The organism is Mycoplasma sp. 2704, assembly GCF_034863285.1.
Taxonomy (GTDB): Bacteria; Bacillota_I; Bacilli_A; order Mycoplasmatales; family Metamycoplasmataceae; genus Mycoplasmopsis.
Map to the genome: position 1 here is coordinate 1 of NZ_JAYFFD010000001.1, position 115,343 is coordinate 115,343.

54 protein-coding genes (1 of these 54 running past the window's edge) are annotated in these 115,343 nt (G+C 28.7%); 23 read left to right on the top strand and 31 right to left on the bottom strand.

The annotated features are described in order from the left end of the window. Window positions 1–79: 79 nt before the first annotated feature. The 7 genes from VBM90_RS00005 to VBM90_RS00035 all read left to right on the top strand — a co-directional run bounded on the left by VBM90_RS00005 (window position 80) and on the right by VBM90_RS00035 (window position 53,572). Window positions 80–9,241 carry a hypothetical protein gene (locus VBM90_RS00005; protein WP_323176367.1) on the top strand — a complete coding sequence of 3,054 codons (9,162 nt, stop codon included), beginning with the start codon at window positions 80–82 and terminating at the stop codon, window positions 9,239–9,241. 365 nt (window positions 9,242–9,606) lie between these two features. Continuing rightward, entirely contained in the window at window positions 9,607–20,946 is an 11,340-nt protein-coding gene (locus tag VBM90_RS00010; protein ID WP_323176368.1) for a lipoprotein 17-related variable surface protein, read from the top strand. A 443-nt stretch (window positions 20,947–21,389) separates the two neighbouring features. Then, complete coding sequence (locus tag VBM90_RS00015; protein WP_323176369.1) at window positions 21,390–31,646, top strand: lipoprotein 17-related variable surface protein; 10,257 nt, start codon at window positions 21,390–21,392, stop codon at window positions 31,644–31,646. 298 nt (window positions 31,647–31,944) lie between these two features. Next, the gene (locus tag VBM90_RS00020) at window positions 31,945–41,787 is read left to right on the top strand and encodes a lipoprotein 17-related variable surface protein (RefSeq protein WP_323176370.1); all 9,843 of its coding nucleotides are present in this window, start codon (window positions 31,945–31,947) and stop codon (window positions 41,785–41,787) included. Between the two features lie 253 nt (window positions 41,788–42,040). Next, complete coding sequence (locus VBM90_RS00025; RefSeq protein WP_323176371.1) at window positions 42,041–43,669, top strand: IS1634 family transposase; 1,629 nt, start codon at window positions 42,041–42,043, stop codon at window positions 43,667–43,669. Between the two features lie 506 nt (window positions 43,670–44,175). Further along, window positions 44,176–52,398 (top strand): lipoprotein 17-related variable surface protein, encoded by an 8,223-nt coding sequence (locus tag VBM90_RS00030; protein ID WP_323176372.1) that lies wholly within the window; start codon window positions 44,176–44,178, stop codon window positions 52,396–52,398. A gap of 307 nt (window positions 52,399–52,705) precedes the next feature. Further along, window positions 52,706–53,572, top strand: coding sequence for a hypothetical protein (locus tag VBM90_RS00035; protein WP_323176373.1), 867 nt, complete (start codon window positions 52,706–52,708; stop codon window positions 53,570–53,572). Window positions 53,573–53,708: 136 nt separating this feature from the next. Here VBM90_RS00035 and VBM90_RS00040 read toward each other — a convergent pair whose 3' ends face one another. From VBM90_RS00040 to mutM, 4 genes are all read right to left on the bottom strand, one after another. Then, on the bottom strand, window positions 53,709–56,480 hold the full coding sequence (locus tag VBM90_RS00040) for a cation-translocating P-type ATPase (protein ID WP_323176374.1): 2,772 nt from the start codon (window positions 56,478–56,480) through the stop codon (window positions 53,709–53,711). A gap of 221 nt (window positions 56,481–56,701) precedes the next feature. Further along, entirely contained in the window at window positions 56,702–57,034 is a 333-nt protein-coding gene (locus VBM90_RS00045) for a Smr/MutS family protein (RefSeq protein ID WP_323176375.1), read from the bottom strand. Beyond that, on the bottom strand, window positions 57,025–57,561 hold the full coding sequence (locus tag VBM90_RS00050) for an isochorismatase family cysteine hydrolase (RefSeq protein WP_323176376.1): 537 nt from the start codon (window positions 57,559–57,561) through the stop codon (window positions 57,025–57,027). Before VBM90_RS00050 ends, VBM90_RS00045 begins: the two co-directional genes overlap by 10 nt. A gap of 1 nt (window position 57,562) precedes the next feature. Further along, complete coding sequence (gene mutM / locus VBM90_RS00055; RefSeq protein ID WP_323176377.1) at window positions 57,563–58,417, bottom strand: bifunctional DNA-formamidopyrimidine glycosylase/DNA-(apurinic or apyrimidinic site) lyase; 855 nt, start codon at window positions 58,415–58,417, stop codon at window positions 57,563–57,565. Window positions 58,418–58,516: 99 nt separating this feature from the next. Between mutM and VBM90_RS00060 the strand changes: the two genes are divergently transcribed. The 5 genes from VBM90_RS00060 (at window position 58,517) to VBM90_RS00080 (ending at window position 62,511) form a co-directional block, all read left to right on the top strand. Then, window positions 58,517–58,987: an L-threonylcarbamoyladenylate synthase gene (locus tag VBM90_RS00060; protein WP_323176378.1), complete on the top strand. Its 471-nt coding sequence runs from the start codon at window positions 58,517–58,519 to the stop codon at window positions 58,985–58,987. A gap of 281 nt (window positions 58,988–59,268) precedes the next feature. Next, entirely contained in the window at window positions 59,269–59,973 is a 705-nt protein-coding gene (gene deoD / locus VBM90_RS00065; protein WP_257088632.1) for a purine-nucleoside phosphorylase, read from the top strand. Between the two features lies 1 nt (window position 59,974). Continuing rightward, window positions 59,975–61,270 carry a pyrimidine-nucleoside phosphorylase gene (locus VBM90_RS00070; protein ID WP_323176379.1) on the top strand — a complete coding sequence of 432 codons (1,296 nt, stop codon included), beginning with the start codon at window positions 59,975–59,977 and terminating at the stop codon, window positions 61,268–61,270. A gap of 48 nt (window positions 61,271–61,318) precedes the next feature. Beyond that, window positions 61,319–61,981 (top strand): deoxyribose-phosphate aldolase, encoded by a 663-nt coding sequence (gene deoC, locus VBM90_RS00075; protein ID WP_323176380.1) that lies wholly within the window; start codon window positions 61,319–61,321, stop codon window positions 61,979–61,981. Window positions 61,982–62,088: 107 nt separating this feature from the next. Continuing rightward, window positions 62,089–62,511 carry a hypothetical protein gene (locus VBM90_RS00080; protein WP_323176381.1) on the top strand — a complete coding sequence of 141 codons (423 nt, stop codon included), beginning with the start codon at window positions 62,089–62,091 and terminating at the stop codon, window positions 62,509–62,511. 79 nt (window positions 62,512–62,590) lie between these two features. On the opposite strand, the gene VBM90_RS00085 is transcribed toward VBM90_RS00080, so the two are convergent. Together VBM90_RS00085 and VBM90_RS00090 are read right to left on the bottom strand one after the other, a co-directional pair. Then, entirely contained in the window at window positions 62,591–62,821 is a 231-nt protein-coding gene (locus VBM90_RS00085; protein ID WP_323176382.1) for a hypothetical protein, read from the bottom strand. Next, window positions 62,814–63,662 carry a DegV family protein gene (locus VBM90_RS00090; protein ID WP_323176383.1) on the bottom strand — a complete coding sequence of 283 codons (849 nt, stop codon included), beginning with the start codon at window positions 63,660–63,662 and terminating at the stop codon, window positions 62,814–62,816. Before VBM90_RS00090 ends, VBM90_RS00085 begins: the two co-directional genes overlap by 8 nt. A gap of 211 nt (window positions 63,663–63,873) precedes the next feature. Here VBM90_RS00090 and VBM90_RS00095 point away from each other — a divergent pair, with 211 nt between their 5' ends. The 5 genes from VBM90_RS00095 to VBM90_RS00115 are packed head-to-tail and all read left to right on the top strand — an operon-like array spanning window position 63,874 to window position 72,446. Further along, entirely contained in the window at window positions 63,874–64,227 is a 354-nt protein-coding gene (locus tag VBM90_RS00095; RefSeq protein WP_323176384.1) for a PTS glucose transporter subunit IIB, read from the top strand. A 12-nt stretch (window positions 64,228–64,239) separates the two neighbouring features. Next, window positions 64,240–68,370 carry an AAA domain-containing protein gene (locus VBM90_RS00100; protein ID WP_323176385.1) on the top strand — a complete coding sequence of 1,377 codons (4,131 nt, stop codon included), beginning with the start codon at window positions 64,240–64,242 and terminating at the stop codon, window positions 68,368–68,370. 18 nt (window positions 68,371–68,388) lie between these two features. Beyond that, window positions 68,389–68,775 carry a transcriptional regulator gene (locus tag VBM90_RS00105; RefSeq protein ID WP_257088616.1) on the top strand — a complete coding sequence of 129 codons (387 nt, stop codon included), beginning with the start codon at window positions 68,389–68,391 and terminating at the stop codon, window positions 68,773–68,775. Between the two features lies 1 nt (window position 68,776). Further along, on the top strand, window positions 68,777–70,537 hold the full coding sequence (locus VBM90_RS00110) for an ABC transporter ATP-binding protein (RefSeq protein ID WP_323176386.1): 1,761 nt from the start codon (window positions 68,777–68,779) through the stop codon (window positions 70,535–70,537). Continuing rightward, window positions 70,515–72,446 carry an ABC transporter ATP-binding protein gene (locus VBM90_RS00115; protein WP_323176387.1) on the top strand — a complete coding sequence of 644 codons (1,932 nt, stop codon included), beginning with the start codon at window positions 70,515–70,517 and terminating at the stop codon, window positions 72,444–72,446. The genes VBM90_RS00110 and VBM90_RS00115 overlap by 23 nt, the downstream gene beginning before the upstream one ends. 166 nt (window positions 72,447–72,612) lie before the next feature. Here VBM90_RS00115 and VBM90_RS00120 read toward each other — a convergent pair whose 3' ends face one another. The 13 genes from VBM90_RS00120 to VBM90_RS00180 all read right to left on the bottom strand — a co-directional run bounded on the left by VBM90_RS00120 (window position 72,613) and on the right by VBM90_RS00180 (window position 84,271). After that, the gene (locus tag VBM90_RS00120; RefSeq protein WP_323176388.1) at window positions 72,613–73,056 is read right to left on the bottom strand and encodes an NUDIX domain-containing protein; all 444 of its coding nucleotides are present in this window, start codon (window positions 73,054–73,056) and stop codon (window positions 72,613–72,615) included. Continuing rightward, window positions 73,056–74,204 (bottom strand): methionine adenosyltransferase, encoded by a 1,149-nt coding sequence (gene metK, locus VBM90_RS00125; protein WP_323176389.1) that lies wholly within the window; start codon window positions 74,202–74,204, stop codon window positions 73,056–73,058. The genes VBM90_RS00120 and metK overlap by 1 nt, the downstream gene beginning before the upstream one ends. Window positions 74,205–74,450: 246 nt before the next feature. Then, entirely contained in the window at window positions 74,451–76,235 is a 1,785-nt protein-coding gene (locus VBM90_RS00130) for a hypothetical protein (RefSeq protein WP_323176390.1), read from the bottom strand. Between the two features lie 47 nt (window positions 76,236–76,282). After that, on the bottom strand, window positions 76,283–76,621 hold the full coding sequence (rbfA, locus tag VBM90_RS00135; RefSeq protein ID WP_257089750.1) for a 30S ribosome-binding factor RbfA: 339 nt from the start codon (window positions 76,619–76,621) through the stop codon (window positions 76,283–76,285). A gap of 193 nt (window positions 76,622–76,814) precedes the next feature. Beyond that, a complete protein-coding gene (locus VBM90_RS00140) occupies window positions 76,815–77,354 on the bottom strand; it encodes a hypothetical protein (RefSeq protein WP_323176391.1) in 540 nt (179 codons plus the stop codon). Between the two features lie 189 nt (window positions 77,355–77,543). Continuing rightward, window positions 77,544–78,731, bottom strand: coding sequence for a phosphoglycerate kinase (locus VBM90_RS00145; protein ID WP_323176392.1), 1,188 nt, complete (start codon window positions 78,729–78,731; stop codon window positions 77,544–77,546). A gap of 98 nt (window positions 78,732–78,829) precedes the next feature. Further along, a complete protein-coding gene (locus tag VBM90_RS00150) occupies window positions 78,830–79,939 on the bottom strand; it encodes a DUF3137 domain-containing protein (RefSeq protein ID WP_323176393.1) in 1,110 nt (369 codons plus the stop codon). Between the two features lie 5 nt (window positions 79,940–79,944). Further along, window positions 79,945–80,607 carry a LemA family protein gene (locus VBM90_RS00155; RefSeq protein ID WP_323176394.1) on the bottom strand — a complete coding sequence of 221 codons (663 nt, stop codon included), beginning with the start codon at window positions 80,605–80,607 and terminating at the stop codon, window positions 79,945–79,947. 109 nt (window positions 80,608–80,716) lie between these two features. Then, window positions 80,717–81,802, bottom strand: a complete 1,086-nt coding sequence (locus VBM90_RS00160) for a DUF3137 domain-containing protein (protein ID WP_323176395.1) — start codon at window positions 81,800–81,802, stop codon at window positions 80,717–80,719. Between the two features lies 1 nt (window position 81,803). Next, complete coding sequence (locus tag VBM90_RS00165; RefSeq protein WP_323176396.1) at window positions 81,804–82,466, bottom strand: LemA family protein; 663 nt, start codon at window positions 82,464–82,466, stop codon at window positions 81,804–81,806. A gap of 232 nt (window positions 82,467–82,698) precedes the next feature. Beyond that, window positions 82,699–83,382 carry a hypothetical protein gene (locus tag VBM90_RS00170; protein ID WP_323176397.1) on the bottom strand — a complete coding sequence of 228 codons (684 nt, stop codon included), beginning with the start codon at window positions 83,380–83,382 and terminating at the stop codon, window positions 82,699–82,701. A 200-nt stretch (window positions 83,383–83,582) separates the two neighbouring features. Further along, window positions 83,583–83,828, bottom strand: coding sequence for a DUF2188 domain-containing protein (locus tag VBM90_RS00175; RefSeq protein ID WP_257089736.1), 246 nt, complete (start codon window positions 83,826–83,828; stop codon window positions 83,583–83,585). Window positions 83,829–83,830: 2 nt separating this feature from the next. Then, window positions 83,831–84,271: an RpiB/LacA/LacB family sugar-phosphate isomerase gene (locus VBM90_RS00180; protein ID WP_257089734.1), complete on the bottom strand. Its 441-nt coding sequence runs from the start codon at window positions 84,269–84,271 to the stop codon at window positions 83,831–83,833. A 149-nt stretch (window positions 84,272–84,420) separates the two neighbouring features. Between VBM90_RS00180 and VBM90_RS00185 the strand changes: the two genes are divergently transcribed. Continuing rightward, complete coding sequence (locus VBM90_RS00185) at window positions 84,421–86,478, top strand: Mbov_0121 family peptidase domain-containing ABC transporter (RefSeq protein ID WP_323176398.1); 2,058 nt, start codon at window positions 84,421–84,423, stop codon at window positions 86,476–86,478. After that, window positions 86,462–86,845, top strand: a complete 384-nt coding sequence (locus VBM90_RS00190) for an MAG1140 family protein (RefSeq protein ID WP_323176399.1) — start codon at window positions 86,462–86,464, stop codon at window positions 86,843–86,845. Before VBM90_RS00185 ends, VBM90_RS00190 begins: the two co-directional genes overlap by 17 nt. Before the next feature lie 20 nt (window positions 86,846–86,865). On the opposite strand, the gene VBM90_RS00195 is transcribed toward VBM90_RS00190, so the two are convergent. The 3 genes from VBM90_RS00195 to topA all read right to left on the bottom strand — a co-directional run bounded on the left by VBM90_RS00195 (window position 86,866) and on the right by topA (window position 91,185). Next, window positions 86,866–87,300: a 23S rRNA (pseudouridine(1915)-N(3))-methyltransferase RlmH gene (locus VBM90_RS00195; protein WP_323176400.1), complete on the bottom strand. Its 435-nt coding sequence runs from the start codon at window positions 87,298–87,300 to the stop codon at window positions 86,866–86,868. Beyond that, complete coding sequence (mnmG, locus tag VBM90_RS00200) at window positions 87,300–89,150, bottom strand: tRNA uridine-5-carboxymethylaminomethyl(34) synthesis enzyme MnmG (RefSeq protein ID WP_323176401.1); 1,851 nt, start codon at window positions 89,148–89,150, stop codon at window positions 87,300–87,302. Before mnmG ends, VBM90_RS00195 begins: the two co-directional genes overlap by 1 nt. Before the next feature lie 163 nt (window positions 89,151–89,313). Next, window positions 89,314–91,185 carry a type I DNA topoisomerase gene (gene topA / locus VBM90_RS00205; RefSeq protein WP_323176402.1) on the bottom strand — a complete coding sequence of 624 codons (1,872 nt, stop codon included), beginning with the start codon at window positions 91,183–91,185 and terminating at the stop codon, window positions 89,314–89,316. A 179-nt stretch (window positions 91,186–91,364) separates the two neighbouring features. Here topA and prfA point away from each other — a divergent pair, with 179 nt between their 5' ends. The 4 genes from prfA to VBM90_RS00225 all read left to right on the top strand — a co-directional run bounded on the left by prfA (window position 91,365) and on the right by VBM90_RS00225 (window position 100,160). Beyond that, window positions 91,365–92,429 carry a peptide chain release factor 1 gene (gene prfA, locus VBM90_RS00210; protein ID WP_323176403.1) on the top strand — a complete coding sequence of 355 codons (1,065 nt, stop codon included), beginning with the start codon at window positions 91,365–91,367 and terminating at the stop codon, window positions 92,427–92,429. Then, the gene (prmC, locus tag VBM90_RS00215) at window positions 92,429–93,139 is read left to right on the top strand and encodes a peptide chain release factor N(5)-glutamine methyltransferase (protein WP_323176404.1); all 711 of its coding nucleotides are present in this window, start codon (window positions 92,429–92,431) and stop codon (window positions 93,137–93,139) included. Before prfA ends, prmC begins: the two co-directional genes overlap by 1 nt. 11 nt (window positions 93,140–93,150) lie before the next feature. Beyond that, window positions 93,151–94,656 carry a 2,3-bisphosphoglycerate-independent phosphoglycerate mutase gene (gpmI, locus tag VBM90_RS00220; protein ID WP_323176405.1) on the top strand — a complete coding sequence of 502 codons (1,506 nt, stop codon included), beginning with the start codon at window positions 93,151–93,153 and terminating at the stop codon, window positions 94,654–94,656. 332 nt (window positions 94,657–94,988) lie between these two features. Then, the gene (locus VBM90_RS00225) at window positions 94,989–100,160 is read left to right on the top strand and encodes a M60 family metallopeptidase (RefSeq protein WP_323176406.1); all 5,172 of its coding nucleotides are present in this window, start codon (window positions 94,989–94,991) and stop codon (window positions 100,158–100,160) included. A gap of 119 nt (window positions 100,161–100,279) precedes the next feature. On the opposite strand, the gene VBM90_RS00230 is transcribed toward VBM90_RS00225, so the two are convergent. From VBM90_RS00230 to dnaG, 9 genes are all read right to left on the bottom strand, one after another. After that, entirely contained in the window at window positions 100,280–105,937 is a 5,658-nt protein-coding gene (locus VBM90_RS00230) for a phosphatidylinositol-specific phospholipase C domain-containing protein (RefSeq protein WP_323176407.1), read from the bottom strand. A 219-nt stretch (window positions 105,938–106,156) separates the two neighbouring features. Further along, window positions 106,157–107,419, bottom strand: a complete 1,263-nt coding sequence (glyA, locus tag VBM90_RS00235) for a serine hydroxymethyltransferase (protein WP_323176408.1) — start codon at window positions 107,417–107,419, stop codon at window positions 106,157–106,159. A gap of 7 nt (window positions 107,420–107,426) precedes the next feature. Continuing rightward, window positions 107,427–109,625 carry a phenylalanine--tRNA ligase subunit beta gene (locus tag VBM90_RS00240; protein ID WP_323176409.1) on the bottom strand — a complete coding sequence of 733 codons (2,199 nt, stop codon included), beginning with the start codon at window positions 109,623–109,625 and terminating at the stop codon, window positions 107,427–107,429. A gap of 3 nt (window positions 109,626–109,628) precedes the next feature. Then, the gene (locus VBM90_RS00245; RefSeq protein ID WP_323176410.1) at window positions 109,629–110,300 is read right to left on the bottom strand and encodes a uracil-DNA glycosylase; all 672 of its coding nucleotides are present in this window, start codon (window positions 110,298–110,300) and stop codon (window positions 109,629–109,631) included. Then, entirely contained in the window at window positions 110,290–111,243 is a 954-nt protein-coding gene (gene pheS / locus VBM90_RS00250) for a phenylalanine--tRNA ligase subunit alpha (RefSeq protein WP_323176411.1), read from the bottom strand. The genes VBM90_RS00245 and pheS overlap by 11 nt, the downstream gene beginning before the upstream one ends. Next, window positions 111,244–112,470, bottom strand: coding sequence for a replication-associated recombination protein A (locus tag VBM90_RS00255; protein WP_323176412.1), 1,227 nt, complete (start codon window positions 112,468–112,470; stop codon window positions 111,244–111,246). 179 nt (window positions 112,471–112,649) lie between these two features. Further along, complete coding sequence (locus VBM90_RS00260) at window positions 112,650–113,441, bottom strand: Nif3-like dinuclear metal center hexameric protein (RefSeq protein ID WP_323176413.1); 792 nt, start codon at window positions 113,439–113,441, stop codon at window positions 112,650–112,652. A 36-nt stretch (window positions 113,442–113,477) separates the two neighbouring features. Next, window positions 113,478–114,971 carry an RNA polymerase sigma factor gene (locus tag VBM90_RS00265; protein WP_323176414.1) on the bottom strand — a complete coding sequence of 498 codons (1,494 nt, stop codon included), beginning with the start codon at window positions 114,969–114,971 and terminating at the stop codon, window positions 113,478–113,480. A 3-nt stretch (window positions 114,972–114,974) separates the two neighbouring features. Then, window positions 114,975–115,343 carry the final stretch of a DNA primase gene (gene dnaG / locus VBM90_RS00270; protein ID WP_323176415.1) on the bottom strand. Its footprint extends 1,503 nt past the window's final position, so 369 of the gene's 1,872 nt are visible here — the last part of the coding sequence; its start codon lies beyond the right edge, outside the window — the gene reads right to left on this strand; its stop codon occupies window positions 114,975–114,977.

A 115,343-nucleotide genomic window follows, 5' to 3' on the forward strand; every position in this document is an offset into this window, starting at 1 on the left:
ACCTTTAAGCGCAGGAGTTACAACTCCACTTGCTTTACTTACAACAGTAAGTGCATCTGCAAATAATGAACCCCGTGAAGTGAGTTTATCACCAACAGGTAGATGAGATGAGGGTATTCAAAATTGAACAGGTAGAGAGAATATAGGAACATTCCATCCAAGTCAGACAGATTATGTATGAGAAGATTGTGATGAATATGGAACATACTATTATAAACATTGATCATGGAGTCACATAAAAGAGTTTCCTGAGTCCAAAGTAAGAGAATCTATGCAAATAGATAAAGTCGTAAATGAAGATGGCACAATTGATTGGACACTTCAGTATTTTAAACCTTTTGGTTTCGTAGAAATAGAAGGTATTGATAGTGAACAAAAAGCATATTTTGCTTTCTTTCTTACTAAAGACATACAATTAAGTTCACCTGTCGAAATTAAGAGATTCGAAAAAGATGGTTCTGATAGACTAATCACTAGTTCAGTTACGTTACAACCAGGACAAGAATTATCTTCAAGTCAATTAAAACAAGTTGGTCTTGGTGGTTCTTGACATCACTATGGTACAAATGATGAGCTAACTAGATCTTCACTGGCTAAAGTTGAGTGATATAACCTTCAGAATAAACCAAGCGATAGTTCTAATCATGTGCAAAATCTTCTATTTTCGACATGAAATAGAAACGATATTAATGATCCAGGTGGTAAATTTATTGATGGTAAGAAAACATCAATTAGAGATTTTACTTACGATTATGAATTTCAAACTGCCGGATGAGATCATTCAAAATATGAGATTAAATTTAAAACAGCACCTATTCCAGGTGCACAAAAAGGTTATTTTTCAGGAGTTATGACATCTGAAAGATCACGGCAAGATGATGGTACGTACTCTAGAGTTCTTTTAAATGGTGTTAGAAAGAAAGAAACAAAGAAATTTGAAAGATATCCTGTTATTGTAGAACAAGTGTTTGAGGATATTTATGACACTACAAATATACCTGCAACCAATTCAACATTAACAAAGACTATTACATCTCCAGTGGATTGATCATATAAAACATTCACTAAAGATGTTCAAATTCCTGCGCAAAGATTAACTCCAACATCAGGTAATGCATCTTATACAGTGAAAAATGAATATTTAATAAATGATATTATTCCTGCTAGTTTAAATGGACTTTCAAATGAGCAGAAAGCGAACTCTATTTCATTTAATCCTACTGCAATACCTGGATTTGATATTGTTTCAACAAATAAGAATGTATATAGAAAAAAACTTAATAATTCATTTCTAGAAGATGTTGTAGTAGTGCAAACTGTATACAGAAAAAAAGCTGATAAAACAAAACTTGAAGAAGAAATTAATTATTCGAAAGGTGATTTCTTTAATCAGCATCCATATCTTGATGCAGATGATGATTTAAAAAATGCTTACAATGCAGCTTTAACAGCAGCTAAAAAAGTATTTGAAAATAATAGTGCAAGACAACCTCAAGTTAACACAGCATATCAAAGTTTAAATCAAGCAAGATTGAAATTAAATGGAAAGATAAACTTCGATAATTTCAAAGAGAAAGCCAGAAGAGTTCTTTTTGAAAGTGATCCTACTTGAGTAGAAAGAGAAACTACTGTATCATTAATACCTCTAAATAAATTATTGACACTTGAAAGAGATGAAGCTTGAAATTTAATTAGTAATGCAAAAAGTATTTCAGATGCTACTCCTATTCGAACTTGAGCAGAAGAGCTTAATGATTTAAGAAAAGAATTAGAGCTATCTAAGGATATTAAAGAAAACCCGGATAATAATAATCATAGTAATTACACAGAAGCTACAACAGGTGCAAAAGAACCGAGTGATAATAAAAAAGATAATTTTGATGAAGCGATCAAAGTTGCTGAAAATTTAAAAGATATTTCAACCTACTCATCACAATCTATTAATACAATTAAATCTGCTAAAGATGCATTAGTAGAAACTCGTAAAGCACTTAACGGATTTGATAATGTGAATGCTGCTAAAGCTGCTGCTCAACAAACTATTAATTCACTTCCAAACTTGAGTGGAACAGAAAAAAATAATGCTAATAATGAAGTTAAAAGTCAATCTACAATTGCTGGCGTTAATGATAAATTATTTGAAGCACAAAAACTTGATGCTAAAAACAAAATTGTTCAATTAAGTAACTTGACAAATACTCAAAGAGATGCTGCTAAACGTTTAATTGACTCAAAATCATCTAAAGATCAAATTGATGCCATTGTTAATAATGCAACAACTGTTAATAATGAAGTTCCAAAACTTACCGCTGCTAAAGAGATTAAATCAAATAATGAAATAAGATATACAGAAGCATCAACAACTCCAAATAAATCAAACTTTAATAATGCTATTTCAGCATTAAATGATTTAACTACATATACAGACTTTGAAACAGCATATCCAGACTTACAAACTAAGTTAACTAATTTATCAAGTGCAACAGCTAATCTTGATGGAGTTACAAATTTAAATACAGCTAAATCAAATGCTATTACTGCAGTTAAAGGTTTAAATTTAAGTGACACACAAAAAGATGAAGCTGAAAAACAAATTAATCAACAAACAACAATTAATTCAGTTAATGCAGTAAAAACAAATGTTGAAGGTTTATCAAATGCTAGAGCTAAATATGATGAAGCTCTTGCAAAAAAAGCTAAACCAAACTATATTGAAGCAACACCGAATCCAAATAAATCAAACTTCGATAATGCATTTGAAGCTCTTAATGGAGTAAAAGATAATACAAACTTTACTACTCCAACCAGTGATTTAAGCACTTTAGTTTCAAATATGACTACTGCTATTAATGATTTAAATGGAGATACAAATTTATCTACATCTAAAACAAAAGCTTTAATTGAAATTGGCAAATTGACTTCCTTATCACCATCTCAAATAGAACTTGCTAAAAATCAAGTAAATGAGAAAGATACAAACTCAAGTGCTAAAGTTGATAAAATTGTTTCAAATGCAAGAAAATTAAATGCTGCACGTGAACAACTACAAATTGCTAATGACGATCATCTTAATCAACCTAACCATACAGAAGCCTCAACAACACCAACAAATAAAAAAGCTGCTTTTGAATCAGCAAGAAATGCTGTTGATGCTATAAAAGATACAAGTGACTTTAAAACTGCTATTCCGAATATTGATAGATTAACTACTAATTTACAAAATGCTATTAGAAATCTAGATGGAATTACAAACTTAAATAATGCAAAAACAGCTGCTAAAAATACTATTGATGGATTTAGCTCTGACACGTGAACTTCAACACAAAAACAAACTGCTAAAAATGAAATTGATTCACAAAATACAATTGCTGGTGTTAATGATAAATTATTAGAAGTACAAAAACAATATGCTTTTGATCAAATTGATAATTTAGCAAACTTATCAAAAGAACAAAAACTTAAAGCAAAAGAATTAATTAGTTCAAAATCAACAAATGATGAATTTAAAGATTTAGTAGCAGCATATAAATTAGTCAATAGTGCTGTTGCTATTCTTAATGATGCTAAAACAGCAAAGAATTCACCTAAATATACAGAAGCTTCAACAACACCAACAAACCTAAAAACAGCTTTTGATACATCATTAGGCAAAATAAATGCTTACAACTTAGAAACAGAGACAAACTTTGAATCACTTGTAAACAAAACAACACAAAGTCAATTTAATGCATCTGCAATTGACCTTAAGAGAAAAACAACTGCTCTTGATGGGGATAAAAACTTAGCAAAAGCTAAAGAGAATGCTATCAGAGATATCCAGTCATATACTAAATTAGATGAACAATCACAAAGAGATCTTGCAATAGCTACTGTACAAAAAGACGCGACAAACACAATTGCTAAAGTGCAATCAATTAGAGATAATGCTAAAAAACTTAATGCTGCTTTAGCTGCGTTAGAAACTGCAAATGCTCAATGACAAACACCAAACCATTTACAAGCAGATACAGCCAGAAAAGAAGCATATGAAACTGCTAGAGGAAAAGTAGATGCAATTAAATCACAAAATAATTTCGAATATGAAACACCAAATATCCAATCATTAACAAGTGATTTAAATACTAAAACTGCTGCTCTTAACGGAAATGATAGATTAAGAAAAGCTAGAGAAGCTGCTATTGCTAAAATCAATGATGCTACTCAAACACCTCATTTATTAGAGGTTCAAAAAACAAAAGCTATTGAAGCTATTAATAATGCGCAAACTCTTGCATTAATAGATTCTATTTCATCAAATGTAAGAGATTTAAATAATGCTATTGGTCAGCTTAAGAATAATGAAGCTGTTAAACAAACAGATGATTACAAACAATCTGAAGATGGTTCACAAAGAAACTTTGATTCAGTTGTTGAAGAATTACAATCTTGAAAATCAGTAACAGAGTTTACACAACCAACTCCTAACTTATCTACAGATTTACAAAGATTACAAACTGCAAGAGAAGCTCTTAATGGAGATGAAAGATTAAAAACTGCAAAACAAGAAGCTCTTGCTGCTATTGATACTGCATCACACTTAACTAAAGAACAAATTACAGCTGCAAGAAATGCCGTTAATGGTTCAAATGTAGTTGCAACAATTGATGCTATTAAAGCAAATGTAAAAAATCTTGACGCTGCTAAAGCTCAATTAGAAAGAGCATTAGAAACAGAAAAAACTACAAACTATAAACAAGCTTCAAACGATAAAAAGCAGCCATTTATTAATGCTAAAAATGCAGTTAACAACATTAAAGATCAAACAGAATTTACTCAACCAGTTGATGCTCAATTAGCTAAAAACTTAGAAAAAGCTATTGCAGATCTTAATGGTCAAGGTAGATTAACCACAGCTCAAATAAAAGCTAAAGCTGTTATTGAAGGAATGTCTAATTTATCAAACGCTCAAAAAACAGCTGCTAAAGCCGCTGTTGATGCTGCAGATAGTCTTGGCTCAATCGAATCAATTAAAAACAATGCTTCTAAATTAAATGATGCTTTAGGTGTTTTAAAAGATGCTATTGCAACAGAAACTACACCAAACTACACACAAGCTTCAAATCAACAAGCATTTGATGATGCTAAAAAAGCAGTTGCTGCATATAGCAATCACACTGACTTTAACAATCCAATTTCAAATATTGATAATTTAAAACAAGCATTGACTAATGCTAAAGGTGCTCTTGATGGAGAAGAAAGACTTAGAACTGAGAGAGCAAAAGCTAAATCTATTATTGATAATTTACAAAACATAACACCAACTCAAGTAACAGCTGCCAACAAGTTAGTTGCAAATTCAAATGATTTAGAACAAATAAAAGCTATTTCTAAAAATGCTCAAGATATTGATTCAGCTTTAGCACAAGCTAAAGAAGATGCTAAAGTTAAACAACAAGTTAAATATACAGAAGCAGAAGGAAGTTTAAAAACTGCATTTGACAATGCACTTGATAAAGTTACTGATTTAAAACAAAAAGTTGACTTCCAAAATGCAGATGAACAGTTAACAACTAAATTAGCAAACTTAACTAATGCTAAAAATGCTCTTAATGGAGAAACAGAACTTCAAAGTAAAAAAGATGCTGCTAAAGCTGAAATTGATAAGTTATCTCCATTAGATGAAGAAATCAAAAACAAAATTAAAGACCAAATTCAAAAAGCTGCAAATTCACAAGTTGTAGAAAGCATTAAAAATAATGCTAACAACTTAAATGAATTAGCACAAAAACTTAAAGAAGCTAAAGAAATTATTAATTCTCCAAAATACACACAATCAACACCTGAGGAACAACAACAATTCAATGATGCTAAAAAAGCAATTGAAAATGCTATTGCTGCAAAATCAGATGGAACAGAGCTAGTTGATAATAAACAAGAATTAATTAATAATTTAAATAACGCAAAAGATAATTTATCTGGAGCAAGCAAATTAAAAAATGCTCAAGATGCTGCTATTAGAGAAATTGAAAACTTACAATACTTATCACAAACTCAAAAAGATAAAGCAAAACAATCAGTAAATGCTGCTACAACAGTTCAAGAAACAAAAGACATTGCTACAAACGCAACAAATGTTGACGCTGCTATCCAACAAGTTCAAAGATTTAATGATGTTAAATCAAAACCACAATTCACAGAAGCATCAACAACACCTACAGATAAAAAACAAGCTGCTCAAACAGCGTTTGACAACTTAGCAGGTGTAAAAACAGTATCAGACTTTACAACAAGTCCTATTGCTGACATCACAGAGAAAACAGAAACTCTTAATAACGCAATCAACTCACTTGATGGTAACAAAAACTTAGATGATGCAAAAGCTGCTGCTAAAGCTGAAATCGAAGAATTAGAAAACTTATCAGATACACAAAAACAAGCTGCTAAAGCTGAAGTTGAGAAAAAACAAACAATTGCTGACGTTCAAGCAACTCTTGAAAATGCTAAAAAATTAAATGCTGCTAAAGGAGCACTAAACACAGCAAATGAAGTTGAAAAAACAAAAGCATACATTGATGCTTCAAAAACTGCTAAAGATGCATTTGATGCTGCAAAAGACAAAGTTAATGCAATTAAAGATGTTGAAGACTTCTCGCAACCTATTGCAAACATCGACACATTAACATCTAGCTTAAATAATGCAATCAGCAACTTAGATGGAGCTAGAAACTTAAAAGAAGCTCAGGATGATGCTATTGCTAAGATTGATGCTTTAACAAACTTAACAACAGATCAAAAAAACGCTGCTAAGGATGCAATCAGAAACGTTACAACTAAAGATCAAGTAGCTAACGTGCTTTCAAATGCTCAAAAAATTGATAAAGCTATCGCTAAATCAAATGAAGCTGCTGATAAACAAAACACACCAGCTTATGTAGAAGCTTCAGATGAACCAAAAGAAAACTTTAACAAAGCTAAAGATGCACTTGATGCAATCAAGAACACAACAAACTTTGAAGTATTAAGTGATGATCCTGATGCACTTATTAGTGCTTTAGATGCTAAATCTAAATTACTTGATGGTTTAGCTAACTTAGCGACAGCAAAAGAAGAAGCTAAGAAAACAGTTGATGGACTTGAAGGATTATCTCAAGGTCAAAAAGATTTAATTAATGCTGCTATTGAAGATGAATCAACAAATTCAAGACAATTAATTGATCAAATCCTTGATAATGCTGCTAAATTAAAAGAATTAGTTGATGCATTAGATGCTGCTAAAACAAAACAAGCAACTCCTGATTACACAGAAGCTGACGAAGATAAACAAACTGCATTTACTAATGCTAAAGACGCTATTAAAGATGCTGTTGCAAGCTTTACAAATCCAAAGCAACCAATTGCTAACGCAGATAGCTTATTATCAGATATGACATCAGCAACTGACAAATTAAATGGAGATGATAAATTAGCTACAGCTAAAATTGAAGCAGTTAAAGAAATTGATAAATTAAACAACCTATCAAAAGCTCAAAAAGACGCTGCTAAAGATTTAATTAAATCTGAAGACACAAATACACTTGCAAAAGCACAAGACACTGTTAATAATGCAAAATTATTAAACAATGCATTAGCTACACTTAAATCAGCTAACGAAAAATTAGATAAAGTGGATTACACACAAGCTTCAGATGCTGCTAAAGATGCATTTGATAAAGCTAAAGACGCTGTAAATGCAATCAAAGATACAATGAACTTTGAAAACAAAGTACAAGACATTGAATTATTAACAAGCAAATTAGCAAATGCTATTAGTAACCTTGATGGTAAAGATAGATTAGCTAAAGCTAAAGAAAAAGCTAATAAAGATATTGATGCATTACAAAACATCTCAGAAACACAAAAAGATGCTGCTAAAGCTAAAGTTGAAAAACAAAACACAATTGACAATGTAAATAACATTGTTTCAAATACAAAAGCAGTTGACGCTGCTCTAGAAACAATTAAAGAGATTGTCCCAGTTAAGGAAAAAGTTCAATTCAAAGAAGCTGATGCAGACAAACAAAATGCATTAACTACTGCATTAAATAATTTAATTTCGTTAGAAAACAAAGAAGACTTTGAGAACGCTGTAGAAAACTTACAAGATAAAGTGCAAACTCTTAAAAATGCTCATAAAGCATTAAACGGAGATTCAAACTTAGCAAAAGCTAAAGCAGATGCTATTGCTGCTATTGATAAGTTAAGTTACTTATCAGAAACACAAAAAGATGCTGCTAAAGCTGATATTAATGCTAAAGAAGCTGTTGCAGATGTAAATAACATTGTAAACAATGCTACTTTAATGAATAATGCTAAAGAAGCTCTAGATAAAGCTTCTAAAGCACAAAAAACACTTGCTTACACAGAAGCTTCAGAACAACCAAAAGCTAACTTTGATGCAGCTAAAGCTAATGTAGAAGCAATTAAAGATATTACTAACTTTAATGAGCCAGTAGATAATATCGTTGATTTAACAAATAAATTAAACAATGCAACTGCTGCTCTTGATGGAAGCGCAAGCTTAGATGCCGCTAAAGAAGAAGCTCTTAAAGAAGTTGCTAAACTTTCATACTTATCAGATGAAGCAAATTCATCAGATTCAGAAAAATTCAAAGTTTCTGAAGCTATTAAAAACGCTACAGATGCTGAATCATTAGCAAAAGCTATTGAGGATGCTAAAGCTTTAAACAAAGCTAACTACGATAAAAAAGTAGATGAATTAAACGATTTAACAAACCAATACTTACAAAGTACATATGGAACAGATGCTTCAAACAAACATAGAGAAAATGTTGTTAAAGCAATTAATGAATTTAATTCAAAAGCATTCTCAGATGCAAATGGAGAAGCTGCTATTGCTAAAGCTCAAAACTTACTTGATTTAGTTGATTCAATCACAACAAACAAATCAAGAAATAACTTTGAAGCATTAGCTGACGCTTCAGACCTTGCTAATATCGATACTTTAGCAAACGCTGTAATTAAACACAATTACTTTGAAACATCTACAAAAGCTAAGAAAAAACTTAACTCAACAGACCTTAAAAATATTAAACAATTAGTTTCTAAGGCTGGAGATATTCAAGGATTAAACGTACTTACAACAGCTATTACTAAAGCATTAAAAGACAACTCACCAATGGTGATTTGAGCATACATTATAGCTGCTTCAGTAGCAACTTGATTAATTGGTATGTTAATCTTTGTATTCGGTAGAAAGAAATAAGAAGTTAATTATCAATTAATAAACAATCAAAATTAATCAGTACTAGATAAAAATAGTGCTGATTTTTTTGTATTTTTTAAAAACCAAAAAATTTCATAAATGTAAAGCCACCCCAACAACATTGAGTTGTTATTATGTCTAATTAATCCTTCTGTCCACTTTTAGTGACCCTGTTTATTTCTTTTATTTAGAATTTTCACAAGAAGCAACAAATGCCACAGGAATTAACGTCATACCTGAAATTGATACAATTTTCAAAAAGTTTTAATTTTTTCATAATTCTACAAATAATATATAATGAATCTATATATATATATATATATATATATTACAGAATAGTTATATATATAGAATAGGAGATATGTATGAAAAATAAAGCATTAAAAAGAAGTCTTTTAATTGTGCCTGCATCAGCACCATTAATAGGACTTGTTTTGACTCTTTCAGCAAATCATTCAAAACAAGATGTGAATGTTGCAATTAATAATGATAATTATGTGTTTGATAAAGTTAATTCTAATATTTCAGATGATATTTGAACAGGTTATGATAATTATAGTAATGGCACAGTTCATAGGTGATACAACTCTTTAGACGCGAATGGAGTAACTAATTTAAGCCAAACTGGAAATAATAAGCTTAAATGAAGTGCAACTGGTGATGCATGGTATAGATTATTTGATGCTTCAACTCCAGGTTTACCATCAAATATTAATCAAACCAATTGAAACGGTGAGGGTTTTGCTAATGAAATTGGTAATATGTATTCTTGAGAAAGAGATGGTGCTTCATCATCATTACCTGAAAACACTGGTTCTTGATGAAATGGAAATGGATATAATCCATTAACTAATACTAAAAAAGTTAAAGTTGGTGTTAACTTAACTAATGCTGATACAAATAATGACTTTTTTACTGCTGGGATTTACTTTTCAGATGATATTAGATTAGTTGGTGATATCAAAATTCACTTATTTGTTAAAGAAGATAGTAGCAGTGTTAATATTGATCAAACTGAAGGTAAATTAACTACATATACTATAAATATCAATGATGATCCAAAAGCTAATATTGACACAATGGAAATAAGTCCATGAATAGGTAAAACGCAACAAGTAACTGGCACAGGGAAATCAGTTAGTACAACTATAAACGGTAAGTCAAAAACGGCTTACATTAGTGACTATGCCTATTTACCATATTATGATCATATTCCTGATGAGTACGAAAATAATATGTCAGATGCAAATAGAAATCAAAGAAACTGATGAAAAAACACTAGACAACAAGGAAGCAATGAACTTTATGATGTTTTAATTAGAGGTTATACTCCACAAGCAGTAAGAAATTATAATTTTACTTTCACAACCAATAAATTTAATCAAGTTGCTTTTGGTTTATTTCAACACTCAATAATTAGGGATAAGACTCCTATTATTACTAAAAATAATATAACTCAAAATCAAGGGGGATTATTTGTTTTTAGAGTTAATACAAGTACATCACATAATGAAATTGTTGCAGGAGCTGTAGTTGAATTAGAAATGAAACCATTCAATAATTCAACTGAACCTTTTAATCAATTATATGCTGGTAATACTGGTTCAACCACTGAAAAGAAAACATATTTTGGAGTTTCGGAATATAGAAATTTAAATAGTAGAGATGATTACAAGGTTATTGGTGGATTTATTAAAATGGCTGATCGGAAACAGTCATATTTAAAGAAATTTAATACTGAAGAAAAAATTCAAAATGATCTTGAATTTTACAATAAAGCAACTGATGGAATTCCACAAGCTAATTTATCTATTTCTGAAAATTGAAATAGTGCTTTTGCATACAATATAGATAAAAATGGTGTTTCTTATGACAACAAAAATGTAATTAGAACAAGAAATATTTATCAAGATTATAAAAAATACAATAACTTGGATAATTTACGTTTAAATGCTTCTTTTGCTCCAGGTACAGATACCAAAAAATGAAGAATGATTAATAAAACCTCAACCGCTTCTGCATCAACTACTTTTGGAAGAGAATATCTTGATTTTGCACCGATTGAATACACATTTACAGATTTAGAATATCTCAAAAGATATATTCAATCTAAAAAATGATTAACTAAAGGTGAAAAAGATGCTTTAACTAGATATGTTGAAGCCGATACTTCTTTTAATGTTGATAATGAATTTACAAATGAAACAGCTAAAAATAGTTGAAAAGATAAAATAGATAAAATTGATGATTTACAAAAATCAATAGAAGAAAAATATAAAGAGGTTCGTGAATACCCACTTAATACTCAAATCTATGATAGAAATTGAAATACAATTGCCACAAACAAAATGCTTTATGCTTTAGCTGATATCGAAGTTAAAAAAGCTTTAGAAGATTTTATCAACACAAATTCTAGCATTATTAAACTGAAATCTGATGAATATAATAATGATGCAAAAGCACAAGATAGAAATAATTCAAGTAAATATAGTACATTAGAATCATTTGATTTTTTAAGTCGAATTTTACAAACAATTAAAAAAGTTTTAGGAGATAGACTTGATGCAATTCTAACTTCTGGTAAAAATAATTTAAATTCTCTATATAGCAAATTGAATGATTATGAAATTACAAAAGCTAATTCTCAAACTTATTTAACAAATAATACAAGAGCAACTAATTTGTTAACTAATAATCTTATTCAAAATGTTATTGATAATTTAACAACTGCAGAAGAAGTCAAAACTTTTAACTCAACAACATCAAAGCCTTACGAATCTAATATTAAGAATGTTTTAGATACTATTGCAAATTTAAATTCTCTTGTAACAGAAAAAAATAATTTAAAAACTCAAATTTTAGAGCAACAAAAACCTCAAAATGATTTTAAAAATTATGCTGTTTTTACAAAATCAACCAATTCTATTAATTTAAATTCTTTTGATACTTTTGATGCAAATTTAAAAGATGCAAATAATAAGACAATTCCAAACATTTTTGAATCCACTAGCACGTTGACAACTTTTTACACTAATGGAAAAAATACTTTACAACAAAATTGAATCGATAAATTAACTGGTGATGAACTTAATGGGGCTGTTGAAGAATTTAAAAAAGAAATCAACAATTTTACTTTCTTAAATGGTAATGATACCAGTGGTGAAAAATTCTATATCATTAATTCTCTAGAAGGAAAATTGGGATGACAAGGTCCTTTTGCCTATAATGCTCAAACTAAAACTTTAGCAATTAATGCAAATTATTATTCAACTATTAATGATGAAATGCAACTTGCATTTGATATGGCAATAGACAATGCCAAAAATCAAATTAATAGTCTTACTTATTTAAGTCAAGATGAAAAAGATAATGTTAAAAGATTAATTGGACAAGCTCAATTGTATAAAGATACTTATGTAGCTAATGAAGACTATTCTGATAAAGTTCTAATCGGTTCAGATAAAAATATCAAAACTATTGTAGATAAATGAACTGATATTAATAATGAACGTGAAAAAATTAAAGATTATAGTGCTACTTTTGGTTATCCAGATAAAAACATTAAACCTTCAACTGCAGATCAAAATTTAATTACTACTGATAACATTAACCCTAATAATCAAGGGGTAGAAACTAAAATTATTGGTATTCAAGCTGATGATAATGACGGTACTTTAGTAGTTACTTATAAAATTCTTAAATCAAGTGATAAAGACAACATCTATACAGAAAATAAAACTTATAAAATTACTGGTTTTAGTGATGAACAATCAAGAATTGAAACTTTAAGCGCTACTCCAGAATATAAAGAGGTAAATAAAAAACCTAATATCCAAGCCTCAACTGTGGAAAAAGCAAATAATGCAAATGTTGATATTGTTTGACAGTTGCCAACCAATACAAAAATTTATGCAAATAGTGTTAGATATCTTGGTTATAACGATATAACTGGAAAAATTAAAATTGCATATAAATTGCAATCTACTAAAGATGTTAATGCAATTTCAGCAGAAAAGACTGCAGAAATAACTGGTTTTCAAAATGAGGTAACTAGATTAAATAATTTAGTAAATCAAGATTCAAATACAAATAAAATTACTAATATTACAATTGTTTCTAATCCAATTAAACGTGCTTCAGATTCAACATTAAATACTGATTATAATGTTGGTTTAATTGATTCTAAATTTGCTAATACTAATAAAATCAGTTTAACAAATGTGAATCAAACTTCGACTGATGATGCTTCTGGTTCAGTTACTTATACATATAAATTTAAGACTACAAGATTAGCCAGTGATCTTGTAACAATTGAAGGGCAAACTGTAAATAATAACAATATTTATAGTAATGTAACTAATCCTCAAACTAGAGATGGTTTCTTAACTCAAGCTCAATATGAACAAAATCAAAAAGATGCAAAGAAAAAAGCAATTGACAATTATAAATATTTAAATGACGCACAAAAAAACGCAATTAAAGAAGCAATCCAAAATGCTTCAATTGATCAATTAGACCAAAAAGTTGCTAATGCAAGTGATTTAAATGATGCAATGAAAGCTTACAACGATGCAACTAATAATATCGAAACAATTAAAAAAGGTAGAGATTATACTCAAGCAGATAATAAGAGTGCTTTAGATGATGCAGTAAATCAACAAAAAACTGATGTTGATAAAACTCAAGGATCTAATTTATCATTAGAAGAAGTTAAAAAGAGAACTAAAGCAATTCAAGATGCAATTAGTAATTTAAACGGTGATGAGAGATTAAAAGCTGCTAAAGATAAAGCAATTGCTAAAGTTAATTCCGATTATTCATCATTAACTGATAAACAAAAAGAAAAAGCAATTGCTTTAATTAATGCTAAAGATACCATTGCAGATGTTAACAGTCAAGATGCAACTAATAATGCATTAAATTCATCAATGGAAACACTGCGTGATTTTATTACAAATCAAAATACTGTTGTAACAAATAATAATTATATTTACACAACAAATGATTTAAGAGCTGCTTATGATGGTAATCCTGCTAAAAATAATGGTCAAAAAGGTGGCGCAATCAAAAAAGCAGAAGATTTATTAACTGCTTTAAATACTGGAAATAATTCTGACTTGATGAATAAAACTAATGTTGACTCAATGAATACTGAAATTCAAAATGCAATTAATAATTTAAATGGTCAACAACGTTATAATGATGAATTAACTAGATTAAATTCATTAGAAACTGCAACTGCCAAAGTTAAAGATAATTCACAAAATACTAAAACTGCTAGTGAAATTACTAAAGATGATGTTGAATTTAACAATTCTACAATCCCTGCAGATGTTAAACCAGTTGATTGAGTTATTTCAAATCCAAATGAATTAACAGGTAAATTAGACTTAAGTTACAAATATCAATCAACTAAAGAAAATCTTGAAAGTGTTCAATCAATTAAAACTTATACATTAAATAACAATAATGCCTTAAGCACTTTAACTGAACAAGAAAGAGTGGACGCTATTTTAGATGATTCAAACATTTCATTTACTATTAATGAAAATGATACTAACGCAATTGATAGAAATCAATTGCCAAGTGAAGTTGCTAAAGAAGCTATTAAAGGCTTTAACAATCCAGCAAATTTAGATGTTGAAGGTTATTTAAATAGTATTGAATTATTACCAAACAATGATAATGGTACATTAGATATAACATTCAAAATTGCTTCAACCAAAGCAATATTGAATTCAAATAATGATCCACAAAACCCAGCAGTTGTTTCAACTAACACAAGAACAATTACTTTAACAGGCTTTAAAACAACTTTACAAGCTGAAAAAGAAAAAGTTGCCCAATACATTAATAACAACGTTCCTGAACCAAAAAAACAAGCTTTATTAGATGAATTAACAAAAGCTAATACTCTTGATGAAGTGGCTAAAGTTCAAGTTAAAGCAGAAATTGAAAAAGCTATTGCTGATGCATCAAATAATTACCCTTATTTAAATAACAATCAATTAGATGCTTATAAATCAGATTTAAAATCAGCTACTTCAACTGAAGCAATTCAAGCTCATAGCACAACAGCAAGCACATTAAATGCTAAAATGAAAGAATTAAGTGATGCTGTTAAAGCTGAATTAACCGCTTTAACTAAAAAAACAGTTGAAGATGATCAAAACAATGATGCTAAAACAGCTATTGTTTATACTTTAGCAGATGCTGATAAAAAACAAGCTTATGATAACGCTTTATCAGCAGCTCAAGAAATACTTAATAAAGCTAATGGTGCCAACTCAGAATTAAGTGCTGTTGAAACAGTATTAAGCAATTTACAAACTGCTTACGGTGAGTTGAATGGTGATGAAAACCAAAATGCATTAAACGAAAGAATTGATGCTTTAAACAATTTAACTTCTGAACAAGAACAAGCTCTCAAAGATAAAATTGATGGAGCAGCTAATAAAGAAGAAGCAAACAAAATTATTGAAGCAGCTAAAAACTTAGATAAAGCTATTGGTGATCTTAAAGCTAAAATAGCTGAAGCTGAAGGTAAAAAAGACAAACTTGAATATACAGATGATACAACAGGTAACCAAGCTAAATTTGACAAAGCAATTCAAGATGCTAAAAAAGCCTTAAAAGGCTATCAAGCAGCTGATTTAAGTAATTTAAACAAAGATCAAATTGCTGAAAAAACCGGTGAAATTAACACTCAAACGTCAACCTTAAATGATGCAATTGATGCCTTAGATGGTTATAGAAACAAATTCAAAGAAGACCTTAATAATTGAGAATTATTAGATGCTAGTCAAATTAAAGCTTTACAAGACAAAGTTGATAATTTACAAAAACAACCAACACAAGAAGAAAAATCAAGCATCATTCAAGAAGGATTAAGTTTAAGTAAAACCAATGCGTCAAACAAAATTAATAATGATAATTATGCAAATCTTTCAAGCGAAGAAATTACTGAATTATTAGGAAAAGTTAATAGTGCCGAACTTGATGAAACTCAAGGTCACAAATATGACGCTGCTGTTAAAGCGATAATTCAAGAAGCTGAACAATTAAATCAAAATAAACAAGCAGCTATTAATGCAATCAATGATTTAAGTGATTTAACCCTAAATCAAAAAGCCGTATTTGAAAATCAAGTTAAAACATTGCCAACATCACAAGCTTCAACTGTTCAAGAAACTGCTACAGCTTTAAATACTGCCATTTTAGAAGCTAAGAACGTTGTAAAAGAACAAATTCAAAAATTAGCAAAAGATGACAAATTAACCTATGAAACAGCTAAATCAGCAAATAAAGTTGCTGACAAATATAGATTAGCAGATGCTGCTTTAAAAGAAACTTACGATGAAAAATTACAGGCTTTAAATGATTTAATTGTTAAAGATAATGCTTCAAAAACAGAAATTGATAATGCTAAAACAGAATTAATTTCTGCTTATAATGCACTTAATGGTGAAGAAAACAAAAACAAAAAAGCTAAAGCAGTTGATAAACTTGATAATTTATCAAAAGATCAAAAAGATAAAATTAAAGACTTATTAAATAATGCTACTGATGAAGAAGCTGCACAAAAAATCTTAGAAAAAGCTCAAAAATTAAACTTAGATCTTGGTGACTTAGAAAAACAAATTACTTCTACAGAAGCTAAAGTTGCAACAAGTATTTACACCAACGATGCGCAAGACAGAAAAGAAGCTGTTGATCAAGCCTTGGAAAATGCTAAAAATAAATTAGCAGAATTAAAAGCTAAAGATTTAAGCAATGCAACTGCTGATTCATTAAATGGTTTAGCTAATGAAGCAAATCAAAGTAAAGAAGCCTTAAAAACTGCTGATGAAGCACTTGATGGAAATAGAGAAGTATTAAGAAATGACATTAATAATCATTTCCCAAGTCTAAACGAAAACCAAAAAGGCTTATTGATAGCTGAAATTGAAAAATTATCAAAAGTTCCAACACAAGAAGAAACACAAGCCATTTATGATAAGGCTCTTAAATATGCACAAACCAATGCCAAAGATGAATTAGCCAAACTGGATAATTTAACTAAAGCTGAAAAAGATACATATATTGCTAAAATTGATGCTGCCACATTAGATAAGACAAATGAAGATTTTGCTATTAATGTTAAAAATCTTTTAGATCAAGCTAAAGCTGATGAAACAGCTAAAGCTCAAGCTATTGAAACAATTGATAATTTAACTAACTTGAATCCAGCTCAAAAATCATCCTTAACTGAAGAAATCAAAAATAACAAAGCAAGTGAAGCTAATAATATTGTTAAAAAAGCTAAAGCAATTGATGACAAAATGAAGGCTTACAAAGATATTGCCGAAGTTGATAAAACAAGTGTTGATTATGTTGAAGCTGACGAAGATCGTCAAGTTAAATATAATAATCAAGAAGCAATTAGAACTGAAGATTTAGGTGATAATGGAACTAATTTAAGTGTTGAGCAAATTGATGCTAAAATCACTGAACTAAATAATGCAATCAATGGATTAAACGGTGATGAAAAAGTTGCTCAAGCTAAAGAAAATGCTATTGCTAAAATTAATGGTGAAAACCCAATTTATAATAATTTAACTGATCAACAAAAAGTAGAAGCAATTGCTAAAATTAATGAAAAAGATAGAGTTGCCGATGTAAATAGTGTTGATGCAAATAATGCATTAGTTAATGGTACAATGGCTACACTTGATCAATACTTAAACAACGAAACTAAGATTAAAAACGATATTAATTACACAGGTTCAGAAGAAGATTTAAGAAAAGCATATGACGATGCTATTCAAGCCTTAAAAGACTATGAAACAGCTTTAAACGAACCAAGTAATGACACAAAAAACATCTTAAGCAATGACAAGATTGAAGAAAAAATCAATGCGGTTCATGAAGCAATTAATAACTTAAATGGTAAAGAACACATTAAAACAGTTAGAGCTGAAGAAATTGCTAAAATTAATGCTTTAGAAAACATTAATGATGCTCAAAAATTAGCCTTAATTGCTAAAGTTGATAAAGCTACAACTCCTGAAGATGTTAGAGCTGTAACTGAAGAAGCAGCAGCATTAGATGAAAAAATGGTTGAACTTAAACAAGCAGTCGCTGACAATCAAGACACACCTAATAGTGTTGATTACAAAAATGCAACTGAAGAAAAAATGCGTGAATTTGATAAAGCATTTAATAATGCAAGCAATTTAGCTGATAAAGAAAATGGAAGCGCTGAATTAAGTATTGACAACATAGATTCATTAATTGAAAAATTGAATGTTGCCGCTCAAAACCTTGACGGTGATGAAAAAATCAATAACAAAAAAGCTGAAGCAAGAAACTTAATCAATGGTCTTGAACATCTTAATGATGCTCAAAAAGCAGCTTTAATTAAAGAAGTTGATAAAGCTAAATTGTTAGCTAATGTTGACAAAGTGGTTGATAAGGCTCAAACATTAAACAATGCTATGGGTCAATTAAAAGAAACTGCTAAGGCAATTAATGATGAATTAACTCAACCAGATAATCCTAAATATGTCGCAGCTTCTCAAGAACCAAAAGCCAACTATGATGAAGCTAAAGCTAAAGTTGACGAATTAATCAGTAATCAAGGTTCAAATGAGGACGTTGCTAAAGTATTAGAATTAGAAAAAGCATTAATTGATGCTAAAAATGCTCTTGATGGAGATAAAAACTTTGAATATGCTAAAGCAAAAGCAATTGAAAAAGTTAATAAAAATAACAACTTGACTCCTGCTGAAAAACAAGCTTTAATAGATCAAATTAAAGACTTAGCTATTCCTTCTAATTCAGATAATGCTGATGAAGTTCAAAACTTCAAAGACAATTTAGATAAAATTGTTAATAAAACAAACTTAATTAATAATGTTAAAAACAATGCTAATTTAACACCTGAACAAAAAGCTGATTTAATCAACGATATTGAAAAAGCTAATGTTGATGATAAATTAAACAGCGAAGTTAACAAAAATTCATATAGTGATACATTAAACAACATCAAAGCTAAAGAAAAAGCTTATGAAAGAATTAACGCTACTGATGACTTACAATTAAACGCTGAAGATAAAGCAAAATTAAGTGATAATATCAGTCAATTAGACCCTAGAGATAAAACATTTGCTGATCAATTAACTAATGAAGAACTTAAAGAAAATAAAATTAAAGAAATCAGAAGCAATCCTAACTTAACTGATAATCAAAAATCACAATTAATTGATGAAGTTGCTAATTTAGACAATAAACAATCTGATTTGGTTGATCAAATCGCTAAAATTGATCAAAAAGCTAAACTAATTGAAAAAATTCAAACTAATGAACACATTAGCGATGAAGACAAAAGCAAATTAGTAAATGAAGTAATTAATGTGCCTCATGATAACAGTAAATTAACTGATAAATTAAATAACATTGAATCTAAATTGAATTTAATTGACCAAATTAAACAAAACACCAATTTAGATGAAAATAATAAAGAAGCTTTAATTGATCAAGTTCATAACTTAGCAAAAGATTCAGATAATTTTGCTACTGAAGCAGATAATATTTCAGCTAAAGTTAAAGCAATTGAACAAATTAAAGCAAATGATGAGTTAACTAAAGGAAATAAAGCAAATCTAGTTGATGAAATTATTAACTTAGATAACAATCAAACCAAATCAAGTCTTGATTATCAAATTAGTAATGTCGATAAAAAAGCAAAACTTTACGAACAAATTAACCAATCAGACTTGCCACAATCTCAAAAAGACGCATTAATTGCTGAATTAGACCCAATTAATGCTAATAGCGAAAATGCTTCAGTAAGCTTTGACAACATCAAAGATCAATTAAATAAATTAAGCAAAATTAATAATGATCAAACTTTAAGTGACAATGATAAAGCTAAATTAGTTGAAGATGTTTTAGCTAACAATCCAACTGAACAAAACTACAATGAAATAACTAAAAACATTAACAAAAAACAAGAAGCAATTGATCAAATTAGACAAAATCCAAACTTGACACAAGAACAAAAAGATTCAATTTCTCAAAACATTAGAGAATTAGATGAAACAAGCGAAGAATTTACTAATAAATTAGACAATGAAAAAGCTAGATTAGACTTAATTGATCAATTACATCAAGAAGCTAAAGATAACAAAATTTCTGATGAAACCAGAGATAAATTAATTAGCGAAACACTGAATTTAGTTAATGATTCAAGCTTTATAAATAACTTAAATAACGTTAAAGTTAAAGACAAATTAATTCAACAAGTTAAAGCGAGCGACGTGCTTAATGACAAAACCAAAGCAACATTAATCAATAACATTTTAGATAATAATGCTACAAGCGAAGAATTTGATAATAAACATAATCAAATTACTCAATTATATGTTGATGCTGAAGAATTAGCTAAAGCTAAAAATGATTTAGTGGATTTAACCGAATCTAAGAAATTTGAAAAATTAACTAAATATCAAAAAGATGCAATTAATAAAGCAATTGCTGATTCAGATGAAATTTTAAATAATCTTAACTCTCATAACAACGAAGATGTAGTTAAACAAACAACTATTGATAAAAAAATAAAAGAAATATCGCCAATCTTAATCTGACCATACTTTGTAGCTACTTCAGTAGCAACTTGATTAATTGGTATGTTAATCTTTATATTCGGTAGAAAGAAAAAATAAGAAGTTAATTAGCAATTAATAAACAATCAAAATCAATCAGTACTAGATAAAAATAGTGCTGATTTTTTTGTATTTTTTGTAAAAACCAAAAAATTTCATAAATGTAAAACCACCTCAACAACATTGAGGTGTTATTATGTCTAATTAACCCTTCTTTCCACTTTCAGTGCCCCAGTTCATTTCTTTTGTTTAGAATCTTCACAAGAATTAATTTCATACCTAAAATTAATGCAATTTTCAAAACGTTTTGTTTTTTTTATAATTCTTCTATAAGCTCTTCTATAAGATGTATAATACATCCATATACATATACATATATATAATGATTTCATATGTATTTCGAAATCATTAATAATAACTTGCATGAGTTGAGTTATTTTTATGTTTATTTTAATGTGTATATATTTATATTTAATTAAAACAATTAACAGGAGACTTCATTTATGAAGAAAAAAAATATATTTACGCTTTTAAGCGCTACCCTTTCTTCATCTATACTTTTAATTTCTTCAGTTCCTATCTATATGGGTAAAGATACTAATGATACTAAATATGACAGTTTCTTTTATGAAGATACTGACATTTATTCTAATACAAGATATAGTCAATATGGTTCATATGACAATGGAAACGGGTATCAATTCTATGGATATAAAGGAACTCAAAATTTAGTAACTATTGGTGATCCATCAGTAACTGATAATAGAAATCCTAATTTCTTAAATACAAATTATTTTGACAGATTTACTAAAAGAGGTAATTGGGTTGATGATAAATCATTAAATGGTAGACGTAGAAAATGAAAATTAATTTTTCATAAAGATCAACCAGCTAATTTTAGAGAAAACAGATACTTAGGTGGTTTTTATTTTTCTCAAGACATGATTTTAGCGGATAATTCATTCGTTAAATTTTCATTTTATCCAGCTGATATTAATGTTATTGATTATGCAAATGTTTCAACAAAAGAAATTCCGGTTTCATGAACTAAATTACCAACCAATAAAAGTGATTACACTTTTATTAATCCGCTTTATTCTCAAAATCCTTACTTTGAAGATAAGTGACAAAACATTGTTAACTGAGTAAATCCAGAAAATACTTCTACAGCTGGAGCAGCCGGATATAACAATAATAGCGAAATTAGATTAAGAGGATTGTGAACTAATTCTGCCTACCCTTGAACAGCAGAAGAACAAGCAACTGCTGAAAAAAATGGTTTAACTCGTGATAGCCGCTCAAATATTGCTAATAGATTAATTAACGACCAAGTTACTACCCTTGGAAAAGGAACACCTGGTTTCTATCATAAATCTATTAAAAAAATTAATAAATTTGAAAATGGTGAAGTAGCAAGACAATTAATAAATGATGGCTTGTATGATGAAGATTTATTAAATAATGAAGGTATTGGTTTTTGAAATTTATTAGAAAAAAATGCTGGATATATGTTTAGTTTTTTCATTGATGCACCAAATGCTAGAAATAGGGGGTGATCAAACAACGTTGTAGTTGTTGAATTTGAAACAGTTGATAATCCTAATTTTAAATGAAATGGCAACACTTCTGTTCCAACCTTTTTAGGTGGAGCTTACACTCTTTTTGATGTTGGATTTAACTCTGGTTTTGAAGGTGAATCTGGATTTATCATAAGAAGTGAAAAAACTAAATCAACTGAATACAAATTTAGAATCAAAGAAACAGTTAATTCATCTGAAGCTAACATATATTTACCTAAATCATTTAAAAGAAGAGAAGATGATGAAATTGATAATAAATTGTATGAAGTAGGTCTTTATTACACTAATAAAGATGGAACAGAAATTAAATTACTTGATTTAGATAGAACAAAATACAATAACATAAATAATGCAAGAGAATATTATAGTGAATACACTTTAAATTCACCACTTAATAATATTGATCCAAGCACTTTCAAAATTAAAGCAAAAATTAAAGACACTAATTTCCAAAATCAATGAAATATTGCAGAAGCAAAACTTGCTAACACAACTAAAGATTCTCAAGGTTTTTATGTTTTTAATGATTTAGCCTATACTCCTCTTATTACTGATAGATTAAGAATTGAACAAATGTTACAAACAGATTTCCCTAATTTATCAGGTTGAGTTAGTGAATTAGTTCAAAAATTTATTAATAATGAATTTAAAAATAAGGGTGAAAATAAGAATGAAAGTGATGTTTGATTTGATGATTATAACAACACAAGTACCCCAGATGATCAAAAATATGTGCACAGATTCATTAGATTATTAAGAACAATGGTTCCTATGATTCAATTCGCTTCAGAAGTTGATCAAACTTATTATTCTGATACTAATAAAGCATTATCTAACGTTGAAGATAAATTAATTTCTCAATTAAATTTTGCTTATTCTTCAACTCAAAATTTAAAAGATAAGGTAGAGGAACTTCACAATTATTTATCTACTGGAAAAAATGCCTTAAAAAATGATCAGCCTCTCCCACAAGGGCAAAAAACTGCTACTGAATGAGGTATTAAATTAATTAATATTTTGGGTCGTGATCATCAAACCTATGATCAAGAAGTGGCGAAATTAGATGGATACAAAGTTGCTAATGACAAAACAATTAGTGGTAAGATTAATGATCTTGCAACTAGTGAGTTTAGTCAAAATTATCCTGAAGCATACCAAAGTTTAACCCAAGCTGAAAAAGATAATTTAGTTAAATTATTTAAAGAAAAAGCAATTGACATTATCAATAATCAGTTTAAATTAACTGCAACTAATAGTGGTATTGATAACTTAATTGAAACAAATTCAAATACCAATTTAGAAACATTGAAGCAATTCCAAGCAGAAGTTGCTGAAGCAATTCAGAAACGTAAATATTTAAATGATTATGTAACTTGAATTAACAATAATTTAAAAAATGCCGATGGAAATTGAAAAGAAACTGTTTCTGAAAATACTCTAAGTTCTCATGAAGATGGTGAAAAACACAATAAATTTATTGACGCTTTTGACAATGCAGAATACCAAAAAATCTTTTTAAATGATCCAAGTAAAGGCTTTTTAACTGATTATGTTAAGTTTAACAACTTCAAAACTAAATTGGATAATGGACTTAATTTATTAACTGAAAGTTTAAATGCTTTAGATGGTAACAAAAATCAAGCTAAAAAAGCTGTTGATTCATTTATTTTTGTTGAAAGTACTGAAACTGAAAGACAAGAATTTGCTGCTTTATTAGAAAGATTACAAAATAACTATGAAAGTAATAATGGAGCAGTTAAAGACGCTGTTTGAAGCACAAATAATAGTAAATTAGCAGAACAAATTAATAAAATTTTTGCTAAAGCTAAAACTAATTCAATTGCTAAATTAAATGAATTAACTAATTTAACTGAAACTGATAAGACAGAATTTTCAAAATTAATCAATGAAGCAGAACTAAATCCAATAAGTGAAGAATTTACTCAATTTGGTAATGATGCAAATTTAAAACTAATTTATGATAAAGCAGCATTAATTGATCATATTCGTTCATTAACTAATTTAACTGCTAAGCAAAAACAAGGTTTAATTGATCAAATAAATATTGCAGATAGTAATGATAGTAATTATGTAAATCGTAAAAATTATGAAACATTTAAAACAAATGCAACTAATTTAAATACACAAATGAAAGCATTAAAAGATTACTATGATGGATTACCTGATTCACTTAAACCAAATAATAATGGCGAAATTACTGATGAACTTTACGCTTATGAAAAAACTCAAAGCGAAAAAGATAAGTACAAACAATTTATTGAGCAAACCAAAGCAGTAATTGATGATTCTGCTACTAAAACAATTACTGATAGCACAGAAATTGAAACTTTATTAAGAGATCTTGAAGATGCCAAATCTAAATTAGATGGTTCTAGTTCATATTTACCAAGACAAAATGAATTAAAACACATGACAGTTGAATTAAAACAACAATTGTTAAAAGAAATTGATAATACAATTACTAATGAAAGTGATAAAGAAGCTCAATTCACAAAAGTTAAAGCCTTAGACCTAGCAATTGGTAAAGAAATAGAAAAAATTAACCAATGACAAACTAATGATGTGGCAGATACTAATGTTGGTTATAAAAATGCTATTGATTCACTCAAAAATGCTGCCGATAGTTTAACTACCAAGTTAACTACTGCATTTAACTTAAAATTAGCAGATGGTAACCAAAATAAAGATAAATTCAATCAAGTTGAACAAACAGATCCAAATAATTACAGTGGACTTTATGATAAAGCATTAAAAGAATTTAAAGCTTTAAAAGAAGAATTAAGTAAACTTAAATCTAAACTTGATGAAAGTACTCGTTTATATAACTTAGCTATTAACCATACTAATAAAAAACCAGACTTATTTGCTACTAATGTAGCTAAAAACTATGCTACTGATAAAACTCCTTTTACTGTTGAAATTAATGACAATCAACCAGATGCTGTTATTCAAAATATACAAGTAGTTGCTGCTAATGATGTTGATGGTAAACTTGAAATTACTTATGAAATAGTTTCAACTAAAGCTAATTTAACTGATGTTAAAACTAAAGTAAAAACTTACACTTTTAAAGCAGATACTAATGATAATTATCAAACTGAAAAACAAAGATTAAATACTATTGCTAATAGTATTAATGAAGATTCAAGTAAAATTAATCTTAATTTTACAGCTGCAAATGAATTAGCCGATTCAACAACTGCTGCAACTAAAGCTAATTATTCATATTCAAATGCAACAAATGACAAATTAACTTTTGGTATCACAAACATTAATCCAGAATCTGATTATGGTAAAAGCGCTTTAAACTTCACTTTAACTTCAACTAAATCTAAAGAAGATTTATTCTGAAGAAGTGATAATGATTTAAAAAATATTACTTATACTGCTCCACAATCTGATACCAATAGTGTAACAATTACTGGATTTAAAAATGGTGAAAAAACTAGATTAGATGGCTTAAATGGTTATTCAATTGATAGAAGTGATAAATCTGAAATTTTAGCTTCTAAAGTTACAATAGAAGATTTAGATAGCAGTAAGTGAACTTGAAGTCCAGAAGCAGATGCTCAATATACCTTCGTTGATAAAAGAATTGTTGCTTATAACGATATTACTGGACAAATTAAATTAGGTTTCAAATTACAATCAACTAAAGAAAATCTTAAAACTATTAAATCAGAAGAAAAATTTGTAACTATTTCTGATTTTAAAACTGAATTAGATAGAATTAATGAGTTAATTAAAAATACTTCTCCTACTTCTGTAATTAGTCAAAAATCAGGAACAACAAACAACAAACCTTCTGATTTAACATCAGCTGATTTTGTTACTAATGTTCCAGATTCTCTTACTAATCAAAATGTTAAAATCGATTCTAATTTAACATTAAATTCAAACGATGATACAGGGGAAATTGGAGTAGCTTATACATTAATTTCAACTAGAGATAATTTAGTTTCAGATAATTGAGAACCTGCTGTTAATAATTCGGATCCTATTAAATCTAAACAATCTAACACTGCAAAGTTTTCAGGTTATTTAACTAATAATCTTGAAGAAATTAATCGTTTAAACGAATTAGAAGTTTCATATCAAAATAAAAATTCAGAATTAATGCCTTCTGAAATTTCTGCTACTAACATTAATAGTGCTTTAGCAGTTAATTTACCTGAAAACAGTGAAGCTAAAGTAGTTGATTTAACTGTTACTAATAAAGATGATCGAAGTGGAAATGTAACTATTTCATATAAATTAAGATCAACTAAAGCGAATTTAACTAACGCAGAAACTGCAGTTAAAACTTATACTTTTAAATCAGCAACTAATGATAAATATAAAACCGAGCAAGAAAGAATTGATGCTCTTAGTTATCAACCTACTTTAAGTGAAAACGCTAAATTAAATAAAACTGCTTCTGAAATAGAACCAAGTGATATTATTTTTGCTGCAAGTGAAAATGATCAAGCTTATGAAGTTGAAATTGTTTCAAATTCTATTAATGATAAAACTGGAGCATTTACCGTTGAATACAAGATTAAATCAAAAAGAACCAATTTAGACGATATTGTTTCTACTGAGGCAAGAACTGCTACTTTTAATACTTTAACTGAAAGTCAAAGATTAGACAAAGTAATCAATGACAAAACAATCACTAAAGAAATTACTTATGCTGGAGAAAAAGCTAAAAATAAAGTTTTAGCTTCAGAAGTAAAAAAAGAAATGTTGAGTCCAAACCAAACATTATTAAGTAATTCGAAAGCTAAAATCGCAATTACTGATGTAAAAGTAGATCCAAACAATAATCAACAAGTAATTGTTACTTATAATTTAACTTCTACTAAAGATAATTTAAGTGACGTTACTTCAAGTGTAACTAAAGAAATTACTATCGGTGGTTTCCAAAGCCCAATTGATAGAGAAAAAGAAATAATTGATGCTTACACCAATGATGAATTTGTTGGTTTAGGTGATGCAACTAAATTAGCTTCTGCTTTCAATGATGCTTCTAAGCATAATGAAATTAACTTAGCTTTCAAAACTCCAGATAATCACGCTAACGAAAGAATTAGCATCACTAATGTAATTGGTTATAATGATGTAATTGGGGCTTTAAAAGTTCAATTTAAAGTTATTAGTAACAAAAACGGTCAAGATGTAGTTTCAGAACCAAAAGAAATTATTATTAATAATTATTTAACTGAAAAAGGTAGATTAAATAATTTACGTCAAGAGATGTATAATCAAAATATTAATGTTGATTATCCACAAAAATCATTATCAATACCTTCAAAAGCAGTAGATGATAATGATGATTTAAGTAATTTCTACTATACTCAAAGCAATGAAAATAAAGCTGAATTAATTAATGTTTCTAAAGAAAGTGTAGATGATGCTGCAGGAACTGTTAATATTGAAGCCGAACTTAGATCAACCAAAACTCAAGCTGAATTAATTTCTAATTGAGAAGTTGATCCTAATGCTCCTTTTGTAACACCTGTTTCAGATAATACTGCCTTAGGTTCTATTAGTGTATCTGGTTTCAGAACTAAGGCAGAGCAAGATAAAATTGATCGTGAAGCAGAAAAAGAACGTTTAAATAATTTAACTGTTACATTAGATTATGACAAGAAAATTACAACCTTACCTTCAGATGCAGATATTAAAAAAGTAATTGCAACTATTAAAGAAACTAATCCAGAAGCTAGAGTTGTAATTGATAGTATTGATACAAGACACGAAATTGAAGGTTCTATTAGAATCCAATACCATTTAGTTTCTGAAAAAAGCGATGAAATTTATCAAGATGTAACTTCAGCTAATAAATACGCACAAATTAAAGGCTTTAAAACTGAGCAAATGCGTCTTGATGAAATTATCCAAAACTTAGCAATTGAAGCTGGAATTAAAAATATCGCAAGTGACAAATATAATAAATGAACGGCATCACAATTATCAAAAGACTTAATTTTAAATAAATTAGCAACTAATCAAGATACAAGCTATAACTTAAAAGTAGTAGAGAAATCAGCTAATGATAACACAGGTGAAATTAGTTATACTTGACAAATTATTTCTAATAGAGGTACAGTTCATTCACAAAACTTGGACACTGTAACTTCAAGCGACCAATATAACAAATCAGGTACTTTAAGTGGCTTTAAAACTTTAGCGCAAAAAGAAAAAGAAAGATTAGATTCTATTGATTTTAGTGACAAAGCTGAAAATGGTGTTCTTTATCGTATTGATTATCCAAATAAAGCAAATGAACAAGCTTCAAGTTTAACAAATGCAACCACTAATTGAACTTGAGATACTCTTAATAAAGATAATTATGAATTTATTAATCAAGAAATTGTTGGTTACAATGATTTAACTGGTGAAATTCGTTTAAGTTTCCAAATTAAATCAACTAAACCAGACTTTGATTCTGTAGTTTCTGATACTAAAGAAATTATTATTAGTGGATTTGAAACAGAATCTACTAGATTAAATAAATTAGTTGATACAAATCCATATAATATTTCATTAAATAACACCGTTAATAAAGCGACTCAAAAAGCTTCAACTTTAAATAAAGATGATTTTAGTGCTTCAATTAAAGAAAATGCCGACAATACAAGCGATCATAGCTCTGATTTACTTCTAACAGATGCAAATGATAATACGGGTGAAATTGGAGTTAAATACAAATTAATTTCAAATAGACAAGTAAATACTGATCAAACTGATTTGAAAAAATTAGTAAGCAATTGAAAAGAAACATTCAAAGAACAACAAGTAATTTCTAAAGAATCAACTCCTGTTAATTTTGCTGGCTTCTTAACAAATACTGAAGAAGAGAAAAGAAGAATTGAAGACTTCTTACCAAAAATTGTGCTTGATTTTACAAATCGTGATCAATACTTACCTCTTTATAATAAAAATGATGTAATTGATTCAAAAGTAATTGTTAAATTAAAGAATAATGAAACTTTAGAACAAATTCAAATTAAAGTTAAAGAAAATTCATTAACTATTACTGAACGTGATGATCGTGAAGGATATATCAAAGTAAGTTATACCTTGCAATCAACTAAACCAGGTTTAGAAGGTGCAGAAATTGTTGTTAATGAAACAAGAAGTGCTAATACTAATAAATTAAGCGGTTTCAAAACTGAATTACAAAGATTAGAAGGTTTAGTTTTTGATTTTAATAATAGTGTTAGTGGTAAAAATCAAAAACAAGCTTCAGATACTGAAATTACTATCGGTAATTTAAATGAAAATGACGTTAAAACCACAAATATTACAATTAGTAATAAAACTCGTGATGATAGAAATGGTACTTTAAGCGGTACTTATAGCATTTATTCAACAAGAGACGGTTTAAATGACATTCATGTTGATGATAAAGAATTCACTATTAACGGATTTTTAACTGAAAAAGAAAGAATTAATAATTTATTAGCAGATGATACAATTCAATCTCATGTTGAATATAAATTAGATAATCAAGCTGAAATTTTACCTTCAGAATTATTAGCTAATAAAGATGAAGTATTAAATAATTTAAGTACATATTTTGATATGAACTTAGATAATGAAGCGATTAATCAAGTTAATTTAAAAATTATTGAGTTAAGTGCTGATGATACCGATGGTTCAATTACCTTTAAATATAAAATTGCTTCAACTAAAGAAAACTTAACTGATATTGAATCAGAACAATCTAAAACTATTACTTTAAGTGGTTTCTTAACTGAATTAGACAAGCATAAAAAAGAAGCTAAGAAAACTATTAATGCATTACAAAACATCTCAGAAACACAAAAAGATGCTGCTAAAGCTAAAGTTGAAGAACAAAACACAATTGACAATGTAAATAACATTGTTACAAACACAACAGCAGTTGATGCTGCTCTAGGAACAATTAAAGACATTGCCCCAGTTAAAGAAAAAGTTCAATTCAAAGAAGCTGATGCAGACAAACAAAATGCATTAACTACAGCATTGGATAATTTAAATTCATTAGAAAGCAAAGAAGACTTTGAGAATGCTGTAGAAAACTTACAAGATAAAGTGCAAACTCTTAAAGATGCTCACAAAGCATTAAACGGAGATTCAAACTTAGCAAAAGCTAAAGCAGATGCTATTACTGCTATTGATAAGTTAAGTTACTTATCAAAAACACAAAAAGATACTGCCAAATCTGATATTAATGCTAAAGAAGCTATTGTAGATGTAAATAACATTGTAAACAATGCTACTTTAATGAATAATGCTAAAGAAGCTCTAGATAAAGCTTCTAAAGCACAAAAAACAATTGCTTACACAAAAGCTTCAGAACAACCAAAAGCTAACTTTGATGAAGCTAAAGCAGATGTAGAAGCAATTAAAGATATTACTAACTTTAATAAGCCAGTAGATAACATCGTTGATTTAACAAATAATTTAAACAACGCAACTGCTGCTCTTGATGGAAGTGAAAACTTAGATGCTGCTAAAGAAGAAGCTCTTAAAGAACTTGATAAACTTTCATACTTATCAGATTCAGAAAAATTCAAAGCTTCTGAAGCTATTAAAAACGCTACAGATGGTGAATCATTAGCAAAAGCTATCGAAGACGCTAAAGCTTTAAACAAAGCTATCTACGATAAAAAAGTAGATGAATTAAACGATTTAACGAACCAATACTTACAAAGTACATACGGAACAGATGTTTCAAACAAACATAGAGAAAATGTTGTTAAAGCAATTAATGAATTTAATTCAAAAGCATTCTCAGATACAAATGGAGAAGCTGCTATTGCTAAAGCTCAAAACTTACTTGATTTAGTTGATTCAATCACAACAAACAAATCAAGAAATAACTTTGAAGAATTAGCTGACGCTTCAGACCTTGCAAATATCGATACTTTAGCAAACGCTGTAATTAAACACAATTACTTTGAAACATCTACAAAAGCTAAGAAAAAACTTAACTCAACAGACCTTAAAAACATTAAACAATTAGTTTCTAAGGCTGGAGATATTGAGGGATTAAATGTGCTTACAACAGCTATTACTAAAGGATTAAAAGACAACTCACCAATCTTAATCTGACCATACTTTGTAGCTGCTTCAGTAGCAACTTGATTATTGGGAATGGCTATCTTTATATTTGGTAAGAAAAAATAATTGTTAAGTAATAATTAACAAGAAAATTAGTCAATTAATCAGTACCAAATTTGCTTGGTGCTGATTTTTTTGTACATTTTGTGCAATTAAACTAGGACAAGAAAAGTAGACAGTTTTTTATTTTTCTGTCTACTTTTCTTGTCCTAGTTTTTTTTTTTTTTTACATATATAATGTAAAATAATTAAAAATTTTAATAATTAAACTTAAATATTTAATGTATATATAACGGTAATTATTAAATTTAATTTAGAATTGTAAATTTAATTATAAATTTTTAATTTAAGAAGAGAGAAGAATATGGCAAATAAAAAATTAATAAAGAAATTTTTAACAATTGGAGTAACAACAAGTCCTTTGTTGCTATTTTTACCATCAGCATTGATAAGAGTTGATAACAAAGAAGCCGAAACAGGTGACTATGACCAAATAAATATTTTTTCAACAACCACAAGAAACGCTAATACAGCAGTAGAAAAATATGAAACAGGTTCATGGAACAAAGAAGTTTGAGGAAAAGTGGATCGAACATGATTTCCAAAGAATGATGACCCTTTAAAACCTGAAACAATTATGGAAATTTATGAAAATGGTCGATGGGTTGAATTACAAAATAGCGCTGGACAAAAAACAATTTGAAATCCAAGTGATGATTCCGCAAACGCTTTAAATCCTAATTTCGTTAAGAAAATTAGACTTAGATACTTGTCGATGAGAGCTTATCAAGACCAAGATTCAATGCTTATTCCCGAGAATTATTTTTCTGGTGGTTTTTGATTTTCTAAAGATATTGTTTTGGCAAGCAACATTGATGTAAAAATTTATGACGCGAGAAAATCAAAATATAAAACAAGCCCTAAATTAGAAAGACACGAAACCGTAACAATTGACCCTTTCTCATTTAGTTATACTAGTCGTACCACCGTTTCTCCTACAGTTATTTCAAACACTACCACTACAGACGGCACAAGCGAAGAAAGCGTTTCAAAACAATTTTCAAGTAGATACAATGCTTTTTACACAGAAAATCCTTTAACAGGAGCAAAAAACACAAGTTGATCTGATAATAGTGATTGGGGAACAACTGATATTGTTCATGATATTTTTAGCTTTAATGGAGCAGCGTTTTTAAACAAATATGCACTATATAAACCTGACAATGGTTTATATAATGATGCTGCAAGTTTTGCTAAATCAGATGGTTGAATCACAATTCGTAATAGTCTTGGTGGTTATTTTTACTTTGCTTCAGGTCGCGGTACACAAGCTAGACCACAAGAAGTGGTATTAGAATTTGATGTTAGATTTAACATAAATTCGGATGGTACAACTACAAACGATTTCAACTCTACAACAAGATCGTTTTTTGGAACAACTCAAGCCTATCGTTATGATAATCAAAGCTTATTGCAAAAATTTTCTATGCAAAAACCTAGTTTTTGAAGAAACACCAATTTGATTATTAAAGAAGAATATGATGATAGAGTTAAAAAATCATTTAATACTTTAGATTTAAACGCCCCACAAGCAGAATTTTATTTAGTTAATACACAACTAAATAGTTCTAAAAATTTAAATGACAGTAATTCAGTTGTAAAAATTAATAGAAACAATATTAGCAACTATTCTGATTTTAGTAAACCTTTTACTAATAAAGCAGTTATTCAAGAATCTATTGATATTGATAACGTTGATTCTGCATCAACCACACCTTCTACTTGACAAGCATCTAACATTGAATTAGTTATTAAACAAGATGAAAAAAGCAAAAAATATTGAAAATTTGCTAATAATAATGGTAGATTCACATTAAGCGACCGTAATAACTTTTCAAGCGAAGCCAACATAAATTCAAACATTGTTTGATCATTAACTGATTATGGTACTGTTATTGCAACAATCAAAGAATCTAAATGACTAACGAATCTTCAAAAAGCACAATTAATGGCAGATTTAGAAAAGCAAATAGATCAAGATTACAACTTACCAGGTGGAACAGGCAAGAGAAATCTTAATGAATGAATTGCTTATGTTAAGGCATATGATGACTTGCAAAAACAAATTGAAGAAAAGTTCTTTGAAACAGTTAATTATGCTTCAAGCGATGAAAAAGTAACAGTTGATGACTATGATGGAACTAAAAAGTTGGATTATTTATTTTCAACTCCTGCTTACAAAAATAATATTGATTCTCGCAAATTTTCTTATTGACAAGATGCTGCTTACAAGAGTAATGAATTTAATCAAAGCGAAAAATTATTTGATAGATCAAATGCTCCAACAACTGTTAGCTATAACAATCTTCAATCAACCCTAGCAATTTGAAAAGGAGCGAACTTTGGCACTCCAAATGGTTTAAAAAACTTAAAAGCATTAGAAGATAAAATTAACAATTACGCAGTAATCGCCGATTCTGAATACAACAAACAACAAATTAAAACCTTTATTGAAAAAATTAAAAATAAAGCTTTAAATGATTTTGTAAATATTCAAGTTAAAAATGATCAAGGTCAATCAAGCACAACACTAGCAAACGCTTGAAAAGCAAACTGAAAATATGACTATTTAGGCGATATTCAAAAACTAGAAAAAGCTGTTAGTTTAGCTAATGACATTTACACTAAAACCAAAACATTTAATCAAGAATTAGACACAATCAAAACAAGTGATTTATTTACAGGTGGCAGTACATTAATTGACAAAAATCAAGCTAACACTTCTTATGTTTGAGATGGCCAAAACGCTAGAGAACAATTTAGTAATGTTAATGAACCAGCTTGAACAAAATTAATGAATCAATTAATTGGGTCAGACAATGAAAATAATAAAGCAAATAATGTTTTTGCTTCAGAAACTAATTTATTAAGTGCCAACTTAAAACAAAATTACTTAACAGGTTTTAACAACTTAGTTACTTCATTAGACAACATTTTTGGCAATGGTGGTAAATTAGCTGAAGAATTTAAAAAGTATGTTTATATCGATGCTAAGAAATACTACGACATTGCTAACGAATCAAGCGCTTTAACAAATTGATTTGGAAAAATTAGCAAAATAAATGTTGCTGAGACAGAATATGGCAATCGTCATAATTTTGCAACAAATGCCAACCAAGAATTTGTTTTAACTAAACCTGATCAAAACGAAATTAATGGTTACTTATTGCAAATTTCTAATGCAGTTTATAAAGAATCTGCTAGTGCTGTTAAAGCGCAAATTAAATCCTTACAAAACTTATCAGATGCTCAAAAACAAACTTTTAAAGGCGAAATCGACAAATTAATTGATACAAATTTAGATACAAATAAATTAAATGTAGTTTATAAAAATGATAGTGATTTCACTAAAACATTAAACTTAGCTAAAGAACAAAATAGAATTAATGGAATGACTAAAGCATTAGCTTCTGATGAAAATAAATTTGGTTATGATCAAGCTAATAATAAAACAAAATCAAATACCTTGGTTAGAGATGCTCAATTAGTCAAATTCTATCCAATTGATACTTTAACAGACGCAATTGTGGAAATTAAAGCAATAGCTCAAAAAGAGCAATTAGATGATAGCGGTAGAGCAAAATTAAATTTTGTTGTAAAATCAACTAAAAACTTATATAACACGACTATTCAAAGTGATGAAACAACATCTAATTGAATTACTGGTTTTGCTGCTGATAGAGTTCAAGAAAAACAAAGAATCGATGATTTAAATGCTACATTTGCCCTTAAAACAGCTAAATCGGTATTGGCTCGTGAAATTACTAAAGAAAACTTTGCTCAATATATTGATGTAAATGGAATTAATGATAAAACCGATGAAATTGTTCTTAAAGACAATTCATTTGTTGTTGATGATAAGACTGGAACATTAACTTTTGATTATGTAATTAAGTCAAAAAGAATTAATGATATTGAAACTGAACAAAGACAAGCAACAGTAAACAACTTTAAAACAGAAGTTGAAAGATTAAATGAATTGGTTGCTAATATTAAAAAGAACACATTAACAGTTTCAAACAATTCAATTAGCAATCAAGCAAACAGGTTACCTTCTGAAATTCAAGATAATGAAATTGTTTTTGGTGCTTTAAACAATCAAAATGCATTAGTAAAAATAAACAATATTACTAAAAATGACGAAAACGGCACAATTACAGTTGATTATGCACTTCAATCAAGTATTGCCAACTTAAATGACCAAGTTTCAAGCGATACAAATTCAATTGTTTTAAACTGCTTTTTAACTACTTTAGAAAAGAAAAGACGTGAAGTTTTAGCAAAAATCAACAATAGTCAATTATTGACCAAGCAAGAACAAGCATCATTCTCAAATGAAGCAAACGCACAAGAGCAAACAGTTCAAAAATTAAATCAATTAACAATTAAAGTTGAAAAATATGAAATTGCTAATAAGGTTGCTACAACGTATCTTAATTTAAATGACATTCAAGCTTACAGAATAGCTGATCAAATTAGAAATGCTACTGACAAACAAACTTCCGAGCAAATGTTTAATAATGCTAGTGTTTTAAATGACAAAATGGGCGCTTTGAGCACAACTGTTGTTGATCAATTAAAAGTTTTAACTAATAATGGTTCATTAAATGACAATCAAAATAGTGATGAAAAAACTAATGTTATATATAAATTAGCAAGCGATGACTTAAAACAAGCTTATGATACTGCTTTGTCAGTTGCGCAAGCATTATTAAATAAAAAAACAGGCACAAACGGAGATCTTCAAAAAGTTGAAAAAACATTGAGTGATCTTCAAGCCACTTACAATGCTTTAAATGGTAATAACAAAGTTAGTGAATTAAACAATAAAATAGATCAATTAGGTAATTTAAGTGCTAATCAAAAAGCTAAAATTAAAGAATTAATTAACAACGCTTCTTCAGCTAAGCAAGCTGATAAAATTTACCAAGAAGCAGAAAAATTAAATGCCAATCTACAAGCTTTAATTGACAAAATAACAGAAGCTAAAGCTAAACAAGCTAAAGATATTTATACGAATGATACAAAAGCTAAACACACTGCGTTTGATAAGGCAATTAGCGCAGCAGAAAAAACCTTAAATAACTTTAAACAAGACAATTTTGCCAACATAGATAGTTTAGATAAATTAACGCAAATTAACACAAACGTTGTTAATGAAACAAAAAAATTAAATGATGAAATTGAAAAATTAGATGGCAAAAGACAAATTTTAAGAGATGAAATTAATAACTATGACAATAGTTTATTAATTGATAAACAAAGATTCTTAACACAAATTGAAACTTTGGATCAAAATAATCCAGACCAAAGCAAAGTTGATGAAATACTCAGCTCTGCTTTTGCCGGAACTAAAGCAAAAGCTAATGAAATTGTAGCTGCTTTAGCAAACTTAAGCAATGATGAACAAACTAAATACAAACAACAACTGGATAATGCTCAAAAAGCAACAATTGCTTCACCAGATGCTAATTTATTAACTATTATTCAAGCTGCTCAGGCAGACAATAATGCTAAAGAACAAGCAATTAAACATATTAAACAATTAAATGATTTAAATCAAGCTCAAAAAGATGCATTAGTTGCAGAAATTACCAATTCAAATGTTGATATAATTGAAGCCATTAAAGAAAAAGCTAATAATTTAGATCAAGCAATGACAAATGCTAAAGTAACCATTTTAAACGAACTAAAATCATTAACAGAAAATGCTAATTTAGAATTAAATGATGATGCTTATTCAGCAGACAAAACTTTAGATAACTATCAATTTGCTTCTCATGATGTTAAAGCTAATTACGATGCTGAATTAGCAAAAATTAAAGAATTATTAAGCCAAAACACAGATAAAGCAACAATTGATCAAGCATTAAAAGAATTAGAAAAAGCTTACAACGCACTTGATGGCGAAGAAAACAAAAACAAAAAAGCTAAAGCAGTTGATAAACTTGATAATTTATCAGAAGATCAAAAAGATAACATTAAAGACTTATTAAATAATGCTACTGATGAAGAAGATGCGCAAAAAATCTTAGAAAAAGCTCAAAAATTAAACTTAGATCTTGGCGACTTAGAAAAACAAATTAGTTCTACAGAAGCTAAAGTTGCAACAAGTATTTATACCAACGATGCCCAAGACAGAAAAGAAGCTGTTGATCAAGCCTTGGAAAATGCTAAAGCTAAATTAGCAGAATTAAAAGCTAAAGATTTAAGCAATACAACTGCTGATTCATTAAATGGTTTAGCTAATGAAGCAAACCAAAGTAAAGAAGCCTTAAAAACTGCTGATGAAGCACTTGATGGAAATAGAGAAGTATTAAGAAATGACATTAAGAATCATTTCCCAAGTCTAAACGAAAACCAAAAAGGATTATTAATAGCTGAAATAGAAAAATTACCAAAAGTTCCAACACAAGAAGAAACACAAGCTGTTTATGACAAGGCTCTTAAATATGCACAAACCAATGCCAAAGATGAATTAGCCAAATTAGAAAATTTAAATAAAGCTGAACAAGATACATATATTGCTAAAATAAATGCTGCCACATTAGATAATACAAATGAAGATTTTGCTATTAATGTTAAAAATCTTTTAGATCAAGCCAAAGCTGATGAAACAGCTAAAGCACAAGCTATTAAAACAATTAATAATTTAACTAACTTAAATCCAGCTCAAAAATCATCCTTAACTGAAGAAATCAAAAATAACCAAGCAAGTGAAGCTAATAATATTGTTGAAAAAGCTAAAGCAATTGATAACAAAATGAAAGCTTACAAAGATATTGCCGAAGTTGATAAAACAAGTGTTGATTATGTTGAAGCTGATGAAGATCGTCAAGTTAAATACAATAATCAAGTAGCAATTAGAGCTAAAGATTTAGGCGACAATGGAACTAATTTAAGTGTTGAGCAAATTAATGCTAAAATCGCTGAACTAAATAACGCAATCAATGGCTTAAATGGTGATGAAAAAGTTGCTCAAGCTAAACAAAATGCTATTGCTAAAACTAATGGTGAAAACCCGATTTATAACAATTTAACTGCTCAACAAAAAGCAGAAGCAATTGCTAAAATCAATGAGCAAAATTCAGTTGACGATGTAAATACAGTTGATGCAAATAATGCTTTGGTTAATGGTACAATGGTTACACTTGATCAATACTTAAACAACGAAACTAAGATTAAAAGCGATATTAATTACACAGGTTCAGAAGAAGATTTAAGAAAAGCATATGATGATGCTATTAAAGCCTTAAAAGACTATGAAACAGCTTTAAACGAACCAAGTGATGATACAAAAGACATCTTAAACAATAACAAGATTGCAGAAAAAATCAATGCGGTTCATGAAGCAATTAATAACTTAAATGGTAAAGAACACATTAAAACAGTTAGAGCTGAAGAAATTGCTAAAATTAATGCTTTAGAAAACATTAATGATGCTCAAAAATTAGCTTTAATTGCTAAAGTTGATAAAGCTACAACTCCTGAAGATGTTAGAGCTGTAACTGAAGAGGCACAAGCATTAGATGGAAAAATGGTTGAGCTTAAACAAGCAGTTGCAGACAATCAAGACACACCTAATAGTGTTGATTACAAAAATGCAACTGAAGAAAAAATGCGTGAATTTGATAAAGCGTTTAATGATGCAAGCAATTTAGCTGATAAAGAAAATGGAAGCGCTGAATTAAGTGTTGAGAACATAGATTCATTAATTGAAAAATTAAATGTTGCCGCTCAAAACCTTGACGGTGATGAAAAAATCAATAACAAAAAAGCTGAAGCAAGAAACTTAATTAATGGTCTTGAACATCTTAATGACGCTCAAAAAACAGCTTTAATTGAAGAAGTTGATAAAGCTAAATTGTTAGCTAATGTTGATAAAGTGGTTGATAAGGCTCAAACATTAAATAATGCTATGGGTCAATTAAAAGAAACTGCTAAGGCAATTAATGATGAATTAACTCAACCAGATAATCCTAAATATGTCGCAGCTTCACAAGAACCAAAAACTAACTACGACGAAGCTAAAGCTAAAGTTGATGAATTAATTAGTAAACAAGGTGCTAATGCAGACGTTGCTAAAGTATTAGAATTACAAAAAGCTTTAATTGATGCTAAAAATGCGCTTGACGGTGATAAAAACTTTGAATATGCTAAAGAAAAAGCGATTGAAAAAGTTAATGAAAATAAAAATTTGACTCCTGCTGAAAAACAAGCTTTAATAGATCAAATTAAAGACTTAGCTATTCCTTCTAATTCAGATAATGCTGATGAAGTTCAAAACTTCAAAGACAATTTAAATAAAATCGTTAATAAAGCAGACTTAATTAATGATGTTAAAAACAATGCTAATTTAACACCTGAACAAAAAGCAGATTTAATTGAGGATATTGAAAAAGCTAATGTTGATGAAAAATTAAATAGCGAAGCTAATAAAAATTCATATGTTGATACATTAAACAACATTAAAGCTAAAGAAAAAGCTTATGAAAGAATTAACGCTACTGATGACTCTCAAATAAACACTGAAGATAAAGCAAAATTAAGTGATAATATCAGTCAATTGGACCCTAGAGATAAAACATTCGCTGATCAATTAGCTAATGAAGAACTTAAAGAAAATAAAATTAAAGAAATCAGAAGCAATCCTAACTTAACTGATGATCAAAAAGCACAATTAATTGATGAGGTTGCTAACTTAAACAATAAACAATCTGATTTGGTTGATCAAATTGCTAAAATTGATCAAAAAGCTAAATTAATTGAAAAAATTCAAACTAATGAACACATTAGCGATGAAGACAAAAACAAATTAGTAAATGAAGTAATTAATGTGTCTCATGATGACAGTAAATTAACTGATAAATTAAATAACATTGAATCTAAATTGAATTTAATTGATCAAATTAAACAAAACCCTAATTTAGATGAAAATACTAAAGAAGCTTTAATTGATCAAGTTCATAACTTAGCAAAAGATTCAGATAATTTTGCTACTGAAGCAGATAATATTTCAGCTAAAGTTAAAGCAATTGAACAAATTAAAGCAAATGATGAGTTAACTAAAGAAAATAAAGCAAATCTAGTTGATGAAATTATTGACTTAGATAACAATCAAACCAAATCAAGTCTTGATTATCAAATTAGTAATGTCGATAAAAAAGCAAAACTTTACGAACAAATTAACCAATCAGACTTGCCACAAGCTCAAAAAGATGCATTAATTGCTGAATTAGACCCAATTAATGCTAATAGCGAAAATGCTTTAGTAAGCTTTGACAACATCAAAGATCAATTAAATAAATTAAGCAAAATTAATAATGATCAAGCTTTAAGTGACAATGATAAAGCTAAATTAGTTGAAGATGTTTTATCTAACAATCCAACTGAACAAAATTACAATGAAATAGCTAAAAACATTGATAAGAAACAAGAAGCAATTGATCAAATTAGGCAAAATCCAAACTTGACACAAGAACAAAAAGATTCAATTTCTCAAAACATTAGAGAATTAGATGAAACAAGCGAAGAATTTACTAATAAGTTAGACAATGAAAAAGCTAGATTAGACTTAATTGATCAATTACATCAAGAAGCTAAAGACAACAAAATTTCTGATGAAACTAGAGATAAATTAATTAGCGAAACATTGAATTTAGCTAATGATTCAAGCTTTGTAAATAACTTAAATAACGTTAAAACTAAAGACAAATTAATTCAACAAGTTAAAGAGAGCGACGTGCTTAATGACACAACCAAATCAACATTAATCAATAACATTTTAGATAATAATGCTACAAGCACAGAATTTGATAATAAACATAATCAAATTACTCAATTATATGTTGATGCTGAAGAATTGGCTAAAGCTAAAAATGATTTAGTGGATTTAACCAAATCTAAGAAATTTGAAAAATTAACTAAAGCTAAACAAGATGCAATTAACAAAGCAATTGCTGATTCAGATGAAATTTTAAATAATCTTAACTCTCATAATAACGAAGATGTAGTTAAACAAACAACTATTGATAAAAGATTAAAAGAAGCATCACCGATCTTAATCTGACCATACATTGTAGCTGTTTCAGCTGTAACTTGATTAATTGGTATGTTAATCTTTGTTTTCGGTAGAAAGAAAAAATAAGAAATTAATTAACAATTAATAAACAATCAAAATCAATCAGTACTAGATAAAAATAGTGCTGATTTTTTGTATTTTTTTAAAAACCAAAAAATTTCACAAAAATCTTTAAAAATTTCATAAATGTTAACCCGAGTTTCCAAGTTTGACCTTTTTTAAGGGTCGTTTTTTAATCCATATATCTATAGATATATGAAGCAAAAGAAATTTTATTTTTTTACTTACATTACACACATAAAATGGTATAATAAAGAGTATGAAATACAACTTATGCAGAAAAAAACAAAACGGAAAATACTATTTAGTCTTAGCAATTTCAAAAGGTTTTAAAAAAGGTTATGGAAGCCAAGTAGGTTTAGGTTATTGAGAAGACTTAAAAGAAAAATACAATTTATCAAAAATTGAGGATATAAGACCGATTGCAGCTAAAATTGATGTTAATCTAGACAAAAAAGATGCTAAAGCACATTTTTTTGAACTATTAGCTCCAACTTCTGTAAAAACAAGTGTTCAAAATATTGGTATTGATTTGATTTACAAAGTGATTAAGGAACTGGATTTATTTAGCGTTTTAACGGAAAACAGACATAAATCATTGGAAGAAGTTCTTGATTTTGTTATTGGGACTCGTATCATTTTGCCAAGAAGTTATTCTTCACAGTTTAAAAACAAGAATGACTTCATCAACAAAGTTGATGTACAAAAATCTTCAATTTACAACTATCTTGACACTGTTTTGGAGAATAAAAACGCAATTTTGAAAAATTTATTTAACAAAATGAATGAATTAACCAATAGAAAAAACAATATTATGCACTTTGACAACACAACTGTTTATTTTGAAAGTTTTACAAGGGAGGGAGTTAGACAAAGAGGATTTTCGAAAGACGGCAAGCATGATGAAGAGCAAATTGTAATTGCTATGGCAGTTGATAGTAATGGTATTCCCCTTCACTATAAAGTTTTCCCAGGAAACACAGCAGATTGCAAAACAATGATTGATTTTCTTGTAGAAATGAAAAAACTTTATGGTATTTCGAATCCAGTAATTGTTGCTGATAGAGGTATAAATAACAATGCTAACTTACGTTTTTTAGAACAAAGAGGTTTTAGATATATTTTCCAAAAAAGAATTGACACATTAAATGAAGAAAGCAGAAGATTTATTGTGAAAGATAAAGACTATATGTTTGACAATCAAATCTTTTCAAAAGAAAGATACGTTGATTCGATTTGAAATAAGAAGAGATTTAATGGACAAATGAGAAAGCAAATTGTTTACTTTAGCCCTGCGAAACAAACACTTGATAAACTTAAAAGATTAAATTTCTTAACAAAAATAGACAAAAAATCAACAAATCGTGAAATTTGCTTAAGTGATCTTGTTCCTGAATATAAGAAAAAATATATGGATGTTGAAGGAAAAACAACAGCCAAATTAAATTATGAAAAGATCAGAAAAATAGCTGATCAAGATGGTTTTTATATGATTGAAACCAACATTATGGACTTAACAGCTGAAAAAGCAAACGAGATTTACAAGCAACAGTGAAAAGTTGAAGACAATTTTAGAATGTTAAAATCTGCCTTACAAATTAGACCGGTATATGTTCATAAAGAAAATCATATTTTAGCTCATGTTTTATTATGTTTTTTAGCATTAGTTACTATTAAATACTGTCTTTACAAGTTGAAAAAATATTACGAAAACAACGGCGAAATTCAAAGAATATCAATTGATTTATTAGTTGATTCATTAAGAATGATGACAATCACTAGAAAAGAAGTGAATGGTCAAATCATTCAAGAAATAATTAATGATTTAGATCCACATCATCAGGAAAATATCAAAATTTATAGAGATTTTATAGCATGCATTGGTTAATTTTATGTGTGTAATTTTGAAACATAAAAAACGAATATGTCTTATTTATAGGCATATTCGTTTTTTAGACCTTCAAACTTGGAAACTCCGGCTGTAACTTGATTAATTGGTATGTTAATCTTTGTATTCGGTAGAAAGAAAAAATAAGAAATTGATTAACAATTAATAAACAATCAAAATCAATCAGTACTAGATAAAAATAGTGCTGATTTTTTGTATTTTTTTTAAAAACCAAAAAATTTCACAAAAATCTTTAAAAATTTCATAAATGTTAAACCACCTCAACAACATTGAGGTGTTATTATGTCTAATTAACCCTTCTGTCCACTTTTAGTGTCCCTGTTTATTTCTTTTTGTTTAGAATCTTAACAAGAAGCAACAAATGCCACAGGAATTAATGTCATACCTGAAATTAATGCAATTTTCAAAAAAGTTTTAATTTTTTCACATTTCTTCCACAGGTATATAATATATATATATATATATAGGAAAGGTGTGTTATTAAAATGAAGAAAAGTAGAAAAATTTTTCTTTCTTTTGGTGCAATAATAGCATCATCATTAGTTTCAGTTTCAGCTATTACTGCTGCCAATCAAGAAAATTGAAATGAGTTTCAAAGAATGGCAGCCGAAGACTTGAAAACTTTTATCGAATCACAAGAAAAGCTTGCTGATTCTACTACCACTATAAATAATTTGCATGTTCCATCTGGATACAAAAATTCAAGAGAGAATAGGAGAAAAATAATAGATTTTGCAATTGATGAAAATCAATTGCAATCAGTTTATGATTTTTTTATTCAATTATCAAGTTTTAACCAAATTAATGATGAGAACTCTAAAAATGAGTGAATTAAAGAAATTAAAAATTGATTTTGAAATAGACCTGGTTTATATTTCGATAATTACAACGAAAACAAAAAAGGTTCACTTGAATGAAGATTTATGCCTAACGAAGCCATTACTGATGAGGATCATGCAGCTGAAAATGCAATTGAAGTATTTGATCAAAAAATAAAAGATTTAACAACTTTTAAAACACTTAGTGAATATCGAGGAAGATTTAATACTTTTCAAGAATTTGAAAAGTTTATTTTAGACGAACTTCAAGTAGAATTAAAAAAAGAAGTTTATAATGCTCCACGAGCATATTATGATAATTTTGTAACTATTTTAAAAAATGCAACTGTAGATCCAAATGATTCAAATAATTTAAATAGAAATATTCCACAGGATTTAAGTAATACATTATTGAATTGATTAAAAAATAGTCAAAACTTAAATGCTGATGAAAAAGCTAAGGGTGGAAACCATGGCGAAGCTTTGGAATTATTAGGGGATAATGGATTAATTGGAATAAATAACAAAATTGCTGAAATTAGAACCAAATTAGCTACTTATCAAGCAAAAAAAGCTTCTTTTGATTATAAATTTGAACCTGATGAACCTGAAAAAACTGATTTTGATAATGAAAAAGAAAAATTAACAACTCAATTGCAAGAATTACAAAAAAAATTAAATGAATTGAACACAGCTATTAATGGAACAATTAGTAGTACAGGTTGAGACAGGAAGAAACGAAAAATATTAAATTTAACTACTACTAATCATGAGTTAGCGACAGGTCTAAGTACTTATATAGTTGCTGAAGATAAATTAGAAGGTTTATTAAAATATAGAGAAAAAGTTGCAGAATTACAAAAAATACTTTCAGATTCTTCATTATCTGATGAGCAAAAAAAACACTATACTGAAAGGATCGATAGTTTGGGTGATAATGCAGATAATTATGCTGAGTTGCAAACTATTGGAGACGAGATCAAAAATTCAATTGAAGCAGATTCAAATGTAGAAGAAATTATAAATAAATTTAGTTTATGAACTGACGAACAACAAAAAGATCCTTATCGTGAACAAATTAAAAACGTTTATAATGATTCAAATTTAGACGAACAAGCTAAAAGTGCAAAAATTAAACAAATTGAAAAACAAATTTTTAGCAAAATGAAAGAAAATGCTAATAATTTAATTGATCAAACTTCTTTAGAAAACACAGAAAAAGATGCATATAAAACTTTAATTAATTCTGAAAGTATGGATGAAAATATCAATCCATATGATTTTCCTCTACTTAAAACAATCACAAAGGCTAAAATAGATAATTTAGATAGTTTAAATCCAGCACAAAAAGAATATTTTAAAAATAAAATTAATGATCAAAATATTGATGACGCTACAAAATCAAATGCAATTTTAACTGAAGCAGAAACAGTAAATCAAAAAATGAATGATTATAAAAATACATTCAAGGATGATGCTAACAGTGACGCAACCAATGTAGCAACAATTAAGAAAAGCACTGATTATACTGAAGCAGATATTGATAAAAAAACTGCTTTTGATAATGTTTTAGATCAAAGAAACACTGATTTATCAAGTTCAACTGATAATTTAACAATTGAACAAATTAATCAAAAAATTGCAGCTTTAAAACAAGCAAAAGAAGATTTAAATGGTGTTGAAAATCTAGCAGAAGCTAAAAAACAAGCAAAAAATAAATTAGATACTGCTTACACATATTTAAATGATTCGCAAAAAGAAGATGCAATTAATAAAATTGACGCATTAACTACTGTAAATGCTGTTAATAATCAAGATGCTGAAAATAAAAAACTTGACGATGCTATGAAAAGTTATAGTCAAAGTCCAGCTGATATAGAATCAATTAGAACAACTACTGATTATACTCAAGCAGATAATCAAAATACTTTAGAAAATTTAATTACTGCTAAAGAAAATGACATTAATAAAACAAGTGGGGCTAATTTAACTTTAGAACAAGTAAATGAAAAAATTACAGCACTTAATGATGCAGTTACTGCTTTAAATGGTGATGAGAGATTAAAAGCTGCTAAAGATGAAGCGATTAGAAAAATTAATTCAGAATATTCATATTTAACACAAAAACAAAAAGAAAAAGCAATTGAATTAATTAATAGTCAAAATACTATTGAAGATGTTAACAATCAAGATACAACCAATAAAGCTTTGGATTCTTCAATGAAGACTTTAAAAGACTATATTTCTAATCAAGAAAAAGTTACTTCAAGCAATGATTACACTTATACCACTAATGATTTAAGAGCTGCTTATGATGGTAACCCAACTAAAAATAACAATGTAAAAAGTGGTGCGATTAAAGAAGCAGAAGATTTAGTAACTGCTTTAAATACTGAAAACAATTCTGATTTGATGAATAAAGAAACAATTGATGCTTTAAACAAAAAAATTAAAGGCGCAATTGATGCTTTAAATGGACAAGATCGTTATGAAACTGAAGTTGCAAGATTAAATGATTTAAGTACTGCAACTGCCAAAGTTAAAGATAATATAAAAACAACTGATACAGCAAGCGAAATTTCAAATGATGAAATTGAATTTAATAATGATACTATTCCACAAGATGCTAAACCAGTTGACTTAGTTATTTCAAATCCAAATGAAGTAACAGGTAAATTAGAATTAAGTTACAAATATCAATCAACTAAAGAAAATCTTGAAAGTGTTCAATCAAGTGAAACTTATGCTTTAAATAATGATAATGCCTTAAGTACTTTAACTGAACAAGAAAGATTGGATCAATTAGTTCAAGATGAAGCTGTTACAAAAACTGTTGATTTTAATGGCGCAGATAAAGAATCTTTTGCTGTTAGTGATTTAAACAAGGATAATTTCACAACTTCTATTACTCCAACTAATAATGCTAAAGTAATTATCGATAAAATTGAACCTGATCCAAATGATCCAAGAGGAATAATTGTAACTTATAAACTAGAATCAACCAAAGACAATTTAGATAATCAAAAAGTTGTTTCAAGCAAAAATTTAACTACTAAAATAACTGGATTTATGACCAGCGAAGAAAAAGAGCAAAAAACTATTAATAGCTATAATGCAAGTAATTTTTTAGGAACTCCTGATCCCCTTACTCAAGCATCAGAATTTGTAAATAAATCATCAGAAGTTAATATTGCTTTTGATGCTAATGATAATGTTGATCATTCAAATGAAACCATTGTGGTTAAATCAATTAAATCTTGAGATGATAGAACTGGAACATTAGTAGCTAATTTTGTGGTTCAAAGTAATAAAAACGGTAAAGTTCTTACTTCAGATCTTAAAACTATAACTATTAATGGTTATATGACTGAAGAGGAAAGATTAAATGATTTATTGACAAATAGATCTAAAAAATTTGAATTTAATGGTGATAAACCACAAAACAAAACTACTGTAGATGAAGTTGAATTAGCACAATTATCAGGTTATTTAGCAGGACCAAATAATAAAGTTAAATTAATAATTGATGAAATTACTGCAAGAGATAGTCAACACGGTACAGTTACTTTCAAATATCATCTCTTATCTACTCGAACAGATATTCCGAATAATGAAATTGTTTCTCAGTCAAGAACTTATTCTTTAAGTCTTTTTCAAACTGATGGTGAAAGAGAAAAAGAAAATGAAAGAGAAAAAGAAAATTTAAAAGCTAAAGGAATTGATGATTTAGAAATAAATGTAACTAAAAATAAATTAGCTTCTGAATATAATGCCGATGAAATTACTTTAAGTGCTAAAGATTCTAACATTAGTGTAATTGATAAAAAAATTATTGGTTACAATGACATTACTGGTGAAATTAAACTTTCATATAAACTAAAAAGTAATCAAAGCAATATTGAATCTGATACCAAAGAAATAATTCTTAGTGGCTTTAAAACTGAAAGCCAAAGATTAAATGAACTTTTAAATACTTTAAGTAAAGAAGATATTAGTTTTGATGGAACTAAAAAGGATCAATTACCTTCAGTTGCGCCAGCTAATGATAAAAATAATTATGCTTATGATGAAGCTAAAAAAACTACTAACAAAGCTAATATAGAAATTAATTCAATTACTCCAAATAATCAAGCTGGAGAAAATACTTTAAATCTCAAATTAATTTCAACTAAAACACAAAATGAATTAATTTCAAATTGAGAAATTCATAATTTTGTTGCTCCTGAAAGTAATAATAAAAACTCAGTAATTGATGGTTTTAGAACTAAGGAAGAGCAAGATAAAATAGATCGCGATGCAGAAAAAACACGTTTAAATAATTTAACTGTTGTATTAGATTATGAAGATAAAAATGCAACCTTACCTTCAGATGCAGTTATTAAAAAAGTAATTAAAACTATTAAAGAAACTAATCCAGAAGCTAGAGTTGTAATTGATAATATTGATGCAAGAAATGAAATTGAAGGTTCTATTAGAATCCAATACCATTTAGTTTCTGAAAAAAGCGATGAAATTTATCAAGATGTAACTTCAGAAAATAAATACGCACAAATTAAAGGCTTTAAGACTGAGCAAATGCGTCTTGATGAAATTATGCAAAACTTAGCAATTAAAGCTGGAATTAAAAATCTTGCAAGCGACAAATATAATAAATTAAAGGCATCAAAATTATTAAAAGACTTAATTTTAAATAAATTAGCAACTAATCAAGATACAAGCTATAACTTAAAAGTAGTAGATAAATCAGCTAATGATAACACAGGTGAAATTAGTTATACTTGACAAATTATTTCTAATAGAGGTGTGGTAAATTCACAAAACTTGAATAATGTAACATCAAGCGACCAATATAAAAAATCAGGTACTTTAAGTGGCTTTAAAACTTTAGAGCAAATTGAAAAAGAAAGATTAAATTCTCTTGATTTTAGTGACAAAGTTGAAAATGGTGTTGTTTATCGTATTGATTATCCAAATAAAGCAAATGAACAAGCTTCAAGTTTAACAGATGCAACCACTAATTGAACTTGAGATACATTAAATAAAGATAATTATGAATTCATTAATCAAAAAATTGTTGGTTACAATGATTTAACTGGTGAAATTCGTTTAAGTTTCCAAATTAAATCAACTAAACCAGACTTTGATTCTGTAGTTTCTGACACTAAAGAAATTATTATTAGTGGATTTGAAACAGAATTACAAAGATTAAATAAATTAGTTGACACTAATCCATATAATATTTCATTAAATAGCACTGTTAATAAAGAAAATAAAAAAGCTTCAACTTTAAATAAAGATGATTTTAGTGCTTCAATTAAAGAAAATGCTGACAACACAAACGATTATAGCTCTGATTTACTTCTAACAGATGCTAATGATAATACAGGTCAAATTGGAGTTAAATACAAATTAATTTCAAATAGACAAGTAAATACTGATCAAAATGATTTGAAAAAATTAGTAAGCAATTGAAAAGATACATTCAATGAACAACAAGTAATTTCTAAAGAATCAACTTCTGTTAATTTTGATGGCTTCTTAACTAATATTGAAGAAGAGAAAAGAAGAATTGAAAACTTCTTACCACAAATTGTGCTTGATTTTACAAATCGTGATCAATACTTACCGCTTTATAATGAAAAAGATGTAATTGATTCAAAAGTAATTGTTAAATTAAACAATGATGAAACTTTAAAACAAAATCACATTAAAGTTAAAGAAAATTCATTAACTATTACTGAACGTGATGATCGTGAAGGATATATCAAAGTAACTTATACCTTGCAATCAACTAAACCAGGTTTAGAAGGTGCAGAAATTGTTGTTAATGAAACAAGAAGTGATAATACTAATAAATTAAGCGGTTTTAAAACTGAATTACAAAGATTAGAAGGTTTAGTTTTTGATTTTAATAATAGTGTTAGTGATAAAAATCAAAAACAAGCTTCAAATACTGCAATTACTATCAGTAATTTAAGTCAAAACGATGCTAAAACTACAAATATTACAATTAGTAATAAAACTCGTGATGAAAGAAATGGTACTTTAAGTGGTACTTATAGCATTTATTCAACAAGAGATGGTTTAAATGACATTCATGTTGATGATAAAAAATTCACTATTAACGGATTTTTAACTGAACAAGAAAGAATTAATAATTTATTAGCTGATGATACAATTCAAGCTCATGTTGAATATAAATTAGATAATCAAGCTGAAATTTTACCTTCAGAATTATTAGCTAATAAAGATGAAGTATTAAATAATTTAAGTACATATTTTGATATGAACTTAGATAATGAAGCGATTAATCAAGTTAATTTAAAAATTAGTGAGTTAAGCGCTGATGATGCTAATGGTTCAATTACCTTTAAATATAAAATTGCTTCAACTAAAGAAAACTTAACTGATATTGAATCAGAACAATCTAAAACTATTACTTTAAGTGGTTTCTTAAATGAATTAGACAAGTGTAAAAAAGAAGCTAAGAAAACTATTGATGCATTACAAAACATCTCAGAAACACAAAAAGCTGCTGCTAAAGCTAAAGTTGAAGAACAAAACACAATTGACAATGTAAATAACATTGTTTCAAATACAAAAGTAGTTGATGATGCTTTAGGAACAATTAAAGACATTGCCCCAGTTAAAGAAAAAGTTCAATTCAAAGAAGCTGATGCAGACAAACAAAATGCATTAACTACAGCATTAGATAATTTAATTTCATTAGAAAGCAAAGAAGACTTCCAGAATGCTGTAGAAAACTTACAAGATAAAGTGCAAACCCTTAAAAATGCTCATAAAGCACTAAACGGAGATTCAAACTTAGCAAAAGCTAAAGCAGATGCTATTGCTGCTATCGATAAGTTAAGTTACTTATCAGAAACACAAAAAGATGCTGCTAAAGCTGATATTAATGCTAAAGAAGCTATTGTAGATGTAAATAACATTGTAAACAATGCTACTTTAATGAATAATGCTAAAGAAGCTCTAGAGAAAGCTTCTAAAGCACAAAAAACAATTGCTTACACAGAAGCTTCAGAACAACCAAAAGCTAACTTTGATGCAGCTAAAGCTAATGTAGAAGTAATTAAAGATATTACTAACTTTAATGATCCAGTAGATAACATCGTTGATTTAACAAATAAATTAAACAATGCAACTGCTGCTCTTGATGGAAGTGCAAGCTTAGATGCTGCTAAAGAAGAAGCTCTTAAAGAACTTGCTAAACTTTCATACATATCAGATGAACCATATTCAACATCTGAAAAATTCAAAGCTTCTGAAGCTATTAAAAACGCTACAGATGCTGAATCATTAGATAAAGCAATTTCAGATGCTAAAGCTTTAAACAAAGCTAACTATGATGCAAAAGTAAGTGAATTAGATAACTTAACTAATGAATACTTACAAAGTACATATGGGACAGCTAAATCAAATAAATTAAGAGAAAAAATCGAAGAAGCATTAGCAAACTTTGCTGCTAAATCATTTGAAAACACAAATGGTGCAGAAGCTATTACTAAATCTAAAAACTTGCTTAGTTTAGTTGATTACATCACAACAGATGTATCTAAACCTAAATTTAACACATCATCAGAAGCTTCATCATTAAGCAACATTGACGAGTTCTCAAAAGCTTTAAATGATAATAATTACTTTAAAATTGCTACAAAAGATAAATCACAAATTAAAGCTGATGATGTTAAAAACTTAAAACAAATTATTTCTAATATTGCAAAGATTAACAACTTAAATGTGCTTACAACAGCGATTACAAAATCATTAAAAGAAGCATCACCAATCTTAATCTGACCATACTTTGTAGCTGCTTCAGCTGTAACTTGATTAATTGGTATGTTAATCTTTGTATTTGGTAGAAAGAAATAAGAAATTAACTAACGTTTAATAAACAAACAAAATCAATCGGTACTTGATAAAAATAGTGCTGATTTTTTGTATTTTTTAAAAATATAAAAATTTCATAAATGTGAAACTTTAAGGTAAAATATGTAAAAAATTGCATTTTTGCAAAAAAAAAAAAAAAGATGCTTCAAAGTTGATTTTTATGATATTTATAAGTATAATTAATATGAATATTTGACTTATAAAAAAGAAAAGAATAAAATAAGTGCTTTTCTAGCTTAAAAATTAATATTTTTAGCTTCCTTAAGTATTTATTGAAAAAGGAAATTTTATGAATTTAAAAAACAAGAAAAAATGAATTCTTTTACCTTTAAGCGCAGGAGTTGTAGCTCCAATTGCTTTACTTACAACAGTAAGTGCAACAACTGAAACTGTAACAACTACAAATCCTGAAACTGATGCTCTTGAAGGAAGAACAAAATTCAATGATACAAAGAATGAAGCAGTTAAATCACTTAACGACTTATCATTCTTATCAGATGAACCATATCCATATGATTCAGAAAAATTCAAAGCTTCTGAAGCTATTAAATCTGCTAAATCAATTGAAGAACTACAAAAAGCTATTGAAGATGCTAAAGCTTTAAACAAAGCTAACTATGATGCACAAGTATCTGAGTTAGAAAGCTTAACAAACCAATACTTAGCAAGTACATATGGAACTGAAAAAGCAAATGCTTTAAGAAAACAAATTGAAAATAAAATTGCTATGTTCAATTCAAAATCATACAAAGAAGAATCTGGAGAAAAAGCAGTTGCTAAAGCTCAAAACTTACTTAACTTAGTTGACTACTTAACATCAAAAGTTTCAGAATACAAATTTAATAAAACAGCTAAACAATTAGATTTAGCTAACTTAAATGAGTTTAAAAAATTATTAACAACATACGATTACTTCAACATTCAACTTAAAGACAGAAGCGACATAAAATCAGATGATGTTAAAAATATGAAACAATTAGCTCTTGATGTTTCAAAAATCAAAGACCTTAATGTTTTAGTAACTGCTGTTAAAAAATCATTAGTTAACAGAGTTCCACGCTTAGTATGACCATATGTTGTTGCTGGTTCATTAATTGCCTTCTTAAGTGGTATTTTCATTGCGACTGCTGCTAGAAGAAAAAACAAAAACAAATAATGATTTAATTTAAATAAAATTCAGTATCACTCACATGGTACTGTTTTTTTATACTCTAATATGCAAAATTATGCAAAAATTGTAAAAAAAACAGTCAAACTGATTAATTTAACTGTTTATGTGATTTGTAAGGTAATTAGTTTTTCTTTGCTAATTTAGCTTTGATGTGATTGTTAGGGTTAAATTTAATAAATTTGTAAAGTTTGTAGAATTCAAATGAAACTGTAAGGACAAATCCAAGCAATAATGGAATTAGTCAGTAAACAACTGAGTATGATGCTCCTAAACTAATTAATTTTGCATTATTTACAAACTCAACAATATCAACATTTCCAAACACTGAAGCAAGTCCAGGAATGAATGCTGAAGCAACAACGCAGATAAAGCTGAATGCTGAAGCTAAGTAAACTAGGTAGTATTTTTTAATGTTTGTTACAAAAATGCTTTTTGAAGACATTAAGTTAAGTGAGTTAATACTTGAACCAATACCTAATGTAATGAATGTAGCAGAAGATGTAAGTTTTACAAATCATTCACCTTTAATACCTTGTGATTGAGCATATAACCCAACAAATAAGTATGAAAGTAATGATACAAATCCTAAGATTGAACTTTGGATAATTAAACTAATACCCATTCCATTTGCGAAGATACTATCATTTTTATTAAATGGTTTACGTTTCATAACATCTTCTTCATTTGGTACCATTCCAAGAGCAATAGCAGGAAGTCCGTGTGTAAGAAGGTTAATTCATAATAATTGTGCAGCTGTAAGAACAATAAATTCAGCTGTATTGATTGCATCTTTAAAGATAAATCTAAAGATGAATAAACCAAATAACATAACAATAATTTCTGTTAATGAAGAAATAAGTAAGTTTAAGATAACGGTTTTAATTCTGTCGAATGTTTCTCTACCACTTTTTACAGCGTGCACAATCGTGTTAAAGTTGTCATCAGTTAAAATAACATCAGCAGCTTGTTTAGAAACATCTGTTCCTGTAATTCCCATTGCACAACCGACGTCGGCTGCTTTAAGAGCAGGAGCATCATTAACACCGTCTCCTGTCATAGCAACAACTTGATTGTGTGCTTGTCAAGCTTTAACAATACGTAATTTGTCAGATGGATTTACACGAGCATATACAGAAATGTTTTTAACTTGTTCTAATAATTGTTCATCACTCATTTCTGCTAATTGTTTTCCATCAATTGCAATATCTCCATCTTTGAAAATTGATAAGCTTTTTGCGATTGAAACAGCAGTTGTCAAGTGATCACCTGTAATCATAACTGTTTTAATTCCAGCTGCAGTAGCTTCTTCGATTGAAGCTTTAACTGAAGCTCTAGGTGGATCAATCATTCCGATTAATCCTAAGAATACTAAATCATTTTCATCTTCAACACTAATTGAAGTTGTATCAGGTTTCATTTTTTTGTATCCAACAGCAATAACTCTGATTGAATCGTTTGATCATTGTTCATTAATGTGTGAATATTCATCAGCTTTGTTTTTTGATTTAGATAAGATTACATCAGGAGCACCTTTTGTAATCATTACTCTACCACCTTCAGGTGTTTCGATTAATACTGACATTGTTTTTCTGTCACTATCAAATGGAAGTGAAGAAATCTTTTTGTATCTAGAATAGAAACTATCTTTTGAATTGTTATTTTCAATTCCAAATCTTAAGATAGCTGTTTCAGTAGGGTCTCCGACTTCGTTGTAACTATTTTCAAGTTTTGTAACTTCTGCATCACAACAAGCAACAAATGATGCTAATGTTTGCGATTTAGCTAAGTTTTTATTATTTGGGTCAGCTGCTTCAAAGAATTTAACAACTGTCATTTTGTTTTCAGTTAGTGTTCCTGTTTTATCTGAACAAATAATTGATGTAGAACCTAATGTTTCAACAACAGGGAATGCTTTGATAATTGCATTTTGTTTTGTCATTCTTGAAACACCTATTGCTAAAAGAACTGTTGTGAAAGTAATTAACCCTTCAGGAATTGCAGCTACTGCAAGTGAAATACCAATGACAACAGCGTTTGAGTACACTTGAGGTTCATTTCAAGTGTTTGAAATTGTGTTTGTTAAAACAATTTGTAAGATTGTTGTTAAGAACAATAATACAACCCCAGCAATTCCGAAGATTTTACTTAATTTGTTTAATTTAATTTGTAATGGCGAAAGTTGAACTTCTTGTTCTTGGATAGATGAGTTAATCTTTCCGATTTCTGTGTTAGCACCAATTGCTTTTACAAGTGCAATTGCTCTACCATTTACAACGTATGTACTTGAGTAAATTTGATTGTATCTGTCACCTAATTGTAAAGATTCAATGTTTTCAATAGTTCCAACTTTTTTATCTACAGCAAGTGATTCACCAGTTAATGATGATTCAACTACACTAAGTGAGTAAGATTCAACTAATTCAGCATCAGCAGAGATGTAATCTCCAGCTTCAACCACAATTAAATCACCAATTGTAACTTGTGATGATGGAATAACAACTGTTTTTCCATCTCTTATAACTTTAGCCATAAGCTCATTAGATTTAGCTAATGCAGCTACAGCTTGATCACTCTTGATTTCCTGATAAGTTCCAAGCATAGAATTAAGTGCTACAACTACTAAAATGATAAATGGTTCAATATATGCAATAACGATTTCACTAGGTGTTTTTAATCTACCATCAACGTGTTCTCAAATAGTAACACCAAAACTAAATGCAGCAGCAATTAAAAGAATGATGATCATAAAATCTTTAAATTGATTTAAGAAAATTAAAAAGATGTTCTTTTTCTTTTTAGTTTCAATTGTGTTTAAACCGAATTGTTGATTTCTTTTAAGTGCTTCCTCAGAACTTAAACCAAGTTTTAAATCAGTTTGTGTTAAGTTTTCCATTTTTTTCTCCTTTCTTATGTAATTTAACTTATAAATAAGTTAAATAATTATACCTTTTGTTCCTGATTTGCTAAATTTAATATTTTTAAGCTACAAAATACAAAAACCACTAGCACATAGACTTAAAAGTCTTTGGCTAGTGGTCGGTTATTAAAGGTGTTTTTCTTGCTTTATTTAGATTTTGATAATCCTGATAAATCTAAATTTAAAGCAATTTGTTCTTATTCTTCTTCATTCTTGAAGTTATTAAATAAATTATCTACATCTAATGGTGACATTGAAAATTCTTCATCGTCTTCATATGAATCATAGTCATATGTTGAATACGGTTCATTGAATCTATTTATTAAATAAGCTCCATCGTCATTAAAAATAGAGTATCTAATTTTATTAGAATTTAAGTAGTTTTCTAATGTAGTTTTTAAAATACCAGTACCTTTACCTGTGATGAACATAATTTGATCAACTTTACCAGTTTTATAATCAAACAAATTGTTTGTAATTACAATTAGAGCCTCTTCAGCTAATAAACCGTGTAAATCAACTACTCTCATACTCTAATTTTAATTCCTGCGTTTTTCATTATGTCTAGAGCAAAGTTGTGGAATTTGTCTCCATTATGTTCAAGAGTATCATATGTATTAGTTGCATTTGAATAAACTATGACTTTTTTATCTGAATTTATTTTGTTCAAGTAAACTTTTAAACTTAAAGCAAGTTGCATAACACAAATATCTGTGCAACAACCTACAAGCACAAATTCATCGTATTGATCTCATAAGTTCATTGGAATATCGTAAAAACCATTTGTAGTATTTTTATAATAAACTTTTTGAACATATTCTTGCAATTCAGGAACTATTTGTGATTCTTTATCATTAGCTAAACAATGAATTGGATAAGTTTTCATTTCCAAATCATCTTCAGAGTGATGGTCGCATATGAAAATATTATGCTCATAGTTTTGCAACATATCTTCTATAGTAGGAATAATGTTATTTATTCTACTTGAAGATAATTTTCCTTCTTTAGCAAAACCGTTAAGCATATCTATTACTATTAATAAACTTTTTTTATTCATCTTATTGTTCTTTTTGACAAACAGGACAGAATGATGTTCCTCTCCCATTTGGTTTAAAGTCTAATTTAACTTTTTGAACAATTCCTTCTTTACATACTAAGCAACGTTTATTAGCTCTGCTATAAACTCTTAAATAGTTTTGATAATGTCCAACTACACCATTAACTGACGCATAAGTGTGAACTGTGCTACCACCTGCTTTGATACTGTCGTCCATAATGATTTGTACATTTTTTAAAAGTTCTTTAAGTTGTTCTTTTGTTAGTTTGTTGCATTTAGTCATTGGGTAAATTTTAGATGCAAATAAAGATTCATCTGCATAAATATTACCAATACCTAAAACAAGTTGTTGATCTAATAATGCAGCTTTAATTGAAATGTTTTTTCTCTGTAATTTTTCATATAAAGCATCAACATCTACATCTTTAGGTAACTTAGCTAACTTTTTAATTTCATAAACACTTCTTTTATCAGTGTTTGCAAAGTATTCAATTGATCCGAACATTCTTGGATCAACAAAAACAAAACATAAGTTGTCAGATAAATAAAATTCAACAATTATATGATTTACCATTTTCTTTAAGTCAGCTAAATGTTGTTGTTCTACAACATAAAACATACCTGACATTCTTAAATGGATAACCATTTTAGAATTGTCATCTAAATAAATTGTGATGAATTTACCATAATTTTGAATTTGGATAATTTTCTTATCAGTAACTGATTTTACAAACTCATCTAAAGGTACATTTTTAATAATTTTAGAAACATTAATTTGTACATTTTCGATAGTTTTGTTTAATATTTTTTTATTTAATTGTTCTGTGATTATAGTCACTTCAGGATATTCTGGCATTTTTACCTCCATTTTTTTAGGGTTAAAAGTTTTTTAAATAAATTTTAAAAAAATTTAATTTAGTATATATATTTTACTCTATAAGAGTAAAATTAAAATATGGAAAGATCAAAATATAAAGATATTTTACTAGTATCTACAGATACTGTACCTGGACTTGGTGGTTTTGTTTCTCCTGAAACATTAGAAGCACTTTATGAAATTAAACAAAGACCATTAGATAAAAAGATGGTAATTGTTGTAGGTTCATTAGAACAAGCTCAAGGATTTGCGCAATGAAATGAAGAAGCAAATGCATTTGCTATTCATAAATGACCTGGAGCAAATACAATTATTGTAAACGATCAAGGTTTCAGAATGCCAGCTTGCAAAGCATTTCAAGAGTTCTTAATTAAAAATGGCCCAATGTATTTAACAAGTGCTAATTTATCAGGACAACCAGCTTCGAAAACTTTAGAAGAAGCTAAAGCACAATTCCCAATGATCGAAAATGTTATTGACTTCTGTGAAGGAACAGGAACACCAAGTACAATTTATAATTTAGATACTAGAGAAACTATCAGACGTTAAAATGTCTATAAAAAACTCAAAAATAGAACTTTTGTCAAAGTTTTGTTTTTGGTTTGCATTTTATAATAACTGCTTCCATTAAATGAATTTATATATGAAATTATTTTGTGCATATTTTAGTTAGTCTGCTTGACTAACTTTTTTATTTTCCTTATTAATAATATATTATTAATAATTTTTATAACTTTTTGTTTTAAGTGTTAAAATATTTTTGACTAAAAATAGTCCACATCATACTTAATATTTTGATGTTTTTAAATTATTAAATTTAGGAGGAAAAAATGACACCACACATTCATGCTAAAAAAGGTGAAATAGCTAAAACAGTTATTATGCCAGGTGACCCATTAAGAGCAAAATTTATTGCTGAAACATACTTAGATGAAGGGTTCAAATTAGTTAATACAGTTAGAAATATGTTTATGTACACAGGTACATACAAAGGAAGACCAATCACTGTAGCAGCTAGTGGAATGGGATGTCCTTCAATCGGGATTTACTCATACGAATTATTCAAATTTTATGATGTAGATAGAATTATTAGAATTGGTTCAGCTGGATCATACAAAGCTGACTTAGGACTTTACGAAGTTGTTTTAGCATCAGAAGCTTTTGCTGACGCTGATGCATTTAGAAGAATTGCTTTAGGAAAAGAAGGAAACATTTCATTACCTTCAGCAAAATTAAACGAAGAAATTAAAGCTATTGCTGCTTCACAAGGAACAAAAATTACTGAAGGAAGAGTACATTCATCAGATATATTCTACTCAGTTGTTCCACTTGAACAAAGAATTGAAGAAACACAATCAGTTTGTGTTGAAATGGAATCATTTGCATTATTCACAAATGCTGAAGCTACAGGAAAAGAAGCTGCTTGTTTATTAACAATTTCAGATAACTTAATTACACACGAAGAAACATCAGCTGAAGAACGTCAAACAGCATTTACAAAAATGATGGAGATTGCTTTAGAATTAGCAAAATAATATGCGTGTAGTAGATATTATTGAGAAAAAACGTTTAAATCACGAACTAACAAATGAAGAAATTGAATTTTTAATTAATTCATACGTTAGAGGTGAAACACCAGATTACCAAATGAGTGCATTCTTAATGGCAGTTATGTTTAATAAAATGAACTCAAGAGAAATTGCAACAATGACAAAATATATGATGCATTCTGGTGAAGTTATGAACTTATCAGCTATTCCTGGTATTAAAGTTGACAAACACTCAACAGGTGGAATTGGAGATAAAACAACTTTAGCAGTAGGGCCAATTGTTGCTGCTTTAGGAGCTCCAGTTGCTAAAATGAGTGGTAGAGGACTTGGACACACAGGTGGAACTATCGATAAATTAGAAACAATTCCAGGTTTCACAGTTGAATTATCAGAAAAAGAATTTATCGAACAAGTTAAAGAACATGGTATTGCAGTTATTGGACAATCTGCATCACTTGTTCCAGCTGACAAAAAATTATATGCATTAAGAGATGTTACAGCAACAGTTGAATCTATTCCACTTATTGCTTCATCTATTATGTCTAAAAAATTAGCAACAGGTTCAAATGCTATCTTACTTGATGTTAAATGTGGAAATGGTGCTTTTATGAAAAATGAAAAAAGCGCTATTGCATTAGCTGAAACAATGATTAGCATTGGTAAAGAACTTAATGTAGACACAAGAGCCGAAATCACAAATATGTCAAGACCAATTGGTCGTGAAATCGGTAACAAAAACGAAGTTCTTGAAGCTATTAGAACTCTTGAAGGAAAAGGACCTGAAGATTTCAATGAATTAGTTTACTCATCTTGTGCAACAATTTTAGAACAAGCTAAAATTGCTAAATCACACGATGAAGCACTTAAAATGGTTGATGAAGTTATTAAAAACGGAAAAGCTCTTGAAAAATTCTATGAATTTGTAAGAGTACAACATGGTGATGTAGAAGCTCTTAAATCACCTACATTCTGAAATCCTAAATACAAATTAGAAGTTGTTTCAGAAGACGAAGGATACTTAGAAATCTTTGACGCTTTAACATTTGGTATTGTTTCAATGAAATTAGGTGCTGGAAGAAAAACAAAAGAAGACAGCATTGACAATGAAGCCGGAATTACATTGAACAAGAAAACAAATGAAGAAGTTAAAAAAGGTGATGTATTATTCACATTATATTCATCAAACCCAATCGATGTTGAATTAGTTAACGAACTTAAACAAGGATACAAATTCAATAAAGAAAAAGTTGAAAACAAAATTATTATTGCTAAATTACAATAATTACATTAAACACTTAATTTAAATAGTTAAATTTAAACAAAGGATAAAATGAATTACAACAAATTAATCGATCATACTTTATTAAAAGCTGAGGCGCAAAAAAAAGACATTGATAAATTAATCGACGAAGCTATTAAATATGACTTTGCTACAGTTTGTGTTAACTCAGGATGAGCAAAATACGCAGCTGAAAGATTAGCAGGAACAGGAATTGGTGTTACTGTAGTTGTTGGTTTCCCTTTAGGAGCTAACATTACAGCAGTTAAAGCACATGAAGCTAAATTAGCTATCGAACACGGTGCTACAGAAATTGATATGGTTATGGCTATCGGACGTTTCAAACAAGGAGACTACGAATACGTTCTTAACGACATGAAAAAAGTTAAAGAAGCTTGTGGAGATAAAGTTCTTAAAGTTATTATCGAAACAGCTTTATTATCAGAAGAAGAAATCAGAAAAGTAACTGAAATCGTTATGAAATCAGGTGCTGAATTCATCAAAACTTCAACAGGAACAAGCTTCCGTGGTGCATCATTAGAAGATGTTAAAATTATGAAAAGCGTTTGTGGAGACAAATTACTTATCAAAGCAGCTGGAGGAATTGCAAACATTGATGATTTAATCGCAATGTACGAAGCTGGAGCCACAAGATTTGGAACAAGTCGTTCAATCGCTATTGTTGAAGGAAAAACTTCTAAAGAAGGATACTAATCCTTTAATAATTATCAGATCACTATCATAAGATGGTGATTTTTTAATGCGCTTTATTCAATTTAAGTTCACATTTGACTAAATTTACTAAATAAATGAGGTGCGAAATGAAAAATAAAGAAAAACTTATAGATTTATTTGAAGTTCACGAAATCAGTGATGATTTATTCGACTTCTTATTTAAAAAATCGAAAATGACTGATAAATTAATTATGCCAATCTTACAAGTGGGTGATGAATACTTATTCTGTGAGGTTAAACACAAGAAATTCAGATTAGACAGTGATATGGGTGTACTTTTATATACTGCAGATGGGTTAACTGATTATGAACTTAATGTAAACACAATATTTAAAATTAAAGAAGATATCTTATTTAAGAATTCATACAACATTAATCACGAAGTACTACATAAGAAAATTAGTGAGTTTAATGAATTAGAAATTCTACAAATCATTCACGATAAGGTTATGGACAATCTAAGAAATGTAAAAGTAATTCAAATCAATCGATTAAACAATCAAATTTAGTCAAGTTAAACACAAGAAACACTAAAATTAGATTAAAAAACATCTTAACAACTACGTTAAGATGTGTTTGATTATGTAATTATATTCATTTAAGTGCAATAGCTGTAATTAAGACAGCTACTAATGCAATTAATAGAACTAAAGAGAAAACAGCTAGTATATATGCTAGTCTATTTTTCTTATATCTTTTAACAGATGTTTCGTCTTTAACATTCTCTTCGATTACTAAATCAACTAATTGAGTATATTTTTTCTCTGATTTGATTGTTGAGTAACCTGGTTTTTTAGCATTTTTCTTTTGTCTAGGCATCGTAACCTTCTTTTGGAGTTATCATAATAGCAAAAGCTTCAGGACCTGTGTGAACTGAAATAACACTTGAAGTAAGTTGCTCATTAACAAGTGTAATTGAGTGTTTTTGCGCTTGTTCTTGAACTAATTTATTAACTTTTTCGTCTATACCGTGCATTCAAGTAAAAACGTAATCTTCTGGCTTATCAACTACTTCCATTACTTTTTCAAATAGTTTTTTAATAGCGCCTGATGAAGTTAATTTGAATGAAACAAATGAAACTGCATCATTTTTATCATATGAAAGGACAGGGTAAATACTTACTTTTGAAGCGATAAACTTTTTAACTGATGATAATCTACCACCTGAAATTAAATATTTTAAGTTCATAGGGAGTAAGAATGTGTGTGATTTATGATTTAGTTTAGCAAGATGATTAATAATAGATTGAACTTCTAAGCCTTGCTCACTTAGTTTTTTAGCATATTTAGCTGCATATAATAATTGAACACCTGCAAAGTGATTATCAACTACATGAATGTTTTTATATTCATTAGACATAGCTGCAACGTGATTTGGTGTAGAAGATAATTTAGATGAGATACCTAAATAAATAACTTCTTGGTTTTCCTCAGCAGCTTTTTTAACTGTGCTTTGAAGGATATCTAATTTTGGTGATGAAGATTTAATATCAGTTGCATTAGCAAGCTGCTCTAAAACTTCAATGGGGTCAACTATACCATCTTGATAAACTTTTTTATCAATTTCTATCTGTAATGGTAAATAATAAAATCCTTGAGCTTCTGCTTCGGTTTTTGAGATTCCTGAAAAGGAATCGATAATAATACCTATTTTTTCCATGAAGTAAATTATATAGCAATTTATTGTAAAAAAAGTCTTATATATACATAAAATGTATATATAAAAATATATGCATTTTTAGTAATAATTTAGTTTTATTTTTTGACTAAAATGCCTTGTACACTATGCTAAAAGTATTTTCGCACGTGTATATGTATATATAATATAAAAAATATTTAATAATAATTATATTTACAATATAATTATTACTATGACTAAACAAATGACAAAGATTATTTTTCTAACTATTATTACGTTAGGTTTCATATGAATTAAATGAAACAAAGAAAAGAAAGCTAAGAATACTATTTACCAAAGTAACAAGCTTCCTTTCAAAGTTGAACAATTAGTTAGTGCTCTAGGTACTAAAGAAAATATTGATAACTTTGAAGTTAAAATAAGTAGACTGGTTGTAACAGTTAAATCAAACAACAAAGTTGATACAGAAGCTTTAAAAGAATTAAAAGGTGTAAGTGGAATTTTATTATCTAGTTCTAAAGTATCTATAACACTTGGTGAGTATGCTAATGAAACATTTAGACAATTAGAACAACAAGCAAAATAATGAGGTTATAAAATGAGTAAAGAACAAAACAAATATAAGATTATTCTAGATAACTTATTAGATATTTCTCAGACTGACTCTTCTATATTTACTAAAATACAAAATAAATATTTTTATGACTTGTATTCGCTTATAGGAGATAAAAACTGAGATACGTTTTATAACAATGAAACATTTCAAATAAGTGCGCTAGACAATAATGTAATTACTTTGATTGAAAAGATTTCTAATATATCAGGACCTGATAATTTGGTCTTATATTTAGAAAGCAAACTTGATGTATTGCATCATTTGAAAATTAAAGTTAATTTAGAAAACGTACAACAAGATTGAGAATACTACAAGAAAAAGATTTTAAATGACTTACAGTTAATGCTACAAAAGTCAATCACACAATGAAAATTGTTAGATGACAAAGTAACTAACATTCTTGATGAAACAAATATTTGACCTTTATATATAGGTTTTCTATTTATTTCACTTAAGAAAGATGACAAATTCATTTATGCTCCTTTATTCTTAAAACAAGCATCAATTGATTTTGTAAACGGTAAACCAATTATTAAATCAGATGGAGATATTAAAGTTAATGAAAAACTTGTATTCTTCTTAAACAATAATGATTTCAAGATTTCTATTGACGCAGAATTTAAAGACTACAAGATTTCTACTTTAATTAATAAGTTACAAGAAGATTGAAACGATTTATTTGATTTACCAGTTTCACTTAAAAATCCTTTTGAGAAAATCTCAAATCCTGAGGAAGAAATTACTAATGAAAACATTAAATTCCATCCAGGTGCTGTTTTAGGAATTTACCAACCTTGAGGTGGGTATGCTAGAAACAGAATGAAAGAGATTGCTCAAAAAGATGAAATTGATAACATCATCAAAGTTGAGTTTAATAAAAACATTTATAAAGCTACAGTTGAGCATAATACATATAGAGATAACATAGGATTAATCAAGATAACAGATTCAAACTTATCTCAAGATAAGGCTATTGTAAGTTCGATGCTTCAAAACACTGTTATTTGAGGTCCACCTGGTACAGGTAAATCTCAAACAATAGTTAATATATTAGCTAACATCTTAGTAAGAAAGAAAACAGCAATTGTTGCGTCACAAAAGAGAGCAGCGCTTGAAGTTATTAAAAATAGATTAGATGATTTATCTGCATTCTGTTTATTTATATTAAATACAAAGAATACAAACAGAAAATCATTCTATGAACCTATTAAAAAATACTTAGATATGCTTGAGAACTTTAGTGGAACAAATGGATTCCATCCTTTGAATGTTATTTCAGAAAGCGAAATTAACTTTATAGATGCTGCTTCTGAATATCTAAATGATTCACTTGCAAAAGATGTTTTATTAACTTACTACTACTTTGCATCACAAAAGCAAGATTTCGATCATTTAACAGACATCGAGTTTCTATTATCGCTTCCAAAAGATGTTAAATATCCAATTGAACCAACAAACCGTCAAACAGCTAAAGAATTACTTAAATTAAGTAAATATAAATATTTACCTTTTGTAAAAGAATATAGAAGACTAAAAGAATTAGGTAACTTAATTGACGAAAAATTACCTACATTCAATGGTTCATTAAGTGATTTAATGAAATTTGTAAACACAATTGGATTTGAGCACATTAATTCAGAACACAGTCCATTTAAAAAACTTAATAATTTAATTACGGCTTACAAAAACATTCAACCTAGACCACAAAGAATGAGTATAGAAGAAGTCAGAGACTTTGTGGCTCACTTAATAGTGGCTAGAATTAATAAATTTGACGAAAAACTTAAAAAAGAATATAGAGAATTTGCTCAATCAGTAAGAATTCAAAACTTAGAACCTTATAGATTTGTTAAAAAATTCACTGGAATGATTAAACAATTATTCCCAATTGTAGTTGCTACACCTAACACAGATTTATCAGGTTGATCTAAAGAAGAATTTGATTATGCAATCCTTGATGAATCAAGTCAGATTTTCATTGAAAATGCCATTCCAATTCTTTATTTAGCAAAAATCAAAATCTTTGCTGGTGACACAGAGCAAATGAAACCGACTTCTTGATTTGTGCAACGTATTACAGATGATTCGATTTTCGGTAAAGTTGAATCAGTTCTAGATTATGCACTTTCATTAGGAGTTCATAATGTTATGCTTGATAAGAATTACCGTTCAAATCACGCTGAACTTATGGGGTTCTCATCAAAAACTTTCTACCAAAGTAAACTTAACGTTTTAGATGCTGCTAACGCTTGAAATAATGAACCGATTGAAGTTTACCAAGTAGATGGTTCTTGAGACCAAAACAAAAACATCGTTGAAGCTAAATTAGCTATAGACAAAGTAATAGAAAATATAGATAAATATAAGAAAATAATTCTTTTATCATTTAACGTTAAACAAAGTAATTACATAACAGAATTGATTTACAATCAATATCCATTACTTGAAAAAGCAATTCACAGCAAGAAACTTTTAATCAGAAACATTGAAAACATCCAAGGAGACGAAGCTGACTTAGTTATTGCAACAATTGCTTACGATAAGAACACAAAATTATCGTCTACATACGTTTCACGTCCAGGTGGTAAAAATGCTCTTAATGTAGCGATTTCACGTGCTAAAGAAAAAATGATTATCATTAAGACAATCAAATCTGAAGATATCATTTTAACACCTGAAATATCTGACGATATTAGAGTGTTCAAATCTTGACTTCAATTCTTAGAAAAAGAATCAGAACAAAGAAGAATTGAAATCAAAGAATCATTTGATCAAAACCATTATTCAATTTCAAATACTAAACTCAAGGACGACTGATTTAAAAACTTAGTATTTAACAGAATTAAAAGTGCAATTGCATATGATCCAAACTTTGAAGTGTTCAAAGATTACATAGTTGGTTCATTAGATATAGACATTGTAGTTACATACAACAAAATACCATTCAAATGTATTTCATTTGACACAATGTACTATGCAAATTCAAAAGAAAACTTCGTGTCTTTATATGATGCAGTTAAATTCTTAAAATCTAAATCATATGATGTGGAAGTTGTTACACCTATTAACTGAATTTGAATTCAAAATCAAATCGATAGTTGATTTACGCCTGCAAAAACAAAAGAGTTTAAATCAACTTCAAAAGGTCAAGTAACAAATACTTACACAATTAACAAAACTGCAGAACACGAAGTTGCTAGAGAACCACAAGTACAAAATCAAATTTTAACTGCACAAATCACAATTGAACCAATTGCTGAAGAAGTAGATGAAGTTGATTTAAATATTAATGATGAACAAATAATCGAAGCCGAAGAACAACCTGCAGAGCAAGTTGTAATTCTCTCAGATGAAAAAGTTGAACCTATAACAGAGACTGTTGTAGAGAAAAAAATCTTTAACTTTGATTCATCTGATGAGGATGAAGAAGAAGAATTTATGGAGAGTAAAACTTCAGAAAGTATTCAAGAACAAAATAAACCTGAAGAAGTCGAAGACACACTTGAAGAAGAAATTGATTCAGAAGATCAATTAGTTGAGAAATCAAACTCAGAAAATGATAATAAAATAAAAACTCAAAATGATTCAGATGTTTATGAAGAAATCTGAACATTTGAAAACAATGAAGTTTCAAATGATAATATTGAAACTGAACAAATAATAGAAGATATACAAAATAAAGAAGTTAATGAAGAACCCGTTGCTGTAGACGAAATAGTAATTAAAGAAGAACAAACAACAGAAGAACCATTCATTAACCAAAGTGAAATTGATTCATCATTTGATGATATTTTCCAAATCAAACCAGAAAATATAGAAGAACAAATAACACAAGAATTTGTTGCAGACAGTACTAAAGAACAACAAACTTCTACAGATTCACAAGAATCACAAGTAGATGACCTAGATTACAGCGATGAAGATGATGATAATTTTGTATTAAATTTTGAATCATTCAACCCAAGAGCTGTTACAAAAGAAGAACAAATAACACTTGATAAAGTTGAACAAGCAGAAGAAGTGTTAAATAAGAAAAAATCTCATATAATTCATCCGACGATGCAAGATAAAACAGAAGAATGAATTTATGATGGACAATACGATGACTTTTAATAGATAGGAGAACTTATCATGACAATCGAAAAATTTTTAACATTTATGTCTAAGGACGTTAAAAGAAATTTAATTATTCACTTATTTACTTGTCACGAAAAAGAATGTGACGTTTTAGATTTAGTTGACCTTTTAAAGGAAAAACAAGCTAACGTTTCAAAACACTTAGGTGATTTAAGAAGAGACAAAGTGGTAGCTAGAACAAAACAAGGTAAAAAATCAAAATACTATGTAACAAATGAATTTAAAAAACAATATGGTTACTTAGTTGAAGAAATTATGGAACACTCAGATCCTGCTTTACTTGACAAAATGGCTTGCAAATGTTTTGGAGATGGACACGTAATGGAAGTTGGAGAACACAATCACAACTTAAAATACGTTTCAAGCGTAAACAAAAAATAATATGCAAAAACCAATTCCAAAAATTACTTTCTGAAAATTGACAAAAGGCATTCGAATATATTGTCTTTTGTCTATTTTTACAATTTTAGTAGAAGTTTTAATGCAGGTATTTTTACCTGATGTTTCAAAAGATGTAATTAATGCATTACAAAACAATACTGCTGATATTAATTATGTACTACAAAAAGGAGCTATTCTAATAGCTCTTGCTCTTATTGCGCTTCTAACAGGTATATTAGGTGCATATTTTTCAAATATTGCATCCACTAGATATGCTCAAAACATCAGAAACGCAATAATTAAACAAGTTAATGAATTTTCATTTGAAGATATTGACCATTTTACAAATGGTTCAATCATAAATAGACTGAATATAGATGTGAATAATGTTCAAATGTCATTTAGGTTCATAATCGGAACTTTTATTAGGTTACCTATTATCTTCTTGTTGTCACTTACAATGTCATTTAAACTATCATTGACTTTGTCATCTATATTCTTAGTAACATTACCAATATTATGTAGTTTCTTTGTTTTAATCTGATTTATTAGTTTCCCTAAATTCAAACTAATGTATAAACAATATGATTTATACAATCAAAAAATTCAAGAAAACTTAAACAGCATTAGAACAATCAAATCATATGTGACTGAAAACTCAGAATACAACAAAGTTGCATCTTTAGCTAATACACTTAAAGACACTAATATTAAAGTTAATAAGTACTTAACTTTTAACAGCTTATTAATTAATGGAATAATTTATAGCTCATTTATTACACTTGCAATAATTGGAACACAATTGTATTTAGGGCAAAAAATTCAAATTGGAACAATTATGGCATTTGGTTCATACATCTGAATGGTTTCAGGTTCTTTAATGGGAATTATGAACGTTTTAAGTCAAATTTTAATGTCAATTCCTGCTTCAAAAAGAATTAAAGAAATTTTAAATTATGTTCCTACTATATTAGATGCAAAAGACGCAATCAAACACAATGTAATTGCTGACATTGAATTTAAGAATGTTTCATTTGCATATGCAAATTCAAGTCATCAAGCACTTAAAAATATTAATCTTAGAATTCCAGCTAATAGTTCATTTGGAATTATTGGACAAACTGGTTCAGGAAAAACTACACTTATTAACTTAATTCCTAGATTTTATTCAGTTAAAGATGGAGCTATTTTAATTGATGGGATTAACATTAATAAGATTCAAAAAGATAATCTAAGACAACAAATTTCTGTTGTATTTCAAGATTCAACTTTATTTAAAGGAACTATTAGAGAAAATATGCTTTTTGCTAATCCTGATGCAACTGATGAGCAAATTTATCAAGCATTATCAGAAGCAAACATTTATGACTATGTCTATGGATTAGAAGATAAATTAGATCACGTAGTAGAACAAAGAGGAAGAAACTTTTCTGGTGGTCAAAAACAAAGATTAGCAATTGCTCAATCATTACTTAAACAACCTAAAATCTTAATTTTAGATGACTCAACATCAGCGCTTGATTCTAAAACTGAAAATCACGTGAAAAATGCTGTGTCAAAACTAAAAAATTGCACCAAAATTATCATTGCACAAAAGATTAGTTCAATCAAAGATTGTGACAATATTATCTTGTTACAAGATGGGAAAATCCAAATTCAAGGTAATCACGAGTATTTACTTAAACATAGTAAATACTATAATGAACTATACCAATCACAACAAAATGCAGGAGGTTTAGATGAGGTCGATGCAATCATTTAAATCACCTAATCACAATCTTAATTTAAAACTAACTAAAGAAGAAAAGTTAGATTCATTTAAGAAATTAGTTTCTTTATTATGAAAACATAATAAAGGATGATTGCTTTTAGCTTTTACTTTAGTTATATTTAGTGCAATGGGTAATATATATAACCAACTATTTTTAGGATATGTAATAGTTGACAAATTATTGTTAGGAACAAATCCATTTAATGAAGATAAGTTTTACATAATTATTTGTGTATCTGCACTTATTTTCTTAACAAGTATTATTTGTGATTTTATAGCTAATAGAATAATGATATCTATTACCTATAAAACAATGACCAATCTACGTTTGGGCTTGTATGAACATATACAAACTTTACCTATTAAATACTTTGATTCTAAATCTAAAGGTAATCTAGTATCTAGATTTACTTCAGATATAGATACACTTAGAATGTTTCTATCAAGAACAATAATTACAATTATTCAATCGTTTATAACTTTAACTGTATCACTTACAATCTTATTTGTACTTAACTGATTACTTAGTTTGATAATGGTTGCTTTAACAATACTAATAGCACTTAGTGCATACATTATTAGTAAAAAATCAAGTAAGTACTTTATTAATAAACAAAAAAATAACGGTCAAATAACAGGTTATGCAGAAGAAGTTATTTTAGGACTTAAAACTATTAAAATGTATGGTCAAAGTGCTAATGTAGTTAAGAATTTCTCCGATATTAATAACACACTAACTAAAAACAGTTTTAAATCTGAATTTATTTCTTCAATCATATGACCTTTATCAAAGAACTTAAGCAACATTGCTTATGCTCTTGTTATTATGATTGGAGCAATTGTTGTTATCACAAACCAATCAGGTAACGGAGTTGCTCTGGGATTAACAATCGGTATTGTTGTTTCGTTTTCTCAATCAGCTAAAAGTTTCTCAGGTCCAATTTCAGCAATGACTCAAACAGTAAGCTCATTTATGCTTGCGTTAGCTGGTTCAAAAAGAGTTTTCGATATATTAGCTCAAAAAAGCGAAATTAATCAAGGAACTATCAAATTAGTTAAAGTAATTAATGAAAATGATAAATACACTGAAGTTAATTTAAATGATAAAGATGGTTTCTATGCTTGAAAAACACAAGTAGGAAATCAAATCATTTACCAAAAAGCACAAGGTAAAATTGAATTTAAAAATGTATATTTTAAATACAATGAAAATGATGAAAAATACACATTAAAAGATATTAGTTTTGTAGCTAATCCAGGAGATAAAATTGCATTTGTTGGACCAACTGGTGCCGGAAAAACAACAATAGTGAACTTAATAACTAGATTTTATGAAGTAACTGATGGAGTGATATTGTATGACAATATACCTATTGAGAATATTGATAAATATTCTCTTAGAAAATCTATTGGTTATGTGCTTCAGGAAACAAGATTATTTACAGATACAATTCAAAATAATATAACATATGGTTCTGATTTATATGACGAACAAATGCTATCTAATGTTTCAAGAACAACTAATTTATTTGAACATATAGAAAAATTAGATGATAAATACTCAACTATGTTAACTAATTCAAGTTCTAATTTATCTCAAGGACAAAAACAACTTATTTCTATAGCAAGAGCTAGCTATAAAAATCCAATAGTTTTAATATTAGATGAAGCGACATCTAATATTGATACACATACAGAATTCCAAATAGAAAAAGCAACCGATAAGTTGCTTCAAAACAAAACATCATTTATCATAGCTCACAGATTAAGTACAGTTAAAAATGCTACAAAAATAATTGTTATAGATGATGGACAAATCATTGAACAAGGTTCTCACGATGAACTTATAAAAAATAAAAATCTATATGCTCAACTATGAGAATATGCTTCAAACAAATAGCAGGAAAAATCAATTTCTTGCTATTTTTATATATAAAAATAGAAAGCTTCACAAATCACAATAACAAACATTTCGTTCACAATTAATCAGTGCTATGCAAATAGTGCTGATTTTTTATATCTTTTTTAAGTTAATTAATTAACTAAAGATATAAAAAATAACAAGACTATTTAATCTTGCTATTTGTAATATTTAAATACTGTTTATAAGCATGTTTTAAGAATGCTTTTGACTTGTTATATGTAAGAATATTCAAAGCTCTTTTCATAGGGTAAAAATGCACTTTTTTGACCTCTGAGAGCAGTTTCTTAGGACAAGAAGTGGTTTTAGTATCTGCTACGAAGTAAGTTACTTCTTTTCAGTTACCTGTTCGATTAACAAAATATGTGTCAACATAAAATTTGTCTGCATAAATTGTTATATCTTTAATTGATGTTTCTTCAAAAACTTCACGATGCGCTGTGTCAAGTTTTGTTTCGTTATTTTCCATATGTCCTTTAGGAAAATTTCAAACATCATTAATTTGTTTGATTAATAAAACTTTAATTTGTTTTTTGAATTGTTTGAAAACAATTGCACCACACGAATATTCAGATACTTTTTGATCCATTATTTTTGATTTTCCAATCATTGTGTAGCTAATTGTTTAAGTTTTTCAACTTTGTTAAGTTGTTCTCAAGGTAAGTGTAAATCGTTTCTACCAAAGTGTCCATAGTATGCTGTTTGTAAGAAAATAGGTTTTCTAAGACCAAGAGCATCAATGATACCTTTAGGTGTTAAATCAAATAATTGAGTTACAAAGTCAGCAATTACACTGTCTGGAATGTTTTTAGATGTACCAAATGTTTCAATCATAATTGAAACTGGTTTAGCAACGCCGATTGCATAAGCAATTTGAACTTCACATCTGTCTGCTAAATTAGCTGCAACAATGTTTTTAGCAATTCATCTAGCGGCATATGCTGCTGATCTATCGACTTTAGTTGAATCTTTTCCTGAAAATGCTCCTCCACCGTGTCTTGCTGAACCACCATATGTGTCAACTATTATTTTACGTCCTGTAAGACCTGTGTCACCAATAGGTCCACCGATAACAAATTGACCTGTTGGGTTGATTAAAATGTGTTTAGGTGCATCTAAGTTGTATTCTTTTAATACAGGTAAAATAATTTGTTCTTTAATGTATTTTTTAAACTCTTGTTCGTTGTAGTTTTTAGAATGTTGAATACTTAATAAAACTGTGTCTACAAATACATTGTCTTTGTCTGTGTAATCTAATGTAACTTGTGATTTCATATCAGCTTTAGCTCATTTGAATTCCATATTTTGTCTTAAGTTTTCAGCTCTTTTAACTAAAGCGTGAGCTAATGTAATTCCCAAAGGCATATATTCAGGTGTTTCGTTAATTGCATAACCGAACATTAAACCTTGGTCACCAGCACCGATTTCGTGTCCTTTTTCGACACCCATAGCGATGTCTTCGCTTTGTTTTTTGATGTCTGTAATGAAACTTGTTTCTGTTGTGTAGTATCCGAGTTCTTTCAAGATGTTTTTAGCTATTTCTATAACATCAATATCAGCAGATGATTTAACTTCTCCTGCTATGAAAATATTATGCCCACTTGCCATCGTTTCAATAGCAACTTTTGACGTTGGATCTAAAGCAAGGTAAGCATCTAAGATTGCATCAGAAATTTGGTCACATAATTTATCTGGGTGACCTCTTCCAACTGATTCACTTGTAAAAAGTTTTCTCATTTTATCTCCTAATTTAATCAAATGTTCACTAATTATTCAGTCATTTATTTTGGGCTAATAAATTCATTGAAAAGTTAGCAAGATAATTTTACTATAAATCCATTAAATAACCTCGCGTTTGCTTCTATTTTTCAGGACAATGAGTAAGAAAAATAAGGAAAATGAAGTGAAAATTTTGTTTTGAAAATAAGATGAAAATTACAAAATAAAACCCACTAAAATAGTGAGTTTTAAGTTAATCATTTATTATTCAGGTAATACTAATGTTTGTGTGTATTCTTTATTATTTTCACTTGAAACTTGGTATGTAATTGTAACTGATTTGTTTGCTTCATCTAATGTTCCATTAAGGTATTTACTATTTTTTAAAACAATGTTTGATACGCTTAAACCTTCTTTAAGTGCGAATAATTTATTGTTATCTTGGTTACCACCAGATGTTATACCGAAGAATGCACCTTTACTGTATGATTGTAATAAACCGTTTGTTTTAATTTTACCTTGTTTAGCATCATATGTAGTTTTAGCATTAGCATATGTAGCTGTTGATAACACAACGAATGCATCTTTGTATTCTGATTCAGCTTCTGCAACAACAGGTTGTTCTGATGATGTAGAATCAGTATTAGCTGTTGATTCATTCTCTGCTGCTGGAGCTGGTGTTGCTTCTTTAGCTTTCAATCCATTAAGAACTTGTGAGAATTTTCCGTTCATTGACTCTGTTAATTCTGTAGCTTTTGGCTCAGCTGATTTTACGAAGTAGAATACTTTTTGACCTTCTGCAACTGAAGGAATAACTGTTTCAAATTCAAAACTAATTTTTGCACTTGTTTCAGACGCATCGCCTGGAATAGTTTCGATTTTTGCAACTTTGAATTTAGATGCTTCTTTGAAGTTTTCATCTAATACATACCCATATTCTTCACCACCAGCTTTTGGAAGGATTGTCATTGGTGTGAATTTTAATGCAGTTGTAACATTTTCAACTGTTAAGTCGCTAAATGAAACTTCACTCATACTTTGTTTATTTAATGCTTCTAATAATTTTGCTTCGTCAATTGTGAATGCTTTTTGAACATTGTATGTATTAACAATACCAGCAGCACTCATTGTTAAAACAGGTAATTGTGTAACTTCAACTTCATCTTCTAATGATGTAGCTTCTGTGCTTCCTGATTTGTACATAAAGATATCATTGTGTGATCTATCATCTAAGTATAAGTATGGAATAACTTTAGTTTTTCCTTCTTTAAGGTTTGTGCTTGCATCTACTACTGTAAATGCTCCTTTAACTAAATCATCACCTGTAACTGATACTTTGATTACATTTTCTAATGTTTTGTTTGTATATGAACCAGCTAAATATTTAGCACCAGCTGAAACACCTTTAGCAGTTTGAGGTTGAATTGCAAGGTTGTTTTCTTGATCTTTATCAACTGATGTTGAAATTGTTGATAAAACTGCTCTGAATTTTTCATATGCTTGGTCTTTTGAGATATAACCTGCAACTTCAAAGTCTTCTGATGTAGGATCTGTTTGACCTTCTTTTGTTGTTTTAACAGTAACTTTAGCTTTTCCAGCAAATAATAATTCTTTAGCAGCTCTACCTTCATCTGTATCTGCTTTTGATAATTCATATAAGTCAACTACTGATTTTTCAACAAGTGTAACACCTTCTGGAATATCAATTGTAAAGTCATTAATATCAGCTACGTAAGCTGTTTTCTTTCCTGTAACATCTGCATTAAGTGTTACTGATACTTTTTTCTCTTCTACTGGTGGTGTCACTGGGTCTGGATTAGGAGTTTCATTTCCTCCGTTTCCATCTCCAGGGTTACCTGTGTTTGGATTTTGATTACCATCTTTAGGGTTAGTTGAAGTTCCTGTTCCTGGGTTTGCAGGTTGTTTTAAATCTTTATTATTGTCGCCTTTATTGAATTTTCCTAAAGCTGCCATAGGAATTGTAACAATAGCTGTTCCTAATGCTGCAGCTCCTAAAATGGTGAATGCAACTTTTCAAGATCTTTTCATAATTTCTCCTTTTCAATTTCAATTTTGAAAATTGAAAAATAATTTAACTAATTTTCATTTTTAATTTGTCTAATGATTTCATCAATTTTGTATCCATTCTTAGAAACTGTATCTAAGTGGAAATGAACTGAAGGCACTTTACGTCAATCGAGTGATTTGGATAACACTTTTTTAACATAACCTGCTGCATTGTTTAATGCTTCGATACCTTTTTCTTCGTTTTTGAATAATGATACAAACACTTTCACATGTGATAAGTCAGGTGATAGTTGAATATCCATCACTACTGGGTCTATTACATTTGAATTTGTAATATCATTAGTCACTATGTCAGCAATCAATTGATGTAATCTTGCTTCTTTTCTTTTTAAACTAATTTCGTTCATAGTTAAATTATACTTTCTTTCTTATTGAATATATATAAATATAACTATAACTATTTTATACACCTTTTACCCTAAAATGTAAGAATTTTCTTAAATTTTTGACAAAATGTGTAAAAAATAACATCTTTTTCACAAGATGCTAATATATTTTGGTAATTTTGATTAATTTAATTTTGAAATTTTCGTAATTTTTCTAGCTTAAAGTAAATGATTGTTCATATACTTTGTCGCCATTATCTTTGATTTTGTATTTAATTGTAAGTATTTTTGTTTCTGGATTTCAAGTTCCATCAAAATACTTGTTATCCTTAGTATCTCTAGTTGAAAGGAATTGGTCAATTGTAATTCCTTCTTTAGGAAGAAGAATTTTATTATCATCGCCTTGACCACCAGATTTAATTCCTATACCATTGAAACCTTTGTAAAGTTGTAAAAGACCATATCTGCTAATTTGATTAGCTTTTTCTTGAACCTTAGCATTTACATATGCAAATGTGCCAGCTGGCTGCAATACGAATGCATTTTCGTATTGGTCAACTCGAGCTGCTATAGTTCTTGGATTATCGGTTCCACCATTTACTGGATTAACAGGAACTGGTTGTGGTTCTGGATTGGTTGGTGTTTTAGGTTCTTCAGATTTTTGTTCTTTTGCAGAACATTGACCAGCAATAAGCGGCATTGATGCTACTGATAAAACACCTGTAGCAAAAAGTAAGAATTTGATTTTTTTCATTTATCCTCTTTTATTCTTTTGTCTAAAAAAAGAATGTTTGTTAATTTATTAAATATATTTAATTTGAAAAAATTGAATATATTTTACTTATACACCTTTATCAAATGAAAGTAAAGTAAATTTCTTAATTTTTCACAAAATGTGTAAAAAATAGCACTTTTTGTGCTATTTGTGAAAATATTCGGTTAATTATTCAGCGTCTTGAATTGAATCAACACCTGGTAAGTTTTGACCTTGTAATAATTCTAAGCTTGCTCCACCACCTGTTGAAACATGTGAGAATTTATCTTCCATTCCTAATTTTTCAACAGCAGCAACTGAATCTCCACCACCAACAACTGTGTAAGCGTTTGATAATTTAGCAACTGCTTCACATACTGCTAATGTACCATTTTTGTAGTGTTCAAATTCAGCAACTCCCATAGGTCCGTTTCATACAACTGTTTTAGCCCCTTCAAGAGCTTCTTTAACGTTTTGGATTGATTTTGGTCCAAAGTCAAGCCCCATAAATCCATCTGAAATTGAACCTTCTTGAATTGTAGGTTCAACGTCTGCAAACATTTCAGCTGTAGCGTGGTCAACTGGTAAGATGACTTTGTCTGAGTATTTTGCTAAGAAATCTTTAGCTAATTGAATGTAATCATTTTCAACTAATGAAGTTCCAACTTTTTGTCCTTGAGCAACCATAAATGTGTAAGCCATAGCTCCACCGATGATCAATTTGTCAGCAATTTCTGCTAATTTTTCTAACACTAAGATTTTGTCTGAAACTTTAGCTCCACCAACGATAGCTACATAAGGGTGTTCTGGGTTTTGTAAAACTTTAGATAATGATGAAACTTCTTTTTCCATTAAGAATCCTAAAGCTGATTCAGCAATGTTTGAAGCAATACCAACATTAGATGCATGTGCTCTGTGAGCTGTACCGAAGGCATCGTTTACAAATACATCACCTAATGAAGCTCAGTAAGCTCCTAAGTATGGATCGTTTTTAGATTCAGCTTTGTTATTTAAGTCTTCAAAACGTGTGTTTTCAACTAAAATAACATCACCGCTTTCCATTTGTTTGATTGCAGATTCTAAAATGTTTCCACGTGTTACAGGAACAAATGTAACTGGTTTTTTAAGTAATCTAGCTAATTCAACTGCAACTGGTCTTAATGATTTGTCTTTTAAATCTTCTTCTGTTTTTACTCTTCCTAAGTGTGAAAATAAAACAACTTTTCCACCTTTTCTGATGATGTACTGAATTGTAGGAAGTGCAGCAACAATTCTTTTAGCAGATGTAATAACACCATTTTTTAATGGTACGTTAAAGTCAACTCTAACTAAAACTGTTTTATTTTTCAAACTAAGTTCATTTAAAACTTTTTTCATTGTATCTCCTATGTAAATATAACAAATAAAATAAAGTGTATATATTATAAAGTATTAAATAAAAACACAACAATATTTATTGTTGTGAAATTTAAGGTTTAATAAAGATATACAGGTATATAACTTAAAGCTAAAATAAAGTATAAAGAGTATATATCTTTAATAACATCTTTGTAGATTGTATTGATTAATTTTTCTTTATTACCAATAAATGTAGATGAATTTATAGCCATAAATCCAGATGAACATTGAAATGAAGCGTAAATTACATCATTATTAGCTCAATAACGCATACCTTTGGCTATAATGCTTGTGTTTTTAATACCAAATTGGAAAAGTTTATTCATTTCTTCCATTGCTAATGGAGTAAATAATTGAAACATTTTAGTTGGATTATTAGATTTAACTTTGTAAATTTTGTTAAATTCAATGTTTTCAAGTTCTACTGGTTCTAAATCAGAAAACTTATCTCCAAAGAATGTAAAGTTTGCTTGGTCTTTTTGAGCAAGTGCTCTTGCATCAATTTTTATTAAAGCACTATAGTAATGCTCTTCGTGAACATTACCATCTTTATCTCTGTGGAAATCGACTCAATGTGCTTCTGAAATATGTGCGTGATATTTATTATCAATAGTAACTGTTTGAATTTCAGTTACACCTCTTAGTTCTGAGTCATTTGGTATTCATTTAGGTCTAGTACTTAAGTATTCATCTTTTGTAAACTTGTTTGTATTAGAGTCAAAATTATGCTTTATAGATGTAGGTGTAAAGTTTGTGCCTTCATATTTTCATCTATCAATTAGAGCTTCAATTGCAACTCCATAAATATTTGATTTATGAAGCTGACTTATAATTTCTTTTTTAATTTTTCTATTAATATTTCATGCTTTAATTCAAAAACCAATAGCAACAAGTATAGATATTACAAATACAAGTGCAAAAATAATTGCAAAGGTAGTAAATACCGAAAGTTCTCTAAAACCACCATATTTTTTTGCAGCTTCTAATCCAAGAAAAAAACCAGAAAACAAGAAAGCACCTATTGATGCCAAAAACACCCTAAGTGCATATTTATTGGTTCTTTTATAATCTACATAGATCGGTAATTGAGTAATTTCATTTACACGATTTTCAACGATTGGTAATATAGTTTGATTTGCTTTTTCATAGAATTTATCTATGCTAATAAAATCTTCGGCTCTTTTCATATTTTTTATAATCCTAGAGCAACCATATCAACATCTTTTCTAGCTTGAGAAGATGCTTGGAATAATCTAACTGTTGATAATCCCATATTTGCAGCAACAAGGTTAGATGGAATTTCAAATAACATTCTGTTGAACATATTAGCTTGTGAATTGTAATTTCTTCTAGCAGCTGCAATTTCACGTTCAATGTATGTTGTTTCATCCATTAATTCAGTGTATAAAGCACTTGATTTAAGTTCTGGATAGTTTTCTGAAATAGCCATTAAACGACCGAATACTGATTGATTTAATTTGTCTAATTCTTCAGAATTTTCAAGTGTTCTACCTGATGAAACAAGTGAACGCATTTTTGTAACGTTTTCAAAAACTTCAGCTTCGTGAATTTTAAATGATTTAACTTGTTGCACTAATTTAACAAGTGTGTCATTACGTTTTTGTAATTGAACATCAATGCTTGATGCACTGTTGTTAATGTTATTTTGCATTCTGTTTAATTCGTTTTTCTTTCCAAAGTATCATAATCAACCTAAACCTAAAGGTAAAGTCATTAAAATGTACATAAAAATCTTAAGTCCTGTAGATGCTTTAGCAGGAATTTCAGCACTTGATGCTGTAGGTTCAAAACCTTTTTGGTTTTGTTCTTCATTATGTGAATATAAATTTGCCATATTTAATCTCCTTTTTTACTTATCTATAATTTTATATAAAAATAAGTTAAATATATTGAGTAAAAATAACAAAAAAACACAACAATTTCTTGTTGTGCAATCAATTTGATTAATATAAGTAAACTGGAATATAACTTAATGCAAGCACAAAGTATAAAGTATAAATATCAGTAACTACATCTTTGTAAATTTTTGCAACGAATTTGTCTTTTTTACCTACAAAAACCGGAATGTCAATATCCATAAATCCAGATGGAATTACAAATGAACAGTAAACAACATCATTGTTTGCTCAATATTCAAAATCTTTAGTTTTTTTAATGTTTGTATGTTGTAAACCTTGATTGATTAATTTAACTAATTCTTCCATTGCAAGTGGTGTAAATAATTGGTACATTTTTGTTGAATTATCACTCGCAACATTGAAAATTTTGTTAAATTCTTTATTTTCCATTTCAACAAGTGGCAGACCGTTTTTCTTATCAAAGTATGTAAAGTTTGCTCTATCTCTTTCTTTAAGTGCTCTAGCATCAATTTTAAGTAAAGCAGAATATCAAGTTTGTTTTGTTTCGTGTCCTTTTTTGTCTCTTGTAATTAAAAGTCATTCAGCAACCGAAACGTGTGCGTGATATTTATCATCAATTGTAACTGTTTGAACTGGTGATGAGCTTTCTAATCAAGCTTTTTGTGAAACAGATGCAGGTTTGAATGATTCATATTCTTTGGCTGCGAATCTTTCTGTTGAAAAATCATAGTTATGTCTCATTGAACTAGGTTCAAAATCGTCATTTCTATATTTTCATCTTGTATCAGCTGCATCAACTGCTTTTCCATAAATGTTATCTTCTCTTAATTTGCTTTTAATAAAGCTTCTAAAAATTAAGTTTCTCTTTTTAGCTAATTGCGCAAACACAAATGCTAATATGAAACAAATAAAAGCGGCAAGATCAAAAATACCAAATAAAACAACTTTAGCCATTGCATCTTTTACTGCAATAAAACATATTATCGCTATTAAAGCAGATAAAATCATACTTGCAATTGAACCTAAAGCTCCATATTTCATACTTTTATATTTTTTGTATAAAGGCGATTTGTAAGCATCATCTACTGTGTTTTGGATAATTGGAAGCACAACTTGATCAGTTTTTTCTTTGAACTGTTCTATAGTAACAAAATCTTCAACTCTTTTCATCTTATAAACCTAATTCTTGCATATCAACATCTTTTCTAGCTTTAGAAGATGCTTGGAATAGTCTAACTGTTGATAATCCCATATTTGCAGCAACAATTTTTGTTGGGATTGTAAATAATTCTTTATTGAATGTGTTAGCTTGAGCGTTGTAATTTCTTCTAGCAGCTGCAATTTCACGTTCAATATATGTTGTTTCATCCATTAATTCAGTGTATAAAGAACTTGCTTTAAGTTCTGGATAGCTTTCTGAAATAGCCATTAAACGACCAAATACTGATTGATTTAAGTTTTCAATTTCAGCTGAGTTTTCAATTCCTCTACCACCAGCTGCTAATGAACGCATTTTTGTAACGTTTTCAAAAACTTCAGCTTCGTGAATTTTGTATGACTTAACTTGTTGTACTAATTTAACAAGTGTATCATTACGTTTTTGCAATTGAACATCAATGCTTGATGCACTGTTGTTAATATCGTTTTGCATTCTATTTAAACTATTTTTTCTTTTGAAGTATCAAATTCAACCTAAAAATAGTGGAATAGACATAATAATGTATAAAAATATTTTTGCAGCTGTAGAAGCTTGAGCTGCAATTTCAACACTTGAAGCTGTTGGTTCAAAACCTTTTTGGTTTTGTTCTTCATTATGTGAATATAAATTTGCCATTTTTTCTCCTAATCCTAAAATGTTTGTTAATCTATTAAAATACAAGGCTAATATTCATCAAAATATGTCAATATTTGTTGTATTTCAACTCTATTCTAAAAAAAAAAAAAAAAAACAGAAGTAAAAAGTCAAAATTCCTGAAATTATGTGAAAAATGATTAAAAAATAGACAGAAACTAAAAAAACTGTCTACTTTTCTTATTCTAGTTTAAACCAATTATTCGTTTATATATTAAAAATTATTATCTTTAAATTCATTACCTTTGGTTACATTTTTTACAATCTCTTCAAAAAGCGCTGTTGTATGAGGTGGGTTATTAAATATTGATAAATTTTGTTTTCACTCAGGAACGTATGGTATATCTCATTTTTTACATTGTTTTTGAACAATTTCATCTCATTCTTTTAATTCCATCATCATTAACATCCCGTGATTAGGGTAAGTTTCATTATTTAAAACTATTAGATAGTGTAATAAAGCGTGTTGCTCATATGAAACTACAATACTTAAACCATTTCTGTAAGCTTCCTTATCAGTTTTCAATTCTGCTCCACTAATATGGATTTCGTCGATGTGATGTCTATGAAAAAATCATTGTTCATTTTCTTGATAGTTACTTAATTTGTATAGCTTTATGTTTTGATGTCTAAAAGGTAAAATTTTCGTATTGTACTCTTTAATAATTCTGTCGCATAAATCAAAGTACATTTTCTTATATTTTGATGCTTGTCGCGACTTTTTAGTTCTGCTCATTTCAATATTTGATTTTTGTTTAAGCAGATTATCTTTAACTTTTAAAATTATTTTTTTCTTTAAAGCTTTCTTTCTATAAATTCTTCTTCAAACAATAAGAGAAATAAAAATGATATAAAAAATAATTCCGACTGCTATTAAAACTCAAAAAATTGGATCCATAGTTAATTCTCCTTAATTTAGTTTTATTCAAGTGTTCAAAACTGCAGTTATATAAAATTAAATATATTTTTACCATTTCATATTCTAAAAAAAAAAAAAAAAAACAGAAGTAAAAAGTCAAAAATACTGAAATTATGTGAAAAATGATGAAAAAAATAAACAGATTTCACTCTGTCTATGTAAATTTAAAATAACTTAAATTATTTTTCTTGGTAGTTTGATCCACCTCTGATTTTACCTTTTGTGCTGTGGATTAACATTCTACCTTTGTTGTTTTTTGCTAATTCTTTAGCAAATTCGATTGCTTCTTTTTGTGTTTCAAAAGTTTTAATAGCTTTTACTCCACCTTGTCTGATAACTTTTCATCCATCGTTGTGTTGTGAAACGTGTCAAACAGCGTCTAATTCTTTAACTTCTTTTTCTTGAACTTCATTTACTTTTGCCATAATTATTCGTCAAGCTCATCAATTCTAGATTGATGTCTTCCTCCTTCAAATTGTGTAGTCATATATTCATTTAACATATCTTTAGCTTCTTCAAATGTTACTTGTCTTCCACCGAATACAAGAACATTTGCATTATTGTGCTGTTTTGCTAAGTGTGCATCTTCAACAGATGTAACTCTAGCTGCACGAATGTGTTTGTGTCTGTTAAGTGCATATGAAATACCTAAACCTGTACCACAAACTGCGATACCAAAATCAGGGTGTGCTTCATCTACATAGTTAGCTAATTCCTTACCTTTTGAAGCATATGACACTGAAACTGAATCTGTTTCAGGTCCTAAGTCTACAACATCAAACCCTTGTTCTTTTAAGTATGATGCTAATTCATCTTTTAATTTGTAACCTGCGTGATCACTTGCAAGTGCTACTACTTTTTTGCTCATTAGTCCTCCTTTTAAATTTTGAACATTAATTTATTGATAAATTAATTATACAAAGTTTTAAAAACTTTTGTATTTTCAATTTTGTGAAAACTTTAGTGGAAAAATTGTGCTTTAGTTCCTTTTTGACAAAAATTACTAAATATAATGAGATGAAGACACAAGTAGATCAAAGAGATTGCTCATTATATGTGCTAGATTATTTTCACGAGTTTTTCTACAAAGAAAATTTAGATATTAATAATCTAAAATTGCAAATTCAATATAGTGCAGCAGGTATAAGTTTAGAAAACATCAAGCTCCTTGCTTCAAAAGTAAATTTGGAGCTTAATGCTTATGAAATTAATTGTGAACAATTGTTTTTGTTAGAAAAGCAAGTTTTTCCTATTGCGACAGTTATCAAAAATAATACTTCGGACCATATGATTGTAATTAGGAAAATCAAGAACAATAAATTTTATATTTATGATCCGATTGATGGCGATGTTAAATTGAGTAAAAATGAATTTAAAACTAAATTCACTAACATTATTGTTGCATTTAGTAAAAACAAAAAACAAATTGATAATGAAGATGAAGAAAACAAGAAAAATATAAAACCAAATCCATTGATAAGTAACTCCTGAAGTTTAAAAATTTCATTATGGTCTAACTTCTCATTTTTATACTTATTTTGCTTACTCATAGAAATAAGCATCTATATTTCGTTTCCATTCTTGAATAAAGTTATCCTGAATAATATTGCTTTAAATAAAGATGATCAAATTCTTATGTTCTTAGGAATGATTTTTAGTGTGTTATTTTTAATAAATTTCACATTCAACTTACTAACCAGACAACTGATGTATAAAATAGCAACTAAATATAAAAGCGACTTAATTAATAATTTAATAAATGAATTGAAGTTTAAAAATAAGCAAGTGATTAATTTGCTAACTTTTTCAGATTTTAAAAACAGAATTATTGCACTTGATAATTTAAGTTTATTTAAATTATGTTTTCTTCCTGAATTAATCAGCACAGTTATTTCGATTGCTGTTTCATTTATTTTACTAATCAATATAAATTGAGTGTTGCTTTTAATAATTTTTTGTTATTCAGTAATTACATTGATTTTAAGTTTTATTAATAAAACTAATTTTGATAATAACTTCAATAAATTACTCAATAACTCGATTATGTTTGAAGATACCTTATTTAATATTTACAAATTAAATCAAACTTCACATAATGAAAATCTGCTTAATAATTTAAATCTTAAATCTACTTATGTTAATGAGAAATTGCATAGTGATTCAATTATTTTCAAGAATAAACAAAGCTTAATTAATTATTTAAGTTTATTTTTAGACTTTTTAGTTCCTTTATTAATTTTAATAATAGGAACTATTCAAATTTGAAATCAAAATTTAAGTGTTATCAATTTAATTTTCTTTTTAACCGGTGTTTCTTTATTCACTAAGCCAATTAAAAATATAATCCCATTAATAAATAGTTATAGTCAATATAAAAAGGATTTAGATTTGATTTCATTATTAAATTTTGAAGACTTAAAAATACCTAAAACTAGCTTACAGAACGAAAGAATAATTAAAATTCAACTTTCTAATATAAGTTATTCGTACAATTCATTAAAAGTTAATAAAGATTTAGAAATCAAGAAACTATTGATTGATTCGAGCATACATTTAGTCGGTAAAAATGGTTCAGGAAAAAGCACACTCTGTTCTATATTGAATGGCTCGTGTGAGAGCTTATCTGGAATTATTAAAGTTAATGATCAAAAGCTCAATCCATTCTTAGATGAAACATACAAACAAAGAGTGTTATACATTTCAAATCAGATGCTAAATTTAAAGATTAGAACACTAGAATACCTGTGTGTAACTGATATTAGTATTTTCAAGTCAATTTTAGAAAACAATAAATTAGATAAATTAATTGATGAATTAAACATTAATTTAAACTCATCACTGGATCAATTATCTAGTGGTCAGGTTCAATTTGTTAATTTGCTAAATATATTTTTAAATGACTATGATTTATTGATACTAGATGAAGCTTTTGCAAATATTGATAAATCAATGTTTGAAAAACTAAAACCTATTATTAAAAATAATTTGCAAAACAAATTAGTTGTAGAAATTTCACACAATAATAGATATATTTTCGATGATTCCAAGGAAGTAAATATTGAAAACTTATCTTAAAGAACATAAGTGAAATTTCTGCATATTACTTATATTATTTTTCATTTTCGCAGTGCTTATTTTAGTCTTATGTTCAACTAAAGTAAATGTATATAAACAAGTTTTAATAACTGCAGAAGGTGATGATTTATATTTATACAACTTCAACATTGATAATCAAAAACTAGATACCTGTTATGTTAGTTTTATTTATGATAATGAATTTTATAAATTCAATATCGATATTTCTAATCAAGATCACTCTGATGTTCTTATCAAAAGTGATGAACTGAAGTTATTTGTAAATGAAAATAACATTAGACAAATTCAAGTTAATCTACTAATTGATCAAACTTTATTTATCAAATATGTCTTGGGAAGTATATAAAAAAAACTCCATTATAGAGTTTATTTATGATAAGTAATATTATTTCTAATTGTAAATGCTCTATAAATTTGCTCAACTAACATAACTCTAAATAATTGATGTGGAAAGGTCATTTTTGAGAAGTTAATTTTATTAGCAAACATTTCTTCATCAACTCCATTTGAACCACCAATTACAAAAGTTACATTATCAATATCTAAAAATGTTGATCCAAACTCTTCAGAGCTTAATTGTTTTCCTTGTAATGATAAGTAGATGACTTTTGAATTTTTAGGTATCTTTTCTAAAATCATTTCAGTTTCTTTTTTAATTTTTAACTGAATGTTATCTATCTTTTGTTCTTTAATTTCAATTAAATTAATCTTTGCGAAGAAGTTAATTTTCTTAACATAATCATCATATAAAACTTGAAAATATTTTGTTAATGAACCTACTGCAACTATATTTAGTTTCATTATTTGTTTTTTCTAGTTTCAATATGGAACATAAGCATCTGAATGTCAGCCGGGTTAATTCCACTAATTCTTGATGCTTGTCCGATTGTTAAAGGTCTAATTTTTTCAAGTTTTTGTTTAGCTTCTGTAGCTATGTTTTGAACTTTTGAATAATCTATATCTTTTGGTATTTTAAAGTCTTCTAATTTATTCATTTTTTGAGCATCAGATTTTTGTTTCTTAATGTAGCCCTCAAGTCTTACCATAATAGTTAATTCATTTTTGTAAGGGAAGTCGCCTAAAACATCAACCGGATCAACATCTGGTCTAGCTAAAACTCTTAACATTGAAACTCCATTTTCTACCCCAAGTTTTTTAGCTAATTCTGATTTAGATGATAAGTATGTGTTTTCTAATTCATTGATTTTTTCATCAATCATTTGGTATTTATTAATTATATTTTGGTAATCTGCATCAGAAACTAAACCAACTTCATTTCCATATTTCGCAAGTCTAATATCAGGGTTATCATTTCTTAATAATAAACGATATTCAGCTCTTGAAGTTAACATTCTGTAAGGTTCTTTAGTCCCTTTTGTAACTAAATCATCAACTAAAACACCAATGTAAGCATCGTGTCTTTTAAGAATCAATGGTTCTTTAGCTTCAAGTTTTCTTCCTACATTAATTCCAGCAATAAGACCTTGAGCTGCTGCTTCTTCATATCCACTTGTTCCATTAATTTGACCAGCTGTAAAAATGTTTTTGATAACTTTAGATTCTAATGTAGGTGTAATTTGCAATGGATTTAATGCATCATATTCAATTGCATATCCTCATTTTTGAACCTTCATATTTTCTAAGCCAGGAATTGTTCTTAACATTAAATCTTGAACTTCAACAGGCATTGATGTAGACATTCCGTTTACATAAATAATTGAACCATCAGCAGTTTCTGGTTCAAAGAAAACTTGATGTCTTTCTTTATCGGCAAATCTCATAACCTTATCTTCAACACTTGGACAGTATCTTGGACCGATCCCTTCGATAAGTCCTGAATACATAGCTGATTTATCAATGTTATTTCTAATAATTTCGTGCGTCTTCTCGTTTGTGTAAGTTAAATAACATGAAATTTGCTTATCAAGTTTAACATTTGAACGCGATGAGAAAGCTAAATAAGTATCATTAAGTTCTTCTTTTTCAACTTTTGAAAAATCGATTGAATCAGCATAAACTCTAGCAGGTGTTCCAGTTTTTAATCTTTGTAAATCAAAACCTAACTTAGCAAGCGATCGTGATAATTTTGGTGTTGTTTTTTGATTATCAGGTCCTGAAATTTTAATTTCATCACCTCTAAGAATTCTTGAGTTCATATACGTTCCTGTTGTGATAACTAAAACTTTAGCATCTAAGATTGAACCATCTTCCATTTTGATCGCTTTAAATTGGTTATTATCATCAACAAGAATATCCTCAGCAACTCCTTCAATTAAAGTTACATTTTTGTGATTTTGTAACGCTTCTAAAATAAGTGCTGAATATTTTTCTTTATCAATTTGAGCTCTCATAGCTCTAACTGCAGGACCTTTTGATTCATTAAGCATCTTAATTTGAATCATTGCTAAATCTGAAAAGTAACCTTGAACTCCACCAAGTGCATCAATTTCACGTGTAATAATTCCTTTAGCAGGTCCACCAATTGATGGGTTGCAAGGCATCATAGCAACTTTTGAAAGATCAAAAGTGATAAGAGCTACTTTGTGCCCCATATTCGCTAAAGCAAAAGTTGCTTCAACTCCAGCATGACCTCCACCTATAACTATTGCTTCAAATTCTTTTTTGTTCTCTAAAATACCTTTATTATTCATAGTTTCATAATTTTAATTTATTTTTTAATTTTTAAAAATCATAAAATTAGCTTATTTTATGGTCTAAATCCATGTTTTTCATTAAATATCTCAATTAAAATAACAAAATTAATTAAAAAATGAGCAGACTTTTAAATCTGCTCATCTAAATAATTTTAATTAATTAATCATCATACTCATCGACGATTTCTTCATCTGATTCACTTGGAAAATCATCTGGCTCGATGTTTCTTGTGAATTTACAGTTAGGGAAGTTTTTGCAAGCAATGAATGGTTGATTTTTCTTGTTATATCTTTTAACTAAGATACCATCATCTTCAGGACAAGTTGTATCCAATTGTTCTAACTTGAATGTGTAAGGTGTAATTTTACCTTGTGCATTATCAAATTCAACAAGGAAGTTATCTCAAAAATCTTGCATAACTTCATTTTTAGTGATTTCATCTTCAGCAATTTGGTCTAATTCTTCTTCAACGTGTGCTGTATAACTTTCATTAATAATATTAGGAAAAGCAGCGATTAAGTTTTGTAAGATAATTTCACCAAATTCAGTAGGATGTAATGCACCATTGTTCAATTCAACAAAACGTCTGTCTTTAACAATTTGCACTGTTGAAGCAAATGTTGATGGACGCCCAACTTTGATGTTATCAAGCGCTTCAATAAGTGTCCCATCATTATATCTTGGTGCTGGTTTTGTTTCATGATCACATAAGATAAACTCATCAACTTTAACTTCTTGATCAATTTCGTAATTTGGATCAACTTGTTCAGATTCTTTACCTGTTACAACATAGTAACCATTAAATTTAATTGTTGAATAAGAATTTTTAAATGTGTATTTATCATTTACATAAGTATATTGAACACTTGTTCTAATTGGTTGCTTAATTAAAGCTTGAAGTGTTGTATCATAGATTAATTTGTAAATTCTTACATCATTATCTTCCATTTTTGGATAGTGAATTTGAACTTGTTCAGGTGTTAATGAAACATCTGATGGTCTAATAGCCTCGTGGGCATCTTGATCTCCACTGAATCCTTTAATTTCATCAGCAATATAATCTTCACCTCACTTATTTTTGATAAATTTATGTGCATCATCAATAAACGATTGAGATAAACGTGTTGAATCTGTTCTCGGGTAAGTAATTAAACCGTTTTCGAAAAGTTTTTTAAGAATGTTCGTTGTTGAATTAGATGAAAATGGTGATTTTTTATATAAAACAGCTTGTTTGAATGGTTGAATTGCTCCAACTTTTCTATCAGAAACTTTTTTGTTAGTTACTTTTAAAACTTTAGGAGCTGACTCAAAGTATTCTTTGATTACATCAACTTCTGAACTGTAAATTCAGTTTTTTCTATCTGATTCATTAGCTTCATTGTGATATGCAGCTAAAACAGGATTCTTATTTAATTTAGCATCAAGAGTAAAGTATTTTTCAGGAATAAATGCTCTGATTTCTTTTTCTCTATCAACTATTAATTTAAGAGCAATTGATTGAACTCTTCCTGCTGTAGGTTGACCTGGTGTATTTTTGAATTTATATCTTAATAAATAAGATAATCTAAATCCAATAATTCTGTCAAGCATTCTACGACTCTTTTGAGCATTAACAAGAGCGTCATCAATAATTGTTGGATTATCTAAGGCTCTTAAAATAGCATCTTTAGTAATCTCATTATATTTAATACGTGAGTATTTTTCTGTGGGTATTTTTAAATAATCAACTAATTGGTACCCTATAGCTTCTCCTTCACGGTCAGGGTCAGTTGCTATATAAACGTGTTCTGCTTCATTTGTTGCTTTTTTAAGCTCGTTGATAATATTTTTCTTTGTATTATCAGCTGTATAAAGAGGTTCTCAAGTATCAAAATCGATACCTAACGAATAAAGACCAGAAATCTTCATTCTAAGGAAATGACCTACAGATGCAATAACACTGTATTCATCTCCAACATATTTTTGAATTGTCTTAACCTTTGTAGGTGACTCGACAATAATTAATTTTTTCTTCAAGGTTGTTGCACTCATATTGGAAAATATATACTTTTTTTAGAAAATCAAAAGCATTTAAATTATTCTGCTTATATTAATTATTAATATTTTAATAATTAGGAAATATAAAAATTTTTACATCACACAACAATAGAACAATCTTTTAAAACTTTAGATTTTTTATATGTTAAAATATACTAACTATGGAATTAACTATGTATAACTCTTTAATGCAAATTAAAAATAAGCATGATGAATTAGAAAAATCTTTACAAGATCAGGAAATAATTTCTGACATTAAAAAATACACAAAAATTAATAAAGAAATTAACTCAATTAAAGATATTGTTGAAGCATTTGATAAATACCTTGAAGCTGAAGCTAACTTAGCAAATGCAAAAGAAATGTTAGGTGAATCAGATGAAGAATTGGTCGCTCTTGCAAAAATGGAAATTAATGAAGCTGAAAAAACAATGGAAGCTTTATCTGAAGATCTTAAAATCTTAATTCTTCCAAAAGATGAAAACGATGAAAAAGACGTTATTGTTGAAATTCGTGGAGCAGCTGGTGGTGATGAAGCTAACATTTTTGCAGGTGACTTATATAGAATGTACACAAAATGAGCTTCACAAAATGATATGAAAACCACACTTTTAGATGCATCAGCATCTGAAGCTGGTGGATTTACTTTGGTTACATTTGCTGTAAAAGGTGACAGACCATATTCAAAACTTAAATTTGAATCAGGTGTTCACAGAGTTCAAAGAATTCCTGCAACCGAGACTAAAGGTAGAGTTCATACTTCAACAGCAACAGTTACAGTTATGCCTGAAATTGATGATGATATTCAAGTTGAAATTAAATCTGAAGATATCAGAATTGACGTTTACCGTTCATCAGGAAACGGTGGTCAATCAGTTAACACAACTGACTCAGCAGTTCGTATTACACACTTCCCGACTGGAATTGTTGTAACTTGTCAAGAAGGTAAAAACCAAATTCAAAACAGAGAAATCGCAATGAGAGTTCTTAAATCAAAACTTTACGACATTGAGTTGCAGAAAAAACAAGCAGAAGAATCAGGTTACAGAAAATTAGCTGGTTCTGGTGCTAGAAGTGAAAAAATCAGAACATATAACTATCCTCAAGATAGAGTTACAGACCATAGAATTTCATACTCTACAAGTTTACTTCCTGTTATGGAAGGAAAACTTAATCCTATTATTGATGCATTACTTACAGAAGAACAAAACGAAAAAATCAAAGAAGCTGGAATTTAATGCCTACAAGAGAAGATTTATTATTAGAAAAAAGAAGATATGGTTTAGAACAAACTGTATCTTCTTTTGAATTAGAACAACTTCAAAAAGGAATGCCAGTTCAAAAAATAATGGGTTATGTTGAATTAGCAGATGTAACTATTGATGTTTCTAAAAAGGTTTTAATCCCTAGATACGAAACAGAAGAACTAGTTATATTAGTTAATTCAGAAAATAAAAAACAAAATTTAGATGTTTTAGACTTATGTACTGGTTCAGGTTTTATTGCAATTGCTCTAAAAAAAGCAAATCCAACTTGAAATATAACTGCATCAGATATAGATTCTGAAGCGATTGAGCAAACTAAAATAAATGCACAAAAAAATGATGTTACAATTAACATCATTCAATCAGATATGTTTGAAAACATCAATCAAAAATTTGATTTAATTGTTTCGAATCCACCTTACATTCAGGAAACTGAAATATTAGATAAATCAGTCACTGATTGAGAACCACTTCACGCATTATATGCAAAAGATGATGGATTTTATTTTTATGATCTAATAATTAACAATGCAGAAAACTACTTAAAACCAGGTGGAAAAATCTATTTTGAAATCAATCCATTTCACATTAAATATTGAGAAAAATTACAAGAAAAATATAAAATTACTATACATAAAGATATGAGTTCTAAAAACAGGTTTGCTGTTATAGAATTTGACTAAAAGGAGAAAAAATGAAAAAAACAGTATTAATTGTTATTGATGGTTTAGGTTTAAGAGAACAAACACAAGGTAATGCATTTGCATTAGCTAACACACCAACATTTGATAACTTATTTACAAATTATCCAAATTCACTTATTCAAGCTTCAGGTCAATATGTAGGATTACCAGCAGGACAAATGGGAAACTCTGAAGTAGGACACTTAAACATTGGAGCTGGAACAGTTGTTTACACAGGGCTTTCATTAATTCAAAAAGCTCTTGATGATAATACATTTAAATCAAATGAAGCTTTTGTAACTGCATTTGATGATGTTAAGAAAAATAATTCAACATTACACTTAATGGGGCTTTTATCACCTGGTGGAGTTCACTCACTTGAAAACCACTTATTTGAATTAATTGAAGCAGCACACGAACACGGAGTTAAAAATGTTTCAGTTCACGTTTTTGGAGACGGTAGAGACGTTGCTCCTAAATCAATTATTCCTTCACTTGAAAAATTAGTTGCATTATGTGACAAATATGGATACCACATCGCATCTATTTCAGGAAGATTTTATGCAATGGATAGAGACTCAATGTTTGATAGAGTTGATAAAGCATACGATGCTATTTTAGGTTTATCAGATGTTAAATTTAACAATGTAATTGATTATGTAAACAAACAATATGCAGAAGGAATTACAGATGAATTCTTTGTACCTGCTATTAATCAAACACTTCCAAAAAGTGACTTTGTAAAAGATCACGATTCAATTATCTTCTTTAACTTCAGACCTGACAGAGCAAGACAATTAACACACTTATTTATTGGTTCACCATTATATCCAAACAAACCAGCTCATCCAGTTGTAATTAACAAATTTGTCTCAATGATGAAATATGAAGGAATTGACACAATTGTTGCATTCAAAGAAATGGAAATCAATATGCCAATTGGTAGAGTTTTAGAATTAGCTAACTTAAATCAATTAAGAATTGCTGAAACTCAAAAATATGCTCACGTTACATACTTTATGGATGGTGGAAACGATATTGAATTTAAAAATTCAAAACGTATTATGGTTGACTCACTTAAAGTTGAATCATATGCTGATGCACCAGAAATGTCTGCAGAAGGAATTACAGACGAATTATTAGCAAATGCATTAAATTATGATGTAACAATTATGAATTACGCAAACCCTGATATGGTTGGACACACAGGGAACTTAAAAGCAGCTATCAAAGCAGTTGAATTCTTAGATTCACAAATTAAAAGAGTTATTGAATGAGCTGAAGCGAATGATGTTACAGTATTCATCACAGCTGACCACGGAAACGCTGAAATCACAGAAGATGAAAATGGTAAACCAGCTACAAAACATACATCAAGTCCAGTTATGTTAATTTGTACAGATAAAAACGTTAAATTAAAAGATGGAAAATTAGCTAATGTTGCACCTACTGTTTTAGATTACATCAATATTTCTAAACCTAAAGAAATGGATGAAGAATCTTTATTAGTTAAATAATTAAATTAAAAAAGTTTAATTAACTACTCTATTGTTATGTCTATAATTAGATATACTCAGTAAGCTTAATAAAACTTTTACGCCTATATAACACACTTAAAAGTACATTTAGCACAAATCTTAAAGGTACTAAATGTACTTTTTATTTGATTAAATTAGTTAATTTTAGTGCTTAATCACAATAACAAAAACAGAAATAATTCATATAAAATTTACACACAAAAAATAGAATAACTATTTTGATAAATAAAAGCTAGACTAAAATAAAATAAAATACTTATAAAATAAAATTTTAATTTTATTTTAGTAATAAACAAAAAGAAAGGATGATTATGGCTGACAAAAATAGAAAAAGAAAATTCATTATTGGTCTAATACTTGGTGGTGTTGGTGCTGCAGCATTAATTGGTACTGGAGTTGGATTAGGATTAAGCAAAAAAGAAGCTCCCACTCCTGCTCAACCAGTTGACAAGCAACCTGCTAAAAATATTGTTGCTAATTTATCAAACTTAACTCAAGTAAAAAAAGATGCAATTTATAAACAAATTAATGATACTGCTGATAAAACTACAATTGATAATATTGTAAACAACTCAAGAGACTTAAATGAATTAGCTGCTAAATTAAATGAAGCTAACGAAAAGCAAAAATCTGAAGCATACACAAATGCATCAGCTGAGCAAAAACAAAAATTTAACGAAGCTAAAAAGGCTCTTGAAGATGCTATTGCTGCTAAAACTGATTTAACTACACCGGTTGAAAACAAACAAAGCTTAATTGATGCATTAAATGCTGCTAAAGAAAAATTAAGTTCATCTACTTCATCAGAACAACCTACTAACCCTGGAAATAGTGATGGTGGTGCAACAGGTGAAACAAACCATGGAGAAAATCCATCTAATCCAGATCAAGAAAATCCAAGTTCAGGTGAAAGTGGAGGAAGCAATGAAACCCCAAGTAACCCTAATGGAGATGAAGGTTCAACAGGTTATGAAGAACCAGCAACTGGAGAAGAAACCCCATCACAACCTACTACATCAGAAAGAATTCTAGAACCTGAATATCCACCAGTTGATATGTTAAGCGAAGAAGAAACAAACCGTTTAACTGAAAATGCTAAATTCACAATCACAAACCAAGGTTACTTCCCAGAAGAAGGTAAACCAGTTGTATTACAATTTGTCGCTGGAAATGAAGAATTAAAACCAGAACAATTCAAATGATATTCAAATGATAGTGAATTTAGTGTTACTGATAAAGGTACTTTAGAAGTATTTAATAACCAAATCGGTATTGATTCTAACTTCGAACTTGAAGTTATTGGAACATACAATGGTAAAAAATACGTTAAGAAACTTAATGTGGAAATGGTTCACAAAGTTAACCCATTACAAAATGTAAAATTAACTGCATCAAATGATGGATTATTAATAAATAACGCAGCTACAGTTACAGCAAGTAATGTTGATGGCGTAGATTGAGCTAACTCATCTTGATACAGATATACAACATTAATTGAAAATGAACATTCAACTACATTAAATGTAAACAGAGATGGAGACTATTCATTAGTAGTTAAAAATTCAGCTGGTGTAATGTGAAGATTAAAACCAGTTACTATTTCAGCATTACCACTTGCAAATAATACTCAACCATTCAGATCTTTACTTTCAAACAGATTAGACATTGTTTCATATACAGACAAAATCATTGATAGAAAAACCAGACCTTCAATCCAAAAACAAGTTTACGATACAAAATTAAACCAAATGTATTCAAGTTATGGATTCAGATACCCTGGATACGATTTTAACTACGAAAAAGATAACAGAAACTTTGCTGATCGTGCTTTCTTTGAAGTAAATGGTAAAAAACTTAGTATGGGTGAACTTGTTTACAACGAAAGAGTTGAAGGTGTTATTGGTGTAGATGGTTTCACAGGTGAAGGTGCACGTAAATATAGTGATGCAAACTTCATTAAAGAAGAAATCGCGAATAACCGTCTTAAAAAACACCCTGCTGCAGATAAATGATTCGAAAGAGTAGTTACAGATGAAACTCAAACAGTTACAAAAGAAATTTCAATCAACACATCGATGACAGGATACAACGTTATTGGTTTATATGCTCCAGCTGGAGAAGTTATTGAATTTGAAATTAGTGAAGACACATATAAAATTCTTAAAGAATTATATGGAACACCAAATGAAACTACAGGTATTTACAGTGAAGTTCCGTTTGATTTCTATGTAAACAAAAGCTACTGAGACAACTACCCAGCAGACAACACAGGGAAAATTTCTAACCGTTACCCATTTGTTCTATCAAGATTTAGATTTAGATTTAACGAAATTGACCCAGTCACAAGAAGAGTTAAACTTGGTTCACCATTTGGTGGAGCATTATCAATTAACGTTGGTGTAACTCTTAGAGATCAAAATGGTAACCCTGCTCCATTTGACGTTAAAGTTTATAATGCAGTTGAACAACTTCACTATGTTTATGGACAAACAACAAAAGCAGAATGAGATGCACAAATGGCCGCTGTTAAAGCAGGTACAATTAATGCACCTATTATGACAATTCAATCAAACTACACAGGTATAGCAATTCCTTATACATCATCAAGTGCTATTGCTCATGTTAAATTTGATGATATTATCTTCCCTGAAGAAAAAATGCACAAATGAGACAGTTTCTATGAAATGTCATACTTCTGATTCGACTACAACGCACCTAAGTTAGCACTTAACTACTGTGATGACGTTTGAGGAGGAGCTGGTGCTTGAGGTGGTGGATACAATCTTTGAGCTCCAATCGGATGAGCATCACCTTACTTAAAGGGAGCTTCTGACTTTGGATTTGATGATTGAGGAAACTACCACGAAATTAACCATAACTTTCAACCTCACCAAGATCCATTCAATGTAAGAGACCATGGATGAACAAACATTCCATCAGTAATTAACTTATCATTTATTAATGATAAAACAAGACTTCGTGGAATCACAAACCCATCAGGAGACTTTGATGTATACTGAGCTAGATTAGCTAACTCATATTCAATTAACCAAACAAAAGCTGACTGATACGCACTTTACTCAAATATGATTTACACATTAGGACCGGTTAACTTTATTGAATGAGTTAAATCATCAGGAAGAAATGGTTTATACGATAAGAAATTGAAGACAACTTGATACTTATCTAAATACTTCAAATTAAACTTCTACTACGCATTAAAACAATACGCAAGCACAATTGAATCATTACAACGATCAGTACCAACAGTTGATATTGCAAACGACCATAAACCAGAATTTGATGCAGCTATGGCTGAAGCTAATAAAGCTACAGCTGAATTTAAAAAAGTTCAAGCTGACTGAAAAGACTGAAGATTTGAGGGAAGTAAAGAAATTGATCCTAATGGTTACTATGGATATAATGATGCTGACAGACCTCGAAACTTAACAGAAATGGATAAACAATGAGCTCAAAAAGAAAGAGACGCCATTGCTAAATTAAAAGCAACTGGAGATAAAATCAATGAGCTTATGGCTAAATATCCAGATCAAGAAAACATCGAAAGAATGCTTGATATGTTCCAATGACCATCATTTGATTTTGTCGCTAACGTTTTTGCTTGTGGTCAATTCTTATACAACAGTGAGCTAGACAGATTTGAATATACTTCAGATACAGCTCCAGCTTACCAAATTCCAGCAGGACAAGACTTTACATTTGACTTTGCTAATGGAATTAACTCACTTAACTCTAACTTTAGAATTAAAGAACTTAAATTCCCAGCAAGAACAAAATTAGGTGGAAGTTTAGAATTTGATTCATCAGATCCTACAAGAATGAAAGTTATCTATAGAGCAAATCCAGATAAACTTGCAGAAATTGATGAATTTGATATGGAAGTTATTCCGGCTGACTTTGAAAACAAACCAAAAAGATATGTACCTGCTTACAGATACAAAATTAAACTTAGAAACGTAGTTAATCGTCCAATCTTAACAACTTACCAACTTACAGATGTTCAAGTTAACGGATTAAGAACAATTTCACAAATTATGAACTACGTTAAAACAAATAACATTCAACCAAAAGATACTTTTGTTGAAGACTTTGAACAAAGAAAACTTCAAAATCCATTCACAGGTAAAAAACAATTAGTTGAATCTAAGGCAAAATTCATCGCACCTGAAACAGGATCATATAATATTAAAGCTTACTTCTCTAACTGAGGATACATTAAGATTGGTGATGCATTCGAAGGTGAAATTAACTCATCAAATAATGCACTAAAAGAATTTGGTACAGTAACATTACAAAAAGGACAAGTTTACGACCTTACAATCGCTGCTTGAAATGATATTGCATACTCAAGAAGAACATTCTGATTGGAAAAAATCAATGATACAGGTTCAAATACAATCTACGAAATTAACAACTATGCATTAAGTCCAAATCTTCCAGAAGATTGATACGATACACCAAAAAAAATCCAAGAATTATTAACTGGTGAACAATGACAATACAAACCAAGATTTATGCCTACTGATACTAAGAGCGACCTTCAAATTACAAAATTCGCTGGTTCATCTCAAGTTACAAACCCTGTTGCATTAAGCATTAGAGGACCTTCAAATCGTTATATTAATGGTAATACAGACTATAAAGCAATTTACGATCAAATTTACAACACAAAAATTGAAACTTGACAAACAGATAAATTAGACTTTAATATCAAGTTCCAAAAACCTGCCACATTAAGCTTTATGGATATTATTGCTAAAGCTGACTTCCAAAAACAATACCGTCCAACTCATTACACAATCGAACTTAAGAGAACTGAAAAAGTTGAAGTATTCGAAGGTGAATTTATTGATATGCCGGTTGTGTTCAAAACATTAAACTTTGTAGTTGACCCTACAAAAGATACAGAAGGTCTTCCATTAACTAATAGATTAGACTTTGGTGCTATTTATGATGGAATTGAAGAAGTTCATATTACAACAATGAGAGAACCGATCAATGACGACGAAAAAACAAGAAAGCTTAAAGTTACAATCATTAGAGAAATTAAATTTGGTCTTGATACTCAAAACAAGAGAGTATTACCAATTAACAACTCTGAAATTCAATTCTATGGAACATCTTGAGAATTTTTAACAAACGAAAATGATCAAATCAACAACGCAATCAATGGTGTTTCAGCTAAAGTTTCAAAAGCTAACGAATACTTTGAATTTACATTCAACTCAGACGCTATTGACTTATTTGGAAAAACAGGGCCAAATATGTCATCATTTGACGTATACATCGATGATGAATTAGTTCTTGAAAATGTTTCAGCAGTTACAACTGAAGAAACATACAACCACTGTTTATTAACATTATTTACACCTGAAAAATATGACTTAACAAAAGATCACAAAATGAAGATTGTAAATAAAGAAAATAAACCATTATTCTTTAACTACATTTTAACCAAATAAGATGTAATCACATAATTTAGAAGATACCTTATGGTGTCTTCTTTTCATTTACTTTTTTTGACAAAAAATAAAAGAAAAAACCTTCACCACTAGAATGAAAGTTTAAATTTAAAAATTATTTATTTACGTTTTCTACGTTTTTTGTAGAAGACAAATCCAGAGATTGAACCAATTAATGCAAGTAGTCCTGATACACCACCTGCAATTGGACCAACTAAGTTTGAACCACTACTTGTGTTTTCTTTTTTATCTTCTTCTTTAGCAGATTCTTCAGGTTTAGTTTCTGGTTTAACTTTACCATTAAGGGCTTCTGTAGCTTTTTGAAGTACAACTAATTTTTCAGATAAATTAGGAATTTCTGTAGTAAAGTCTTCTTTTGCTTTAATTTCTTCAAAAGCAACTAATGCATTATCAAATGCATCTTTAAATTGTTTATCAGCTTGAATGTATTGCGTTGTTTCTTTCATCGCTTCAGCATTCTCAATAACATCAAATGCACTGTTAACTTCTTTTACATTATTTTTAATACCTTTAATTTTAGAAACTTGATTTAAGCTATTTACTGCTTTTTTAGCAACTTCTTTTTGAGTATCTGATAAGTTTGAAGCAGCTTCGATAGCAGTAAGCGCTTCTTCTTTAGCTGTTTTCAATCTATCAGCACCATTGAGAGCATCGTGAGTTAATTTTAATGTATCTAACTTGTTATCTAAGTTAGGATATAGTTCATCAAAGTCCAGTGTTGTTGTTAAGTTGTTTAAAGCAGTAACTGCATCATCAAATACATCTTGGTTTGAAGCTTGAGTGTATTTGATTTCTGATTCAATTCCTCTAGTAGATTCAACTTTAGCAATCGCTCCATCGATGCTTGAAGCATTTGAAACTACTTTATCAATTCCTGCTTTATCTGATTCAGCTTCTACTAATTTGATAGCTTTTTCTTTTTGAGTTTCTGATAATTTAGGTAATGAGTTAATTTTAGCTATAGCATCTTCTTTTTGAGTTTCAAGTAATTTTTCTTCAACATCAGCAATTGATGTTTTAGCTTCAACTTCATTTTTAGCAGCATCTTTTTGAACTGATGATAAGTTTTCAAGTCCCTCAATAGCTTTAATTACTTCACCTTTTGCAGCATCTAATCTATCTTTACCATTTAATGAACTCTTAGCTTCAGATACAGCTTGTAATTTAATATCTAATTGGTCAAACGGTGTTTCAAAGTCTGTGTAGCTTGATAATCTATCTAATGCAGTTATAGCATTATAAAAGTTTTCTTTAACATCATCTGATGCTTGTTTGTATTGAATTTCTTCTTTTATCACAATTTCATCATTAAGTGTTCCAATACCACTATTAACTTTTTCTACATTAGCAACAATTGCATCAATTTCATCTTTAGTTGCTTTTGAGTTAATTAAAGCTTTAACAGCTGGTTTTTGCACATCATCTGATAAGTTTGATAATGAGTCAATTTTATTTGATGCATCTTGTTTTTTAGCATTTAATAATTTATCAGCAACATTAGCAATAGTTGTTTGTTTTTCAACTTCAGTTTTTGCGTCTCTTTTCTCATCATCTGATAAGTTAGGTAATGCATCAATAGCAGATTTAGCAGCAGCTATTGCAGCATCTAAGTTTTGTTGACCATCAAGTGAGTTGATTGCATTTTTCAGTTCTTCTGATTTGTTTGTGATTTGGTCAATTAGATTTGTTCTAAAGTCCATAATTGACTCAACACCTGATAAGTTGTCAAACGCTGTTTGAGAAGCTTGTTTTTTATCTGCAGGTGTTGTTGATGCTTCTGTAAATTGTGGTTTTAATTTAACATCATTAAATCTTTGAACTTGTTCGATAGCAACATCAACATTTGTTGCATTTGTAACAATGTTTTTTGCTCTTTGAACTGTTGTAGCAGCATCGATTTGACTATTTGCTTCTCTAATTTGTTCTTCTAATAAGTGTGTTAATTTAGTCAATTCAGATTTTGCAGTTTGTCTTGCTGCTTTTAATTCGATTAAAGCATTATTAAGTTTTTCAGCATTGTTTTTAATATCTGCAACTTCTGAAATTGAGTTAGCTGAAGTTATGCTATTTGCAAAAGTATCTTTTTGTTCATTTGATAATTCACTTAAATTAGAAATGAAAATGTTAGCTTGTTCTTTTTCTTTTTTAAGTCTGTCTAATCCATTCAAGTCACCTTTTGAATTCTTAAGAGCTATAACATTTGCATCAAAGTTAGCAGGTAATGTTGAAAAATCAGTTTGCGATTTTAATGGTAATAAACTGTCCAATATAGTATCAAAGTTTGTTTTTCTAGAACCTTCAGCTTCAGTGTAGTTTATTTTTGATTTTTCATATTCAGCTTCTTTAATTTTTGGAAGTGCAGAATCAACTTTTGAATAGTTTCATTGAATTGCATCAATTTCAGTTTTTGTAGTTTTATTATTAATTAATTCAGCTGCTTTTTCTTTTTTGGTTTGTCCTAAGTTAGATAATGAATTAATTTTGTTGATTGCATTTTGTTTTTGAGCTTCAAGTAATTTTAAATTAACTAAATTAATTGTGTTAGCAGCATTGATTGCATCTTGTGCAACTTTTATTGGTTCTCCAGTTAAATTAGTTAATTTATTCAACTCATTTAATGCAGTTGTTCTTGCAGATGATAGTTCAGAATCACCATCAAGATCCTTGATAGCGTTTTTTAAGTTAACTGTTAATCTATCAATATTAGAAATTGTTCTTGTAAAGTCTGAATTTGATTTGATATTGTCTATTGCACTTTTAGCAGAATCAAATGTTTGTTTTTTATTCTTTGCAGCTTCTGTATATGCTGGTTGATTTAATTTCGAATCAGCAATTGAAAGTTGTTCTAATGCAGCATTTAATTTTGTAGCATTAGAAACAATTAAATTTACATCATTTACAGTTTGCGCATTACTAATAGAGGTTTTAGCAGCTGGTTTTTGAACATTGTCTGATAAGTAAGTTAACTTATCAATATTTTTATCAGCATCTGCTTTTGCAGTATCTAATCTTCTTTGACCATCTAAGTTGTTTTTTGCTATCTGCAAGTTCGGTATTGCAGTATCAATATTCTCAATTTCTCTATCAAATGTATTTGAATTTTTAACTGTATTAGCAACTATTTCTGCATTATCATAAGCTTTTTTAAGATCTGTCGATGCTTCTATATAGTTAATTGATGACTTTACAGAATCAAAATTCTTGAGTTGAGCATTAAAGTTGTTTAATTTAATTACATTTGAAACTATTGAATTCACCGCAACTCTATTTGCACATTGTTCAATTGAAGTTTTTGCACTTGATTCTTGTGTATCAGTTAAGTTAGATAAACTATCAATTGTTTGGTTAATAGCTTGATGTTCAAAATTATTTAATTGCTCAACTGCATTTTGCAATGCAGTTGCGTCTGCATAAGATCTTTTTTGGTTAAGTTCGGCAAATTTTTGATCAATAACGCTTTGCTCTAAATATTTAGATGACAAAATAGATTGTCTAATTGAATCTAAATTAGATTGTCCATTTAACATTGAAATAGCAGATTGCATACGTTGTTCAATATCATTAATTTTTATTTCTTGAATTTCTGAAAGTGTTAATTGCTCATTAATTTCAGTAATTAATTGATCAATTTTAGTTGCTCAACCACTATTATCAAGTAAGTAATTGATTTGTGTTTTTTGTTCTTCACATTTTTGTAATGCAGCTCTTAATCTTTCTCTATATAAGTTTTGGTGATATTGTTTTTTCAAGTCTTCAAGTGATTTAATAATTTTAGAGCATTTATCATAATGAGTTTGTAATCTGCTTTTTACATTCGCAAAATCAATAGTTGCATCATTATTAATTGTTTCTTTGATAATAACTTGAATAGATTGAATATTTTGGTTAAGTTCTGCTTTTTTATCTTGGTAGTTAATTTGTAAATTATCTAAATCTAAGTCAGTAACTTTTTGATTGAATAGTCCTAAATAATCCTGAAGATCATTCAAGATTGTTTTTAATCCAGCTAATTTATTTTTCTTCTTGATGTAAATGTTAAGAACATTTTGATATTCAGGTAATTTAGGAATTGTTGTAATTACATCTTGAAATGCTTGATAACTATCTTCTGATAATTTAGATTTGTCAGCAGTTGTTATAAAACTTAATTGAGAATTTCTAAATGGAACTGATGATTTAAATGTGTTTATATCCGTTTTAAGAGCTTCATAAGCATTTTTTAAGTTTGTGATTTTCTTTTGAACTTCAGTTTTATCTGAATCAAATAAGTCAGCTCATTCACCTCTTTGGTCAGTCATTGGTTGAATGATATATGAATTAGCTACACTTACAATTTCATTTTGAATATGAAATCTAATGAAATTTTGGTAAGTTGTATTAGCAAGAGTATCTGAATATGCCACATAACTTCTCCCTATGCTAAGAAGTTTATTTACATATTCTTGATTTCTAGAAACCGTAAGTGTTCCTTCAACATTTAAAATTCTTTTTGGAGTTGGATAGTAAATGTTTGTTGGAGTTTCTTTGTAGAAAACTAATTTGATTGAATCACCTAAAACAAATTTATTAGCTAACTGAATTCTTGTATTTGTATCAGTTATCTTTTTCTTTTCTAAAAGATTATTACCTTTGTAAACTTCAACAAAGTAATCTTTCATCGGTTGGTTTAATTCAATAATCGATGTATTGTCAACTAATTTAGTAACAGGAATCGCATTTAATTGTCTTCCTAAAATTCCACGTTTAATTACTCTTTGACTATACATATAGTTTTTACGCACTATAGCTAATGCAAGGGCATCTCCAGGGAAATCCATTGGCACAATTCCTAAATGTTCTCATTGATCTTCTTTTTGTTGAAGTTTTTTAACAAGTCATTTATTTAAAGCTTTGCTAGTTCATCAAGGTTGCTCACCATTAGATCTTGAAAGGAAGTTAGTCATTATGTCATTGTGAAAATCATTTAGATCTTGATACATGTTTGCCATAGACTCAAATGTTCTCATCTTTACATCTTCTGTTGAATCATATGTATCTTGTCAAATATTTCAGTTATTGCCGTGATCAATGAAAATTCCATAGTTATTATCTGAATAAACTTTGTGGTGAAAGTTATTTACAACAAAAACTTTACCTCTTAGTTCATTAAGTGTTGGGTTCAGATTATTATTACGAGAATCATTTTTGAAGAGAAAATCTTTGAATTTATAAAGATTATCGATTATTGAGTTTCTTCATTTTATACAATCTGTAGCAGATAAATTGCCAACATCTACATTTTCATCTTTTATACGTAAAATGATTGTTTCACTTGAGTGTGCAGTTAAGAATTTTTTACACTCATCTAACACATTTTGTAGATATAAGTTATTCGAATATGCTCCACCGTGATTAACTAAATTGTTTCTATCTAAACGAATATCAAAATAACGAATACCCATTTTCAATTGGGTAGGTAAATTTTTGTACTGTGTTCTAGCTCAAGCAGAACCGAAAAATCATTTAACACCTCTACCATCATACATACCACTATCGTGAGTTCCTGGTATAGAAAGCTCTGAAAGCAATTTATCCCCATCAACATCAGCCATTCAATCACTTAAATTCAATTGTGTTTGTGTATCATCTGAATAAGCTTTATTTTCATCTGTTCAAGAAACACTTTGTTGAACAATTCCTGAAATTGCAGTCAATGAAAGAATCGGAGCTGCTCCGAGAGTTAAACTTGTTATTAATTTCTTAATTCTTTTTTTCACAAATGTACCAACTAACTTAAAATTTGATTAATACTAATAAATTTATAAATAAATTTATTTTATTTTATCTGTCTATTTTAACAAATTCTAAACATTGTACACAATGTCTGATTGTTAAATTTCAAGATTTATTAGCTTATTTAAATTTGATTTACATTTTTTTACTTTTAAGTCTAGTAGACTATTATAAAAGTAAAAAAAATAAGATGCAATTGCATCTTATAAATATGATTTTTTGATTGGGAATTTTTTAGTTAATTCTAAAACTTCTTGTTTAAGTTCATTTAGTTTATCAATTCCATTTTCTGAACTTAACATTTCATAATTTCTAAGTGTGTAATCAATTATGTCGGCTAATTTATCTCATTCTGTGAAATCTCTACTTGTCATAGCAGCAGTTCCGATTCTGATACCACTTGCTACAAACGGTGAAAGTGTATCGAATGGAATTGTGTTTTTGTTTAATGTAATGTTGATTTTACCTAAGATTTCTTCAGCTTGTTTACCGCTAATGTTGTATGTTGATAAAACATCAATCATAAATAAGTGATTGTCTGTTCCACCTGAAATAATTTTTGCACCTTTGTTAATGAAGTTATTACAGAACTTAGTTGCATTTAATCTAATGTTTTTTGCATATTCTTTAAACATAGGTTGCATAGCTTCATAAAAGCTTACAGCTTTTCCAGCTATAGCGTGGAATAATGGCCCACCTTGGTATCCAGGGAATACTCATCTGTCGATTTTTTTAGCAATTTCTTCATCATTAGTCATAATTATTCCACCTCTACCTCCACGTAATGTTTTATGTGTTGTAGAAGTGATAATATCTGCATAACCAACTGGCGATGGGTGTTCTCCAGCAGCGACAAGTCCTGCAATGTGAGCTATATCAGCAAGTAATTTTGCACCACATTTATCAGCGATTTCTCTGAATTTAGCAAAGTCAATTGTTCTTGAGTAAGCTGAATAACCACAAATAATTAAGTGTGGTTTTTCTTTTAAAGCAAGTTCTAAAATTGCATCATAATCTAAAATTCCATCTTTACCTAAATCATATGAAACTGATTCATAGAAAATTCCACTAAAACTGATTTTGTACCCGTGTGTTAAGTGTCCACCTGAACTAAGTGAAAGCCCCATAATTTTTCCACCACTAGGTACAACTGATGCAATAGCAGCAGCATTTGCAACTGAACCTGAATAAGGTTGCACGTTAGCAAATTTAACACTAAAAATAGCTTTTAATCTATCAATAGCAGCTTGTTCAACTACGTCAACATTTTCACATCCACCATAATATCTTCTATTTGGGTAACCTTCACCATATTTGTTTGTTAAAACACTACCTTGAGCTTTAAGCACATCTTCTGAAACATAGTTTTCACTAGCGATTAATTCAATGTGATCTTCTTGTCTTTTTAGTTCATTGTTAATTGCATCTTGAACTAATTTATCTTTTAAACTAATATCTGAATACATAGGTCTCCTAGTTGTTAAAGTGTGAATCTATTTTCTCAATTTGCTCACTTGAACCTGTAATTCTAAGTGTTACATTGTGTGAATTTTCTTTTTTGTAATCATCAATTTGGTCAATGCCGAAACAATCTGAAACTGATTTAATTTGATTAATTTTATCTTGAATGTACTCACCATTTGCAAGTTCAAATGTAAGGTCAAGTGTTTTGTATGGTTCAGTATTAACTGATTGGAATTTTGTTGCTGCTTCGTTGTTTCTCATGTTTTTAATCAGATCTGTGAATAATTCTGCATAGAATGCATTTGTCTTATCAATTGATGGATGAATTTTACCTAATCAACCTAATTCAACTTGTGCACCTGTGTTTTCGTCAATATAAACAATTTTTGCAGATGCATTTGGATGAACTAAAGCATTGTCTTTTAAAGGGACAAATTCTAAATCTAATTTTACAAAATTAATAATATCTTGTTTCATTTCAAAGAATGATTTAGTTGTTGAAGCGAGACCTAAAACTTCATTAGAGTTCCCGATCATTCCTACTTCAAAAATGTTAATTGAGTTTAATTTACGTTTTTGATTGTAATCGACAACTTCTTGCAATGAAACAATAATTGAATTACGTACGTATTCTCTTTCTTTAGAAACGAATGTTAATAAAGGTCCAACAGTTTCTTTTAAGTCTAAAACTTTAAAGTCTGCTTTTTCTTTAGAAACAAGTGTAAATGTTCTAACTTCTGAATAACCCATTCCACTAATAATATTTTTTGTTCTATCTTTTGATTGTGTAATTAATGGAACGTTTTTAACAACTTCTTCTTTAAACTTGCTGTATGAATAGAATCTGAATAATTCTTCCATAACATCTTCAAATAAGTTAACATCATATCTATAGTTAGGAACTTTAACAGTGTCTACTTCAAAGATAAATCCTAATTTACTTAATTGATCTTTAGCTTTGTTAAATTCAACTAATTGATTGTCTAGTTTATTTGAGTAAACTTTTAATTTTTCATTATCAATTTTTATTTCTTTGTAGCTATCAAATTCAAATTCACCAATTGTATTTGAGACTTGTAAATCATTGCAGTATGATCTGATGAATTTAACTGCTAAACTTGCTAATTCGGGTGTAATTGTTCTTGCACCTTGTGCAGCTGAGTTTGAAATTAATTTAAGTTCTTTAGATGAATGTCTAACATCTGTAGACTTAAACACTCCAACTTCAAATAAATAATCATTTGTTTGCTCTGTAGCTTTCGTATCTTCTAGACCCATAGCACAAGCAACTGAAACAGGTTTATTGTTAGCAAAAATTGTTAAAACATTATTTAATTCAACTTCTTTATTTCCTAAAATAACTAATTTTCCTGAATAATAATCTGCACTTAAATTGTTTTCTAATTTTGCAGCATCATAAACGTGAGCAGGCACACCATAGTTAATTAATGTTAAGTTTGTTAAATTAACTGCTCAGTCAAATTTTGTATCGATACCGTGTTTTGCAAGTAACATTTTTTCATATAAAGTTGTTTCTTTTTTACCTTTAATTTCTGTAAATGATAAATGTTGTGCTTTGTTTTTATTAACTGTAAATTGTGTTGTAAATGAACTTGGTGTTTCTTTTAATACGCTTATAAAGTCAGTATCAAAATATGAAGCTAATTCTCTAGCTAAAACATAATATGAGTTCGCATCATTTCTGTTTGCTGTTACTGAAATTTCGATAAGTGTGTCATTAAGACCTAAAAGTTCCATTGCATCATCTTCAAGTGTAGCAAAATCGTTTGGTAAAACTAAAATTGAGTCAGTATATGATAAAAGTGAATTATCATATCCAATTTCAGATCATGCACCGAACATTCCTTGTGATAAAACTCCTTTAATTTCTTTGTCTGCGAAAACAAAATTTCCTTTTGATGCACCTGTTGGGAAGCAAATTGTAAGGTCACCTGGTTTTAAAATTCTATTATTTGTTTGAATTGTGTATTCACCTTGTTTTGTTAAAACTTTAACTACATCTAATTTGTCTGAATTAGGGTTAACTGAAACTTCTAAAACTTTTGCAAATACTAAACCTTTAACGTCAGAGAAAGGTGAAACTGATTCAACTTCTAAACCTAAGTTGTTCAATGCTTTTTCTACTTCTTTTGCATCTAACTTAATATTTGGTAAATATTTATTTAAATGTTTTAAAGATAAAATCATAAATTACTTTCCTCCTTTAGTTAAATCTCATTCGATTGGTTTTACATTATTTTGTTTAAGTTTTTTATTAATAGTTTTAAATAAGTGTGAATCTGCAAAACCTTTGTTGTAACTATATGGACTTGGGTGTGCAAGTTCAACTAAGTTTTTAGGATTAATTGCTATATCTTTAATGAATTGTTGTGCTTTTTTACCTAACGCAACTACAATAACATTAGGGTTTTGCACAACTACTTCCTCAACTACTTTGTGTGTGAAAGTTTCTCATCCTATTTTGAAGTGTGAAGCAGGCTTGCTTTGAGCAACTGTTAAAACTGTATTTAATAATAAAACACCTTGTTTAGCTCAAGAAACAAGTGAAGTTGTTTCTAATTTTGTTTTAGGATAATCTTTTTTAAGTTCCTTAAGAATATTATTTAGTGATGGAGCAAATTTGTCATCGTATGTTGAAAATGCTAATCCATCAGCTAAACCTAATGTGTGGTATGGATCTTGACCTAAGATAATAACTTTAGTTTCATTAACTTGGAAGAATTCAAATGGTTTAAATAAATCCATTTGGTGTGGAAAAACTTTAACTCCATTTGTTTCTTCTTCTTTTAATTTATCTAAAATTTTTGTAAAGTATGGTTTTTGACCTTCTGACTGTAATATTTTTAAAAAACTATCTTTCATTTTTAAATTGCTCCATTATTCTTAAATCATTTCTGTATAAATCTCTTATATCTGTAAAACCGTATTTAATCATTGTGATACGTTCAATTCCAATACCAGCTGCAAAACCGTTAAATGATGAATCAAAACCAGCCATTTCTAAAACACTTGGATGAAGCATACCGGCACCTAAAATTTCAATTCATCTATTTTTGTAAAATACATCAACTTCAACACTTGGCTCAGTGAATGGGAAGTAACTTGGTCTTAATCTGATTTCAACGTTTTCTTCTAAAACATATGAAAGTAAATCTTTAAGAGTTCAAATTAAGTTAGAGAATGAAACTTTTCCAACTGTAACAAAGTCAATTTGAGTAAATTGGTGTGAGTGAGTTGCATCATCTTCATCATTTCTGTAAACTTTACCAATAGCAAAAGTTGAAAATTCCTTATTAGGATTTTCTTCAAGAACTTTTGCAGTAATACCTGTATTATGTGTTCTTAATAAAGTTTGTTCTGTAATGTAAAGTGAGTCATGCATTCCTCTAGCTGGGTGATCATCTGGAATATTTAAACGTTTAAAGTTATATTCATCAGATACAATTTCACCATCTTTACGTTCATAGTATCCGTGTTGGAAAAATCAATCTCTTAATCTTTCTTCTACAAGTGTGATTGGGTGTAATGCTCCAGGTTTTAAAACAGGAATTGTTACGTCAATAAATTCTGAATTAATTTTCTTTTCAATTTCAAGTTTTTGAATTCTTTCTTCAGCTAACTTAAAGAAATCTTCATATTCTTTTTTAAGAACTGTAATTTTTTGTCCGATTTCTTTCTTTTGTTCAACCGGGGCTATTTTTAATTCTTGTTGAAGTTTGTAAATTTCTCCTTCATTTGAAAATACACTTGCTTTTGCTACTTTAAGATCTTCTAATGAATTAATGTTTTCTAATTTTAAATTCATCTAATCCTCCTTAATTGCTTCCTTGATTTTTTGTCAATATTTTTTGTATTTTTGTTCGTTTTCATTTAATCCAGCAAAATAAAATTCTGCTTTAGATAATTCTTTTGGTAAATATTGCTGATTAACATAACTATTTCAGTAGTTATGTGGATATTTGTAATCAACTCCATCACCTAATTTAGCCGCTGATGCATAATGTGAATCTCTTAAATGTTTTGGTATTTGATAAATTTGTCCTGAATCTAAGATTTGCTCTGTGTTTTCGATTGCAATGTATGTTGAGTTACTTTTTGGCGCTAGTGCAATATCAATAATTGCAAAAGCAATTGGTAATTTTCCTTCAGGCATTCCAAGTCGCTCAAAAGCTTCAATTGCATTTAGCACTCTTAAACTTACATTCGGTGAAGCGTGACCAATATCTTCATATGATGCACAAATCATTCTCCTGAATAATCCATCAACATCTCCACTTTTTAAAATCAACATCCCATAATACAGTGCAGCATTTACATCTGAACCTCTAAGAGATTTATGAAATGCAGATAAATTGTTGTAATGTGCACTTGAATTTAAGTCACTGTAGAAGTTAATATTTGGAATAACTTGTTTCAGTTGCTCTTTAGTAATTTCTACACCTGGATCAGAACATAAAATGAGCATATGTAAATTGTTAATACTTAATCTTAAGTCTCCTGAAGAAAATCTAGCTAAGTTTTTTAGAACATCCATACTAATTAAATAGTTAGGAAAACTTTCCTTAACAATTTGATTAAGTTTCTCTGCGATTTCATCTTCTGAAATCTTAAAAAACTGCACAATTTGCATTCTACTTCTTAGAGCAGGTACAACTTTAAAGTAAGGGTTTTCTGTTGTAGTTGCATAAACAATAATCTTGTCAAATTCTAGATAAGATAACAAAATGTCTTGCTTATCTTTATTTAATCTATGTATTTCATCGATGATGATTACATCATTATTTTTCAAAATATTAATTAATTTATCTTTATTATCAACTGATGCGTTAAACAAATCATACTTAAGACCTAATTGGTTAGCCAAAATCATTGCACTTGTTGTCTTACCAGTTCCTGATTCACCAAAGAAAATAAAACTTGTTGTTATTTTGTTTGCAATAACTTTTTCAAGTAATTTAACAACGTGCTTTTGTCCAACAATGTCTTCCAATTTAGTTGGTCTAATTAAATTTGCTAGATTTTTATTGTTCATAACACCCTTTTAGTTAATTAATAAAATAAATTTTATTAATTATACATTTTTATTTTTTTAAAGATTGCACTTTGTTGTTTAGTTTATAGTAATAAAAGTTTAAAGTAGCAAAACTTTTAAAGCTTGCACACTATTATAAAAATAAAAATAACTGCTTTATAGCAGTTAAATTTAGTCAATTACATATTGTGATATGGTACATTAGTTTTAACAAAAATGAATTTATGATTTGGAAGCATTTCTTGAAGTTGTTCATACATATCAAGCGCAAATACTTCTTCATCTAAGTGTGGAACTTCTAAAATGTTTGTGTTTGTTTGGTCAAATACGATTCAGTCACTTCATCTAAAGTCACTTGAAATGATTAAGTCACATTTTGTAGCTAAATCATTAATTTGTCCAATGTATCCACTTCCACTTAAGATTGCAACTGTTTTGAATTTTTTATCGTAGTTTTCAGGTGCAACATTAGTTCTAAATGAGTGCAATCCTAATCTTTTTTCTAATAATTCTTTAATTTGGTTTAATGATAAATTAGCATCAACAACTGATGAGAATTTTTGTGTTAATTCTTCATTTTGTTTCGCTTCTATACCCATGTATCTTGCAATTTGGTATGAAGTACCTTTTGGATCACAGTCATAATTTGTGTGCATTGAGAATGCTGTAATTTGGTGTTTTCTAAGTAAATTTAAGATTTCTCTTTTGTATGGTGCTTTGTAATCTTCGTCAATTCATCTTCTTTCGAATTTGAATGGGTGGTGTGTTAAGATAACGTTGCAATCATTGTCAATTGCTTCTTGAAGCACTTCTTTTGTAAGGTCGATTGCTAAAACTGCACCTTTGAATTTTTTAGCTTGAACTGTTTTAACTGAGTACCCTGATGGATCTCAAATTTCTTTGTTTTTTAATGGGTACATTTTGTTTAATAATTCAATAAAATCTTTAATTTTTAAACTTTTTTCTCTCATAATATCAATTTTCCTAATTTTGTTTAATTGTTGTTTTTAGTTTCTAATAAAGTCTTTTAAGTTTTTACCGTGTTTTGGATCTGATTTAAGTTTACGTAAGATTTTATTTTCAATTTGTCTTACACGTTCTTTAGAAACTCCTCCACGGTCTAGTGCTAATTCTTCTAATGAGTGCACTCTGTATTTATTTCCATTTTCATCAACACCGATACCAAAACGTTTACAAATAAGTTTTTTATCTTCTGGATCAAGGTTGTTAACCATATCTAATAAGATTTCTTCTAATTCTTCTTGTGAAGCATAATCAACCGGTGAAACAATGTTGTCATCTTTAACAAAGTCACTGAATGATGAATCGTTTTCTTTACCGACTTGTTTATCTAATGAAATAGGGTCGATATTAATTTTTCTAATGTATCTAACTTTAGCAGCATCATATCCATTTTGGTATCTTTCTGCAATTTCCTCATCAGATGGTTCTCTTCCTAATTCTTGTTGTAATTCACGTTCAATTTTTGAAATTTTGTTAATTGTTTCTACCATATGAACAGGCACACGAATTGTTCTAGCTTGGTCAGCTACAGCTCTTGTGATAGCTTGTCTAATTCATCAAGTAGCATATGTTGAGAATTTAAACCCTTTGTTAACGTCATATTTTTGAACAGCTTTTAAGATACCTGAGTTACCTTCAGAAATTAAGTCAATAAATGTAAGTCCTCTGTTTTTGTATTTTTTAGCATTGTTAATAACTAAACGTAAGTTTCTTTGGATGAGTTTATCTCTTGCTCTTTTTCCTCTGAAACCACCTTTTTCCATTAATTTAGCTAAGTGTTTTTCTTCTTCTAAAGTTAATAATTCTCCATATTTACCGATTCAACGCATATATCATTTAACAATGTCATTTGTTTCAGTAAGTTTGTTTGATAAGTTGTATTTAATTTTTGTATCGTCAACTAATTCGATTGGTTCATCATAAGTTTCAAAAACTAAATCCATATCATCAAAACCTGAATCAATCCCTGCATCATCAAAGAATTCATCACTTAATCTTTCAACTTCATGTTCTTTTTCTTCATCTTCCTCTTCTTCTTCATCAGCTTCTATTTCTTCATCTGGAATTGTATAGTAATCTTCGTTTTCGTCTTCTTCATAATACTCATCATCATCATCCATATCATCAGAATCAAAGCCACCGTCAAAGTCAGGTTCCTGATCATCAAGGTCAGTTAATTTTTCAAAATCATAGTCATCTAAACTTTTTTCTTTTGCTTTCTTAGATTTTTTTGATTTTGCTGGCGCTACATCTTCAAAATCAGCTTCTGTATAGTCATCATTGTCACCAAAGTCAACATCATCAATAATAATATTGTTATCTTTCAATTCTGACATAAAATCATCAATAGTGTCTTCATCAATAGATAAACCTTTTGAGCTTAAAATATCAAAGACTTCTTCTTGAGTTAAGTAATCTTTGTGGTGCTTTTTAAGCTCTCTCTTCATATAATTAATAATCTCTTCAAATTTATACATAAATTATCTTCCTCTCTTCTTATCAGGTTTATTTAAGTTAAGTTTTTTCAAGTTATTTATTGTGTCAACAAGATATGGTGGCAATGGATCTCCCTTAGGTAAATCTGCAATTGTTTGTTGTATAAATGGTTCTTGTTCTACTATATACGAATTAAACGAAAGCATACTTGTCTCTGTAAAGAAAGTTGTTTCTTCATATAACTCGTGTAAATAATTTTCAATAATTTCTGAATTAACTTCAGCTTCAGTCATTCCACAATTTTTAAGTAAATATTGCTTGAATATGTCTAAATAATTTTCATTTAAATATTGTGCGGTGTTTTTCGTGACTTCTTTGTATAGTTTGCCAATTTGAGTTGGGTAGCTAAAAAC